Origin of the sequence: Hephaestia sp. MAHUQ-44 (genome assembly GCF_023806085.1) — a bacterium.
GTDB lineage: Bacteria > Pseudomonadota > Alphaproteobacteria > Sphingomonadales > Sphingomonadaceae > Sphingomonas.
The window spans coordinates 122844-210117 of the sequence record NZ_JAMSLX010000006.1 but is presented as its reverse complement, the minus strand read 5'-3'; the positions used below and the strand labels follow the sequence as shown (position 1 = coordinate 210117).

The 87274-nt window shown below is 65.4% G+C and carries 87 protein-coding genes, 2 tRNA genes and 1 pseudogene; 37 read left to right on the top strand and 53 right to left on the bottom strand.

Annotated elements, in window-relative coordinates; translation table 11 throughout:
- Window positions 1-605 precede the first annotated feature (605 nt).
- The 14 genes and pseudogenes from trbB to NFE57_RS08995 all read left to right on the top strand — a co-directional run.
- Window positions 606-1586: a P-type conjugative transfer ATPase TrbB gene (gene trbB / locus NFE57_RS09060; RefSeq protein WP_252135234.1), complete on the top strand. Its 981-nt coding sequence runs from the start codon at window positions 606-608 to the stop codon at window positions 1584-1586.
- Window positions 1587-1615: 29 nt separating this feature from the next.
- Window positions 1616-1948: a TrbC/VirB2 family type IV secretion system protein gene (locus NFE57_RS09055; RefSeq protein ID WP_286207746.1), complete on the top strand. Its 333-nt coding sequence runs from the start codon at window positions 1616-1618 to the stop codon at window positions 1946-1948.
- The gene (locus tag NFE57_RS09050; protein ID WP_252135233.1) at window positions 1945-2214 is read left to right on the top strand and encodes a VirB3 family type IV secretion system protein; all 270 of its coding nucleotides are present in this window, start codon (window positions 1945-1947) and stop codon (window positions 2212-2214) included. Before NFE57_RS09055 ends, NFE57_RS09050 begins: the two co-directional genes overlap by 4 nt.
- On the top strand, window positions 2211-4688 hold the full coding sequence (trbE, locus tag NFE57_RS09045) for a conjugal transfer protein TrbE (RefSeq protein ID WP_252135232.1): 2478 nt from the start codon (window positions 2211-2213) through the stop codon (window positions 4686-4688). Before NFE57_RS09050 ends, trbE begins: the two co-directional genes overlap by 4 nt.
- A 17-nt stretch (window positions 4689-4705) precedes the next feature.
- Window positions 4706-5413 (top strand): P-type conjugative transfer protein TrbJ, encoded by a 708-nt coding sequence (gene trbJ, locus NFE57_RS09040; RefSeq protein ID WP_252135231.1) that lies wholly within the window; start codon window positions 4706-4708, stop codon window positions 5411-5413.
- A 9-nt stretch (window positions 5414-5422) separates the two neighbouring features.
- Window positions 5423-5698 carry a putative entry exclusion protein TrbK-alt gene (gene trbK-alt / locus NFE57_RS09035; RefSeq protein WP_252135230.1) on the top strand — a complete coding sequence of 92 codons (276 nt, stop codon included), beginning with the start codon at window positions 5423-5425 and terminating at the stop codon, window positions 5696-5698.
- Window positions 5695-6972, top strand: coding sequence for a P-type conjugative transfer protein TrbL (gene trbL, locus NFE57_RS09030; protein WP_252135254.1), 1278 nt, complete (start codon window positions 5695-5697; stop codon window positions 6970-6972). The genes trbK-alt and trbL overlap by 4 nt, the downstream gene beginning before the upstream one ends.
- Window positions 6973-6975: 3 nt before the next feature.
- Window positions 6976-7659 (top strand): conjugal transfer protein TrbF, encoded by a 684-nt coding sequence (gene trbF / locus NFE57_RS09025; protein WP_252135229.1) that lies wholly within the window; start codon window positions 6976-6978, stop codon window positions 7657-7659.
- Window positions 7656-8666, top strand: coding sequence for a P-type conjugative transfer protein TrbG (gene trbG, locus NFE57_RS09020; RefSeq protein ID WP_382280114.1), 1011 nt, complete (start codon window positions 7656-7658; stop codon window positions 8664-8666). The genes trbF and trbG overlap by 4 nt, the downstream gene beginning before the upstream one ends.
- Window positions 8663-9916, top strand: coding sequence for a TraB/TrbI/VirB10 family type IV secretion system protein (locus NFE57_RS09015; RefSeq protein WP_252135228.1), 1254 nt, complete (start codon window positions 8663-8665; stop codon window positions 9914-9916). The genes trbG and NFE57_RS09015 overlap by 4 nt, the downstream gene beginning before the upstream one ends.
- Window positions 9916-10131 carry a DUF2274 domain-containing protein gene (locus tag NFE57_RS09010; RefSeq protein WP_252135227.1) on the top strand — a complete coding sequence of 72 codons (216 nt, stop codon included), beginning with the start codon at window positions 9916-9918 and terminating at the stop codon, window positions 10129-10131. Before NFE57_RS09015 ends, NFE57_RS09010 begins: the two co-directional genes overlap by 1 nt.
- Window positions 10132-10335: 204 nt before the next feature.
- Window positions 10336-10461, top strand: coding sequence for a benenodin family lasso peptide (locus NFE57_RS09005; RefSeq protein ID WP_252135226.1), 126 nt, complete (start codon window positions 10336-10338; stop codon window positions 10459-10461).
- A gap of 54 nt (window positions 10462-10515) precedes the next feature.
- Window positions 10516-11184 (top strand): lasso peptide biosynthesis B2 protein, encoded by a 669-nt coding sequence (locus NFE57_RS09000; protein ID WP_252135225.1) that lies wholly within the window; start codon window positions 10516-10518, stop codon window positions 11182-11184.
- A pseudogene (locus tag NFE57_RS08995) lies at window positions 11181-12851 on the top strand (asparagine synthase-related protein); the annotation flags it as partial. The gene NFE57_RS09000 and the pseudogene NFE57_RS08995, both read left to right, overlap by 4 nt.
- A 37-nt stretch (window positions 12852-12888) precedes the next feature.
- Here NFE57_RS08995 and NFE57_RS08990 read toward each other — a convergent pair.
- The 15 genes from NFE57_RS08990 to NFE57_RS08920 form a co-directional block, all read right to left on the bottom strand.
- On the bottom strand, window positions 12889-15015 hold the full coding sequence (locus tag NFE57_RS08990) for an Atxe2 family lasso peptide isopeptidase (protein WP_252135224.1): 2127 nt from the start codon (window positions 15013-15015) through the stop codon (window positions 12889-12891).
- Window positions 15015-17594 carry a TonB-dependent receptor plug domain-containing protein gene (locus tag NFE57_RS08985; RefSeq protein ID WP_252135223.1) on the bottom strand — a complete coding sequence of 860 codons (2580 nt, stop codon included), beginning with the start codon at window positions 17592-17594 and terminating at the stop codon, window positions 15015-15017. Before NFE57_RS08985 ends, NFE57_RS08990 begins: the two co-directional genes overlap by 1 nt.
- 95 nt (window positions 17595-17689) lie before the next feature.
- Window positions 17690-18787, bottom strand: coding sequence for a FecR family protein (locus tag NFE57_RS08980; protein WP_252135222.1), 1098 nt, complete (start codon window positions 18785-18787; stop codon window positions 17690-17692).
- A complete protein-coding gene (locus NFE57_RS08975) occupies window positions 18784-19296 on the bottom strand; it encodes an RNA polymerase sigma factor (RefSeq protein WP_252135221.1) in 513 nt (170 codons plus the stop codon). The genes NFE57_RS08980 and NFE57_RS08975 overlap by 4 nt, the downstream gene beginning before the upstream one ends.
- A 296-nt stretch (window positions 19297-19592) precedes the next feature.
- The gene (locus NFE57_RS08970) at window positions 19593-19871 is read right to left on the bottom strand and encodes a hypothetical protein (protein WP_252135220.1); all 279 of its coding nucleotides are present in this window, start codon (window positions 19869-19871) and stop codon (window positions 19593-19595) included.
- An 85-nt stretch (window positions 19872-19956) separates the two neighbouring features.
- The gene (locus NFE57_RS08965; RefSeq protein WP_252135219.1) at window positions 19957-20562 is read right to left on the bottom strand and encodes a GntR family transcriptional regulator; all 606 of its coding nucleotides are present in this window, start codon (window positions 20560-20562) and stop codon (window positions 19957-19959) included.
- The gene (locus tag NFE57_RS08960; RefSeq protein ID WP_382280106.1) at window positions 20559-21434 is read right to left on the bottom strand and encodes a phytanoyl-CoA dioxygenase family protein; all 876 of its coding nucleotides are present in this window, start codon (window positions 21432-21434) and stop codon (window positions 20559-20561) included. Before NFE57_RS08960 ends, NFE57_RS08965 begins: the two co-directional genes overlap by 4 nt.
- Window positions 21431-22057, bottom strand: coding sequence for an acyl-homoserine-lactone synthase (locus NFE57_RS08955; RefSeq protein ID WP_252135218.1), 627 nt, complete (start codon window positions 22055-22057; stop codon window positions 21431-21433). Before NFE57_RS08955 ends, NFE57_RS08960 begins: the two co-directional genes overlap by 4 nt.
- Before the next feature lie 106 nt (window positions 22058-22163).
- Window positions 22164-22916, bottom strand: a complete 753-nt coding sequence (locus tag NFE57_RS08950) for a helix-turn-helix transcriptional regulator (protein WP_252135217.1) — start codon at window positions 22914-22916, stop codon at window positions 22164-22166.
- Between the two features lie 78 nt (window positions 22917-22994).
- Entirely contained in the window at window positions 22995-23531 is a 537-nt protein-coding gene (locus tag NFE57_RS08945; protein WP_252135216.1) for a hypothetical protein, read from the bottom strand.
- A gap of 19 nt (window positions 23532-23550) precedes the next feature.
- Window positions 23551-23886, bottom strand: coding sequence for a hypothetical protein (locus NFE57_RS08940; RefSeq protein ID WP_252135215.1), 336 nt, complete (start codon window positions 23884-23886; stop codon window positions 23551-23553).
- Between the two features lie 30 nt (window positions 23887-23916).
- Window positions 23917-24285: an RNA polymerase subunit sigma-70 gene (locus tag NFE57_RS08935; protein WP_252135214.1), complete on the bottom strand. Its 369-nt coding sequence runs from the start codon at window positions 24283-24285 to the stop codon at window positions 23917-23919.
- Between the two features lie 268 nt (window positions 24286-24553).
- Complete coding sequence (locus NFE57_RS08930) at window positions 24554-26059, bottom strand: tyrosine-type recombinase/integrase (RefSeq protein ID WP_252135213.1); 1506 nt, start codon at window positions 26057-26059, stop codon at window positions 24554-24556.
- 336 nt (window positions 26060-26395) lie between these two features.
- On the bottom strand, window positions 26396-26851 hold the full coding sequence (locus NFE57_RS08925) for a hypothetical protein (protein ID WP_252135251.1): 456 nt from the start codon (window positions 26849-26851) through the stop codon (window positions 26396-26398).
- 5 nt (window positions 26852-26856) lie between these two features.
- Window positions 26857-27495 carry a histidine phosphatase family protein gene (locus NFE57_RS08920; RefSeq protein ID WP_252135212.1) on the bottom strand — a complete coding sequence of 213 codons (639 nt, stop codon included), beginning with the start codon at window positions 27493-27495 and terminating at the stop codon, window positions 26857-26859.
- Window positions 27496-27631: 136 nt separating this feature from the next.
- Here NFE57_RS08920 and NFE57_RS08915 point away from each other — a divergent pair, with 136 nt between their 5' ends.
- The 4 genes from NFE57_RS08915 to recF all read left to right on the top strand — a co-directional run bounded on the left by NFE57_RS08915 (window position 27632) and on the right by recF (window position 31498).
- A complete protein-coding gene (locus NFE57_RS08915; RefSeq protein ID WP_252135211.1) occupies window positions 27632-28291 on the top strand; it encodes an outer membrane protein in 660 nt (219 codons plus the stop codon).
- A gap of 141 nt (window positions 28292-28432) precedes the next feature.
- Complete coding sequence (dnaN, locus tag NFE57_RS08910; protein ID WP_252135210.1) at window positions 28433-29545, top strand: DNA polymerase III subunit beta; 1113 nt, start codon at window positions 28433-28435, stop codon at window positions 29543-29545.
- 64 nt (window positions 29546-29609) lie between these two features.
- Window positions 29610-30386 carry a Coq4 family protein gene (locus NFE57_RS08905; RefSeq protein WP_252135209.1) on the top strand — a complete coding sequence of 259 codons (777 nt, stop codon included), beginning with the start codon at window positions 29610-29612 and terminating at the stop codon, window positions 30384-30386.
- Between the two features lie 47 nt (window positions 30387-30433).
- Entirely contained in the window at window positions 30434-31498 is a 1065-nt protein-coding gene (recF, locus tag NFE57_RS08900; RefSeq protein WP_252135208.1) for a DNA replication/repair protein RecF, read from the top strand.
- 12 nt (window positions 31499-31510) lie between these two features.
- On the opposite strand, the gene NFE57_RS08895 is transcribed toward recF, so the two are convergent.
- Entirely contained in the window at window positions 31511-32161 is a 651-nt protein-coding gene (locus NFE57_RS08895; protein WP_252135207.1) for a DUF4893 domain-containing protein, read from the bottom strand.
- A 219-nt stretch (window positions 32162-32380) separates the two neighbouring features.
- Between NFE57_RS08895 and NFE57_RS08890 the strand changes: the two genes are divergently transcribed.
- Window positions 32381-33118 carry an RNA methyltransferase gene (locus NFE57_RS08890; protein WP_252135206.1) on the top strand — a complete coding sequence of 246 codons (738 nt, stop codon included), beginning with the start codon at window positions 32381-32383 and terminating at the stop codon, window positions 33116-33118.
- 66 nt (window positions 33119-33184) lie between these two features.
- On the opposite strand, the gene NFE57_RS08885 is transcribed toward NFE57_RS08890, so the two are convergent.
- On the bottom strand, window positions 33185-33490 hold the full coding sequence (locus NFE57_RS08885; RefSeq protein WP_252135205.1) for a chorismate mutase: 306 nt from the start codon (window positions 33488-33490) through the stop codon (window positions 33185-33187).
- 176 nt (window positions 33491-33666) lie between these two features.
- Between NFE57_RS08885 and rpsD the strand changes: the two genes are divergently transcribed.
- The 3 genes from rpsD (at window position 33667) to NFE57_RS08870 (ending at window position 37022) form a co-directional block, all read left to right on the top strand.
- Window positions 33667-34281: a 30S ribosomal protein S4 gene (gene rpsD, locus NFE57_RS08880; RefSeq protein ID WP_252135204.1), complete on the top strand. Its 615-nt coding sequence runs from the start codon at window positions 33667-33669 to the stop codon at window positions 34279-34281.
- A gap of 120 nt (window positions 34282-34401) precedes the next feature.
- The gene (locus NFE57_RS08875) at window positions 34402-36036 is read left to right on the top strand and encodes a M28 family metallopeptidase (RefSeq protein WP_252135203.1); all 1635 of its coding nucleotides are present in this window, start codon (window positions 34402-34404) and stop codon (window positions 36034-36036) included.
- Between the two features lie 14 nt (window positions 36037-36050).
- Window positions 36051-37022, top strand: a complete 972-nt coding sequence (locus tag NFE57_RS08870; RefSeq protein ID WP_252135202.1) for an agmatine deiminase family protein — start codon at window positions 36051-36053, stop codon at window positions 37020-37022.
- A 3-nt stretch (window positions 37023-37025) separates the two neighbouring features.
- Here NFE57_RS08870 and NFE57_RS08865 read toward each other — a convergent pair whose 3' ends face one another.
- Complete coding sequence (locus NFE57_RS08865) at window positions 37026-37571, bottom strand: hypothetical protein (RefSeq protein WP_252135201.1); 546 nt, start codon at window positions 37569-37571, stop codon at window positions 37026-37028.
- A 144-nt stretch (window positions 37572-37715) separates the two neighbouring features.
- Here NFE57_RS08865 and NFE57_RS08860 point away from each other — a divergent pair, with 144 nt between their 5' ends.
- On the top strand, window positions 37716-38654 hold the full coding sequence (locus NFE57_RS08860; RefSeq protein ID WP_252135200.1) for a cell wall hydrolase: 939 nt from the start codon (window positions 37716-37718) through the stop codon (window positions 38652-38654).
- Between the two features lie 55 nt (window positions 38655-38709).
- Window positions 38710-39558: an N-carbamoylputrescine amidase gene (aguB, locus tag NFE57_RS08855; protein WP_252135199.1), complete on the top strand. Its 849-nt coding sequence runs from the start codon at window positions 38710-38712 to the stop codon at window positions 39556-39558.
- Window positions 39559-39598: 40 nt separating this feature from the next.
- Here the strand turns inward: aguB and NFE57_RS08850 are convergent, their stop codons facing one another.
- Complete coding sequence (locus NFE57_RS08850) at window positions 39599-40438, bottom strand: DUF72 domain-containing protein (RefSeq protein WP_252135198.1); 840 nt, start codon at window positions 40436-40438, stop codon at window positions 39599-39601.
- Window positions 40439-40479: 41 nt separating this feature from the next.
- Here NFE57_RS08850 and NFE57_RS08845 point away from each other — a divergent pair, with 41 nt between their 5' ends.
- Window positions 40480-41994 carry a UxaA family hydrolase gene (locus NFE57_RS08845; protein WP_382280091.1) on the top strand — a complete coding sequence of 505 codons (1515 nt, stop codon included), beginning with the start codon at window positions 40480-40482 and terminating at the stop codon, window positions 41992-41994.
- A 42-nt stretch (window positions 41995-42036) separates the two neighbouring features.
- Here the strand turns inward: NFE57_RS08845 and NFE57_RS08840 are convergent.
- Window positions 42037-42111: transfer RNA gene (locus tag NFE57_RS08840), tRNA-Gly, on the bottom strand.
- A gap of 175 nt (window positions 42112-42286) precedes the next feature.
- Between NFE57_RS08840 and NFE57_RS08835 the strand changes: the two genes are divergently transcribed.
- From NFE57_RS08835 to NFE57_RS08825, 3 genes are read left to right on the top strand one after another with little or no spacing between them, the layout of a single operon-like run.
- Window positions 42287-43183, top strand: a complete 897-nt coding sequence (locus tag NFE57_RS08835; protein WP_252135249.1) for a tetratricopeptide repeat protein — start codon at window positions 42287-42289, stop codon at window positions 43181-43183.
- Window positions 43180-43806 (top strand): LON peptidase substrate-binding domain-containing protein, encoded by a 627-nt coding sequence (locus tag NFE57_RS08830; protein WP_252135197.1) that lies wholly within the window; start codon window positions 43180-43182, stop codon window positions 43804-43806. Before NFE57_RS08835 ends, NFE57_RS08830 begins: the two co-directional genes overlap by 4 nt.
- A complete protein-coding gene (locus NFE57_RS08825) occupies window positions 43803-43982 on the top strand; it encodes a Trm112 family protein (protein ID WP_252135196.1) in 180 nt (59 codons plus the stop codon). Before NFE57_RS08830 ends, NFE57_RS08825 begins: the two co-directional genes overlap by 4 nt.
- 147 nt (window positions 43983-44129) lie before the next feature.
- Here the strand turns inward: NFE57_RS08825 and NFE57_RS08820 are convergent, their stop codons facing one another.
- The 9 genes from NFE57_RS08820 to NFE57_RS08780 all read right to left on the bottom strand — a co-directional run bounded on the left by NFE57_RS08820 (window position 44130) and on the right by NFE57_RS08780 (window position 58284).
- The gene (locus tag NFE57_RS08820; protein WP_252135195.1) at window positions 44130-45347 is read right to left on the bottom strand and encodes an NAD(P)/FAD-dependent oxidoreductase; all 1218 of its coding nucleotides are present in this window, start codon (window positions 45345-45347) and stop codon (window positions 44130-44132) included.
- Window positions 45344-46183: an S-formylglutathione hydrolase gene (gene fghA / locus NFE57_RS08815; RefSeq protein ID WP_286207744.1), complete on the bottom strand. Its 840-nt coding sequence runs from the start codon at window positions 46181-46183 to the stop codon at window positions 45344-45346. Before fghA ends, NFE57_RS08820 begins: the two co-directional genes overlap by 4 nt.
- Window positions 46180-47043, bottom strand: coding sequence for a formyltetrahydrofolate deformylase (gene purU / locus NFE57_RS08810; protein WP_252135194.1), 864 nt, complete (start codon window positions 47041-47043; stop codon window positions 46180-46182). The genes fghA and purU overlap by 4 nt, the downstream gene beginning before the upstream one ends.
- Window positions 47043-47423 (bottom strand): VOC family protein, encoded by a 381-nt coding sequence (locus NFE57_RS08805; protein WP_252135193.1) that lies wholly within the window; start codon window positions 47421-47423, stop codon window positions 47043-47045. The genes purU and NFE57_RS08805 overlap by 1 nt, the downstream gene beginning before the upstream one ends.
- Before the next feature lie 14 nt (window positions 47424-47437).
- Window positions 47438-48550, bottom strand: a complete 1113-nt coding sequence (locus tag NFE57_RS08800) for an S-(hydroxymethyl)glutathione dehydrogenase/class III alcohol dehydrogenase (protein WP_252135192.1) — start codon at window positions 48548-48550, stop codon at window positions 47438-47440.
- A 77-nt stretch (window positions 48551-48627) separates the two neighbouring features.
- Entirely contained in the window at window positions 48628-50337 is a 1710-nt protein-coding gene (locus NFE57_RS08795; RefSeq protein WP_252135191.1) for a ShlB/FhaC/HecB family hemolysin secretion/activation protein, read from the bottom strand.
- A complete protein-coding gene (locus NFE57_RS08790; protein ID WP_252135190.1) occupies window positions 50334-56957 on the bottom strand; it encodes an MBG domain-containing protein in 6624 nt (2207 codons plus the stop codon). Before NFE57_RS08790 ends, NFE57_RS08795 begins: the two co-directional genes overlap by 4 nt.
- Window positions 56958-57050: 93 nt before the next feature.
- The gene (locus NFE57_RS08785; RefSeq protein WP_252135189.1) at window positions 57051-58070 is read right to left on the bottom strand and encodes a helix-turn-helix transcriptional regulator; all 1020 of its coding nucleotides are present in this window, start codon (window positions 58068-58070) and stop codon (window positions 57051-57053) included.
- Window positions 58071-58193: 123 nt separating this feature from the next.
- Window positions 58194-58284: transfer RNA gene (locus NFE57_RS08780), tRNA-Ser, on the bottom strand.
- Window positions 58285-58364: 80 nt separating this feature from the next.
- Here NFE57_RS08780 and NFE57_RS08775 point away from each other — a divergent pair.
- Window positions 58365-59231, top strand: a complete 867-nt coding sequence (locus NFE57_RS08775) for a peptidylprolyl isomerase (protein WP_252135188.1) — start codon at window positions 58365-58367, stop codon at window positions 59229-59231.
- Between the two features lie 111 nt (window positions 59232-59342).
- Here the strand turns inward: NFE57_RS08775 and ppc are convergent, their stop codons facing one another.
- Genes ppc through NFE57_RS08760 form a run of 3 tightly spaced genes read right to left on the bottom strand, consistent with a single transcriptional unit; the run spans window position 59343 to window position 63127 of the window.
- The gene (ppc, locus tag NFE57_RS08770; protein ID WP_252135187.1) at window positions 59343-62018 is read right to left on the bottom strand and encodes a phosphoenolpyruvate carboxylase; all 2676 of its coding nucleotides are present in this window, start codon (window positions 62016-62018) and stop codon (window positions 59343-59345) included.
- A gap of 59 nt (window positions 62019-62077) precedes the next feature.
- Window positions 62078-62518, bottom strand: a complete 441-nt coding sequence (locus tag NFE57_RS08765) for an EF-hand domain-containing protein (RefSeq protein WP_252135186.1) — start codon at window positions 62516-62518, stop codon at window positions 62078-62080.
- 42 nt (window positions 62519-62560) lie between these two features.
- Window positions 62561-63127, bottom strand: a complete 567-nt coding sequence (locus NFE57_RS08760) for an HNH endonuclease (protein ID WP_252135185.1) — start codon at window positions 63125-63127, stop codon at window positions 62561-62563.
- A gap of 104 nt (window positions 63128-63231) precedes the next feature.
- Here NFE57_RS08760 and gluQRS point away from each other — a divergent pair, with 104 nt between their 5' ends.
- Window positions 63232-64083, top strand: coding sequence for a tRNA glutamyl-Q(34) synthetase GluQRS (gene gluQRS / locus NFE57_RS08755; RefSeq protein ID WP_252135184.1), 852 nt, complete (start codon window positions 63232-63234; stop codon window positions 64081-64083).
- A 2-nt stretch (window positions 64084-64085) separates the two neighbouring features.
- Here gluQRS and pdeM read toward each other — a convergent pair whose 3' ends face one another.
- Entirely contained in the window at window positions 64086-64748 is a 663-nt protein-coding gene (gene pdeM, locus NFE57_RS08750; RefSeq protein ID WP_252135183.1) for a ligase-associated DNA damage response endonuclease PdeM, read from the bottom strand.
- A 159-nt stretch (window positions 64749-64907) separates the two neighbouring features.
- On the opposite strand from pdeM, the gene NFE57_RS08745 reads away from it, so the two are divergent.
- Complete coding sequence (locus NFE57_RS08745; RefSeq protein ID WP_252135182.1) at window positions 64908-66779, top strand: potassium transporter Kup; 1872 nt, start codon at window positions 64908-64910, stop codon at window positions 66777-66779.
- Between the two features lie 39 nt (window positions 66780-66818).
- Here the strand turns inward: NFE57_RS08745 and NFE57_RS08740 are convergent, their stop codons facing one another.
- A complete protein-coding gene (locus tag NFE57_RS08740; RefSeq protein ID WP_252135181.1) occupies window positions 66819-67760 on the bottom strand; it encodes an aspartyl protease family protein in 942 nt (313 codons plus the stop codon).
- A 57-nt stretch (window positions 67761-67817) separates the two neighbouring features.
- A complete protein-coding gene (locus tag NFE57_RS08735; RefSeq protein WP_252135180.1) occupies window positions 67818-70241 on the bottom strand; it encodes a ligase-associated DNA damage response DEXH box helicase in 2424 nt (807 codons plus the stop codon).
- A 41-nt stretch (window positions 70242-70282) separates the two neighbouring features.
- Here NFE57_RS08735 and NFE57_RS08730 point away from each other — a divergent pair, with 41 nt between their 5' ends.
- Window positions 70283-71281: a ligase-associated DNA damage response exonuclease gene (locus NFE57_RS08730; protein ID WP_252135179.1), complete on the top strand. Its 999-nt coding sequence runs from the start codon at window positions 70283-70285 to the stop codon at window positions 71279-71281.
- Window positions 71282-71402: 121 nt separating this feature from the next.
- Here NFE57_RS08730 and rpoN read toward each other — a convergent pair whose 3' ends face one another.
- From rpoN to NFE57_RS08700, 6 genes are all read right to left on the bottom strand, one after another.
- Window positions 71403-72893 carry an RNA polymerase factor sigma-54 gene (gene rpoN, locus NFE57_RS08725; protein ID WP_252135178.1) on the bottom strand — a complete coding sequence of 497 codons (1491 nt, stop codon included), beginning with the start codon at window positions 72891-72893 and terminating at the stop codon, window positions 71403-71405.
- Window positions 72894-73011: 118 nt separating this feature from the next.
- Window positions 73012-73788 carry an LPS export ABC transporter ATP-binding protein gene (gene lptB / locus NFE57_RS08720; protein ID WP_252135177.1) on the bottom strand — a complete coding sequence of 259 codons (777 nt, stop codon included), beginning with the start codon at window positions 73786-73788 and terminating at the stop codon, window positions 73012-73014.
- A 183-nt stretch (window positions 73789-73971) separates the two neighbouring features.
- Complete coding sequence (locus tag NFE57_RS08715) at window positions 73972-74520, bottom strand: LptA/OstA family protein (protein WP_252135176.1); 549 nt, start codon at window positions 74518-74520, stop codon at window positions 73972-73974.
- Between the two features lie 19 nt (window positions 74521-74539).
- A complete protein-coding gene (gene lptC, locus NFE57_RS08710; RefSeq protein ID WP_252135175.1) occupies window positions 74540-75166 on the bottom strand; it encodes an LPS export ABC transporter periplasmic protein LptC in 627 nt (208 codons plus the stop codon).
- A gap of 116 nt (window positions 75167-75282) precedes the next feature.
- Window positions 75283-75900 carry a ribonuclease D gene (locus NFE57_RS08705; protein ID WP_252135174.1) on the bottom strand — a complete coding sequence of 206 codons (618 nt, stop codon included), beginning with the start codon at window positions 75898-75900 and terminating at the stop codon, window positions 75283-75285.
- Between the two features lie 31 nt (window positions 75901-75931).
- Window positions 75932-76732: a TerC family protein gene (locus tag NFE57_RS08700; RefSeq protein WP_252135173.1), complete on the bottom strand. Its 801-nt coding sequence runs from the start codon at window positions 76730-76732 to the stop codon at window positions 75932-75934.
- A 209-nt stretch (window positions 76733-76941) separates the two neighbouring features.
- Between NFE57_RS08700 and NFE57_RS16675 the strand changes: the two genes are divergently transcribed.
- Window positions 76942-77694 (top strand): cold-shock protein, encoded by a 753-nt coding sequence (locus NFE57_RS16675; RefSeq protein ID WP_286207743.1) that lies wholly within the window; start codon window positions 76942-76944, stop codon window positions 77692-77694.
- 253 nt (window positions 77695-77947) lie between these two features.
- Here the strand turns inward: NFE57_RS16675 and NFE57_RS08680 are convergent, their stop codons facing one another.
- From NFE57_RS08680 to NFE57_RS08650, 7 genes are all read right to left on the bottom strand, one after another.
- A complete protein-coding gene (locus NFE57_RS08680; protein WP_252135172.1) occupies window positions 77948-78781 on the bottom strand; it encodes an EamA family transporter in 834 nt (277 codons plus the stop codon).
- 169 nt (window positions 78782-78950) lie between these two features.
- Entirely contained in the window at window positions 78951-79301 is a 351-nt protein-coding gene (locus tag NFE57_RS08675) for a glycine zipper 2TM domain-containing protein (protein ID WP_252135171.1), read from the bottom strand.
- A 75-nt stretch (window positions 79302-79376) separates the two neighbouring features.
- Window positions 79377-80966, bottom strand: a complete 1590-nt coding sequence (locus NFE57_RS08670) for a cisplatin damage response ATP-dependent DNA ligase (RefSeq protein ID WP_252135170.1) — start codon at window positions 80964-80966, stop codon at window positions 79377-79379.
- Window positions 80967-81041: 75 nt separating this feature from the next.
- Window positions 81042-81263: a hypothetical protein gene (locus NFE57_RS08665; RefSeq protein ID WP_252135169.1), complete on the bottom strand. Its 222-nt coding sequence runs from the start codon at window positions 81261-81263 to the stop codon at window positions 81042-81044.
- 320 nt (window positions 81264-81583) lie between these two features.
- Entirely contained in the window at window positions 81584-82063 is a 480-nt protein-coding gene (locus NFE57_RS08660) for a RidA family protein (protein WP_252135168.1), read from the bottom strand.
- 31 nt (window positions 82064-82094) lie between these two features.
- Window positions 82095-82718, bottom strand: a complete 624-nt coding sequence (locus NFE57_RS08655) for an HAD family hydrolase (RefSeq protein ID WP_252135167.1) — start codon at window positions 82716-82718, stop codon at window positions 82095-82097.
- Window positions 82715-82990, bottom strand: a complete 276-nt coding sequence (locus NFE57_RS08650) for a DUF3572 family protein (protein ID WP_252135166.1) — start codon at window positions 82988-82990, stop codon at window positions 82715-82717. The genes NFE57_RS08655 and NFE57_RS08650 overlap by 4 nt, the downstream gene beginning before the upstream one ends.
- 39 nt (window positions 82991-83029) lie before the next feature.
- Here NFE57_RS08650 and NFE57_RS08645 point away from each other — a divergent pair, with 39 nt between their 5' ends.
- A complete protein-coding gene (locus tag NFE57_RS08645) occupies window positions 83030-83407 on the top strand; it encodes a response regulator (RefSeq protein ID WP_252135165.1) in 378 nt (125 codons plus the stop codon).
- An 87-nt stretch (window positions 83408-83494) separates the two neighbouring features.
- Here NFE57_RS08645 and rpmG read toward each other — a convergent pair whose 3' ends face one another.
- Entirely contained in the window at window positions 83495-83662 is a 168-nt protein-coding gene (gene rpmG / locus NFE57_RS08640; protein WP_252135164.1) for a 50S ribosomal protein L33, read from the bottom strand.
- Between the two features lie 108 nt (window positions 83663-83770).
- A complete protein-coding gene (locus NFE57_RS08635; RefSeq protein WP_252135163.1) occupies window positions 83771-83938 on the bottom strand; it encodes a hypothetical protein in 168 nt (55 codons plus the stop codon).
- Window positions 83939-84026: 88 nt separating this feature from the next.
- Between NFE57_RS08635 and NFE57_RS08630 the strand changes: the two genes are divergently transcribed.
- Both NFE57_RS08630 and NFE57_RS08625 read left to right on the top strand, forming a co-directional pair.
- Window positions 84027-84347, top strand: coding sequence for a hypothetical protein (locus tag NFE57_RS08630; RefSeq protein WP_252135162.1), 321 nt, complete (start codon window positions 84027-84029; stop codon window positions 84345-84347).
- A 24-nt stretch (window positions 84348-84371) separates the two neighbouring features.
- Entirely contained in the window at window positions 84372-84926 is a 555-nt protein-coding gene (locus tag NFE57_RS08625; RefSeq protein ID WP_252135161.1) for a TMEM165/GDT1 family protein, read from the top strand.
- A gap of 73 nt (window positions 84927-84999) precedes the next feature.
- Here NFE57_RS08625 and NFE57_RS08620 read toward each other — a convergent pair whose 3' ends face one another.
- The gene (locus NFE57_RS08620; protein ID WP_382280128.1) at window positions 85000-85434 is read right to left on the bottom strand and encodes a nucleoside deaminase; all 435 of its coding nucleotides are present in this window, start codon (window positions 85432-85434) and stop codon (window positions 85000-85002) included.
- 80 nt (window positions 85435-85514) lie between these two features.
- Complete coding sequence (locus tag NFE57_RS08615; protein WP_252135159.1) at window positions 85515-85766, bottom strand: hypothetical protein; 252 nt, start codon at window positions 85764-85766, stop codon at window positions 85515-85517.
- 141 nt (window positions 85767-85907) lie between these two features.
- On the opposite strand from NFE57_RS08615, the gene rpmB reads away from it, so the two are divergent.
- On the top strand, window positions 85908-86198 hold the full coding sequence (gene rpmB / locus NFE57_RS08610; RefSeq protein ID WP_252135158.1) for a 50S ribosomal protein L28: 291 nt from the start codon (window positions 85908-85910) through the stop codon (window positions 86196-86198).
- On the opposite strand, the gene NFE57_RS08605 is transcribed toward rpmB, so the two are convergent.
- Entirely contained in the window at window positions 86182-87216 is a 1035-nt protein-coding gene (locus NFE57_RS08605; RefSeq protein ID WP_252135157.1) for an esterase-like activity of phytase family protein, read from the bottom strand. The genes rpmB and NFE57_RS08605 overlap by 17 nt on opposite strands.
- Between the last annotated feature and the right edge of the window lie 58 nt (window positions 87217-87274).

The window sequence follows — 87274 nt, the reverse complement described above, 5'->3', positions numbered from 1 at the left end:
GCGGCAACTCAGCCCTTCGTCAATCGCCGCCAGAAGCCGCGTGCGCAAATCCATCGACAGTGCGTGACCCATCCATGCCAGCCTCCTTCACCAGCAAGGATGATGAATCAGAAATCGGCCACCAGAGGAATCCCCTTCGATTCAATGCGGTCGAAAAACGCTCTAGGGCGCGAAGCTGACACTCGGTCTTGCCGTCTGGAGGCTCGCTATCCCAATCGGATCCCAGAAAAGGGGCCGTGCCGGAGTTCCGACTTTGCCACCGAATTGTTGTCAGCAGAGAAACAATTTAGAATACCCCTCAGCGGCAAGTCTAAGGAATTATCCTGCCTTAGGCGTAGCAAGTCGTCACAGATTTAATTGACGCAACGATCTTTTGATCTCACCAGCGCGTAAGATTCGAGATTCGCGCTCCGCTCCAGACTCTGGATTCCTACCATTATTGCCGCATCTGTGCAGCTTTGTGCGATCGTACTATGCCATTTTCTGTTTTTCTTCGCTAGCCTTTGACCCCGCCAATGCGCTGTTGAAACTTACCGATTTCTGCGTCTCTTAATCGTCCCCGCAACGCCGGATGTCGCTCGCCGGCACCGAACTCGGGGACCAGGATGCTCGCTCAACCCATTCGATCGGAAGCCAGCGCGCGCGGCGCGCGGATGCTGCGGACCGCGATGGGCGCGTCGATCGTCGAATGGCTCGCCGACCCTGCGGTCATCGAGGTGATGCTCAATCCCGATGGCCGCCTTTGGGTCGATCGGCTGGGCGAGGGAGTCAGCGACACCGGCAAGTCCATGTTACCGGCCGATGGCGAGCGCATCGTCCGGCTGGTCGCGCATCATGTCGGCGCCGAGGTCCATGCGCGCAGCCCACGCGTTTCCGCCGAACTGCCCGAAACTGGCGAGCGGTTCGAAGGCCTGATCCCACCGGTCGTGACGGCCCCGACCTTCGCGATCCGCAAGCGTGCCGTCGCGGTCTTCTCGCTCGACGATTATGTCGACGCCGCGATCATGTCGCGGTCGCACGCGACGATCCTGCGCGACGCGGTCGCCGAACGGCGGAACATCCTCGTCGCCGGCGGCACCGGGACCGGCAAGACGACGCTGACCAACGCGCTCCTCGCCGAAATCGCGCGGACCAACGATCGCGTCGTCCTGATCGAAGATACCCGCGAGCTGCAATGCGCAGCGCCGAACCTCGTCGCCATGCGAACCAAGAATGGCGTCGCCTCGCTCTCCGATCTCGTAAGATCCTCGCTACGGCTTCGTCCCGACCGAATCCCGATCGGCGAGGTTCGCGGTCCCGAGGCCCTCGACCTCCTGAAAGCGTGGGGCACCGGCCATCCGGGCGGCGTCGGCACGATTCATGCCGGGACCGCGATCGGCGCGCTGCGGCGCATGGAGCAGCTCATCCAGGAAGCGGTCGTGACCGTGCCGCGCGCCCTCCTCGCCGAAACGATCGACCTGATCGCCGTGCTCGTCCGCGACGGCACCGGACGACGGCTTGCCGAGCTCGCCCGCGTCGAGGGGATCGACCCCGCCACCGGCAACTACCGGCTCACTCCCTGTTCCCCAACCGGAGACCTGAAATGAAGGAAATCAAAGCCCGCCGTGCCGGCGCCATGCTCGATCCGCTCGGCTACGTCCGGAACAAGGCGAGCGGCACGCTGCTGCTCCTCACCACGGCGGTCATGGCCAGCCCCGCGCACGCTTCCGGGTCGTCGATGCCGTGGGAAGCACCGCTGCAAAGCATCCTGGAATCGATCGAGGGACCTGTCGCCAAGATCGTCGCGGTGATCATCATCATCGTCACCGGCCTGAGTCTCGCCTTCGGCGATACGTCGGGCGGCTTCCGCCGCCTCATCCAGATCGTGTTCGGCCTGTCGATCGCCTTCGCCTCCAGTTCGTTCTTCTTGTCCTTCTTCAGCTTCGGCGGCGGGGCGCTGGTCGGATGATTGGTGACGAGGCCGTTCCCGGCTATTTCGTGCCGGTCCATCGCGCACTCAGCGAGCCGATCCTGCTCGGCGGCGCACCGCGCGCGCTGGCGATCGTCAACGGGACGCTGGCCGGCGCGATCGGACTGGGCCTGCGACTGTGGATCGCCGGCATTGTGATCTGGGCGATCGGACACGCCTTGTCGGTCTGGGCAGCGCGGCGCGACCCGCAGTTCGTCGACGTCGCCCGGCGCCACCTGCGCTATCCCGCCTGGATGCGGCCGTGATGTCGCTCGCCGAATATCGGACCAAGGCGGCCTGCCTCGCCGATTTCCTCCCCTGGGTCGCGCTGGTGGCACCGGGCATCGTCCTCAACAAGGACGGCAGCTTCCAGCGCACCGCCGCGTTTCGCGGTCCGGACCTCGACAGCGCGACGCCAGCCGAGCTGGTCGCGGTCACGGCGCGGCTCAATAGCGCGCTGCGCCGTCTGGGTTCGGGCTGGGCCGTGTTCGTCGAGGCCCAGCGCGTTCCCACCAACGAGTATCCGGCCAGCATCTTTCCCGACCCTGTTTCGGCGCTCGTGGACATGGAGCGCCGCGCGCAGTTCCGTGAGGAAGGCGCGCATTTCGAGAGCGCCTATTACCTCACGCTCCTCTGGATGCCGCCTGCCGAGGAGGCCGCGCGCGCCGAAGCCTGGCTCTATGAGGGGAAATCATCGACCGGCGTCGATCCGAAGGAATTGCTGCGCGGGTTCGCCGATCGCGCCGACCGGCTGCTCCACCTGGTCGATGGCTTCATGCCCGAGGCTCGCTGGCTCGATGACGGGGAGACGCTGACCTATCTCCATTCGTGCGTGTCGACGCGCCGCCAGAAGGTGCGCGTGCCCGAGACGCCGATCTATCTCGATGCGCTGCTCGCCGACGAGGGCCTATCGGGCGGCCTCGAGCCGATGCTCGGCCGCCACCATCTGCGCACCCTCACGATCACCGGGCTTCCCAGCGTCACCTTTCCGGGATTGCTCGACGAACTCAACCGTCAACCGTTCGGCTATCGCTGGTCGACCCGCGCGATCATGCTCGACAAGACCGACGCGACCAAGGTGCTCACCCGCATCCGGCGGCAATGGTTCGCCAAGCGCAAGTCGGTCGCCGCGACCCTCAAGGAGGTGATGACCAACGAAGCGTCGGTGCTGCTCGATTCCGACGCTTCGAACAAGGCGGCCGATGCCGACGCCGCCTTGCAGGAACTCGGTGCCGATCATGCGGGGATCGCTTATGTCACCGCGACGATCACGGTCTGGGACACCGACCCGGCGCGCGCAGCCGAGAAACTCCGGCTGGTCGAGAAGGTGGTCCAGGGCCGCGACTTCACCTGCACCGTCGAGGGGATGAACGCGATCGAGGCATGGCTCGGGAGCCTGCCCGGCCACGTCTATGCCAATGTCCGGCAGCCGCCGGTCTCCACGCTCAATCTCGCCCACCTGATCCCCCTGTCAGCGGTGTGGGCGGGAGCGGAACGGGACGAGCATTTCGGTGACGCCCCCTTGCTGTACGGCAAGACCGAAGGCTCGACCCCGTTCCGCTTTTCCCTTCATGTCGGCGATGTCGGCCATACGTTGATCGTCGGCCCGACCGGCGCCGGCAAATCCGTCCTACTGGCGATGATGGCGATGCAGTTCCGGCGTTACACCGGCGCGCAGATATTCGCGTTCGATTTCGGCGGGTCGATCCGTGCAGCGACGATCGCGATGGGCGGCGACTGGCAGGATCTCGGGAGCGCCCTGCACGACAGCGATCGCGTACAGCGTGCCGCGGGCGAAGATGCCGCATCGTCGGGCACCAGCTCGACCCAGGTCGCGTTGCAACCGCTTGCCAGGATCGATGATCATGGAGAGCGCGCCTGGGCGACCGAATGGCTGGGCGCCATCCTCGTCGGCGAAGGCATCCAGATCGACCCGCAGGCCAAGGACCATCTCTGGTCCGCCCTCACGTCGCTCGCATCGGCCCCCGTTCAGGAGCGCACCCTGACGGGCCTGTCGGTGCTCCTCCAGGATCAGATGCTCAAGCAGGCGCTGGCGCCTTATTGCGTTGGCGGCCCTTGGGGGCATTTGCTGGATGCCGAGGCCGAGTGTCTCGGCGAAGCCAGGGTGCAGGCGTTCGAAACCGAGGGCCTCGTCGGCACGGCGGCCGCTGCTGCCGTGCTTTCCTACCTTTTCCACCGGATCGAAGCGCGGCTCGACGGGCCTCCCACGCTCATCATCATCGACGAGGGCTGGCTGGCGCTGGTCAACCCGATCTTCGCCGCGCAGATCCGGGAGTGGCTCAAGACGCTCCGCAAGAAGAACGCGAGCGTGATCTTCGCCACCCAGAGCCTCGCCGACATCAACACCAGCGCGATCGCGCCGGCGATCATCGAAAGCTGCCCGACACGGATCTTCCTGCCCAACGAGCGAGCGATGGAGCCGCAGATCCAGGCGATCTATGCGCGCTTCGGCCTCAACGCCCGACAGATCGAAATCCTCAGCCGGGCAACGCCCAAGCGCGACTATTATTGCCAGTCGCGGCGCGGCAACCGCTTGTTCGAGCTGGGATTGGGAGAGGTCGCGCTGGCCTGCGCCGCAGCTTCCTCCCGCACCGACCAGGCCGCGATCACCGACATCGTCAACGCCCACGGACCGGACGGCTTTGCCGCCGAATGGCTTCGTCATCGCGACTGCGGATGGGCGGTCGAACTGCTTCGTCCGGAACCCAGCCTTCACTAGCGCAAGGAGATGCCTGAATGACCCGATTTTCCATTCGCGCCGTGACCGTGAGCGCGCTGCTCGCGTCGACGATCGCGCTCGCGCCGGCCCCGGCCTGGGCGCAATTCGGCGGTATCGTCTATGATCCCAGCAATTACGCCCAGAACCTCCTGACCGCCGCTCGGTCGCTGCAGCAGATCAACAACCAGATCCAGCAGATCCAGCAGCAGGCGACCAGCCTGGTGAACCAGGCACGCAATCTGGCGTCGCTGCCGTTCAGCTCGCTCCAACAACTCCAGCAGCAGGTGCAGCGCACCCAGCAACTGCTCGGCCAGGCGCAGCACATCAGCTTTGACGTCCAGAACATCCAGCAGGCGTTCACCGGCCGCTACAAGGGCGCGGCGCTGACCGGCAACAGCGCCGAGATGGTCGCGAATGCCAATGCGCGCTGGGAGGACAGCGTCGGCGCGTTCGAGGACGCGCTCAAGATGCAGGCCGGGGTGGTCGGCAATATCGACGGCACCCGCACGACGATGAACAACCTCGTCACCGCCAGCCAGTCGGCGACCGGCGCGCTTCAGGCGGCGCAAGCCGGCAATCAACTCCTCGCGCTGCAATCGCAGCAACTGGCCGACATGAGCGCGATGATTGCCGCGCAGGGTCGCGCACAAACGCTCGAGGCGGCGCGCCAGGCCGCGGAGGAAGCGGAAGGCCGCGCCCGCTTCCGCCGGTTCATGGGCAACTGAGCCAGCCTCATGTCCCAGACCTCCTCACGCAACGCGAAGATCGCCGGCGTTGCGGCGCTCGCGGGGACGATGGTGGCGGTGGCGATCGTCGCCGCCATCCGGGCGCCGGCGCCCGCGCCCGCGCTACCCGTCGCGATGCGCGGGGATCCGCTCCCGAGCCGGCTCGACCGCGAGCTGGACCGTTGCTCCACCCTCACCATGCCCGACGCGGGTTGCGAAGCCGCATGGGCAGAGAACCGGCGCCGCTTCTTCGGCCGGCCGCGTTCGGAAAGCGCCGCACCATGAATGGCACCGGGATCGTCGACAACTTCCTCGGAATATTCTCCAGCTACATCGACAGCGGCTTCGGCTTGCTTGGCGGCGAAGTCGCCTTCCTGTCCACGACGCTGATCGTCATCGACGTGACGATCGCCGGGCTGTTCTGGGCATGGGGCGCGGACGAGGACGTGCTGCAGCGGCTCATCAAGAAGACGCTCTATATCGGCATATTCGCCTTCATCATCGGCAATTTCGCGACGTTGGCGACGATCCTGTTCAAGAGCTTCGCGGGCCTCGGTCTCAAGGCAGGCGGCGGCACCCTCACGCTCGACGCGTTCATGCGGCCGAGCAGCGTCGCGGCGACCGGGATCGACGCGGCGCGGCCGCTTCTCGAAGCGGCGGGCCAGTTTTCGAGCTTGTGGGCGTTCTTCGCCAACGCCACGCTGGTCGTCGTGCTGCTGGTCGGCTGGGTGCTCGTCATCCTCGCCTTCTTCTGCATGGCCGCGCAGATCTTCCTCACGCTGATCGAGTTCAAACTGACGATGCTGGTCGGCTTCGTCCTCCTCCCCTTCGCCTTCTACAATTGCACGGCGTTCATGGCCGAGCGGGTGCTCGGACATATCGTCTCCAGCGGCATCAAGGTGCTGGTGCTAGGCGTCATCACGAGCATCGGCACCACCTTGTTCAGCCAGTTCCTGACACTCGCGCCCGGCATCGAGCCAACCGCCGAGCAGGTCCTGGCGCTGATCCTCGCCGCGCTGGTATTCGTCGGCCTTTCGATCTTCGGGCCGAGCATCGCCAACGGCATCGTATCCGGTGGCCCCCAGCTCGGTGCTGGCGCAGCGGCCGGCACGGCGCTCGCAGCAGGCGCGACGTTGGCCGGTGGCGCAGCCATCGCCGGCCTTGCCGGCAGCGCTGCGGCCGGGGCGCTCTCGGCGGCCGCGTCTGGCAGCGCCCGCGTGGCGGGCGGCGCCTCAGCCGCCTATGGCGTCGGCGCGGCGGGCCGCGGCGGTGCGTCCGCGGTCGCCTGCGGCCTGTCGTTAGTCGGGAAGGCTGCGGCGCAAGGCGCGATGTCGCCGCTGCGGCGAGCCGTCGACGCTGCCAAGCAGAACTTTGCCGCCGGCCGTGCCGGCTCTCCGTCTCCCGCTGGCGGACCTGAGAGTGGCGGACAGCCGGCATGGGCCAAGGCGATGAAGCGTCGCCAGGCCGTCACCCACGGCGCCGACATTGCCAGTCAGACCCTCAAGAGCGGCGACAGCCATGGTGGCGGTGGCGGTCCCGACATTTCCGAAAAGGATTGATCGATGTTTCAACGGCCATCTGTCCGATATGGGACGGCGCCCGAGGCGGTGACGCCCTACCAGCGCGCGGCGCAACTATGGGACGACCGTATCGGCTCCGCCCGCGTGCAGGCGAAGAACTGGCGGCTCGCCTTTTTCGGATGCCTCGCCCTGTCGGGCGGCCTTGCCGGCGGCCTCGTCTGGCAGTCGGCGCGTGGTCATATCACGCCATGGGTAGTCGAGGTGGACAAGCTCGGCGACGCCCGCGCCGTGGCGCCTGCCGAGGCTGGCTTCCAGCCGAGCGATCCCCAGATCGCCTGGCACCTCGCGCGGTTCATCGAGCATGTGCGCTCCATTCCGGCGGACCCGATCGTGCTGCGGCAAGATTGGCTTCGCGCCTACGATTTCGCGACGGAAAAGGGAGCGCAGGCCCTCAATGACTATGCGCGTAACAATGACCCGTTCACCCAGGTCGGCAAGATCCAGGTCGCTGTCGACGTCTCCAGCGTGATCAGGGCGTCGCCGAGCAGCTTCCGCATGGCCTGGATTGAGCGTCGTTATCAGGACGGATCGCTCATCGAGACGTCGCGCTGGTCCTCGATCCTCTCGGTAGTCCACCAGGCGCCACGCACGGCCGATGACCTCCGCAAGAATCCGCTCGGCATCTTTGTCGACGCCCTCAACTGGTCAAAGGAACTCAGCCAATGACATATATCTCGCGCATTCCCGCGCGTCCGTTCTCCTCCGCCTTGCTGGTCGCGGGTATCGCGATCCTCACCACGCCCGCGCCGGCACAGACCACTGCGGCGGGCGTTCAAGCGTCCGCGTCGAAAGACGGACCAACCAGGTCGCACAAGATCGAAGTGATTGCGGTACCCACACCGCTTCCACTCCCTGGGCAATTCAAGCCAGTACGGGCCATCCAGCCGAAGCCGGAGCCCCGAGATCCGCGCAAGCGGATCGGCGCCGCCAATAGCGCGGCGAGGGTCGAACCCGATCGCGCGTCGTGGCTCAACGCCATCCAGCAATTTCCCTATGCCGATGGAGCGCTCTATCAGATATATCTCGCCCCCGGTCAGGTGACGGACATCGCCTTGCAAGAAGGCGAGGAGCTGGTTGGTCCGGGGCCGGTTGCCGCGGGCGACACCGTGCGATGGATCATCGGCGATACGATCAGCGGGCAGGGGGCATCCCGACGCGTCCATATCCTCGTGAAACCAACCCGGCCCGATCTTTCCACTAACGTCGTGATCAACACGGATCGTCGCACCTATCACCTCGAATTGCGCGCCATCCCGGCCACCTACATGGCCGCCGTCTCCTGGACCTATCCGCACGATGAGCTCATTGCGCTTCGGCACGCCGCTGTCGCCGCCGAACGCGCCGCGCCGGTCAGTACCGGCATCGAGGTTGCTGCGCTCAATTTCCGCTATCGGATCGATGGCGACCACGCGCCCTGGCGGCCGCTTCGCGTGTTCGACGACGGTCGGCAGACCTATGTCGAGTTTCCGGAAAGTGTCGCTACTGGCGAAATGCCGCCGGTGTTCGTGCTCGGCCCCGATGGCGGCGCCGAGTTGGTCAATTACCGGGTGCAAGGCCGCTACATGGTGATCGACCGGCTATTCGATGCGGCCGAGCTGCGGCTCGGGACAAAGAAAGCCCAGCAGCGCGTGACAATCCGGCGCGAGCACATCCGTCGGCGGAGGGGATCGTGACCATCGAACTGCAGCAGGAAGACGCCGCCTCCACCGAGACCGAACCAGCCGTTCCAGCCGCATCGGACACCGACGCCGCGGAGGCGTTCCGCATCCGGCCCGATCCCCCGCGCGTGATGCGCTTGTCTAGGAAGACGCTCGCAGTCATCGGGATTGTCGCTGGAACGGGCATTGGCGGATCGCTGATCTATGCGTTGCAGCCGCGAAGCCACGTCGCCGCGACGAACCTGTACAACACCCACGCCAGGAACAAGGCCGACGTCGTCACCTCGGCACCCAGCGATTATTCGAAGGTGCCAAAGCTCGGCCCGGCGCTTCCCGGCGACCTTGGTCGTCCGATCCTCAGCGCGCAGGCCGATGGGAAGAATGTGCCGACCCCGCCGATCGGGAAACAGCCTTCCGCCGATCCAGCAGTCATGGCGGCGGAGCAGGCACGCCAGCGCGCCGCGCAGGAGCGGGATACCGCGCGTACCAGCAAGCTGTTTCTCGGCAGCGCCGCCGCTTCGGCTGCGCTCGACACGACTCCTGTTATCCCCGTCTCGTCTCTATCGACGGCGACTGGCGGACAATCGAGCGACCAAAGTTCCGCACCGGTCGCGACGGATCAGGCGCCGAAGCAAGCGTTCCTCCAGAGCGGCGGAAATCGCGCCACCGCGAGCCTGGAGCGGCTAGCGCCCCCCGTCTCGCCGGACATCGTGCAGGCCGGCAGCATCATCCCGGCCGCGCTGATCACCGGAATCCGGTCGGACCTTCCAGGCCAGATCACTGCCCAGGTAACCCAAAATGTCTATGACAGCCCGACGGGACGCATCCTGCTCATTCCACAGGGTGCGCGACTGATCGGCGAATATGACAGCCAGGTCTCCGCTGGCCAGAACCGCGTGCTCCTCGCCTGGGACCGTTTGATCATGCCAGATGGCAGATCGATCCTGCTCGACCGCCAGCCCGGTGCGGATGCGCACGGATTTGCCGGGCTTCAGGATGGCACGAACTACCATTGGGGCAGCATGCTGAAGGCGGCGCTGGTATCGACCTTGCTCGGCGTCGGGACAGAGTTTGCCACCAACAACGAGGATGAGCTGCTTCGTGCGCTGCGATACGGTTCCCAGGACACGATCAATCAGACCGGGCGGCAACTCGTCCAGCGTCAGGCTAATGTCGCGCCGACGATCACGATCCGGCCGGGCTTTCCGCTGCGTGTGCTGGTGACTCGTGACCTGGTCCTCGAACCGATTTCGGGAGGCCAATAATGGCAAAATTGAAGCTCGGTCCGATCGAGGACGAAAAGCCGGTAAAGCTCACCATCGAGCTGCCGGCGGCGGTCCATCGTGACCTTCTCGCTTATGCTCGGGCTCACGCAACAGATACCGGACTGAGTGAACCACTGCCAGCAGAACGCCTCGTTTCACCCATGGTCGAACGCTTCATGGCGAGCGACCGGGGATTTGCGAGGAGGGAACGCTGAGTGCGGACACGCCGCCAAAGTGCCGCCTCCAGTGACCAGCGGAAAGCAGCAATTCAATGTTTTTCATGCCACCGAAGATGCTTGTTCGTCCGGCCAATTATAACTGAAATATAATCCTATTATAAAGTGGAAGATTACCTCCCGCTTCGGCAGGCTCCGATTTGCGACTCTACAGAGTCGCGATAGCCAAGAGAGGAAGTAATCATGGCCGAACACGAACATTCAGAAGAAGAACTGATCGACCTCGGCTCGATCGCCGAGCAGACCCGCGGTTCCGAGGTCAACTTCGCCGACACCAATGGCGGCGAACGCCTCATTCCGGATCTCTGAATCGATCGACTCCGACGCGCGCGCCCCGGCGCGCGCGTCTTCGAGGCCACAACCATGGTGTATCGGCTCCGCCCCAATCTCACCTATTGCGTGATCGTTGGCCGCAACATCTTCCTCGATATCGCCAATGGACGATATTTCGCTCTTCCCACGAAGCTCGACGAGATCTTCGTGAGAGTCCAAACAATAACCTGTGTCGACGAAGCCAGCTCCGCAGAAATTAACCACCTTTGCACCGCCAACCTCCTGGTAGGTGAAGGAGAGGCCGTGGAAATTGCGGGGCCAACGCTTGTAACACCGGCGTCGACTGATCTCTTGTCGAGCGTAACTGGAAACAAGCCAGGGATTTTTCTGATAGCTTGGGCGCTTGTAGAGCAACTTTTCGCAAGCCTCTTATTGCACCTCTTGCCGTTCTCGCTAGTCGCGCGACTCTTTCGTCACCAGGGTCGTGGCGGCGGAAATGCCCTGATCGATCCTGTGTTTGCGAGCTTGCTGGCCCAAGCATTTCGGACTGCCGGAATCCTGCTCAAAGCAGAAGGGAAATGCCTTCCCCGTACGATGGCATTCGCCCGCGCATGCCGTCGTCGAGGCTACGACGTAAATCTCGTTATCGGCGTATCTATCAATCCCTTCACCGCGCACTGCTGGGCACAGGCCGGCGACGTCGTCCTCAATGACACTATCGACCGGACATCAAACTTCCAGCCCATCTTCATTACATGAGCACCTCACAGTTCATTCTGTTCCTCGGCGGCGATTCTGCGTCCGTGAGCACGAACGCCCGTTACGCCGGTGAGGCAATGGGCTGGAATATCGAACCTTGGGCCGAGGGGCTAATCCTTGTCGCTGGCAATTGCGTTCGACATTTTGCGACGCCCGAAGTCACTCAGGCATGGCTGATTGGAACCATATTTCCGCGTCATGGTCCGGGACTGGCACTCGACGATCACGATGGGCCTCTCATCGCAGCGTTGAGCGCACGCGAAACATCGACATTGCTTGAGCGATTCTGGGGTGGATACCTTGCGGTTCGTCGACTGGAGGCTGGTTACGCGATCCTTCGAGACCCATCCGCGGCGATGCCTTGTTACTATGTTCAAAATGGCGACCAATTGTGGGTAACCAACAGCGTTCCTGCGTTGGTTGAAGCGGGGCTCCTCCGACCGGCTATCGAATGGGATGATCTGGCGAGATGCTTATACAGCGCCGGCCTTCCGTCGATCCGGACCGCGGTTTCTCAGGTCGAAGAATTGCTGCCGGGCGACGAACTTCACGTTAAAGGTGGCAAGGTCGAGGTTTTTCACCGCTGGTCGCCGTGGGACCATGTCGCCGTCGACGGCAATGTCGACCTCGAGGAATGCGCCGTCCGCCTCCGCCGAGTGACGGAGTCATCTATCTCGGCCTGGTCGCGGCAATTCAAGCACATCCTCGTGACTGTTTCCGGTGGTCTCGATTCATCGATTGTCGTATCAAGTTGTCGCCAACGGTCAGCCGACCTCACTGCTGTTACGCTGGCAACGGACGGTAGAGATGGCGACGAGCGCGTTTTCGCGCGAGAGCTGTGTGAACATCTTTCGCTGAGGTTGGTCGAAGCTCGATACGATCTCGCTGACATGACAACGGCGAAGTCGGCTTGCGCGGCACTTCCCCGCCCGATCGGGCGAAGCCCGGCCCTTGCATATGATCTTACGGTGGCGAGAGTTGCCGCAACTGCAGGCGCAGACGCGATCTTCACCGGCAATGGAGGTGACAATGTCTTCGCCTTTTCCCAATCAGTCGCTGCGATCGTTGATCGAGTGCGCCACCAAGGGATGGTTAACGCGGTTTGGACCATCCGAGACATCTGCCTGCTCACGGGTTGCAGCGCGATTGAGGCGATCATCGCAGCGATCAGGTTGGCGGGGCGAGGGTCGCGGTATGTCTGGCAACCCGACCGCAGATTGATCGCGCACGACATTCTCGCGCAATTCGATAGCCAGCCACTGAGTCATCCCTGGCTCGATGCGCCTGCGAAAGCGCTACGGGGATCAGTGATCCACGTCGCCGCTCTTTTGCGCATCCAAGCCCACCTTGACGGATCGCACCGTTGCCCGGGCGTCGTCGTGGTCAATCCACTGATGGCTCAGCCCATCATTGAACAATGCTTGTCTATACCCTCCTGGCACTGGTGCGCCGAAGGACGGAATCGGGCAGTCGCTCGGATCGCATTCGCCGACACGCTTCCCTCCAGGATTCTAAATCGCATGTCGAAAGGAGGCCCCGACAGTTTTGGGATTCAATTTTTTACACATCATCGCGACGATATTGCCGAGCGCATCATGGATGGTCATCTCGCTCGACGCGGATTGATCGACCGTATGAAAGTCGAGCAGCTCTTGTTCAATGAAAGGCCTGATGTCGGTCCTGAGCAAACTCGACTTCTTCAACTTATTGATACCGAAGCCTGGATCGATCATTGGCAACATCTTGGCCCGATCTCGACGCTTGGTCCCGGCGCAAAGCCTCCCAGTGTTCAAGCTCAGCTACCGGAACATTCTTCGGACGTACGTTCTTAAGCCAAAAATCGAACCATGCGAGACTCCGCCGATAGATCGCAATTCGGTGAGCCGGCTGCCATTTTATGTGTGTCTCATGAGGGAAGACATAGAGATCGACCGGAGCTCGCAGTTCGCGAAGCCGGGTATAAGCGGTGAGCGCCCCAAGGTATTCCGAGTCGGGCAGTTGCAGCAGGATCGGTACATTGATGTCCTTGGCACGCTTCGCGATCGAAATCCGGTCCCAGAACGGATCACTATCGCTCATTACGCCTGGATAGCCCATGGCGGAAAAATCCCGCATCGCCCTCGGGCCGACTTGCCAGGCAAGCGATGAATCCCAGCAACATGAACTCATCTCAGCGACACGAAACATCTTGCTGTTGAGCAGCGCGAACTGAACCGAAGAGGCGCCCTCGCTGAGGCCAGTGATGCCAATACGTTTGGGATCTGCGATGCCGCGCTCAATGATGAGCTGAACGCCCCGCTCCAGCGCCGATTGCACGCTTCGTCGATCGGCGAAGTCTTCCAGATCCTTGCGCTCGACATCTGCGATTGTCTTTGGATCGCGATAGAGACCGATGTCAGGCGGTCGATTGAAGCTGAGAACCGCATAGCCGTTATTTGCGAATAGCTGAATCGGATACTCGTCTCCTGTCCCACCCCGAAGAAACCCGCGCGATTCATATTGTACCACGATTAAGGGATAACGACGTCCGCGTTCGTAGCCGACCGGAAAGACAAGATCACCGAATGTCTCCAGGCTTTGGTCGTTCTTCCAATGCAGCCGTTCGACTCTTCCAAGAGTGAGCGAGCTGAAGCCACGGTTGGGATCGAACAACACGGTTTCAGCGCCCTCTCTAAAGGAAATTCGGGCGACGTAACGCGGGCGCTGCGCGCTCTCACGAAGACAAATCACATCGTCGTCGACTGGCGCGCAATTGGTCAGCAAATCCTGCGTCCGGTAAATGCGCTTTGGCTGGTCCGAACCAGGTGCCCACTCATACACGGCCGTCGCTTCACCACCCCATCCCTCGCGGCGGTAAAATCTCAAGCGGCCATTTGCGCTCCACCAAAGTCCTGAAATGTGGCGATCGCAAATGGACGACCTGCATATTGACATCGATCCATCGGGACGTTGAACTTCCAATCTCACCGCTAGTGGAGAGCCATTACCACTCGATACCAACTGGGCTGTTTCGCCATCGCGGCGCCTGACAATCCCGCCCTGGTCCGGATTGACGATCGGTTGTCGTGTCGGCATCGGCGCGATAGCCTTCTCGGACGACGAGAGCGGAATCGTGTAAGTCTGCTCCGCAACGGGCGCAGGCACGAACGGCCGACTTTCGGTCATTGGGGAGAACCGTCCATCGTAGTGGAAGCCTCTTTTCCCCTCCTCGTCGATCGCCGCTTCCCCAGCTTTGAGGCCGGGTTGCGTGCGGTACGCCAACAGCTCCCCGCCATCGACAATCCAGAAGTCGACGATGTCATCCTGGCTCGCGGTAATCACAGCGGACCCGCTGCCGTCGATCATTGCGCGCCAAATTTGCGTGGTGCCGCGAGACCGCTTCAGGAAAAGCACCGCCTTTCCATCAGGCGTCCACCGCGGCTCGATGGTGGCCATGACGCCGGTTGGAAAGCCGGCTTTCCCTCGAAAATTGTACCGAAGCCGAACGGGATCGTTTCCCACGTCAATTAGCCGCGGTCCTGCATTTGCCGTCAGCGATAAGACGACGATGCCGGTGCAATATTCATTCTGTTCAGGATCTGCCCGGCGGACCTGGAACGCCAGCAGACGACCATCGGGGGAAACTGACAGCGCTCTCACACGATCCATGCCGCCGTTGGATCCAATGTCGGTCAGCGTGGCCAGATCCTTGGCTGTAACGGCGCGCCTCACGTCCACGCCAGTCCCGCCCATCAAATACGTCCTGCAATCAAACGTAGTTGCGGAAGCCGAACCGGCAAGCAACAATAGCGCAACTGCCCCGGCAACACAGAATCTCTGAAGACCGCGCATCAGAATTCTTTCGATATCGAGAGCGAAATAGTCCGGCCAGTGACAGAATAATTGGTCGAGTCATACGGAGGATCGGTCGTGATCGAGTTCCGGATGATCGAGGGCCTCGCGTCGAAGAGGTTCCCGATCGATGCCGCAAATTTCAGGCCTGTGAAGGGGCCCCTCGATGCGGTGGTCCGAAGTTGCCCAACAAGATCAAGCGTTGTGAAGCCGCCGACATGGGTGTGCGGCACATATCGGGTGTCGTCCGTTCCCCCGATATAGCTCCCGAAAGCCGAGAGTGTCACGTTGTCGCGCCTCCACGTCACCCCACCGCGTCCACGCCAATGTGGCGGATTAAAAATCGTACCCGCCAATTGCAGAGTGGGCCGACCCGGGCTGAGCTGCTGATTACTCTTCAGGTAGCTCACGTAACCTTCGAGGAGGATGAAATTACCTCGCGACAGCCCGATGCGATATCGGCCAGTGAGGTCGACGCCTTGCAGGCTTTGGCGCGCAGCATTTTGTAGGGAAGAATCGACGATAGCGCCGACCGCCGCAGGATCAAATGGCGCCCCGCTAGCATTGGAAAGTCCGTTCGGCAGTTCTGCGACCGCAGCCGAAACCAGTTCGGCGGACGGCGAGAGCAGAATATAATCGCGATAAATTGGATTCGTGAAGACATCGACGATGCTCGTTAGCGGCGAAACAACACGCTCGCGGTAACGGATATTGAAGTAGGTGGCGTCGAGCGTGAGGCCATCTGCTGGAGCGAGGGTCGCTCCGGCACTCCATGTCTCAGCCTTTTCCGGCTTGAGGTTCGGATTGCCGCCGGCGATTATCAAAACCGGCAGGTCGGACGGCGGAGACTGAAATGTCCGTGCCGCAAGTAGCACGCCCTGCTGAGCCTGGTATTGTTGGTATAGAGTCTGTGTTTTGAACGATTTCCCCCAATTGAGACGTATCGTGAAGATGGGATCAGGCGCGTAAACGAGCCCGACCTTTGGCGTTAGCAGGTGCGCGTTGCCCGGGTAATCCTCGTAGCGCCCCGCCAGATCGACGCGAAGCTCGCTGAGGAACGGGCGAGCGTTCGCCTTGCCCACGAGCGGAAGAGAAAGTTCGCCATAGCCGTAGAAGACGCTGCGCCCACTTGTGATGTCGGTAGTCGTCCGCGTTGCGCCCCCGGTGGTTTGAGTGATGAGCACGTCGAGTCCGACTCGGCGATAGCCTCCGCCGACCGCGAGTCGAGCCGAACCCCCGGGCATTTCGAATAGCGGGCCCTCGGCGCCCGCCTCGCCCACCACCACGCTGTTGTCATAATTGAGTTGGGTGCGGAGCGTCTCGACGGCTGCCATGAAACGGCGCGAGAAGATATGGTTGTTGCTCACTCCATAAGTTCCAGCCGCCGTGGCCGTCCAGCCATTGCCCACTGCCCAATTGAGGGTGGCGTTCACGGTGCCCGAAGTCACGACGGGCTGGGAGAGCAGCCCGTTCGTTCGTACATCGCTCGTTGTAAGCGACGGCGCCGCCAATTCGGTCAGTCGGCGATTGAACTGCGCGTCGGCTTCTAGGCTGAGATTATCGGTGATTCGCTGGTGCCCCGCACCAAGGGCACTAAACTGCCGCTGCCACGGAACAAGAGTGGAGGAGGGATCGAGGCCACGCGTATAGTCGCGCTGTCCTGCCGTTATTGCGCTGACGTCCGAAAAACTGACTGCCAGCATTTCGCCACCTGACCCCCAGCGATGGCCTGCAAGAACATCATATTTCTGTTGGGTGCCGCCACCATCCAACGAGCCGCCAATTCTGGCGCTGGTCAAGAGGCCCTCATAGTCCCGACGTAAGATGAGGTTGGCGACGCCTCCGACGGCGTCCGATCCGTAGAGCGCAGAAGCCCCGTCGGCCACGATCTCAACGCGGTCGACCGCCACCATCGGGATTTGAGAGAGGTCGACGCCTTGCGCCACCGTATCATACGCCAGCCGGTGCCCATTAAGCAGCGTCAGCGTTGCAGCCGGCCCGAGCCCACGCAAGTTTAGCGCCGATGAGGAACTTGAATTCTCATTCCCGACACCTTGATTGCCACCGCCGGCAACTCCGGGATTTTGACCACCGCCGAAATTTTGTGGGACGCTCCGCGCGAGATCGCCCAAATCGCTGAACCCCTGCGCCTCGATCTCCGAGTTCCTGATTATGCGCACGGGCTCGGAGGGCGATGCTCCACGAATACGAGTCCCTGTGACGATAATGTCCTTCTCGTCGCCGTTACCAGCGGCTACCGCCGATCGCCCCCGGATAATCACTGCGCCCTTGTCGAAACGGACCGACAAGCTGGTGCCCCGGACGAGCCGTTCGACCGCTTCGCGTGCCGTGAACGTGCCGCGCAACCTCGGCGCCGGGACGCCATTTAGATCGTCAGCCGACGCATAGAGTTCCCAGCCAGCTTTGGCTGCCACGGCCCGCAACGCATCTCCGAGATCCTGGGCCGGGAGATCGAACTGATAGACCTGCCGGTCGCTGGCCGCAGCGCATTGAGGTACGAAACCGCACGCGACACTCGCCATCAGCACCGCGATCACATGAAACCGTTTGCCCGCCATTATCCCCGTCCTTCCCAGGCGAGCACACTCGGCTCGCTTCTCGGAAGGAAGGTGACGACGATGATTTTCGGAGGGTCAGAGACCTCCCGAAAATCTTATCGGCTCAGATGTATTCCATCATCGCGTCGAGACACGCGCAGGCCGAATGGCTCCGCGATACGCTTGGCGAAGTTCTCGGTATCGGTGAGCTTGAACCGACCGGAGGCCTGCAAGGTCGCAAGGCCCGGATCATCGAGGATGATCGGCGCCTTGGCGTAACGGTTGGCTTGCGCCACCAACGCGCCCAGCGCGATCGTCCGGTATTCAACCCAGCCCGACGGCCAATCGCGCATATCATCCGGTGGCGCCAGGACAGGTGCCGGCCCCATGCTCGCTGCCGAGAAGACGATCGGCTGGTCAACCACCAACGGCTTGGTGTCGCGCCCGTCGACTTGCACGCTCGCGACGCCCGCTCGAAGCCGAATGTCCGCCTGGTGCGCCTTGTCGACTTGCACATCGACCGTGCCCTCGCCGGATACCACCTTCCCGTTCGCCGCCTCGATCGTGAACGGCCGCGAATCAGGTTTGACGATGAATCGCGCCCGACCTTGGCGAAGACGGGCCTGGCGGTGATCACGATCGATGGTCACATCCACGCGCGTGTCGGCGTCGAGCGTCATGTCCGAACCGTCCGATAGAGCGAACGACCGAATCTCCGCATGACCGGTTTCGAAGGTCTGCGCCATTGCCGGCGTCGCGATCGGGCTGAACACGGAATTCGATGTTCCTCCGACCGCCAGCACAATCACGGCGACCGAGGCCGCTGCGGTTATGCCGATCCAGACGAGACGGCGTCTGCGGCTTCGGGCGGATGGCAGCGCTTCCCTCGGCCATCTCCGCGGTCCCCACGGTTGGGCACGCGGCGCCGCATCGCCAGCCTGCGTCTCACCGACGTCTGTGCCGGGAAGGTTTGGCATCATCTCGAACCCGCGCCCGAGGGTTTCCTCGATCCGACGGCGGGTGGACTCTTCCATCACCGACGAAAACATCGCCGAGGCGAAAGTCCGCCGATGATCCGCCGATGCCTCATACCAGACCTTCAACGCCGCGAGATTTTCCGGCGACGGATCTTCATCGAGATCGGCGATCAATGACGTCGCTTGCTCCATGAGCGGCGTGGGCTGGATGTCGTCCGGCCAATTTTCATCGCTCATCGATGCGCCTCCACTGCCGAGGCGATATAGGCATTCGCTCGCTTGACGTGATATCTCACCGTATCCACCGCGATGCCGAGTTCCTCGCTAATCTGCTGATAGCTCAGCCGATCATCCCTGCGCATCAGCAATACCTGACGCGTCTTCTCAGGCAAGCGCGCGACAGCCTCGTTGTAAACACGCAAAAGATCCCGCGCCTCGATATCCAGTCCCTGTTCGGGTGCAACGCCAAGGTCGCGTTGATCATCCAGGGGAAACGTCACGAATTTGTTCCTCTCGCGGTGGCGCGCCATATCGATCAGCAAATTGCGGGTGATTCTTCTGATGAACCCGATCGGATTGGCGAGCTGCGGCGCCTGCTGGCTGCCGGCAGCGCGCGCGAAAACCTCCTGCACCACGTCGGGCGCCTGATCCCAGCCAACGCGGCGCGCAATGTAGCGGAGCATGCGCGCCCGCTCGGCCCGAAACATCTCTTCGAGTGTCGGCACCGGCGGCGCGTCGACCTCCACCGCCGCAAACTCGGATCGGCTATTATGACAACCGGACGAGGCCGACAGCGGCGGACGATTCGGAGACAAAGGCGGGCAAGGCGAGGAAGACACAAGACGGCCCTACGCGGCATCGTCCAGCCCGAACGGTGTCGGTCTGCCGCACTCCCAGGGCCATGCCGCGACCAGGCGACAATCCGGCGCCGTGATTTCGATGCGGCCGACGGACCGTTCTGGTCTGTCGTTCATAATGCCTGGCTATGGTCGAGGCGCCGCGGCTGCCAGAATGTCGCGACGCGGTGCGAGCATGAGTCAGCCTAGACGAAAAAGCAATATCTGGCCAGAGCGGCCGACTTCCATGCAGCAGCGTTCTGTTCGTGGAGCTTACCGGCCGCGCGATAGTCGAAACCGCCGCAAAGATTGCTGACATGTCGGCACCAATACAGGTTGGGAACCGGAGCTTGGCGCAATCTATCGCGCAGAAATCCACCCCAATCCGGCGCCGTTTTCAGCTTGCCTGTCATGGCCGCCAACCTAATATCTTCAATGCCTTCCGGGCCTCCCCCGGAAGGCATGACCGGGTAGCTGGCGCGCATGTCCAGGCTGAGCTAAAGGCGCCGGTGCGTGCATCCAACGCGCGTTGTCACCGCCCGGTCATTTCGCGCTTCAGGTCAAGCGCAGTCACAAGTCCTCACCGCGCACGAGTTCAGCCAACCGGTCAGCGGCGGCCTTCCGGCGCGCATGATAGTCGCCGAGCGCCTCCAGCAACGCAGCGCGGGACCGGCCGCCGGTCAGCGCTTCAAGCGTGGCAAGCTCGGTTTCGGGGTCATCGAGCGCCTTCGGCTCGAATTGCCGATAGGGGTTGAGGCGCGCCGCAACCTGGCTGACCGCGCAGTTCAACTCGCCATTGTGCGCCGTCGCGGCGATCGAGCCGAACAGCAAGGCGGTACGCTCTCCGATCCCATCATGGCCTTGCGGTATGTCGATCGCCGGAAACCGTCCCCCCCGCCACTCGATCGCCATTGCCATCAACCGATGGTGCCACGCGAATGCCGTTCTGAGCTCAGCGCCGTCGAGGCGTGGAACGCGGAACCCCTCGCCCGGCTCCGCCTCGACCAGGCGCTCGCCCGTCAGGCGATTGAGGGCGTCACGCACTGGGGTGATGCTGACACCGAGTTCCTCCGCCAACCGCGCTGCCTCGAGCCTACAACGCGGCGGCCAGTCGCCAGCGACCAACCGACGCCGCAGCGTGTCATAAGTCGGCTCGAGGACATGCGCCGGGCTCATGGTTCGTCCTCGGCCGAGAAATTCGCCAGCATCGCCTCCTGATCCGGCCGCAAAGCGTCGATTGCCCCGATGCAGCCCGGGATCTCGTCTCGCAGCAGGATCGACGGACACTGGCCTTCATAATTGCCGAGATTGGGGCGATGCTGGACATAGCCGACCAGCGCGGCCAGCTCGCGTGGGAAGGTCCGCGCGATCGCGGGAGGATAAGCGAGCCACTGATTTTCGTACGGTTTGAGCCAGCCTAGGCAATAGCCCACGACAATAGCGCGACGCGGAAGATCGGTCAGGTTCGCCCCGGCGCCGTGCGCGGTCGAGCCGAGGAAACAGATCGCCGCACCGGGATCGCATTCCGGCGCGATCGGATCGCCGAGATCCTCGCGCGCCATCCCGTCGCAGCCGTGGCTCCCAGGATAGATCAACGTCGCCCCATTCTCACGCCGAAACGGCGACAGTGGCCAGATCACGTTGACCAAATATTCGTGCGCGCCCTTGTCACCCTGCCACATGTCGTGGTCGCGATGCGGGAACTGGCGAACCTCGCCGGGATGGATCTCGATCGCCTGCGCGACATTGAGCTGGATGCGATCGCAGGCCGACCCAAGAACCGCCTCGACCATCGTCAGGATCGTCGGATTCATCACAAGCGCCGATGTCCGCCCTGAGCGGCGCAACAGGCTGCCGAACCGCTTCGTCCGCTCGCCGTAGAACCGTCCCTGCGATAGCGGGGTAGCGCGGAAGTCCTCGTCGAGATCGCGCTGCAAGGCACCAAGCACCGACCGCGGCAGCGCATCCGGGATGATGCAATAGCCGTCGCGCAATAGCTGCGCCGACCAATCGCCGGCGTCATGCTCGAACGAGGGGACCAGCTTCACCGGGCACCTCCCGCCGTCGGCATGGCGAGCGAATAGGTCAGCTCCGCATAGACATTGCCACGGCGCAGGCGTTCGATCGTATCAGGCTCGACGGCAATGTGCAGTCCCGTGAGCCAACGGCCACCGTGATCGACGGGCTGGCCGAGCGGCTCGCACGTCCAACCGAAGCGCCGAACCTGATCGAACCAGTCCAGATCGGCAACCCCGGTATAGCCGGAGATGCCGTTCTCAAGCGCATATTCGGCGAGCACGGTGACAAGCTGATTGCGGGCGGCACGACGCTCAGCCGCGCGCTGATGCCGATCAAGGCAAAAGCGCGTAATCTCCCTTATCGTCGGTCCGGATGGAATCGGCCCGGCGCACAGATGAGGGTATAAATCGCCGAGGAGGTGGGGGCGATCGGTCCGCAGCAGCCGGGCCGACGCGCGGTGCTCTCCCTCGCGTCCCATCAGGATGAGATATTCAGCATCCTGATTGTCAAATTGATCAACTTCGAACTCGCCCGCGAGCGCCGGCAAATCCCATTGAAGCAAGTCGATGAAGACTTCTTTGCGGGCACGGAACATCGCCCGCAACGCTGCATTCTCATCGATCGGGCGCCTCTTCTCGATCGCTCGTAACATCCTGCTCTCCCACGCGGGCTATCCGCACGCGCAGGAGAGCATCGGTTCGGGCAGTTCGCCCATACCCAGAAATGGGGGGATGACCGGGCGAGCGATGACCGTTCGATCACGCTTTCTCCCGCCATCGGAAGATGTCCGCAAAGCTGATCAAGCCGTCGAACAGAGCCCACAGGATGAGCGACGAACGCTTGTGCGCATCATAGCGATCCCGCGCTTCCTTCACGTGCGTCGTCACGGTGTCGTGGCTGATTCCGAGGATGCGCGATATTTCCCAGTCTGACTTGCCGCGCGCCGCCCACAATACGCAATCCCGCTGGCGGTCGGTCAGCTTGGGTCGGTCGGACGATGGCGCCCAGCCCGCGATCCGACGAGCGCCGGCGATCGCAAACGCGCCAATCAGTTCTGCTACCAACAGCATGGATTCGGGCAGCCCAGTGCGCGGTCCGGTCACAAAGCTGCACGATGCCGTCACCTCGCCGGGCAAATGCCTCGGGATGGTAAATCCGTCTGCGATGCCGTGACGGCGGCCCGTATCGAACATCGCCTGTTCCAGATCACTGATCGGAATCAGCGTCGATACGTCACCCCAGCGGAACCCCAATAGACTGCGTTCGGCTGCGCGTCGGATCGGGTCGCTGGCTCCGAGATTGAAACCGACATACACGTCGGCCCAGGACGACGGATAATTGTGGATCAGAACCGATGTCCCGGCGTCGCCTCCAGAACCGATCTCCAGGGCGAGCGCGAAATGGTCGAAGCCGATTTCCCGCGCCGATCGCAAGAGCGCCTCATGGAGATCGTCTGTTGATTTCGCGGACAGGATTCGCCCGCCGAGATCTTCCGCCAGGTTGATACGCATATCTCGATGCAATGGCCCTGGGCGCGTATCCAACCCGCAAGCTCCGTGGCACGCCTTTCCTTCTGGAGACCCGTGGCATCAATTGTCACGTTGAGCGTCAGGCCGTTCTATAACTGCTGCGTCATTCGCAGGATCGGGCGTGGGTCGGGTCTCCACCGGGAACCGCGCGTCGCGGCCCCCGTTCCGCAGCCAGGGACTGGCGAAGCGAGGCAGAGAAAGTGTGCCTAGCAGCAGGACGCCGAGGGCAAGGTACGCATAGATCCCAAGACCCGTGAGATAGGCAAAGAGTGGCACTCGCGGCACCCAAGCGCCGACGACATTCGTCGAGATGTTGGCCACCGCGAACCCGAATGCCCAGATCGGCCAGAACCGCACGGTGGTGATCGCCAGCCAGAAGAAGCCAACGGTTACGCTGAAGTCGATCACCACGATGACGATCTCCGCCGGGGCATTGAAGTGCGAATCCGCCAGCCTCAATCCGGTCGTCAGATAGGATCCAAGCAAGTTGATGCACGCACCGATGCGTTCGGGACGGCCCCCGCGGAGCAGCGCAAAGCCGCACACTCCAAGGAGAACGACATTGTATGTCGCCGCGAGGAGCCATTCCGAACTCATGCGGAAGTCCGAACCCCGTTCAAGCTGCCACGGCCTCTTCCATCGCACCGAGGGCTGGCTTCGGTGAGCCGGAGCCCCAGGCGGCTTCGTCGAGCCCGAGATCCAGTCCCGCCCGCTCGGCGCTGATGTGGGCGCGGACCGACATCTGGCCCTGCCCATCGGCAAGCGCGGTCAGCGCGCCCAACGTCGCACGCACGGTACGAAGCGATGTTGCAGGCGAAAGGTCATGCGCCTCGGTTGCGTCCAGCGTCGTCAGCAGGAATTGCGCGACGTCGCGTTGTGCCAGATTGATCGACCGTTCTGCTCGACGCAGCTCGGTTGCGATGACCCTGCTTGTGATTTTAAGCGTTTCCATATTCCTCTCCGATGGCACCTTCGGCGCCGTTCATCTCGGGTTGATGCCGAGCAGCAGCGAGAGAGCGATGAGCACCATGGCCGCGACAGTCAGGGCGATCGGGGTGGCAATGCCGATGATCGCCCCCCACGCCAGCACCTGCCGCCACGACAAGGTGTTCAACGCCGCCCGCTTGGTCGACACCGGCAATGGAAGCGGCCAGAATTCCGGCCGGGTAGGTGCAATGCTTGCAGGGTAGAATCTTTCTACCCCTGCCTCGAACGCGGCGAACGTCCTTGCAGCCTCGAATCGGCTCGTCGCACCCAACAAATCCTTGGCGAGGAGAAGCTGCTTGTCGACCGCACGCGCGCTGACCCCTTCGAGATGCGCGATCTCGTCCGACGTCCGATGCTGGAACACATGGCGCAGATAAATGCGTTGTCGTTCGGACAGCTTGTCGAATGGCGCGGTCGTCGCTGAATCTCTCCCACAGTTGAGATTTGTTCTCAGAGCGAATCAATATCTCGCAAGCGCCAGCCTTCTGCAACGTCGTCCATTATCCTGGAATCGCAGTGCTACATCACGCTGGGAAAGGCGCTCGATCAGAACGGGGCATCTTCGATCCTCTCCAGCAGCTCGATATCGCCGTCCAGTCGCTCGAGGCGGGGCGTGCTGGTTTCTTGCCCATTCAGGCAGCGAGGCGTTCATCGACTAACGATAGTTGCGATCCGTCAGCATTCCGCCATGCGATTAGGATGTCTCGCGAATATACCACGCGCCGCCCGATCTTGGTGAACTCGGGGCCAGTTCCCATCCAGCGATAGGTCTGCAACGTGCCAACGGTCTTCCCGAGGAACACGGCCGCGGCGCGCGTGTCGAGCCACTTCGTCCGGATCGCTACACCCAGAATTGGATTCATCGCGTCGGATCCATCCATCTGGACTGGCTGGCTCGCTTCCAGACCAAATACGGGCTCCCCGGCCGCTGAGTCTTCCAACGAGTCGAGATACTCCGCGATCGTCGTTGCAATTCTATCTGCCGCAGACTTGACCGGATGGTCGGCGAGATGGGCATAACGCTGGGTTGTCTTCGCGCTCTTGTGACCCAACAGCGCCCCGAGCACCAACAGGCTGTCGCCGTTGTTTGCACCCATCGATGCAAAGCTGTGTCGGAGATCGTGAATTCGCACATCATTGAGCCCGGCAGCCTTGCGAACGCGCCCCCAAACGGTTTTCAAATCAGCCAAATGCTTGCTCTCGGCGTTCCCCGGAAGAAGATAGGGATTACCGGCCACAGGCTTGAGACTGGCAATCAGTCGTACAGCAGGAGCGCCGAGATGAACGACCTTTGCCCCGGTTTTGCTATCGGGAAGGCGGAGGCAGCGGTGATAGTTATCGACCCACGCCCGTTTCAGCCCAAGGATTTCGTTCTTCCGGCACCCCGTCAGAATGAGCAGGCGAATTGCCGCGATAGCATATGGATTCTCGACGCCGAGAGACTCCGCTGCGGCAAGGACACCACCGAGCGCGGCAAGTTCGGCAGGCGAGAGGAATCGTTCAAGCTTCTTCTCGGGGTATTTCTTCACACCACGCACCGGGTTGTCCGCCCGTAGGTTGGCATCGACGCTGAACGAAAACGCCGCGCTCAAGGTGCCGATGGTACGGTTTGCCGCTCCCTTGCCACCGCGAACTCTCGATTTTGACCGGGACCCTCGCTTTGTGACTTTGGCGGACTTGCCCTGGGCAATGTCGCGCATGAGCTGCTGCACATCCGCTCGACAGAGATGGACTGCAAGGCGCGATCCGATCAACGGTTTTATATGGTTCTCGATGTTCGACTTGGCCTGGCTGATCGAACTGTCTTTTGCCGTGAACAACCCCTCGTTGAGATAGCGATCGCAGAGGGCGGCAACCGTTAGCGTCGCTCGCTCCTTCTCATCGATTGGATCAATCCCTCCGGCCACTTTGCCAAGCAGAACCTTGGCCTGCTTCCTGGCCGTTTCCACGGTCCAAATTCCATGAGAACCGATCGTGGACCGCCTGAGCTTGCCGCCCACCCGAAATTGCACGAGGTAGCTTCGCTTTCCGGATCGGAAAACCCGGACCCCGAAACCCCGAACAACATCGTCCCAGAGAAACATATCCCTGCCCGTTGCAACCGCGTTTTCGACAGTTCTTTTCGTGAGATTCACCATTCCAACCTCCAGCGGCCCAGACAGGCTGCGGAATCACTGCGGAATCACGCGAACCAAATATCTGGCGAAGAAAATCGTACTCTGGAGAGCTTGGATTTCAAGTTTCTTATCTAAAATCAAAGACTTTCGTACCGCAGGAAACGATGGCGAACATTGGAAAATTATGTCAGTCCTGATTGGTAAGGCTGAGGTCGTGAGTTCAATCCTCACCGGCAGCACCACGCCCTAGAGTTGGTCCACGTTTCGTGGAAGCGGCACCGGCCCGCTCCCCCGCCCCACCGCCCAAGACATTATGCTGACTGGGTGGTGGGGCGGGGGAGCGGGCCGGTGCCGCATCTAACCCAGACATTCCAATGCCGCCGCGTCGATCGCGGTGGCCGCGCCGGGAAGCGCATAGACATCGGCGAAGGCGCGGCCATTGGCGCTTACCCCTTCGATGCTCATGCTGCGGCCCGATCGCATCGCGCCGACGATCGCCGCGTCGGTCTCGCGATCGGGTGCCCAGGCACGATCGCCGCGCACGACGAGATCGAAGCGGCGCTCGTCGATGCTCAGCGTCATTGGCGCACCGTCGCGGGCGGCGCGGCTCAGCCGCACGCTGATCTGGTTGCGGATGCCGCGTCGCGGCCAGGTGGAAACGCTCGCATAGGCGCCCATCCGGGCCGCCGCGCTGCCGCTGACGGGCTGAGCGATCGCATAGCAACGGGCCGCGTCCCGAAAGGCGCCCCATCCGTCATAGATACCGATCGCCTGCGGCGTCGCGGCGAGGGCGAGCGCGAGGATCGGCGGCATGATGCTCACGCCGGTGCGTGGCCGAGGCCGCGATGCACGATGGTTTCGGCGCCGTGGTCGATCATCACCACCGATCCCTGGGGCAGCGCGCGCGCGAACGGGGCGCCGATCGCCGGCAGCGGCGCCTGTCCGGTCATCATCCCGCGCAGCACGCCGCTCGAAATGCCGTGCATGATGACCAGCCGGTCGCCCGGCGCATCGTGCGTGTCGGCCAGCCAGCCGCGCAGCCGGTCGGCGATCGTGGGATACGCCTCGCCGTCGGGGGCGGGCCGCAGGATTCCCGTTTCGGCATCGAACATCGGCCCGATATCGGCGATCAGCTCCTCGTAATAACGCCCGCCCCAGCTGCCGACATCGATCTCGCCCAGTCGGGGATCGGTCGCGGCCCGGTGCCAGTCGAGTTCGAGATGCTCGGCGATCACCGCGAGCGTTTGCAGCGCGCGGCCGGTGGGCGACGCCCATAAGGCGAGCGCCGGGCGGGCACCGAGCGTCCGACGCAGCGCACGGCCCATCTCGTCGGCCTGCGCAAAGCCCGCGCGGGTCAGCGGCGTATGGGGGTGATGACCCTGGAGGCGGCGCGCGGCGTTGAACACCGTTTCGCCGTGGCGGGCGATGAAATCGCGGCCGGATCGATTGGAACTCATGCCCCCTCTTTCAAGCCCGTGTGGCGCAAAAGCAACGGATTTCCTTGTTTATCTGAGGTTAATGCAAGCCGCGCCCGGTGCCCCTATCTGCGCTGTCCGCCCTAACCCCCCTGGGGCGGACTTGTATGGAGTTATTATGCGTAAGCTTCTTCTCACCGCGCTTGCCGCCACGACCGCCGCGGGTGGCTTTGCCGCCCCCGCGCTGGCGCAGGACGCGACCTTCACCGGCCCGCGTATCGGCGTGATCGCCGGCTACGACGTGATGCGCCCGGGCAGCACCGAGGATTCGGACATTGCCGGCAAGAACGAATCGGCCAACGGGCTGCTGTATGGCGTCGATGCCGGTTATGACATCGGCGTCGGCAACGCCGTGATCGGTGCCGAAGCCGAGATTTCGGGGTCGACCGCCAAGGTGAAGAACGGCCCGGTCGATACCAACGATTTCGGTTATGGCCGCGTCAAGGCGGGCCGCGATCTGTACATCGGCGCGCGTGCGGGTTTCCGCGCAGGCCCGTCAACGTTGGTCTATGCCAAGGGTGGCTACACCAATCAGCGGCTCGATCTGACCGCGAGCGATGGCCAGACCGAAACCGGCCGTCATTATAATCTCGACGGCTACCGCGTTGGCGCGGGCGTCGAGCAGGCGGTCGGCACCAACGCTTATGCCAAGCTCGAATATCGCTATTCGAATTATGGCAAGGCGCGGCTCGAATTCGCCGACGGCACCAACACCAACAACTTCAGCGTCGACACCGATCGGCACCAGGTGGTGGCGGGCGTGGGGCTGCGCTTCTAATCGGCCACACGACGATTCGTGACGCTTTTGAAGGGCCGGGGCGCTTGCTCCGGCCCTTTTTTACGTTAAGGAAGAGCTCTAAAATCGTCCCCGCCCACGGGCTTGAACGGGGATCAACGGGCACGACCCCGGGGGAATCAGATGAAGGCCACGATCGAACGCGCCATCCTGCTCAAGGGGCTCAGCCACGTCCAGTCGGTGGTCGAGCGGCGCAATACTATCCCGATCCTGTCGAACGTGCTGATCGAGGCGCGCGCCGATGGCACGCTCCGGCTGATGGCGACCGATCTCGATCTCCAGATCGATGAGAGCGTGGCCGCGGCGGTCGATCAGCCGGGCTCGACGACGGTGTCGGCGCACACTTTGTTCGATATCGCGCGCAAGCTGCCCGAAGGCGCGCAGGTCGAGCTTTCGGCCGCCGAGGGGCGGATGGCGATCGTCGCCGGGCGCGCGCGGTTCAATCTCGCGACGCTGCCGCGCGACGATTTCCCGGTCATTGCCGAGGGCGAACTGCCGACGACCTTCGAACTGCCCGCCGAGACGCTCAAGCAGATCATCGACAAGGCGCGCTTCGCGATTTCTACCGAAGAGACGCGTTATTACCTCAACGGCATCTTCCTCCATGTGTCGGACGATCCGCAGCCGGTATTGAAGGCCGCCGCGACCGACGGCCACCGCCTCGCGCGCGTCACCGTGCCGCGCCCCGATGGCGCCGAGGGGATGCCCGACGTGATCATTCCCCGCAAATGCGTGGGCGAACTGCGCAAGCTGCTCGATGAGATCGACGGGTCGGTGGGCGTGTCGCTTTCGACCACCAAGATCCGCTTCGATCTGGGGCAGGCGGTGCTGACCTCGAAGCTGATCGACGGCACCTTCCCCGATTACAGCCGCGTGATCCCGACCGGCAACGACAAGATCCTCAAGATCGATCCGCGCAGCTTCGAGGAAGGCGTCGATCGCGTCTCGACGATCGCCACCGAAAAGACGCGGGCGGTCAAGATGGCGCTCGACAAGGACAAGATCACCTTGTCGGTGACGAGCCCCGAAAACGGCACCGCGGCCGAGGAAGTCCCCGGCGATTATACCTCGCTGCCGTTCGAGATCGGCTTCAACTCGCGCTATCTGCTCGATATCCTCGGGCAGCTCGAAGGCGATCTGATCGAGGTCCACCTGGCCGATGCCGCCGCGCCCACGCTGATCCGCGAAAACGACAAGGCGCCCGCGCTGTACGTGCTGATGCCGATGCGGGTGTGATGGGGGCGGCTTGACTCGTTGAGCCCCGACCCTTATTTACATGAGTGTAAGTAAGGATCGACTCATGGCCAAGCTCCCTCCCTTTCCCGGCACCAATGGCCGGCGCGACTGGCGGACCGCGTTCGATGCGATCCGCAAGCTGCTCGCCAATGGCGATGATACGACGCAGGTGTTCCGCATCATGAAGGCGCTCAACGCCGGCAATGCGGAGCGCAATTATGCTCGGCTGCTGGCGACCGAAGAGGGCGGGCGCACCGCTTATGATCGCGTGGAACTGACGCGGCGGTTCACCGACAAGGAATGGATCGCGCAGTTCGCGCCCGGCACGGTCGGTGCGGCGTATCGCGATTTTCTCGCGACGACGGGCTATTCGGCCGATGGGCTGGCCGAGGTGTCCAAGGTCATCCGCGAAGACGAGCTGGCGCATCCTTATGCCTGGTTCGGCCGGCGCACGCGCGATGTGCACGACATCTGGCACGTGATGACCGGGTACAAGGCCGACGAGAGTCTGGGTGAGGCGTGCCTCGTCGCGTTCAGCTATGCGCAGGTCGGCGGACTGGGCTGGGCATGGATTGCGAGCGCGGCATCGCTCAAGAGTCTCAAGGTCACGCGCAGCCGCCTGTTCACCAAGGCGGTGTGGGAAGGCTATCGCCATGGTCGCAAGGCCAAATGGCTGATCGGCGAGGATTATGAGGCGTTGATGGCCGAACCGATCGAGGCGGCGCGGCGCCGGTTGGGGATCGCTACGCCGCACGCCTATCTCAAGGCGCAGCGCGAACTCGGGCCCGAACTCGCGTCGTACCTCTCGACGCAGAAGCAGGCGGCGGCCGCCGCGGCCTGACGCAAGCAATCGCGTTCGGCCGCCGAACGCGCTAGGCGTGCGAGCGCATGTTCTCGCGCCTGATCCTCACCGATTTCCGCAATCACGCCGACGCCGTTTTCGCGCCCGGCCCGGGGTTCGTTTTGCTCACCGGAGAGAATGGCGCGGGCAAGACCAATGTGCTCGAGGCGGTGTCGCTGCTCGCGCCGGGGCGTGGTCTGCGGCGCGCGGCGCTTGCCGATATGGCGCGGCAGGGCGGCGCGGGCGGTTTCGGGATCGCGGCGACGCTTGCCGACGCGACGACGCTTGCCACCGGGATCGAGCCGGGCGCCCCCTCGCGGCGCCTCGTGCGGATCAACGGCGCCCCCGCGCCTGCGGGCACGCTCGCCGAATGGGTGACGATCCTGTGGCTTACCCCGGCGATGGACCGGCTGTTCGTCGATCCGGCGGGCGAACGGCGCCGGTTCCTCGATCGGCTGACGCTCGCGCTTGTGCCGGGCCATGCGGCGCACGCGACCCGCTACGACGCCGCGATGCGCGCGCGCAACCGGCTGCTGGCCGGCGAGCCGCCCCCCGATGGCGATTGGCTCGCCGCGCTCGAAGCGCAGATGGCCGAGCACGGTGCCGCGCTCGATGCCGCCCGCCGCGCGACAGTCGATGCACTATCCTCGGCAATCGCCGAAGAACCCGATAGCGCGTTCGCGCGCGCCGGGCTTGCGATCGAGAATGGCGATCATGCCCCCGATCTCGCCGCCGCGCTGGCGGTGAACCGACGTCGCGATGCCGCTGCCGGCCGCACGCTCACCGGGCCGCACCGCGCCGATCTCGTCGTGACGCATCTCGCCAAGAATCAGCCAGCGGCCTTGTGCTCGACCGGCGAGCAAAAGGCGTTGCTGCTGGGGATCGTGCTCGCGCACGCTGCGCTGGTGGCAGAACGCACGCGCCGCGCGCCGATCCTGTTGCTCGATGAGGTCGCTGCGCACCTCGATCCGCTTCGCCGCGCGGCGCTGTTCGATCGGCTGGCAGGGCAGGGGCAGGTCTGGATGACCGGCACCGAACCAGCGCTGTTCGACAGCATCGACAACGCGACCCGCTACTGCGTCGCCGATGGCCGGATCGTCGCGGCGCGATAGCCGCGTGCGGGCTCAGGACGGTTGCAGATCGGCCGGGACCGGCGTCAATTCGTAAACGTCGATGCCCTTGCCGCCGTCACGCGGTGCCACCAGCCGCCAGCGGAATGCGCCGACGCGTTCGACCACGCCGGCGACGTCGCGATCATGATCGATGCCGTAACCGAGCGACACATCGCCTGGTGCATCCTGCCGCGCGCCGAGAAAGACATAACGCTGCGTCCCATCGGCGTAGAGATAGCCCGCGGGGAGATCGCTGCCTGATTGCTTGGTGAAGCTCAGCCCCTTTTCCTCGTCGCGGATGTAACAGAATTTGGGTGCGAACGATTCGATCTGCTTGCGCCCGGCGATGCTCCCGATCCGCACCACGCGGCACCAATAGGAGCCTGGCGGCAGCGCGGGATGATCGAGCGCGGCATCGGCCTGGAGCAACGGTCCCTCGGCATCGATCGCCTTGCCGCTGCGTTTCTTCGCGGTGGTCAGCACGTGCGTCCAGATCGACGGAAGGTCTTCGATCAATGCCTGATCGCTGGGCACGATTGTATCGCGCCAGGCCTGTTCGGCGGGCGTCAGCGTCTCGGTGTCCAGCGACACCGTGGCGTGGGGCGTCGTGGCACAGGCGGCAAGCGCCCACGGCAGGACGGTCGCGAAGACCAGCCATCGCATCGGAGATACTCCTCGAACTGTTCCGATCCGCCGATCGTGGGAAAATTTGGTTAACAAAACGTAAAGATCGTCGGGAATTGCGGCGCGACGACCGCTGAACGCCGCCGTCGGACGATGGAATTTTCGCCGGACGATTGGCCCGGCCGCTGTGACCTGTTACGCGCGCCGCGATAGCCCGCCCCGATGGCCGCGGACTGCTGCTGATCGAAACGAGGGACCATGGCCGATCATCTTTCAGGCTCACCGCCCGTCATCGTGCTGGTGCGTCCGCAATTGGGCGAGAATATCGGCAAGGCGGCGCGTGCGATGCTCAACTTCGGGCTTTCCGAACTACGGCTTGTCGCCCCGCGCGACGGCTGGCCCAACCCATCCGCCGGGCCGGCCGCTTCCGGCGCCGATAGCGTGCTCGAACACGCGACGCTGTTCGCCAGCCTTGCCGATGCGGTCGCCGATTGCGCGCACGTCTACGCCACCACGGTGCGCAAGCGCGGTGTTACCAAGCCGGTGCTGACGCCGGAGGTCGCCGCGCGCGAGATCCATGGCGCGGTCGGCCGTTCGGCGATCGTGTTTGGCCCCGAGCGCTCGGGGCTCGCCAGCGACGATGTCGCGCTCGCCCGCACGATCGTCACGGTGCCGATCAATCCCGTTTTCGGGTCGCTCAACCTCGCGCAGGCGGTGATGGTCATCGCCTATGAATGGTCGAAGGGGGAGGCGCTGGTATCGCCGCCTGCCACCGATCTCGGCACGCCCGCGCCGCAGGATGAGTTCGAGGGGATGTATGGTCAACTCGAGACGATGCTGGTGAACGCCGGCTTCTTTCACCCGCCCGAGCGCAACGTGACGGTGCGTCGGACACTGCGGACCTTGCTCACCAAACCTGGCTGGACGAGCCAGGAAGTGCGCACGATGCGCGGCGTCCTCTCCGCGCTCGACGGCAAGAAGCGCCCGCGCGATTGAGTGCTATAGGGTGTTTCAGGAAGGCTGAAACAAAGGCGGCACCGCTTCCGCGTACGTGGAAAAGCCCTATCGCTTGTCGAATTCGTCGAATTCGTACGCGATCGAGGCTTCGACAAGCTGGTCCCACAAGGCCGCGATCGGTGCCTCGGGAATGCCCGCGGCGCGCGCGCTCGCGCGGGCATTGTCGATCACCTGGGCCTTGCGGATCTCGTCGCGCACCTGTCCGCGTTCGGGTTTGATCCGCGCGGCGGCGTCCATATAGGCGAAACGGCGTGCGATCAGCGCGATCAGTTCGCGATCGACCTGGTCGACGCCGGCGCGTACCTCGGCCATCGTTGTGCAGGCCGCGCCGGGAAGGATGATATTATTCATGAAGCCGCCTTTGCGCGCCCGCCGCGCGGCTGTCCAGCTTGACTCTGATCTCCCCTCCCGTTAGGCGCTCGCGCTTCGCAATTGGCCCCGCACCCCGGTGAAGCGGTGGCCCTGCCCGGATGTTTCCGGCGTAGGCGGTACCGGGAACAACGTTGTCAGCAATTGAGGAACGACACATGTCGAAGCGCAACAGCGCCAAGTATAAGCTCGACCGCCGGATGGGCGAAAACATCTGGGGTCGCCCGAAGAGCCCGGTCAACAAGCGCGAATACGGCCCCGGCCAGCACGGCCAGCGCCGCAAGGGCAAGGTATCCGATTACGGCATCCAGCTGCGCGCCAAGCAGAAGCTCAAGGGCTATTACGGCGACGTGACCGAAAAGCAGTTCCGGCGCGCCTATCAGGAAGCCGCGCGGATGAAGGGCGATACCGGCCTCAACCTGATCGGCCTGCTCGAGCAGCGGCTCGACATGATCGTCTATCGCGCCAAGTTCGCGCCGACGATCTTCGCCGCGCGCCAGCTCGTCAGCCATGGCCACGTCCGCGTCAATGGCGTCAAGTGCAACATCGCCTCGCGCCGCGTGGTGCCGGGTGATGAGGTCACCTTGGGCTCGAAGGCACAGGAAATGGCGCTGGTGCTCGAGGCACAGAGCCTCGCCGAGCGCGACATTCCCGATTATGTGGCCCCTGACGGCAACGCCAAGGTCACCTTCACGCGCGTGCCGTCGCTCGACGAAGTGCCCTATCCGGTGAAGATGGAACCGAATCTGGTCGTCGAATTCTATTCGCGCTGATCGATTTCGACATACCGACAAACGAAAGGGCGGTCCCGCGGGATCGCCCTTTTGCATTTGTGGACAAGCGCGTGGTGGCTGGTCACAGTGGCGCCCGATAACCCATCAAGGGGGAACATCATGCATCGATCCATCCTTGCCCTGCTCGCGCTCGCTGTTGCCACGCCAGTTGCGGCGCAAAGCGATCCCGTGCTCTCGGTCGAGACGGTCAAGACCGTCACCGAGACGCTGTCGTCGGACGCTTACGAAGGCCGCGCGCCGACTACGCCCGCCGAAGCCAGGACGACCGATTATATCGTCGCGCGCTTCAAGGCGGCGGGGCTGCAACCGGGCAATCACGGATCGTGGTTCCAGGACGTGCCGCTGGTCGAGATCACCGCGCGCGACGTGGCGCCGATCACGATCACCGGCGGCAAGGTGCCGCTCGCCTTTGCCTATCGCACCGATATGGTGATCGCGACCTATCGTGTCGTGCCGCGGATTACGGTTGCGAATAGCGACATCGTTTTCGTCGGTTATGGCATCAACGCGCCCGAGCGTGGCTGGAATGACTATGCCGGCGTCGACGTGAAGGGGAAGACCGTCGTCATCCTCGTCAACGATCCCGATTGGGAAACCGCCGGGAATGATGGCCCGTTCGATGGCCGCGCGATGACCTATTACGGCCGCTGGACGTACAAATATGAGGAAGCCGCGCGGCAGGGCGCCGCCGCGGCGATCATCGTCCACCAGACCGCGCCGGCCTCCTACGGCTGGAATGTCGTCCAGTCGTCGTGGACGGGGCCGCAGCTCGAACTCGCGGCCGAGGGCGATCACATGGATCAAAGCCAGGCGATCGGCTGGGTTCAGCTCGATGCGGCGAAACGGCTGTTCGCGAGCGCGGGCAAGGATTTCGATGCGCTCGCCGAAGCCGCGAAGCACAAGGGTTTCAAGGCAGTGCCGCTGGGGCTCAAGGCCAGCTTCGCGTTCGACAACAGCATTCGGCGGCAGGCGTCGAAGAACGTGATCGGGGTGCTGCCTGGCACGTTGCGGCCGCAGGAGACGGTATTCTACACCGCGCATTGGGACCATCTCGGGCGCTGCGATGCGGTCGATGGCGATGATATCTGCAACGGCGCGCTCGACAATGCGAGCGGCGTCGCCGGGATGATCGCGATCGCCGAGGCGCAGGCCAAGGCGGGGCCGGCGGCGCGCACGCTGGCGTTCATGGCGGTGACCGCCGAGGAATCGGGGCTGCTCGGATCGCGTTATTACGCCGAACATCCGATCTATCCGCTCGGGCTGACGGTGGGCGGCGTCAATATGGACGTGCTCAACGTCAACGGCAGGAGCCGTAATTTCGTCGTCACCGGCTATGGCAAATCCGATCTCGACGATCTGGTGCTGCCGCTGGCCGAGGCGCAGGGCCGCCGTGTCGAGCCCGAGGCGCATCCCGAGCGTGGCGGCTATTATCGATCGGATCATTTCAGTTTCGCCAAATTGGGCGTGCCGATGCTCGATGCGGGTAGCGGCGCCGATCTGGTCGAGGGCGGCGTGGCCGCGGGCGAAGCGGCGTCGAAGGACTATGGCGAGCATCGCTATCACCAGCCCGCCGACGAATATGATGCCAATTGGGACTGGTCGGGCGCGATCGACGACCTGACGATCTATTATCGGCTTGGCCGCGGCCTTGCGGACGGTAATAGCTGGCCCGAATGGAAGCCCGATGCCGAGTTCCGCACGATTCGCGAGGCGGCTCGCGCGGCGGTACAGTAACAGGAAGTTCGCCAATGGTACGCGTCTCGCCGCCCGCCGAATGGGCGCCGCACAAGGCCGTATGGATCGGTTTCCCGAGCCATGCCGATCTGTGGCTCGATGATCTCGCGCCGGCGCGCGAGGAAGTGGTCGCCTTTGCGCGCGCGGTGGATGCCGATGGCGCGGGCGAGACGGTGCTGCTCGTCGCTGCCGATGCCGAATCCGCCGCCGCCGCACGCAAGGCCGCGCCGTTCGCCGAGGTCGTGGTCGAGCCGTTCGGCGACATCTGGCTGCGTGATACCGCTCCGATCCTGCTGTCCGATGGCACCGCACGCGATTTTGCGTTCAACGGCTGGGGCGGCAAATACGATCTGCCGGGTGACGACGACATCGGCGAACGGCTTGCCGCGCGGCTGGGGATCACTACCGAAGCGTGCGGCTGGATTCTCGAGGGCGGGGCGATCGACGGCGACGGCACCGGGCTCGCGGTCACCACCGAGCAATGCCTGCTCAATCCCAATCGCAATGCCGGGCTCGGCAAGACCGATATCGAGGAGCGGCTCTACCACGATCTCGGCATGGTCGACGTGCTGTGGCTGGGCGATGGACTGCTCAACGATCATACCGACGGCCATGTCGACAATCTCGCACGCTTCGTGGGGCCGGCGCGGCTCGCGATCCCCGAGCCGACCGAAAACGATCCCAATTGGCAGGTGTATCAGCGCGCCGCGCAGCGCGCCGAGATGTTCGGCAGGGTCGACCTGGTGCGCCTGCCCTCGCCCGGACGGATCCTGCGCGACGATGAGATCGTGCCCGCGAGCTACATGAATTTCTATATCGGCAATGCCAGCGTCGTGGTGCCGCAATATGGCGCCGAGAACGACGCCGCCGCGGTCGCCGCGCTCGCGGAACTGTTCCCCACCCGCACAGTGGTGGGCCAGCGCGCCGATCACATCCTGACCGGGGGCGGCAGTTTCCACTGTATCAGCCAGCAGGTGCCCGCCTGACGCTCACAGATAGCGGAAGACCCAGTAGAAGCTGAGATCGAGCACGAGCAGCGCGATCAGCACGCGCTTGTGCGAAACGAGCATTAGCGCAGCGGCGACGGCATAAAAGAGCGCCGGGACGATGCCCTGCCGGATGTGGGTGAACATGCCGGGCACGATCGCCGCCATGCCGGCGATCATCGCCGCATTGGCCAGCGCCACCCCGCCGATCACCTGACGGCGATGCCTGAGAAACCAGTCGTCGAGATCGGGCCAGTCGGCGGGCCGGCGCGGAAAGACCAGCGACGCGGCGAGGAAATAGATCGAGGCGATGATCGCCGCGACCATCAGCGCGGCGAATCCGCCGGGGATGAGATCGTGCATCTCCCAGGCGTTGGACCAGAAGGAAATCAGATCGGTGGTGATCAGCAGCCCCAGCAGCGGCGTCAGCCAGCCGATGCGGACGTGCGCGCGCGCGCCGAGGACGCGGCTGAAGCCCGCCAGCATCTCGGCCAGCGAGAAACCCAGCAGCAGCCCGAACAGCGAGAAGACATAATCGAAGCCGTTCATCGGCCGCCCCTCCGGTCGCGCGACTTTCCGCCGACCGCGCGCGCACCGCAAGCGCGGGCGATTACGGAGCCGGCGGAGGGTTAAGCAGATGACAAGGGTTCGCGCTTATCGCTGCGACCGGGTTTTCCGCCCCCGAGCGAGGACATGGACACGCGCATCGCCTTCGGGCTCCTAACGCTGATCGCGGCTACCTCATGCGTGGCCACCGCGCCGCGCGAGCAGGTGGCGGCGGTGGCGATTCCGGTGCCACCGCCCGCCAAATCCAATCCCGTTGTGCCGCCGGGCCCATCCGAGGCATTGCTCGCGCATGTCGATGCGCCGAGCCTTGCCGACGCGGCGACGCTGGCGCCTGCACCCGCCTTTGTCGCGGCGGCGGGGGACGATGCCCGCCGCGCGCTCGATTGCCTGACGCAGGCGGTCTATTACGAGGCGCGCTCCGAATCGCTCGAAGGCCAGCAGGCGGTGGCACAGGTCGTGCTCAACCGCGTGCGCAATCCGGCTTTCCCCAACAGCGTGTGCGGCACCGTGTACGAAGGCTCGTCACGCAGCACCGGGTGCCAGTTCACCTTCACGTGCGACGGGTCGCTGGCCGCGCGGCGTGAGCCCGGTGCGTGGGAGAGTGCGCGCGCCGTGGCACAGGCGGCGCTGTCGGGCTTCGTCTATGCGCCCGTGGGATCGGCGACCTTCTATCACACCAACGCGGTCAATCCCGGTTGGGCGGCGCGTGTCACCAGCGTCGGCACGATCGGCGCCCACATCTTCTACCGCCTGCCCGGCGTATGGGGTGGGGCGCTCGCCTATCGCCAGCCTTATGGCGGGGTGGAACCCGGCGTCGCGCCGGGCACGCGCTTCGCCGAAAAGGCGACCGAGGCGCTGATCGAGGCGATCGAAGCGGGGGTGCGCGTCCATCGCGGCAGCGGCGGGGCGGCCGACGCTACGTCCGCAGGCGCCGCCATCACCGCAGCGACCGCGATCAAGCCGGTCGAACGCCAGTTCGGGGTCAATGTTCACCGCGGGCCTTCCGCCGCGGCCGTCCAGCATGGCGTGACCATCCATACGGGGGGCGCGCCGGACGAGGCCTGAACAACGCCGCCACAAACGGTTTCGATTTCCGCGCCGACCCTCTAGAGAGCGACGCATGACCGAGATCACCGTCGCTGCGCTCCAGCTCGCCTTTTCGACCGACACGTCCGCCAATATCGCCCGGGTGGGGGAGATGGTGCGCGAGGCCGCCGCCAGGCGCGCGCAGGTCGTGCTGCCGCCCGAATTGTTCGAAGGCGAGTATTTCTGTCGCGTCGAGGACGAGGGACTGTTCGCGCAGGCGCAACCGACCGCCCAGCATCCGTCGGTGCTGGCGATGCAGCGGCTTGCCGACGAACTCGGCATCTGGATTCCGACCAGCTTCTTCGAGGCCGATGGCCCGCATCACTACAACAGCCTCGCGATGATCGGGCCGGGCGGCACCATCGCGGGCGTCTATCGCAAGAGCCATATTCCTGACGGCCCCGGCTATGAGGAAAAATTCTATTTCCGCCCCGGCAACACCGGCTTCAAGGTGTGGGACGGGCCGGGCGCGACGCTTGGTGTCGGGGTATGCTGGGATCAATGGTATCCCGAGGCCGCCCGTGCGATGATGTTGATGGGCGCCGAAATCCTGTTCTACCCCACTGCGATCGGCAGCGAGCCGCACGATGAGGGGCTCGATACCGCGCGGCTGTGGCGCCGCGCGATGGTGGGCCATGCGGTATCGAACGTGGTGCCGATCGTGGCCGCGAACCGCGTCGGCACCGAGGGCGGCCAGACCTTCTACGGCACCAGCTTCATCGCCGACGAGCGCGGCGACATCCTTGCCGAGCTCGATCGCGAGGAGGAAGGCGTCATCACCGCGACGCTCGATCTCGATCGGGTCAAGCGCCACCGCGCCGCCTTCGGCTTCTTTCGCGACCGCCGCCCCGAGCTTTATGGGCGGCTGGTGCAGGATATCTGACGGGGCGGTCCCCAAGCTCCCTCATCCGTCCCGCCTTTTACTAACGCTTCACCCGCCCAATCAGCGCCTGCGCGGCGGCGGGCGCGCGGACCTTGGCGCCGTTGATGCAGAAGATGAAAGTCTCGCGTGGGCGCTTTTCGGGCGGTGCCTGTTCGACATAGGGCAGCCCCTCCGGCGCGGCGCCTTCGGCCCAGCAGCGCGCGGCCGCAGCCCAGCGATCGAGATCGGCGGGCGTGTAGCCCTCAGGTTCGGCCTCGACCGCGTCTTCGAGCCGGGCGTAGATGAAATCGGCGGTGACGTCGGCAATCGCGGGATAATCGTCCGATTGGGCGAAGACGATCGCGACGCCCGCCTTGCGCGCCATCGCCACGAAATCGGGCACCGCGAAACTCTCGTGTCGGACCTGGATCGCGTGGCGTAGCGCGACGCCCGCGTGCTTCGCCGGCAGCAGATCGATGAACGCCTGCATGTCTTGCGCCTCGAATTTCTTGGTCGCCATGAACTGCCACAGGATCGGGCCGAGCTTGTCGCCCAGCTCGACGATGCCCTGATCGACGAAGCGGGTGATCGATTCGTCCGCCTCGGCCAGTACCCTACGGTTGGTGCAATAGCGTGATCCCTTGACGGTGAAGACGAAGCCGTCGGGCGCTGCTTTGGCCCAGGCGGCGAAGCTTTCGGGCTTTTGCCGGCCATAATAGGTGCCGTTGATCTCGATCGCCGTCATCGCGCGACTGGCGAATTCGAGTTCCTTTTTCTGGACGAGCCCCTCGGGGTAGAACGTCCCGCGCCACGGTTCGTAGGTCCAGCCGCCGATTCCGATCCTGATCATCGGCGATGTATAGAACCGCGCGTGCGGGTTGTGGACCGAATTTGGCGTCATGCGCTGGTATCCGCGTTCGCGAGGCCGCATATCCGTGCGCGATGACGGTGCAAGTGGAGAAGGTGGTCATGGCGGCGATCGCGGCGGTTCTTATCGTGAACCCCGAGGACAATGTGGCGACGGCGTTGCGCGATTTAGGGGCGGGCGAGACGATCGATATTGGCGATACGCGCGTCACGCTGCGCGAGGCGGTGCCGCGCGGGCACAAACTGGCGTCGGTTGCGATTCCCAATGGTGCCCCGGTGATCAAGTTCGGCGCGTCGATCGGTCGGGCGACCGCCGATGTGGCGCGCGGTGCGCATGTCCATTCGCACAATATGGTGACGGGGCTGTCGGGCGATGCGCGCTTCGCCTTCACGGCCAACGCGCTGTCGCCGCGACCGACGGGCGCTGCACCGACCTTTCTTGGTTATGCACGGTCGGACGGCCGTGTCGGGACGCGCAACGAGATCTGGGTGATCCCGACGGTCGGTTGCGTGGCGCGGACCGCCGAGCGGATCGCTGCGGCGGGTGCGCGGCGCTTCGGCGAGCAGGTCGATGGCATTCACGCCTTTGGCCATCCACACGGTTGTTCGCAGCTTGGCAATGATCTCGAGAGCACGCGCGCGATTCTGGCGGCGCTCGCCTGTCATCCCAATGCCGGCGGCGTGCTGCTGGTCGGGCTGGGGTGCGAATCCAACCAGTTGCGCGACCTGCTGGCGTTGATTCCGCCTGATCTGCGTGACCGGATCGAAACGATCAGCGCGCAGGCCGAGCAGGACGAGACCGAAGCAGGGCTGGCCGCGCTTGAACGGCTGGTTGTTCGCGCGCAGGCGACGCGCACCGAGCAACCGCTCGCCAAATTGGTGTTGGGGGTGAAGTGCGGTGGCTCGGACGGCCTGTCGGGGCTGACCGCCAATCCGCTGGTGGGACGTATCGCGAACCGGGTGGCCGATGCGGGCGGGGCGGTGATCCAGACCGAAATTCCCGAGATTTTCGGGGCCGAGCAAGCCTTGGTCGGGCGTGCGGTCGATCAGTCGACCTTCGATGCCGCACTGGGGCTGATCAACCGGTTCAAGGAGTATTTCAGGGCCCATGGCGAGCCGATTTCGGAAAATCCCTCACCCGGCAATATCGCCGGCGGCCTGACGACGCTCGAGGAAAAATCGCTCGGCGCGGTCCAGAAAAGCGGCCGCGTGCCGCTGGCCGATGTCATCGGCTATGGCGAGCGCCAGTCGCAGGCCGGGCTGACCTTGCTCGAAGCGCCAGGCAACGACGCGGTGTCGTCGACCGCGCTGGCTGCGGCGGGCGCGACGCTGATCCTGTTCACGACCGGTCGCGGCACGCCGCTGGGTTTTCCCGTGCCGACGATGAAGATTGCCAGCAATGATGCGTTGAGCGCAGCCAAACCCAATTGGATCGATTTCAATGCGGGGCAAGTGCTGCGCGACGGTTTCGACACAGCGGAGGAAGCCTTGCTCGCGCACGTCATTCGGGTTGCGTCGGGCGAGGCTTGCGCGACTGAACGCAATGACGAGCGCGCGATCGCGATCTGGCGTCGGGGGGTCACGCTGTGACACCGCCGCCGGCGGTCAAACTTTCGATCGGTATCGAAAATCTGGAGCGGGCGAAGGGATTCGAACCCTCGACCCCAACCTTGGCAAGGTTGTGCTCTACCCCTGAGCTACGCCCGCTCTGGCGCCGGTCCGCAAGGAAGTGGACCCGGGTAAGGCGGCGGCCCTAGCATCGGTGCGGGGGGTGGGCAAGCCCCGATGTGCGCGTTGCCGAAATAGGGTTGGCTATGCGCGCGTCCGCCCCACATAAGGGCCGGACTGACGAACAAGGGAGTAGATCTTGGCGACACTCGGCATGAGCCCACAGGAAAAGGAAGCCGTCGAAGCGTTCCGGCGCGACGTTGTCGAGCCGTCGATGACGAAGGTGGTGATCGTCGATTTCTGGGCCGAATGGTGCGGGCCGTGCAAGGCGCTCGGCCCCGTGCTCGACAAGGTCGCGGCCGATTATGCCGATAAGGGCGTCGTGCTGGTCAAGGTCGATACCGACAAGAACCAGTTCATCGCCGCGCAATTCCAGATCAAGTCGATCCCGACCGTCTATGCGATGTTCCAGGGCCAGCTCGTCGCGGATCTGACGCAGGCGCGCACCGAATCACAATTGAAGACGATGCTCGACCAGATTTTGCGGCAATTGCCGATCGAGAGCGTCGAATCGCAGGCCGAAGCCGAACTCGAGCCGCTGATCGCGATGGGCGAGCAGGTGCTGGGCGAGGGCGATGCCGCCCGCGCACTTTCGGTGTTCGATCAGCTTGCCGCGATGGCGCCCGAGCATCCCGCGGTCGCCTCGGGCCGTATCCGCGCGCTGGTCGCGCTCGATCGTGATGGCGAGGCCGAGGCAGCGATCGCAGCGCTGCCCGAAGCGCTTGCCGCGCTGCCCGAGATCGAGCGTGCCAAGGCTGCGCTCGCGCTCAAGCAGGGCGCCGAGCCGGTCGCCGATCTTGCCGGTCTCGCCGCCGAGGTCGCGGCGAACCCGGACGATCTCGACGCGCGCTACCGGCTTGCCGGCGGGCAGATGGCGGCGGGCGATCGCGACGGCGCGGCGGACAATCTGCTCGGCATCATCGCCGCCGAACGCGATTGGAACGAGGGCGCCGCGCGCGATCGGCTGCTCAAATTGTTCGAGGTCACCGGGCTCGAAGACCCCTGGGTCTCGGCGCAGCGACGGCGGCTGTCGGCCATCCTGTTCGGATGACTGTGGCGCGGCTCTCGATCTTCCCGCTGCCGGGAACGGTGCTGTTTCCGGGGATGCACCTGCCGCTCCATATCTTCGAGCCGCGCTATCAGGCGATGGTCTCCGATGCGATGGCGCGCGATCGCCGGATCGGGATGATCCAGCCGCGTCCCGGCACGCAACGCCGCGATGGCGAGCCGGCATTGTTCGATCTGGGCTGCGTCGGGCGGATCACCGAGGTCGAGGCGCTTGACGAGGGCCGGTACAATCTTGTCCTGCAAGGGGTGGCGCTGTTCCGGATCGTCCGCGAACTCGCCGTGACCACGCCGTTCCGGCAGGTCGAGGCCGAGCTGATCCCGGCCGTAACCGAGGTCGAAATCCTCGCACTGGGCCAGCGTGCCGCGCTCGAGCTCGAATCGCGCCGCTTCGCCGATGCGCAAGGCTATGCGGTCGATTGGGACGCGGTCGGACGGCTCGATGACGAGGCGCTGGTCAACGGCATCGCGCAGATCGCACCGTTCGATGTTGCCGCCAAACAGGCGCTGCTCGAATCGCCCGATCTCGCCGCACGCGCCGAGTTGACGATCCAGTTGATGCACTTCTTTGGCCGCCACGATGGCGACGACCGGGTGACGCTGCAATGAGCGCGCCGCTCGATCCGTGGCTGCTGTCGATCCTCGTCTGCCCCGCGACGCGCTCGGCACTGCGCCATGATGCGGCGCGCGATGAACTGGTGTCGGACGAAGCGGGGCTCGCTTACCCGATTCGCGATGGCGTGCCGGTGCTGCTGATCGAGGAAGCGCGCGCGATCGAGCACTGAACGTTCAATATGCCCGGTTCGTGCTGAGCTTGTCGCACCCTCCTTCTGGCGGTGTCGTGGGGAGAAAGAACGGCCCTTCGACAGGCTCAGGGCGAACGGGCGTGAGGGGATTGTGGTTTTCGGCCCAATCGAACATTGAGCGTGCGCTCAGGCGAGTTCCTTGAGTGGCACTGCCGGGTCGGCAAGCGCGTGCGGGTCGGGTGCTGCCCCGGCTTCGACCAGTTTGCGGCCCTGGACGTAATCCTTGACCATGTTGACGCAGTCGAGCGCGATCACGTGGCCGTCGCGCAGATAGATCACCGAGAAGCGTCGCGTTGCCGGGTCGCCGCGGACGATCGCCCGATCGTGGCCGATGGCGAGGCCCACGGTTTGCAGCCTGAGATCATATTGGTTCGACCAGAACCATGGCACCGCCGCATACGTCGTTGATTCTCCCACGATCGTCCGCGCGACGACATTGGCCATGTCGTTGGCGTTCTGCGCCGATTCGAGCCGGATCTGCGCGCCGCCCGCAAAGACATTGGCATGGAGCGCGCAATCGCCGATCGCGAACACGTCGGGCAGACTGGTGCGGCACTGCGCGTCGACCGCGACACCGTTGCCGCCCGCAGCCCCCGCGCCGATCAGCGGCGCCACCGCAGGGTCGATCCCGATCCCGATGATGACCATATCAGCGGGCAATAGCGTGCCGTCGGCGAGCCGGACGCCGCTGACGCGTGCATCGCCATCGAGGCGGTCGACCGTAACGCCCAGCCGCAGATCGACGCCGTGCGCGCGGTGTTCGGCGGCGTAGAAATCGGAGAGCGCGGCGCCCGCGACGCGCGCGAGCACGCGGTCCTGCGCTTCGAGCACGGTGACCTGCTTGCCGAATTTGGTCAGCACCGCCGCCGCTTCGAGCCCGATATAGCCCGCGCCGATCACGACGATGCGGGCGGCATCCGGCAATTCGGCGACAAGCCGGTCGACATCGGCGCGCGCGCGGATCGCGTGGACCCCGCCCAGATGATGGCCGGGGCAGGACAGTCGCCGCGGTGCACCGCCGGTTGCCCAGACGAGCGTGCCGTAGCCGATCGTGGCGCCATCGTCGGTCGTCACCGTGGCGGCGCCCGGATCGACCGCCACGACGCGATGCCCGGTCAGCATCACTACCTCGCGCTCGGCCCAGAACGCGGGCGGGCGGATCAGCAGGCGCTCGAATGCCTTGTCGCCCGCCAGATAATCCTTCGACAGCGGCGGGCGTTCATAGGGCAACTCGGGCTCGTCGCCGATCATCGCGATGCTGCCGGCAAAGCCGTTCTGGCGCAGCGCGATCGCCGTCTGCGCGCCGCCATGGCCCGCGCCGACGATCACGACGTCATAGGTCATGCGGCAAGCCGCCTGGCATGCCACGCGACATGATCGGGCATGAAGGTCGAGATGAAATAATAGCTGTGGTCGTAACCCGGCTGAATCCTGAGCGTGAGATCGATCCCTGCCGCAGTGCACGCCTGTTCGAGCAATTGGGGCTTGAGCTGATCGGTCAGGAAGGTGTCGGCGCCGCCCTGATCGACCAGAAGCGCGGGCACGCGCGCGCCATCCTCGATCAGCGCGCAGGCATCATAAGCGCGCCACGCGGTGCGATCGTCACCCAGATAGCCCGCCAGCGCCTTCTCGCCCCAAGGGCAGTGCGACGGCGCGGCGATCGGCGCGAAGGCCGAAACGCTGCGAAACCGCGTCGGGTTGCGCAGGCCGATGGTCAGCGCACCGTGCCCGCCCATCGAATGGCCAGTGATCGCCTGACGATCGGGGTCGATCGGGAAATGGGCGCCGACGAGCGCGGGCAGTTCGTCCTCGATATAGGATTTCATCTGGAAATGGGCCGCCCAGCGCGGTGCGGTCGCATCGACGTAGAAGCCCGCACCCTGCCCGAAATCATAAGCGTCGTCGTTGGGAACGTCGTCACCGCGCGGGCTGGTGTCGGGGGCGATGAAGACGATGCCGTGTTCGGCGCAGGCGGCGCGATACTCGCCTTTCTCGGTGACATTGGCATGGGTGCAGGTGAGCCCCGAGAGATACCAGAGTACCGGCAGCCGCGCGCCGGGCGCGTGCGGGGGCACGAACACCGAGAAGGTCATCGGCGTGCCGGTGGCCGCCGACTGGTGACGATAGACGCCCTGCACCCCGCCGAAGGCCTTGTTCTCCGAAACCGTTTCGATCGTCATCTGAACACCACTGTCCTGCGTTGGTTGAGAAAAACGCGCCGTTCGCCGAGTGCGCCCACCGCGCGTGCGAGAACCTGCGCTTCGATATCGCGCCCCGTACGGATCATCGCCTCGACCGAGGCACGATGATCGACGCGTTCGACCGCCTGTTCGATGATCGGCCCCTCGTCGAGGTCGCCGGTCACGAAATGCGCGGTCGCGCCGATCAGCTTCACCCCGCGCTCGTGCGCGCGGTGATAGGGTTTGGCGCCCTTGAAGCCGGGCAGGAAGCTGTGATGGATGTTGATGCAGCGCCCCGCCAGCCGTTCGGTCATCGCCGCCGACAGCACCTGCATATAGCGCGCGAGCACGAGGTAATCGGCCTGCGTCTCCGCCATCAGTGCGGCGATCGCTGCCTCCTGCTCGGCGCGGTTGGCGTCGGTCACCGGCAGATGATGGAACGCGATGCCATGCCATTCGGTGAGCGCGCGCAGCGCGTCGTGATTGCCCACCACGCCCGCAATCTCGATCGACAGCGCGTTCGATTGGCGGCGATGGAGCAGATCGGCAAGGCAATGCGAACCCTTCGAGACCGCGATGATCGCGCGCGGCTTCACCGCGGCGTCGATCAGCGCCCAATCGAGCGCGAACCGTTCGGCAACGGGGGCGAAGGCTGCTTCGAGGGCTTCGGTGTCGGCGGGGAAGCGCGCGCCGCCGGCCTGGAAAACGACGCGCATGAAGAAGCGTCCCGTCTCCAGATCGGCATATTGCTGGCTGTCGGTGATGAAGCCGTCACGATCGCTGAGGAAGCCGCTGACTCCCGCAACGATGCCGACGCGATCCTCGCACGTAAGTGTGAGGATCCAGCGATATGGTTCCATCACGCCATCCGGTGCGCGGCGCACAGCTTGTTGCCCGCCGGGTCGCGCAGATAGGCGAGGTACAGCTTGCCGAACCCGCCTTCGCGGATTCCGGGCGGATTTTCGCACGTCGTGCCGCCATTGGCGACGCCCGCGGCGTGCCAGGCATCGGCCTCCGCCGGCGAGGCCGCGGCAAAGCCGATCGTGCCGCCATTGGCATGGCAGGCGGGCTCGCCGTTGATCGGGGCGGTGATCATGAACAGACCGCCGTTATGGGCATAGACGACGCGGCCGTTGCCGTCGCTCGTTCCGGGTTTCGCGCCGAGCGCGCCGAGGATCGCATCGTAGAATTTTGTCGACGCCGCGACATCGTTGGCGCCCACCATCACGTGGCTGAACATTGCGTCTTTTCCCTTCAGTAAACGACGACCGAGCGGATGCTTTCGCCGGCGTGCATCAGCTCGAATCCCTTGTTGATCTCGTCGAGACTGAGCACATGGGTAATCATCGGATCGATCTCGATGCGGCCGTTCATGTACCAATCGACGATCTTGGGCACATCGGTGCGGCCCTTGGCGCCGCCAAATGCGGTGCCGCGCCAGTTGCGCCCGGTGACGAGCTGGAACGGGCGCGTCGCGATTTCCTTGCCCGCCTCGGCGACGCCGATGATGATGCTCGTGCCCCAGCCGCGATGGCAACATTCGAGTGCTTGGCGCATAACGTCCGTGTTGCCGGTACAATCGAAACTGTAATCCGCACCGCCGTCCGTGAGTTGCTGGACTGCGAAAATGATCTCGTTGCCGCTCTTGCCGCGCGCGTCGATAAAGTCGGTCATGCCGAACTTGCGGCCCCATTCCTCGCGGTCGGGGTTGATATCGACGCCGACGATCACGCTGGCGCCGGCCATCCGCGCGCCCTGCAGCACGTTGAGGCCGATCCCGCCGAGCCCGAAGACGACGACAGTCTCGCCTACCTGCACCTTGGCGGTGTGGACCACGGCGCCGACCCCGGTGGTGACGCCGCAGCCGATGTAGCAGCTCGTCTTGAAGGGGGCGTCCTCGCGGATTTTCGCCACCGCGATTTCGGGCAGAACGGTGAAGTTCGAGAAGGTCGAACAGCCCATGTAGTGGAAGATCGGCTGGCCCTTGTACGAGAAGCGCGTCGTGCCGTCGGGCATCAGCCCCTTGCCCTGCGTGGCGCGGATCGCGGTGCACAAATTGGTCTTGCCCGACAGGCACGATTTACACTGGCGGCATTCGGGGGTGTAGAGCGGGATCACGTGATCGCCCGGCACGACCGAGGTCACGCCCGCGCCCACCTCGCGCACGATACCGGCGCCTTCATGCCCCAGCACGCTCGGGAACAACCCTTCGCTGTCCAGTCCGTCGAGCGTATAGGCGTCGGTGTGGCAGATCCCCGTCGCCATGATCTCGATCAGAACCTCGCCCGCCTTGGGGCCTTCGAGGTCGAGCTCGACGATCTCGAGCGGTTGTTTGGCTTCGAACGCAACCGCGGCACGTGTTTTCATGTCATCGTCCTTTCGTGTCCACCTTCCCCTATCACAAGCGCAGGCGCTTTGGTCGAGAGGGCACGAGACGATGGTGGTCAATAAGCGAACGACACGCTGGCGTGGACGCGCCAGTCGCCGGCCTCGGTATAGGCGGCGGTCTTGAACGCCCGGCCGGCTTCGAGCCGCGCGGCGAGGTGGCGGCCGAGCCGATAGCTGGCGCCGGCACCGGCCGCGGCGAGGTGCGCCTCGGCATGGGTCACACGTTGCCGGGCATAGCCGGCGTCGAAGAACAGATACGGGCTGAGCGCATCGGCGATCGCCGAATCGCGCACCAGTGCCACCCCCGGCGCGTTGAGCGTGTTGCGCACGACGAGCCCCGAATCGAATGCGCCGTCGTCGAGCGTGTAGCCGCGCACCAGGCTGGTGCCGCCGAGCCCGATCTGCTCGGTATCGGGCAGTGCACGGTTGGCGAGGCGGCCGATGATCTCGGTGCCGAGGCCAAAGCCCCGGCCCAGCCGGATCGTCCCGGCATAGCGCAGGTCGAGATAGACGTAATCGGCGTGCGTGACGCGGCCGTCGGTATAGGCGAACAGCGTCGTGCGATCGTTGGCGCCGCCGATCGCGCCGGGGTTGAGGTGGACGGTGGCCGACGCGCTATAGCTGCCGAGGCTGGTGGTGCCGACTTTCTCGATGCCGCCATAAAGTTGGACGATGTCAGCCGTCGCGCCGATGATCGACGCCCCGCCGAACCGTACCGATCGCCGCGCGTGGCGTGCCTCGACGCCGACACGCAGATCGCCGATCGCGCCTGCGCCGACGCGCCAGCCGATCGCGGCTTCGCCGATCCGCTGGCGGACCACGAAGGGGCCGTTGTCCTGATTGATCGCGACATGATCGAGCGTGATCTCGATCGCTTGCCGCGCCGCGATGCCAAGATCGGCGATCGCGGCATGGCTGACATAGCCCGGATGCGCACCATCGAACACATCGTCCGACGCGGTGAATTGATAGGCGAACACGGCATCGGGGGCGCTTGCGAACGGAGCGGCCTGAACCCCGGCGAACAGCCGCGTCCGCCCGGTCGAGGCAGCACCGTTGTTGGTGGCCCCGGCATAGATGCGCCACGGCCTGGTCTCCGCGAGCGCGAGCGTCAGGTCCGACCGGCCGAGCGCGTCGCCCGGCGAGAACAGCGCCCGGGCATCGCGGAACGGGTTGCGGTTGAGCCAGTCGAGATCCTCGGTGAGCGCGGTGGCGTCGATCGGCGCGCCGGTTTGCTGGCGCACGCGGCCGAGAACATAGGCTTCGCTTTCATTGCGCGCGCCGGTGGTGGCGATCGTGCCCGCGCTGAATTCGACCACGCGGACCTGAAGGACACCCGACGTCACTTCCTGCTCGGGCGTCGAGAGCGCGACGAACGGATAACCCTGCGCACGATAGTGGCGCGCGATCGCCGCCTCGATCTCGCCGATCAGCCGACGCGACAGCGGCTGGCCCAGATAGGCGCCCAGCATGGCGCGCGCGTGCGGCGTATCGAGCCGCGCGACTCGGCTGGTATCGACACCCGTGGCAGGCGCCGTCAGCGCGGGATCCTCGGCGCTGAGCACGGCGATTCCCGCGAGCGCTGGCCCGATCGGGGTCGCATCCTGCTCGGCGGGCAGGGCATTGGGCACCGCCAGTGCCTGTCCTTCGGCCATCGGGGCGGGCGGCAGGTTGCGCTCAACCACCTGTGCTTTGGCCGCGAGCGGGGCAAGCAGCAGCGCGGACGAGGCGATCAGCGCGGCGCGGGCGATCAGCGGGGCGCTCACCGGGCCACCGCCGCAAACAGGATCGTTCCGCCGGCGTCGATATTGGCCGGGTACGGCGTCAGGCATGGTTCGGTGGCGCAGGGTTGCGGCGGTGGGGGTGGGGATGGTGCCGCCTCGGGTGGGGCGAACAACGCACGCTCGAACGGCAGCCCGGTTTCGATCAGCACCGGCTCGATGGTCAGCGTTCCGGGGGTGAAGGTAACCGCATAATTGGCCGAGGCCGAAAGGCTGCCTTGCCCGATCGCATAATCTCCCGGCGTTTCGCCCGCCGCGCGGGCAAGCCCGCCGCTGAGCGTGTCGCCATTGGCAAGACCCTCGCCACCGACCACATAGGTCAGCGCGGGATCGCGTGTATTCCAGCGTTTCGCTTGATCCTCGGCGGTGATCGCGATCGGTCTGGGGTTGATCACCAACACGCCCGGGACGAAGGTGAGCGCGTAATTGGCCGATGCCGCGAGCGTGCCGATATCGATCGCGTAATCGCCTATGCCAGACTGCGTGGCGGCGGCGGTCGCCAGCGTGCCTGTCAGCGTGTCGCCATTGGCAAGCCCGAGGCCGCCGATGGCGTAGGTCAGCGCCGGATTGGCATTACCGTAGATTCGCGCGAGCGGGTCGGCGCTGACGGTGATCGCGCGGCGGGTGACCGTCCAGCTCCCACCGATCCGCGTGTCGACGACATAATTGGGGTTGGTGAGGTTACCCGCGACGCCGAGCGCATAATCGCCGACAGTCGTGGTGCCGGTGATCGCGAAGTTGCTCGACAGGCCGGTCAACACCGAGACATCATCGAAGCTGGCAAGGTTGGACGCCGCCAGCCCGGGGTTGACCGCAGCATTGCCATAGATCGAGCTGCCGCCGAGCGCGGTGACGTGGATATGGCGTGGCGTGATCGTCAGCGTTCCGGGTGTGAAGCCGAGCGCATAATTGGCCGATGCGGCCAGCGTGCCCTGAGCGATGTCATACGCGCCTACCCCCGACGCGAGCTCTGCCGGTGTGGCGAGCGCGCCCGACAGCGTGTCGCCGTTGACCAGATTACCGCTGGTGATCGTATAGGTCAGCGCTGGATTTGCGTCGCCATAGACCCGTGTCGCATCGTCGGCGGCAAGCGACAGCGCACGGCGCATCACCGTCCAATTGCCGTCGCTCCGCGTGTCGATGACGTAATTGGCGTTGGTGAGGGTGCCCGCAACGGCCAACGCATAGTCCCCCGCATCGGTGGTCGCGGTGACGGCGAAATTGTTCGACAGGCCGGTCAATGCCGAGACGGTGTCGAAGCTGGCGAGATTGGTCGCCGACAGGCCGGGATTGATGCCGCCATCGCCATAGACCGAATTGCCGCCGCGCGCGATGACGTGGATGTGGCGTGGCGTGATCGTCAGCGTGCCCGGTGTGAAGGCGAGCGCGTAATTGGCCGATACGGCAAGCGTGCCGATGTCGATGGCGTAATCGCCGACGCCGGACTGCAGGTCGGCGGTCGTGGTCATTGCCCCGCTCAGTACGTCGCCATTGACCAACGTGCCGCTGGTGATCGCGTAGGTCAGTGCCGGATTGGCGTCGCCATAGACCCGCGACCGGTCATCGGCGGCGACAGCAAGCGCGCGCGGCGTGACCGTCAGCACGCCATCATTATAGGCAACGACGTAATTGGACAGATCGATACCGCTCGCCCCCGAAACGGCGATCGCATAGCGGCCAACGTTGGCGCGGCCATCCGCCCCGGCGCTTGCCAGCGTGACTCCCGCAATGCTGTCTCCACCGGCAAGGCCGCTGACCGTGAAGCCGGTCGTGCCGAGATCGATGGCGTCGCCATAGCTCGTGGTCCGGTCGTTCGCGGTGATCGTCAGCACCGCAGGCGTGATCGACAAGGTGCCCGGCGTGAACGCCAGCGCATAATTCGCCGATGCCGCGAGCGTGCCGATGTCGATCGCGTAATCGCCGATCGCGGAGCCGGCCATGGCGGTCGTCGTCAACGCCCCCGACAGCGTGTCGCCGTTGACCAGATTGCCGCCGGTGACCGTGTAGGTCAGCGCCGGGTTTGCCACGCCGTAGAGGCGCGACTGGTTGTTGGCGGCGACGGTGATCGGGCGCGCGGTAACGCTCCAGCTTCCGCTGGTGCGCGTGCTCAGGACGTAATTCGGGTTGGTGAGTGTGCCGATGACGTCGAGCCCATAGGTACCCACGCTTGTCGTCCCGGTGATGCCGAAGCTGTTCGACAGGCCGGTCAACGCTGCTGCGGTATCGAAACTCGCCAGATTGCTCGCCGACAAACCGGGGTTGGCCCCGCCGTTGCCGTAGATCGAGCTGCCGCCGAGTGCGGTTACGTCGATCGGACGCGCGGTGACCGCCAGGGTGCCATCGACATAGGAGATGGCGTAATTGGCGAGCCCGTTGCCGGTCGCGCCCGATGCGGCGACGGTATAGGTGCCGACGGATGCCTGGGCGGCCGCGCCAGGGCTCGTCAGGACGGTGCCGGTTACGGTATCGGTGTTGACGAGGCCGCTGGCCGTGAACCCGGTCGTGCCGAGGGCGAGCAGGTCGCCATAGGTTTTGGTTCCGTCGCTCGCGGTGATCGTCAGCGTCCGCGGATCGACGCGCCAGGCGCCATCGATCCTGTTATCGATGATATAATTGGCGGTGCCAAGCGTCCCGGCTACGCTCAGCGTATAATCGCCCACTCCGGTCGCGCCGCTGATCCCGAAACCGTTCGACAGGCCGGTAAGCGCCGATATGGTGTCGAAGCTCGCCAGATTGGTCGCGGTCAGTCCGGGGTTGGCGGGGCTTTCGCCATAGGTCGATGAACCGCCGACTGCGGTCACATCGATATGGCGCGGGGTAATGGTGAGCATGCCGTTGCGATAGACGATCCGGGATGCGCCGCCGCCGGTCCGGCTTGCCGCGGCGCCGGCGCCGGTGATCGCATAACTTCCCACATCGCTGGCCGCTCCCGCGCTGGTGGCGAGTGCCGGATCGATGGTCAGGCTGTTCCAGGGGGCGGTGCCGACGATCGTATACGCGCCGGTGAAATCGGGATTGGCGTCGCCATAGACGCGGGTGGCATCGTCGATCACCACCCCGACCACGCCCGAGACACCATAGAGTTCGGGATAATAGGTCGCATCGGGCGGTGCCCAGATCATGTCGAAATCCCAGCCCGCGAAGGTCGAGAGGGTGTGCATCTCGGCCGTGGTTTTGCCGTCGCCGCCATAGCTCAACGTCTGCCCGCTGGTATTGATATTCCAATAGCTGTTGGTGGTGCTGGCGCTGCCGCCAGAAGCGTTGCCGATCAGGCCGCCCGCCGTGCCGGTAGTCGGCCCTGTGAGGATTACCGCGCCCGTGGCATAGGTGTTGGTGACCGAGTTGTAATTCCAGCCGATCAGCCCGCCGGCGTTGCTCGTCGGCATGCCAGCGCGGGGGATGCCCGTCACCGCGCCGGTGGCATAGGCATTGCTGACCGGGCCGTAATTCACCCCCACCAGCCCGCCGATGAAGCTGGAGCCCGATACCGACGCGCGTGAGAAGGCGCCCGAGATCGTGCCGTTATTATATCCCGCCAGTCCGCCGATATTGAAGCTTGAGGTGGTTGCCGAATTGGCGCCCGTCACCCTACCCGTGGTATAGACGCCGGTCAGGGTCGCGGCGCTTGTCCCGGCGAGGCCACCCACATTGTCGGCGCCCGTGACAGCGATATTCTCCAACCCGATATCGGTGATCCGGCTGATAGCGCCAAGGGCGCCGAACAGGCCGACAATGGCCTGGTCGGGTCGGTTGATCGTCAGATCGGCGACGATATGCCCTCGGCCATCGAGCGAGCCTGTGAAGGGTGTCGTGGAATCACCGATCGGCGAAAAGCCGGTGCCGGCCCACATCCCTGAGGGATTGGTGACAAAATCGCCGGTTTGCGACGCGTCGATGTTGCCGCCGAGCGTGTAATCGGCGGCAAGCACCATCGCCATCAGTTGGAGTTGGTGCGCATTGGTGATCGTATTGGACCATTCGGCGCGTAGGAACGGGCGCGTCGATCCGTCGACCATGAACCAGCTATTGGTGAAATCTAACCCGGTATAGCTGGCCTGTTTGAATGCGTTCGCGGTCGACAGGCCGGTCGCGGTGCAGGTGCCTGTATTTGCGCCGCACGCTGCCGATTGCCCGGTTGTCCCGATGTCGTAATAACTGCCGTTGGCCGTGCCCCAATTGAGCCCGATCAGGCCTCCGAACTGAGTGCCACTTGTGACCGGGCCCGTGGCGTAACTGTTGCTGATCGTACCTTCATTATGCCCGACGAGGCCGCCGGCACTATATGCTGCGGCCGAAGCGGCGCCCGTGGCGTAGCTGTTGCTGATGATCGAGGTAACAGCCGCCAGTCCAACCAGTCCGCCAGCGCCGGCGTCGGTCGATGCGCCGCCGGTAGCGTAACTGTTGCTGATCGTACCTTCATTCTGCCCGACGAGGCCGCCGGCATTATATGCTGCGGCCGAAGCGGCGCCCGTGGCGTAGCTGTTGCTGATGATCGAGGTAACAACCGCCAGTCCAACCAGTCCGCCAGCGCCGGCGTCGGTCGATGCGCCGCCGGTAGCGTAACTGTTGCTGATCGTACCGCTATTCTGCCCGACGAGGCCGCCGGCTATCGTTGCTGTGGCCGAAGCAGCACCAGTAGCGTAACTGTTGCTGATCGTCCCGACGTTGATCCCCGCAAGCCCGCCGACAGCGTAGCCGGTGCCGGTGACTGTGCCGGTAGCGTAGCTGCCATTGATCACGCCGCCCCCGATGACACCCAACGGTGTATTTATGCCGACCAGCCCGCCGATGCGGTGCGTCCCCGAAACTGCCGCGGTCGAGAAGCTGTCCGTGATCCGACCAGTATTTTGTCCGACGAGGCCGCCGATATAATAATCGGCGCCCGAGACCGTGCCGGTGACATAGCTGTCGTCGATCGTCCCGAACGAGCTGCCCGCCAATCCCCCAACGAATTTGAGGCCAAGCATGCTGACCCCGACGATCCCCACGTCGCGAAGGCGGGCGCCCAAGCCGGCAAAGCCAAACAGGCCGACATACGCCGAGGTTGACCGGTTGATCGTCAGCGACGAAATGACATGGCCCAAGCCGGTGAAGGCACCGTTGAACTGCGTGACATCGCTTCCCACCGGCGCAAACCCTTTGCCGCCGTTCCACCCCGCGGTCGCCGTCGCGTCGATATCGTTGCCGAGCGCGTAATGGCCGGCGAGATCGTTCTGCATCGCCTGAAGCTGGTCGACGTCATGGATCAGCGTGTAATCGACGCCGTTGATCGCCAGCGCGGCGCCGGCGCCTGAAAGCGTAATCGGCGCGTTGAGATCGAGCGCGCCGCCATAAAGCATCGTCAGCTTGGCGGCCGCGCCGGTGGCGGTGATCGCAGCATTGACGGTAAGGTTGTTGACGGCGTCGAGCGTCAGATGGCCGTCCCCGCGCCAACTGATCGGCGCGGCAACGGTGATGTTGCCCTGATCTCCGCCCGGATCATTGGTCAGCACGACCTTGACGCCGGCGCCGGACAGCGCCGTCTCGATCGTAGTCGCCATCGCCGCATCGATCGTCAGATCGATCGGATCGAGCAGCCAGGTGCCGCCCACGCCGGGGTCAACCCGCGCGGCGCCCACCGCCAGCCGTACGCCCGATGTCTCGATGAATCCGCCCGCGCCGGTGGCGATCGATACGCCATCGCCGATCGTCGTGCTGCCCGTATCGGCCGATCCGATCCACACCGCTGCACCCGGGCCGGACGCGGTGATGTCGGTGCCCGCCACGTCGATCGTCCCGCCGGTGCCTGCGGTCAGGAAAATACGGCCTGCCTCGGTCGCCACCCCGGTTGCCTTGACGATGCCGCGCGTATTGCCGGCGAGCGCGTAGATGCTGCCGCCGTTGGCGCGCAGTTCCGCGGTAACAGCGGCGATGGCGCCCGATTGGGTGACGCTGCTGCCCGCGCCACCGATGAGCACGCCGAACCGCCCGTTGCCCACGCTGCGATCGGCGAGCAGCACCTCATGCCCGGCGAGCAGCGCTGCCGTGCCGCCGCTGGCGATGCTGCCCCGATTGGCGACGTTATAGGCCGCGAGCACGACATCGCCGCCGAGCGCGCCGATATGGCCGAGGTTGATCACCGATGCGCGCGACGAACCGGCCAGCGTCAGATCGCCGCCGTTCAGGAACGTCGCGTTGCTGGTGTCGAGTGTCGAGGCGACGAACGATCCGCCGACATCGACCACGCCCTGCTCGCCAATGATGACGCCATTGGGATTGAGCAGGTAAACCGATCCGCTCGCGCTGAGCAGCCCGTCGATCGATGAGACGCTGCTGCCGGTCACGCGGTTGAGCGTCGCGCCGGTGCCGTTATCGAAGGTTACCGCCCCGCCCGCGCCGATCGAAAAACCGGCCCAGTCGATGATTGCCTTGTCCGAGCCCTGCCGGATCATGAGGGCACCGCCGTCGCTGGCGCCGATGGTCGCCTGCCCCGCGACCACCGCACCGCCGGTCGGCATTGTGGTCTGCGCGTGCGCGGGTATCGCGGCCAAGGTACCGGTCATCGCGGTACACACCAGCAGCCAGTGCTTCGGGCTGATCTTCAGCCGCGCTTGATGTCGCATCATTCCCTGCCTTCCCCGTGGCCGCGACCGTTGTGCGGTGCTGGCCTCCTGCCTGGAGATCGCTGGGCGATCGTCCCGCATTGCCCCGGGTGGAGTTTACATCAGCGCAGGTTGCGTATCGTCTCCGATTCTTTGACCACGCGTCTCATTGGCGGTGGCGCGCCATTCGCCGGGCGATATCCCGAAATGTGCCCTGAACGCGCGGGTGAACGACGCCGCACCGCCATAGCCTGACAGGCGCGCGATCTGTTCGATTGCCCAATGGCGCCCCACCAGCATCGTACACGCCTTTTCAAGCCGAATGTCGCGCACCAACTGGCCGATCGACGAGCCGTTCGCGGCGAACACGCGATAGAGATGCGCGCGTGAGCACCCGAGTGCGGTGGCGATGGTCGTCGCGGTGAGATCGGGATCGGCATAGCGCAAGTCGATATAATGCCGTGCAGCAGCAAACAGCGCGCCGTGGGCGGCGTTGTGGTCCACCTCGATCGATATGCCGTGCACCTCACGAATACACGCAAGCGCCAGTTGCGCGCCGACATCGAGTGCCACCGCTACATCGTCGGCGCTCAGTGCCTCGCTTCGGGTCATCAGCAGCCGCAGGTGCGCTTCGAGGAAGGGCGCGAGCCTGGCGGTCGCCAATCTGCGAATCGCGCCGCCCCCCGCTATCGGATCGCCGCCGGCCGCCTCGACCACCAGCCGGCGCGGGAGCGACAGATAGGCATGGGCATGGTCGCTTGTGCCGGTGGCGGTTACCGCCGCACGCTTGTGGTCGAGCATGATCAGACCGCTGTCAGGGGTGATCCGTGTCGCGCTGTCATGGCCGTGCCGGATATCGACGACGCCCGCGGTCGTAAGGCTGACGAGCACGAGATCGAGGCTGTGGCAGCCACCGAAGCGCGCGCGTGTATTCGCGCTTACCGAATGGCCGAACCGGATGCCCTCGTCGGAGGTGGCGGTGAGCAGGCTCGCGCGGTAATCGGTTTGCGACGGATCGATCAGGCTCATATCGAGCCCGTCGTGCACAGCGCTCCAGAAGGCGAATCGCTGGTTGGCTGGCACAACGCTGGTATCGATGCGCTGGAAACCCTTTGCCGGTATCCACCCCCTGCTCATCGTCGACTCCCCTCACTTGTTGAAGCGCGGGCGACGGCAGGAAGCAAGCCCCGATCGCGTACGGTTCGCTATCCGCCGGTGATAATCGCCGGCGGGCGGTATCGATTCGGATCGCGGCAGGGCTGGCGGAGCGGGTGGGATTCGAACCCACGATGGGCTTTTGACCCATACTCACTTTCCAGGCGAGCGCCTTCGACCACTCGGCCACCGCTCCGCATTCGCTGGAACGCGCCGCCTAGCCGGTGCGGGGGCGGTCGGCAAGCGTGGCGATTGCCATGCGCGAATGGCGCGCGCATGTTCGCCACCATGATCGCGCGCCTGCTCCTTTCACTCGCCGCTGCGCAGGCTACCGCCGCGCCCGCACCGTCCGATCCGATCGCTGCCGATTGGCGGCCGATCCCCGATGATGAGTTGATGGTGATGACGCTCGGCGACGGGCATCAGGTCGTGATCCGGCTCGCGTCGCGCTATGCGCCCGAGCATGTCGCCAACCTTCGGCGGCTGGCGCGGGCGCGTTGGTGGGACGGCGAGAGTGTCTACCGCGTGCAGGAGAATTGGGTCGCGCAATGGGGCGATCCGACCGAGAAGAAGCCGCTTCCTGCCGACCTCGTCGCGCGGCCCGCGGCCGAATATGAGATCGCGGCCTTCGCGCCCGCTCAGCGGATGAGCAAGGCCGACGCCTATTCGACCGCGTCGGGGATCACCGCCGACGGCTGGCCGGTCGCCACCGACGGCAAGACGGCGTGGTTCACGCATTGCTACGGCATGGTCGGGGTCGCGCGCGACGTCTCGCCCGATACCGGCACCGGGGCGGAACTGTTCACGCCGATCGGCCAGTCGGCGCGGCGGCTCGATCGGAATTACACCGTCGTCGGGCGGATCATCGAAGGGATGGGCTATCTGTCGGCGCTGCCGCGCAGCAATGCCGAGATGGGTTTTTACGCGACCGACGCCGAACGTACGCCGATCGCCACCGTGCGGCTGGCGAGCGATATCCCGGCGGCCGAACGCCCGCATTTCGAGTATCGCGCGGCGGACAACCCGCGCTTCGGCCTCGCGATCGCCAAACGCGAACGGCCCGATCCACCCATGGTCGCGATCGGCGCGAGCGTCTGCGACATCCCGCTCGCGACGCGGCGCGTGGATGCGGGCGGCGATTGAATAATTTGCGCGGAGAGAGCTGCACTGCCCCTTGTCATGCCGGACTTGCCTGCGCAGGGGCAGGCAAGTCCGGGATGACGGGATACGGCCTTGGCATCACCGTCGCGCACGTTATCCCGAATTGCGCAGCGCGGTCGCGATCGCGTTGATCGAGAGCAGGATGCCCTCGCCGATCCGCGGATCGTCCTCGCCCGCGCGGTGGCGCTTCATCAGTTCGATCTGGAGCAGGTTGAGCGGCTCGATATAGGGCAGCCGCAACCGGATCGAGGTATCGAGGCTGGGGAGCTTTTCGAGCAGCCGCGCCTGCCCGGTGATGGCGAGCAGCCCGTCATGCGTCGACCACCAGCCGTCGCGAATCTGGGTGAACACGCGCTCGCGCAAGGCCCCGTCCTCGACCAGCCCGGCATAATGGCCGGCGATCCCCATGTCCGATTTCGCCAGCACCTGTTCCATATTGGCGAGCGTCGCGGCGAACAGCGGCCAGCCCTCGGCCATTTCGGCGAGCAGCGCCTTGTCGTCGAACGCCGCGATCGCCTGCCCGACGCCGTACCAGCCGGGCAGCATCACGCGCGCCTGGCTCCATGAGAACACCCACGGAATCGCGCGCAGATCCTCGATCCGGTCGGATTGCTTGCGGCTCGCCGGGCGCGAGCCGATCTTGAGCCCGGCGATTTCGGCGATCGGGGTCATCTGGCGGAAGAAGGTGGTAAAGCCCTGGGTGCCGTAGACGAGATCGCGATAGGCGTGGAAGGCGGTATCCGAAAGCTGGTTCATCGCGCTTGAGAAGCGATCGTAATCGCGGTCTGACAGCCGTTCGGGTTCGAGGCTGGCAAGCAGCGTCGCCGAGGCCATCGCCTCGAGATTGACCATCGCGCTTTCGCGGGTGCCGTATTTGGCGGCGATCACCTCGCCTTGTTCGGTGATGCGGATGCGGCCCTGGACGGTGCCCGGCGGCTGCGCGCGGATCGCCGCGAACGCCGATCCGCCGCCGCGCCCCACCGCCCCGCCGCGCCCGTGGAACAATTGCATCCTGACGCCCGCCGCCGCGAACACCGGCGCCAGCGCGCTCGATGCCTTGGAAAGCTGCCAGGTCGAGGTGATGTAGCCGCCGTCCTTGTTCGAATCGGAATAGCCGATCATCACTTCCTGATACCCGCGCGCGGCGGTGATCGCGGCGATTTCGGGCAAGGCGAACCACTCGGCCATTACCTGTGGCGCGGCTTCGAGATCGGCGACGGTCTCGAACAGCGGCACTGCCATGATATCGGCTTCGGGCGTCTCGCCCGGCCGGTAGAGCCCGGCTTCGAGCAAGAGCAGGTTGACCTCGAGCAGATCGGAAACCGAGGTTGCCATCGATACGCAATAATTGACGATCGATTCCTTGCCGTAGCGCGCATGCGCCTCGGCGGCCGCCTTCATGATCGCCAGTTCGGATTGCGTCTCGTCGGAATAGGCCGCGTAAGGACTCGCCAGCGGGCGCGGGTTGGCGAGTTCGCGGCGCAGCAACGCGACGCGCGCCGCTTCGTCGAGCGCGGCATAATCGGGCTCGATCCCGGCGACGCGGAACAATTCGGTGATGACACGCTCGTGGACGGCCGAATTCTGCCGCATGTCGAGCGCGGCGAGGTGGAAGCCGAAGGTCTCGACCGCACGGATCAGCCGCCCGAGCGCGCCGCCCGAGCCGAGCTTGCCGGCGCCGCTGCCGCTAAGGCCGTGCGCGATCGCGACCAGGTCGGCGCGCAACTCGCTCGGTCGCGCATAAGGCTTGCTCGTGTGTGTCACGTGACGCGGTGCGGGCTTGCCGGTGAAATGGGTGAAGGTGGCCGCGAGCCGCGCATAGATGCCAGTGAGTGCGCGACGATAGGGCTCGTCGGCGCGGCTCGGTGCGTCGTCGCCGCTCGCGTCGGCCAGCTCGGTGACGGCGTCGTCGATCGCGGCGTGTTCGCTCGAGATCGACAGTTCGGCGCCAAGCGTGTGGACCGCGTCGAGATAGAAACTGAGCACCGCCTCGCACGCGCGGCCCAATGCGGTGCGAAGCGAATCGGCGGTGACGAAGGGGTTGCCGTCGCGATCGCCGCCGATCCAGCTTCCTAGTTTGAGAAAGCTCGGGCTGCGTTCGCCGAGCGCGCGATCCCAGCGCTGATAGAGCGCGGGCAGCGCGGGCAGGAACACATCGCGCAGATAGGAAAGCGCGGTCTCGACCTCGTCGGCAACGTAGAGTTTCTCGCGCCGCAGCACGCGCGTTTGCCACAGAAGCGCGATCTGGCGCGTGATCGCCTCGTCGACATCGTCGCCGTCGGGGGTCGCGGTGAGACCGCGATCCTTGAGCGCCATCAGTTCGGCGATCCGGTTGCGATGATCGATCATCGACTTGCGGCGCACCTCGGTGGGATGCGCGGTCAGCACCGGGGCGATCAACCCGTGATCGAGCAGATCGATCACCGCGGGCATGTCGATCCCTTCGGCGTTCAGCTGCGCGATCGCGGAGGCAAGGTCGATATCCTGCTCGGTCGCGACGCCCTGTCGATCTTCGGCGAGGTTGGCGAGCATCGAAAACAGCATGAAGCCGCGCGTGAAGGCGAGCGTTTCGTCGAGGCTGAGTCGCTCGAGCCCCGGATCGATCGCGTCGGCGCCGACCACCCCGCGCGCGCGATCGACCGAGGTCGATCGGATATATTCGATCCGCCTGAACAGCTCGTCGCCGCCATAAGCGCGGATAACGTCGCCGAGCAGCGCGCCCAGAAAGCGGATGTCGGGATTGTTCGTGATCGGTGGAAGACTGGCCATAGCGCGACGTGCTGCACCGCGGCAGCGCCAGCGTCAACCGGGTGCGGGCAAAGGAATGTCTAGAAGGCGGCGGCGCTGTTGTTGCCGTTGCTGCTATCGCCGTCGCCGTCATCTTCGGCCCCGTCGCGCGGAATGTCGGCTGCGGTGCGTTCCTCGCTGGTCAGCACCTGATCGCGATTGGTGTCGGCGGCGTCGAATCGGGCCATCATCGCTTCGAAAAACTCGTTGCGGGTGACCTTGCCGTCCTTGTTCTTGTCGAGTCGGGCGAGCCGATCGGCGTAGCGCGGCGGCCATTCATTGGGCTCGAGAATTGCGTCGCCATTGACGTCGAGCCGGTTGAACCTTTTGTCCAGATCCATCGCGAAATCGGCCCGCGCGAGCACGGTCGGCGGTTTGAACCCCGCGGCGACGGCGGCTTCGGCGTTACGATTGGAATCGTCGTCCTGCGAACAGCCGAGCAGGGCGATCGGCACAGCAGCGAAAAAAAGGACAGGTCGCATGACGCTATGAATGCGCGGACGCAGCGGCGAGAGCAAGCCCGTTCATGCCTCGAGTTCGATCCCCCAATACAGCCAGTCGCGCCAGGTTTCGTGCAGGTAATTGGGCGGGAAGCTGCGACCATGTTCCTGAAGCTGCCAGCTGGTCGGGCGGATCGGCGCGACATGAAGCGGCATGTGCGCCTGTTTGGGGGTTCGTCCGCCTTTTTTGAGGTTGCACGGCGCGCAGGCGGTGACGACATTTTCCCAGGTGGTGCGGCCATGCTGCGCGCGCGGGATGACGTGATCGAAGGTGAGATCGCGGCTCGCGCCGCAATATTGGCAGGTGAATTTGTCGCGAAGGAAGAGGTTGAACCGGGTGAAGGCCGGAAATTGGGACGGCTTCACATAATGTTTGAGCGCGATTACCGAGGGCAGTTGCAATCGCGCGGTGGGACTTCGAACCTCGCGTTCGTAATGATCGACGATATCGACGCGGTCGAGAAACACCGCCTTGACTGCGGTCTGCCATGGCCAGACACTGAGCGGATAATAAGAAAGCGGCGTATAATCGGCGTTGAGCACGAGCGCGGGGCAGCTATCCGGGTGTCGGATCAGGTCGGGATGGTACATGCGCGTTCCCTGCTGCTTCCGTCCGGAGTTCGCCCATTCGGATGACGCCATGATGACAGCACAGCGCGCGACTCGCGGTCAAGAGCGACAATGAAAGCAACGCGGTGAGCGGGGTCGTCACGCGGTTCGCGCCGAGCCCGACCGGGCGGTTGCATCTCGGCCACGCCTTTTCGGCAATCTGCGCGCACGACAGGGCCCGCGCGCACGGCGGGAAATTCCTGCTTCGCATCGAGGATATCGACGCCACCCGGAGTCGGCCCGCGCATGTCGCGGCAATCCTCGACGACCTCGCCTGGTTGGGGCTGAGCTGGGATGGCCCGGTGTGGTTCCAGTCCCGGCGACTCGACGTGTATGCCGCCGCGCTCGAGACGTTGCGCGCTCGCGGGCTGGTGTATCCGTGCTTTTGCACCCGCGCCGCGATCGCGCGTGAGGGGACCGACAGTCTGGCGGCGCCACAAGGCCCCGATGGGCCGGTCTATCCGGGTACATGTCGCCATTTGTCCGATGCCGAGCGCGCGGCGCGGATGGCCGAACCACACGCCTGGCGGCTCGATATGGCGCGCGCGCTGGCCGACCTCGGGCCGCTGGGCTGGTGTGACGACCTGGCTGGCCCGCAGGTCGCCGATCCGGCACGGCAGGGCGACGTCATCCTCGCGCGCAAGGATGCGCCGGCGAGCTATCACCTCGCGGTGACGCTCGATGATGCGGCGCAGGGCGTGACGCATGTCGTGCGCGGGGCCGATCTGTTCGCCGCGACGCATATCCACCGCTTGCTACAGGCGCTGCTCGGCCTGCCGACGCCGATCTATTACCATCATGCTTTGCTTACCGACGAGCATGGTATCCGGCTCGCCAAGCGTACCGGTGCGCCGGCGCTCGCCGAGCGGCGACTCGCGGGCGAGGATGGCCGCGCGCTCGCCGATCGCCTGCGCCGCGGTGAGATGCCGGAACGATGACCTCAGGCTGCGATCGGGAAGCGCAGCAGGCGATCGTCGAGTGGAACCAATGCTTCGGCGCCCGCGCCTACCACGCGCAGGATTTCGGGATGGTTCGCGTCGAGCCCGCCGGTCAGCGCGCCGAAAGCGGGCAGGATCAGCTTGGTCGTGCTCGCGATGAAGCAGCGTCGTGCGACGTGGCGGCCGTGCCGCATAAGCCGCAATTTGGGATGGAAATGCCCCGACAGTTCGGGTCGTGTTTCGCCGGGCGACGCTTCGTGGCGCAGCACCAGCCCGCCGACCTCGGCCTCGGCCATGATCTCGCCGCCGCCTTGATCGGTGACGCCGGCATCGTGATTGCCCGCGATCCAGACCCAGCGCCGCTGCGCGGTGAGCGCGGCCAGCATGGCGCGCGCGCGACCGGACAGTCGGGTGCTTCCGTCCGAATCGTGAAAACTATCCCCCAGGCACCAGATTTCGGTAGGGGCGATCCGCTCGACGAGCGCGGTTACCGCAGCGAGCGTCGCGATCGAGTCATAAGGCGGCAGCATCTGCCCTGCGCGCGCGAACCAGCTCGCTTTTTCGAGGTGCAGGTCGGCGAGCAGCAGCGCGCCGCGCGCCGGCCAGAACAGCGCGCCTTCGCGCAGCGCGACGAGTTCGTGGCCGGCGAACGAAAAGTGAACCATGTGGCTGCTATGCCGCGCGCGCCGGCGGCGATCAATGGCGATGCGGCGGGGCGCTGACAGCGCGGCCGCGAACGCCTAGAAGGCGGTTCTGAAAGCAGGGGACGCACTATTTCGAGCATCGCCGCCAATAGCCGTCCCGCCGAGCCGAGCCGCACGCGTGTGGCGTTGACGCTGGGCGCGCTGGGCATCGTCTTTGCCGACATCGGCACCAGCCCGATCTTCGCCTTCCGCGACGTGCTGGCGCAAATGGGCGGGCGAATCGGCGGCGACGAGATCATGGGGGTGCTCAGCCTCGCGATGTGGTCGCTGATCGTCGTCGTCTCGATCAAATATGTCGTCGTGCTGATGCGTGCGAACAACCAAGGCGAGGGCGGGGTGCTCGCGCTGGCGGCGGTCGCGCGACGGGTGACGGGCAAGCGTGGTCGCGCCGCGTTGATCCTCGGCGCGATCGGCGCGGCGATGTTTTACGGCGACGCAATCATCATTCCTGCTTTGTCGGTGCTCGCAGCCTCCGAAGGCATCCGCACGATTCCGGGCGCGGGCGTCGGGCAGGGGGTTGCGCTGTTGCTGACGATCGCGATCGTGATCGCGCTGTTCGCGACGCAGGTGCGCGGGCAGCGCCGTCTCATCAGCCTCGCCGGGCCCGTCTGCCTGATCTGGTTCGGGGTGATCGCTGCGCTCGGGCTGTGGCATGTCGTCGACAACCCGGTGGTCGTGCGGGCCTTTTCGCCCTGGTACGCGGCAACGTTCCTCATGCATCACGGCATCATTGGTTTCTTCGTGCTCGGGGCGATGATCCTGACGGTGGCCGGCGCCGAGGCGGTGACGGCGTATATGGGCCGGTTCGGACGCGCGCCGATCCGGCTCGGCTGGTTCGCGATCGTGCTCCCTGCGCTCGCGCTCAATTATCTGGGGCAGGGCGCGCTCGCGCTGACCTCGCTCGATCAGGCCGCCGCCGCCGGAGTGCCGTTCACCAACGACAATTGGTTCTTCCTGCTTGCGCCGCCCGCCGCGCGGATTCCATTGGTGCTGCTCGCCTTGTTGACGACGGTGATCGCCAGCCAGATGGCGATCGACGGCGCCTTTTCGCTTACCCAGCAGGCGAGCCAATTGGGGCTGCTGCCGCGGCTGCGCGTACGCCGCACCGTCGCCGACGGGACGACGCGAATCTACCTGCCCGCCGTCAACTGGCTGATGATGGCAGGCGTGCTCATCCTGCTCGTCCAGTTCGGCGAATCGACCCGGATGGCGGCCGCTTATGGCATTGCCGTCACCGGGACGATGACGGTGACGACGGCGCTTGCCTATATCGTCGTGCGTCAACGCTGGCGCTGGGGCTATCGGCGCGCGCTGGTGATGTTCGCGCCATTCTTCGTGCTCGATTGCATCCTGCTCGCCGCCAATCTGCTGCGCGTCGTCGAGGGCGGCTGGGTGCCGCTGCTGGTCGCGGCGTTCATCGGGCTGCTGATTGCGACCTGGGTGCGCGGGCGCGGCATCGTCCACGTGTTCGAGCGCCGCAATTCGATTCCGATGGCCGAGTTGGCCGCCGCACTTTCACGCCGGCCTCCCGAGCGGGTTGAGGGCACTGCGGTGTTCCTCACCGCCAATCCCGATAGTGCGCCGGGGGCGCTGCTCCACAACCTCAAGCACAACAAGGTGCTCCATGAGCAGAATCTGATCGTCGCGGTGAACACGGCCGACCGCCCGTTCGTGCCGCTCGACGAGCGCATCAGGACGACGCGGCTCGACGACAATTTCTCGACCGTGACACTGACCTACGGCTTCATGGAATCGCCCGACGTGCCGCGTGCGCTGGGGCTGGAGACCGATCGCAAACAGGTCGTGGTCGATTCGACCAAGGTGTCGTTCTTCATCGGGCGCAACACATTGAAGCCGTCGAAGAGCGAGGGCATGCCCTTGTGGCAGGATCGGATCTTCATGTTCCTGCAGCGGAACGCTTCAGACCCGACCGAATTCCTCAACATCCCGCCCGGCAAAGTGCTTGAGCTGGGCGAGCAAGTAACGGTTTAGAGGGTGTCAGGCGGCCCCGGGCCCGCTCCCTCGCGCCGCTCACCAGTTGCGGTAACCGGGCGTGCGCGGGAGGTCGAAATGGATCGAGCGGTGCTTGAAATCGATCTTGACGCGGCGGAACAGGCGGAGCGAATCCATGCCGAGCAGTAGCGCGGGCGTATCGGACAGGCCGAACCGGGCGAACGGCGCGGCATCGGCAAAGGCGACGCCGACATTTCGAAACGCGATGCCGCCGATCTCGATCTGATCGACGGTCGTGTAATCGGCGTAGAGATAGCCCCCGGTCGCCGACAGGATCGAGATCACGCCGAGCGGGTGCGGTGGCTGCCGCATGATCGCGCGCAGTGCCGAATTGCCGACCGTCAGCGGTGAGCCGGTATCGATGACGACCGCGATTCGCTTGCCGTGATAACGCGCGTTGGTGACGATCAACTGGCCGTAGGCACTCTTGGCATAGACGACGATGTCGCCGCCGCTGCTGCTGAAGCCGTCCGACCGGCCTGGTCGGGTCACCATCATCTCGTTCCGGTCGAAATCGATGATGACGCTGCGGCCCTGCAATACATCGAGCCCGAGCATGCCGGGCGCGCCGATATTGAACCCTTCGAGCGCGGGTGCCGTCACATCCTCGTGGCGCAATTTGCTGACGTTGAGGGCGGGGACGTGCACCGTTCCCGCCATGCTTGTGCCGGTCATCGCGGTGATCCGCACCTGCGGCCCGGCTTGGAGATCGAGTACCTTGGCAAGCTGGCGCGAGATCACGGTGCGTTCGGAACCGGTATCGACGATGAAATCATAGGGGCCGCTGCCGCCGATCGAGACCGGAACGGTCATCCGGTCATCCGCATCACCGAGGGCGATCAACATCGCCAGCTCGTCTGCCGGCGTCGTTTCGCTCGCGGTCGCGGCCGGCGGAACGAGCGTTTGCGCGCCCGCCGGGGTCGCGACCAGGGCCAATGCCAAGGCCGCCAAGTCGCGCATCGCCGCAAGATACGCGTGTTACGGTGGCACAACAATAGAGGTTCGCCGTCCCATCTCTTATCCGGCTGAACCTCGATCGGGCCGCATCGCCTCTGCCGCCAATAGTTCGGCCTCGGCGAGCAGCGCGTCGTCGGCAAGGCCCGACGCGACCCGCTCGCGCCCGATCAGCGTCAGCACCGGCACCGCGAGCGGGGTCACGCGATCGGTGGCGACGTGGACCATCGTCGCGGCGGCACGATCGAGCAGATCGCCGAGCCGACCGACATCGGTCATCTTCGCGCGGGCATCCGCCCAGGCGGCGGTGAGCAGCAGGTGATCGGGCTCGTATTTGCTGAGCACGTCGTAGATCAGGTCGGTCGAGAAGGTCACCTGCTTGCCCGTCTTGCGCTTGCCCGGATGCTGGCGCTCGACCAGCCCGCCGATCACCGCGACCTCGCGGAAGGCGCGCTTGAGCAAGTGCGATTGCTGCACCCAATCGACAAATTCGTGTTCGAGGATGTCGGGCGAGAACAGGCTCGCGGGGTTGGTGACGGGATCGAGCGAATAGGTCGCGATCGCATAATCGCTGGCGACGAAGCCCAGCGGCTTGAGCCCTTGGCTTTCCATCCGCCGCGTCACCAGCATACCGAGCGACTGGTGCGCGTTCCAGCCCTCGAAGCTGTACGCGACCATGTAATGCCGCCCCTCGCGGGGGAAGGTCTCGACGAGCAATTGGTCAGGACGCGGCAGCACCGAGCGGCGCGCCTGCATCTCCAGCCATTCGCGCACATCGTCGAGGAAGCGACCCCAATTGGCCGGGCTGGCGAGGAACGTGCGCACGCGCCCGGCAAGGTTGGTCGAGATCGGCATCCGCGCACCGCCATAGGTCGGGATGCGCGCGGGGCGGCTGGTCGCGCGGACGATCAGATCCTCGGTATCGATCTTCTCGACCTCAAGGCTCAGCCCGGCGAAGAAGAAGGTGTCGCCGTGGCTGAGTGTCGCGGCGAACGCCTCCTCGACCTTGCCGAGCTTGCGGCCGTTCCTGAAGCGCACGCTGAGCATTGTCGCCTCGACGATGATCCCCGCGTTCATCCGGTGCTGCTGGATGAAACGTGGATGGCTGACGCGCCAGCTTCCATCAGCCTCCTGCGTTAGCCGCTTGAAGCGATCATAGGCCTTGAGCGCATACCCCCCGTCGCGGATGAAACCGAGCACGCGCGCGAACGCGTCGTCGGTCAATGCCGAATAGGGCAAGGCCGACCGCACCTCGTCGCGCATTTCATCTTCGCCGAACGGCGCCGCGCACGCGCACGCCATCACATGCTGCGCGAGCACGTCGAGCCCGCCGGCGCGGAACGGTTCGCCATCGAGTTCGCCCGCCGCGACCGCATCGAGCGCGGCGCGCGCTTCGAGATATTCGAAGCGGTTGCCGGGGACGATGAGGGCTTCGCTGGGGGTGTCGAGGCGGTGGTTAGCACGTCCGATCCGTTGCAGCAGCCGCGACGCGCCCTTGGGGGCGCCCATCTGGATCACGCAATCGACATTGCCCCAGTCAACCCCGAGATCGAGGCTCGAGGTCGCGACCAGCGCGCGCAGCCTGCCCGCCGCCATCGCGGCTTCCACCTTGCGCCGCGCCTCGCGCGCGAGGCTGCCGTGGTGGATGCCGATCGGCAGCGTCGTCGCATTGACCTTCCACAGATCCTGGAAGATCAGCTCGGCCAGGCTGCGCGTGTTGCAGAACACGATCGTCGTGTTGTGCGTCTCGATCTCGGCCATCACCTGCGCGGCGGCATAGCGCCCCGAATGCCCTGACCAGGGGACGCGGCCCTCGGGCAGCAGGATATCGACCACCGGCGCAGCGCCAGGCTCGCCCTCGACCAGCGCGACGGCGTTGATGTCCCCATCGGGGGCGAGCCAGGCGCGATAGGCATCCGCGTCGGCGACCGTCGCCGACAAGGCGACGCGGCGCATCGCGGGCGCGAGCCGCTGCAATCGTGCCATCGACAGCGCGAGCAGATCGCCGCGCTTGCCGGTGGCGAAGGCATGGACCTCATCGACGATGATCGTTTTCAAGCCGGCGAACATCGTGAAACTGTCGGGATAGGAGAGCAGCAACGACAGCGATTCGGGGGTGGTCAGCAGGATCTGCGGCGGCCGCGCGCGCTGGCGCGCCTTGCGGTCGCCCGGCGTGTCGCCGGTGCGCGTCTCGACGCGGATATCGAGCCCCATCTCGTCGATCGGGGTAAGCAGATTGCGCTGCACATCGACCGCGAGCGCCTTCAAGGGCGAGACGTAGAGCGTGTGCAGCCCGTCGCTCGGCGCCTCGATCAATTCGGTGAGCGTGGGCAGAAATCCCGCCAGCGTCTTGCCCGCGCCGGTCGCCGCCACGAGCAACGCGTGGCGCCCGGCACGCGCCTGATCGAGCATGTCGCGCTGGTGCCGCCGCGGCGTCCAGCCGCGCTCCGCGAACCAGGTTGCGAGCACGCCGGGAAGGTCGGTCATGCGAGGTGGGAACCGCCGGCCATCCCGATCATATAGGAAGGATGGCAACGCTCGGCGACTGGATCGAACCGCATGCGCACGGAATCTACGTGGCGCCCGCCGAGGCGTGGATCGACCCCGCCATACCGTCGCCGCGCGCGCTGGTGACGCACGGCCATGCCGATCATGCGCGTGGCGGGCACGGCGCGGTGTGGGCGACCCCCGAGACGCTGGCGATCATGGAGGCGCGCTACGGCCCGCAAACCGGCGTATCGATGGCCTATGGCGCGCCGGTGACGCTGGGCGATGTCGCGGTGACGTTCGTGCCCGCGGGCCATGTCCTCGGCTCGGCGCAGATCGTGCTCGACTGGCGCGGCGAGCGGATCGTGGTTTCGGGCGATTACAAGCGCCGCCCCGATCCGACCTGCGCGGGTTTCGAGCCGGTGCCGTGCGATGTGTTCGTGACCGAGGCGACCTTCGGGCTGCCCGTTTTCCGCCATCCCGAGACGCATGACGAGATCGACAAGCTGCTCGCCCGGCTCCGCGCCAATCCCGATCGCTGCGTGCTGGTCGGCGCCTATGCGCTCGGCAAGGCGCAGCGCGTGATCCGCGAATTGCGCGACATGGGGCATGACGATCCGATCTACATCCACGGCGCGTTGCAGCGCTTGTGCGATCTCTATGTCGCGCACGGGGTCGATCTCGGCGATCTGCGTGCGGCGACCGGCATGGCCAAGGCCGATCTGATGGGGCGGATCGTCATCGCGCCGCCGGGGGCGCTGGGCGATCGCTGGTCGCGGCGGCTGCCCGATCCGATCACCGCGATGGCGAGCGGCTGGATGCGCGTGCGCCAGCGCGCCCGGCAGCGCAATATCGAGCTGCCGCTGATCCTCTCCGACCACGCCGATTGGGACGAATTGACCGCGACGATCCGCGAGATCGCGCCGCGCGAAGTGTGGGTGACCCACGGTCGCGAGGACGCGCTGGTCCATTGGTGCGCCACCCACCAGATCAAGGCTCGTGCGCTCGCGCTGGTGGGGTATGAGGATGAGGACGATTAGGGAGCCTAGCCCGAGCGTTCGCCCTGAGCTGGTCGAAGGGTCGTTCCTCTGCGGACCGGCGAGAAAGAACGGTGCTTCGACAAGCTCAGCACGAACGGATTCATTGGGTGGATCGCGCCCTCTAACCCACGCCCTCCAGCGCTTTCTGGCGGCGGCGCTGGACCGAACTGCCGATTCCCATCGCCTCGCGATATTTGGCCACCGTGCGCCGCGCGATATCGAAGCCCTTGGCCTTGAGCAGATCGACCAAAGTGTCGTCGGAGAGGATCTTCCGGGGGTCTTCGGCGGCGATCAGCGTGCGGATCGCGCTCTTGACTGTCTCGGCCGACACCGCGTCGCCGCCGTCGGCGGCCTGAATCGCCGAGGTGAAGAAATATTTGAGCTCGAACAGCCCGCGCGCGCAGGAGAGATATTTGTTGCTGGTGACGCGGCTGACGGTCGATTCGTGCATCTCGATCGCATCGGCGACCTGGCGCAGCGTCATCGGCTTGAGATGCGCGACGCCCTTGAGGAAGAACGCCTCCTGCTGTTTCACGATCTCGGTGGCGACCTTGATGATCGTGCGCTGGCGCTGGTCGAGCGCCTTGACCAGCCAGTTCGCGCTCGCGAGGCATTCCGAAAGCCATGCCTTCGATTGCCGGTCCTGCGGGCCCGACGACAATTCGGTGTAATAGCGCCGGTTGACGAGCACGCGCGGTAGCGTTGCGGCGTTGATCTCGATCGCCCAGCCCGGCGGCCGTCGCGCGATGAACAGATCGGGCACCACCGCCTGCACCGGCTCGCCGCCGAAGCGCAGCCCCGGCTTGGGATCGTAGCCGCGCAATTCGTGGATCATGTCGGCGAGATCCTCGTCGTCGACCGCGCACAGCCGCCGCAAGCGCGCAAGATCGCCGCGTGCGACCAGATCGAGATGCTCGATCAGCCGCGCCATGCACGGATCGTAGCGATCGGCCTCTTTCGCCTGGAGCGTGAGACATTCGGCAAGGCTGCGCGCGCCGACCCCGGTCGGGTCGAAGCTGTGGATGCACGCCAGCACCGCCTCGACCTCGGCCAGCGGCGCGCCGAGGCGGGCGGCGATGTCGAGCAGTGCAACGGTGAGATAGCCCGATTCGTCGATCTGATCGATCAGATGCTGCGCGATCAGCAGGTCGCGGCCCGACAAGGCCGTTCCGGCCTGCGCCAGCAGGTGATCGGTCAGGCTGGTCGCGCGCTCGGCGACGGCATCGAGATCGGGGCCGTCCTCGGGCATCGCCCCGCTCGCCGCGCCGCTCATGCCGAGCGCGCCGTCGAGCCCGCCCATATTGTCGGCGGCCGAATCAGCGAAACGCTCGGTCGCGATATCGACGTCGAGCGCGGCCTCGCCCGAGGGATCGCCGCTCAGCAGCAATTCGTCGGTGTCGGCGGGTTCGTCGCGCGCCGCGGCCACCGGTTCGGCCGGGCCGTCGTCGTCGGCGCCGCCCGCTTCAAGCAACGGATTCTTCTCCAACTCCTCGGCGATGAACCCTTCGATCTCGAGGTTCGACAGCGCGAGCAGGCGGATCGCCTGCTGCAATTGCGGCGTCATCACCAGCGATTGCGTCTGCCGGAGATCGAGGCGGGGGCCGAGGCTCATTGCTTGTTGCCCCGCACCGGCCCGCTCCCCCACCCGGCCACCCAACGCCAGTATCCTATGGGTGGCCGGGTGGGGGAGCGGGCCGGTGCCGCCCGCTCGGCATAGCCGAGCCAAAGACTCACAGCGAGAAGCCTTCGCCGAGATACAGCCGCCGTACATTGGTATCCGCCACCAGTTCCTCGGGCGAGCCCGAGAACAGCACGCGGCCGTCGTAGATGATGTAGGCGCGGTCGACGATGTCGAGCGTTTCGCGGACGTTGTGGTCGGTAATCAGCACGCCGATGCCGCGCCGCTTCAGATCCTTCACCAGATCGCGGATGTCGGCGATCGAGATCGGGTCGATCCCGGCGAAGGGTTCGTCGAGCAGGATGATCGACGGGTCGGCGGCGAGCGCGCGGGCGATCTCGGCGCGGCGCCGCTCGCCGCCCGACAGCGCCATCGCGGGGGCATCGCGCAGCCGCGTCAGCCCGAATTCGTCGAGCAACTGATCGAGCCGTTCCTGCCGCGCGGCCTTGTCGGGTTCGGCGAGTTCGAGCACGGTCAGGATGTTCTTCTCGATCGTCAGCCCGCGGAAGATCGAGGTTTCCTGCGGCAGATAGCCGAGCCCCAGGATCGCGCGGCGATACATGGGCAGCCCGGTGATATCCTCGCCATCGAGCAATACGCGGCCCGAATCGGGCTTCACCAGCCCCATCACCGAATAGAAGCAGGTCGTCTTGCCCGCCCCGTTGGGGCCGAGCAGCCCGACCACCTCGCCACGCCCGACCGACACCGAGACGTCGGTCAGCACAACGCGCTTGTCGTACGATTTGGCGATCGAGATCGCCGCCAGGCCGTCATGCACGGGCGCTTCGGCGATCGGTTCGATCTCGTCGAGAATGGTCACGTCGTCCATCGGCCCTCATGCACGCTGCGGTTGCCCGCCCCGGCGGTGCGGGGCGGCCCGTTGGCGGGATTGCTGCACTTTATGGCCCGATTCCCGGCTGTTGGCGGGTTCGTGCATGTGCGATTCAGGCGAATCTAGGCGATCGGCCCCGGTTCGCAAAGGGGCACGCGCCGCATCGCGTCATTTTGCCGGTCAGTCGCGGCTGCCGGCAGCGCGATCGGGCACCGAGAACCGGCCGGTGACGCGGCCGTTCGACTGGCTGGTGGTGCCGGTGGCGCCGGTGCCGCCGCGCGCCGCGGTGGCGCCGTCGATCACCGCGCGGCCGCTGTCGAGGTTGATCGTCAACCGCCCGCCCTTCACGTTGTTGCCGCCCTGCGTCAGCGTGACGCCGCCGATCATCGTGATCACTCGGCGGTTGAGATCGTAGACCGCGTAATTGCCGCGCGCGCTCTGATCCGGGCGGGTCACGGTGACGCCGCCCGCCGCGTCGAGCCGGGACACCTGCGGCGACCCGTCGAGCACGCGCCCGGTGTAGGCGACCGTCATGCGTTCCGCGCGCAGCGTCATCTCGGCCTGGCGGACGACGACCGCGCCCGACAGGACCGCGCGATTCGCCCGGTCTTGCAGCTCGATATGCGCGGCCGAGAAATCGATCGGCGCGCGCGCATTATGGCGCGACTGTGCGACCGCGCCGCTCGCAAGGAGCGCCAGAAGGACAAGCGGGAGGCGCGAGCGCGGCATGGCTGTGCTATCTGTTGCCTTATGGGACGATGCGCAAGTGCGCGTTGCCATCGAGCGACACGGTGCGCTTCTCGAGATCGGCGCTCAAGCGGTCGGCGCGGAACGTGCCTTGCGGCGTCGCGCCGGTGACGCCGCCGTCGCTCGTCATCCGATGCGTCTTGAGATCGACCGTCGCGTCGTGCGTATCGAGCGTATAGCCGCCGGCGGTGCGCACCGTGATCGGCCCGTTGAGCGCGGCTTGCTGCGATTCCATATCGTAGCGCCCGCCCGGCGAGACGATCTGTGCGGGGCCGTCCGACAGCCGGATGCCCGCGGCGAGATCGTTGAGCTCGACGATCGGTTCGGCCGAGCTGCGCTGGACCGCCGACCCCGCCGCCAGCACGAACGGCCGCCCGCGATTGTCCTCGCCGCGATAGGTCGCCGATTGCAGCTTCATGCGTTGTTTGGCGACATCGACCTTGTTCTTGTCGAGAATGAACGACACGTCGCCGCGCATATAGAGCGGTGCCATCGCCAGAAACGCCGCGAGCACGCCGATCGCGACCGGCAGTGCAACGCGCAGCACCTGGATCACACGATCATGGCTGCCGCCCGGCGCCGCCCAGATCTGCCGGGCGGTTTTCTGCCGGCGGGCGATCTCAGACATGATGTGCGCCTATGGCGAAGCGGCACCGGCCCGCTCCCCCACCCGGCCACCCATATGATACTGCCGTTGGGTGGCCGGGTGGGGGAGCGGGCCGGTGCCGCAAAGCAGAAACGCTCTCAAACATGCGCGAAGAGGTCGATCTCGGGCCAGCCGGCGAGATCGAGCTCGGCGCGCGCGGGGAGGAAATCGAAACAGGCCTGGGCGAGATGCGTGCGGCCTTCGCGCGCCAGCCGCCGATCGAGTTCCTCGCGCAGCGCGTGGAGAAAGCGCACGTCCGACGCGGCGTAATCGCGCTGCGCCTCGGACAGCACCGGCCCGCCCCAATCCGACGATTGCTGCTGCTTGGAAATATCCTGCCCCAGCAATTCGCGCACCAGCTCCTTGAGCCCGTGGCGGTCGGTATAGGTGCGCACCAGGCGCGAGGCGATCTTGGTGCAATAGACCGGCGCCGCGACGACGCCGAGATAATGGCGGATCGCGGCGAGATCGAAGCGCGCGAAATGATAGAGTTTGAGCCGGCCGGGATCGGCGAGCACGGCCTTGAGGTTGGGAGCGGCATAATCGCTGCCGGGGTTGAAGCGCACCAGATGCTCGTCGCCGCCACCGTCCGAGATCTGGACCACGCACAGCCGGTCGCGCGGGGTGATCAGCCCCATGGTTTCGGTGTCGATGGCGATGGCGCCCGGGCCGAGCGCGCCGGCGGGCAGGTCTTCTTCGTGGAAATAGACGGTCATGCCTGCCGCCTAGCGCCGTTCGGCGCCGTGCTCAATGGTTGCCGTCGGCCGCCTTGGCCTCGCGGCGCCGCCGGGCGGTGATGTTGAGGATCTCGACCCCGGCCGAAAAGGCCATCGCGGTGTAGATATAGCCCTTCGGCACGTGCACGCCGAAGCCGTCGGCGATCAGCACCACGCCGATCATCAGCAGGAAGCCGAGCGCCAGCATCACCACCGTCGGGTTGCGCGCGATGAAATTGCCGAGCGGATCGGCGGCGAACATCATCACCGCCACCGCGAATACCACCGCGACGATCATCACCGGCAGATGGTCGGTCATGCCGACCGCGGTCAGGATCGAATCGATCGAGAACACCATGTCGAGGATCAGGATCTGGACGATCGCCGAGCCGAAGCCCAGCGTCGCCTTGCCCGCGATGGTCGGCGTGGCGGCGGCGCCCGAATGATCCTCACCCTGCATCGCGCCGTGGATTTCGCTGGTCGCCTTGTAGAGCAGGAACAGCCCGCCGGCGATCAGGATCAGGTCGCGAATCGAAAAGGCGGTCTCGAAGGACGGCTCGCCGTAGCTCCCGGTCGCGCCGGTGATGCCGAGATCGAATACCGGCGCGGTCATCCCCACGATCCAGGCGATCATCGACAGCAGCGCCAGCCGCATGATCAGCGCGAGGCTGATGCCGATTCGCCGCACCTTGCTGCGCTGGGCTTCGGGCAGCTTGTTCGACAGAATCGAAATGAAGATCAGATTGTCGATGCCCAGCACCACTTCCATCACGATCAGCGTGATGAGCGCGGCCCAGGCAGCGGGATCGGCGAGCAGGGTTGCGATCGGCATAGCGACGCCCTGTGCCGTTCGCGCAACGCTTGCGCAAGTATTGGTGTGAAGCGAACGTGATTTTAGACGAATTTGTTCGCTGTTGTCCTTCTTTTCGGATATGCCGGGGAATGTGGCGCGAGACGATAGCGCCCGAAGACCTGCGTTTGTCGTCCGACGCTGTGGTTCTTGATGGTGAATTTGGGCGAAGTCGGGAAGACGAGCAGGGCATGAGTTTCGACAAAGGACGCCGCGGCGATCGCGGCGGGCGCGGCAGGGACAAGCGCGACAGTTTTGGTGGCGACGATTTCGGCGGCGGGTTCCAGGATCGCGGGTTCGGTGGCGGCGACCGCTTCGGTGGCGGCGATCGATTCGGTGGCGGTGGTGACCGATTCGGCGGCGGCGGCGGCGGTGGATTCCGCGGCGGCGGCGGTGGCGGCGGTTTCCGCGGCGGCGGCGGTGGGGGGATGCCCCCGCAGGTCGTTGGCGAGGGATCGGGCACCGTCAAGTTTTTCAACGGCCAGAAGGGCTTCGGCTTCATCGTCCGCGACGATGGCGCCGAGGATGTGTTCGTTCACATCTCCGCGGTCGAACAGGCGGGGTTGACCGGTCTGGCCGAAGGCCAGCCGCTCAGCTTCACGCTGGTCGATCGTGGTGGCCGCATTTCGGCGACCGACCTCAAGATCGACGGTGAGCCGATGCCGATCGAGGATCGCGGCCCGCCGCGTGATCGCGACGGCGACCGTGGCGGTCCGCAGCGGCAGCTTACCGGCGAGAAGGCGACCGGCACGGTCAAGTTCTTCAACGCCATGAAGGGCTTCGGCTTCATCCAGCGCGACGATGGCCAGCCCGATGCGTTCGTTCACATCTCGGCGGTCGAGCGCGCAGGTCTGGCGACGCTCAACGAAGGCGACCGGCTCGAGTTCGAACTCGAGGTCGATCGCCGCGGCAAACATGCAGCGGTGAACCTGCAGTCGATCTGATCCAGCGGGGTTAGGGAGAGGAAGCCCGGCGCGCATGGACGCGCCGGGCTCTTTCTTTGTCCTGCGCATTTCGAGCCGGATGGCAGCACCCCGCGATTCGCAAATCGCGATCATCGACCGCGGCCGGCAAAGAGAGAGCAAGGTCCGGCGCGAACGAACCCGATCGTCCGATCGAACGGGATCGTCGCGGGGTTATCTTTTGTTCGCCGTTATTTCCGAGCCGCCAGATGACTTCATCCGGCTCGACATCACTCTAGCCGCTCAGGATCAGCGCCGCGCCGGCAAGAATGCCGAGCACGCCGGCGATACGGCCGGGCGTCGCGCGCTCGCCGAGGCACAGCACCGAGATCACCAGCGCGGTCACCATGCCGGTTTCGCGCAGCGCTGCGAGCAAGGCGGTGGGGCCCATCGCGAATGCCCAGAGCGCCATGCCGTAGGTCACGATCGATAGCGCCCCCGCGATCGCGCCGGGCTTCCATTGCCGCGCCGCGCTCGCGAAGATTGCGCCGCGCGAGACGATCCCGAACATCGCCACGACGACGCCGCCCATCGTCACGAACAGCCAGACGATATAGCTTGCCGGCGTCGGCGCCGCGCGCACGCCGTGCGCGTCGATGACGGTATAGCTCGCGATGAAAACGCCGGTGAGCAAGGCCCAGCCCAGCGCGCCGGGCTGAACATGGCGTCCCCCCATCATGATGAACATCGCCGCGCCGACGATGGCGATCCCCGCGATTTCCTGCGCCGTCGCGGGCTCGCCGAAGAGGCCCAACGTCACGAGCGCGGTCAGCAGCGGCGCGGTGCCCCGCATCACGGGATAGACGGCAGAGAGATCGCCGATCTGATAGGCGCGGATCAAGGCGAACAGATAGAAGCCGTGGATGACCGCGCTCGCCGCGATCCAGCCCCAGGCGCCGGTCGGCCAGGGCACGAACAGCGTTGCCGGCAGCAGGATGATCGCGCTCGATCCGTCGGTGAGCGCGCGAGCCGCCATCTTGTCGCGGCCGCCCTTGACGATCGCATTGACGATCGCGTGGATCGATCCCGACGCGATCATCAGGATCGAAGCGAGGGTGAGCGGCGACATGGCCGTTCGTTAGAGCGATTTCGTGCCGGATGGAATCGCCCGGCGGCTCGGACGGCAGGGCTCGCCAAAGCGACCCCAGCATCGGCGCGGTCATTGCCTGCGCGCCGCTATCAAAAGACGGCGGCGCCCGTCGTTGCCGACGGGCGCCGCCTAATCCCTCACGATCAGCTTATTTGCAGGCGAGATCCGCCCGGTCGATCGCCCGCCCGCCGACGGCACCCGCGGCACCGCCGAGGATCGTGCCGATCGTCTTGGAGCCACCCGGCGCGATCAGGTTACCCAACAGTGCGCCGGCGCCGGCGCCGACCAGCGTGCCGGTGGTGCCGTTCTCGCGCTTGCAATAATAACGGCCGTCGCGATCGCGGTAGATGCGGTCGCCGTCGCGCGCGCCGCGATTGACGGTATCCTGGTTGTAAACGCGGTCCCCCGAGCTGAAGAGCCCGCCATTGTCCCCCGCGCAGGCGCCGAGGGGCGCGGCGGCGGCAACCAGAAACGCGGTGGCAAGTATCGACGTACGCATGGCAAATCCCCTTGATTGTTACGCGCTCAACCATCGGCGAGCCGGTTTGGTTGCGCCGTCCGACGCGGCGGTGGCTCAGGTCACCAGCCCCGCGAGAGTCGCCACCCGATCGGCTTCGGCGGCGGGTTTGTCGGTGCGGATGCGGTTGATCCGGGGGAAACGCATCGCGACCCCCGATTTGTGCCGCGACGAGGCGTGGACCGAATCGAACGCGATCTCGAGCACCAGCGTCTTGTCGACCTCGCGCACCGGGCCGAAACGGTTGACCGTGTGGGTGCGCACGAAGCGATCGAGGAATTTGAGTTCCGCGTCGGTGATCCCCGAATAGGCCTTGCCGACCGGGAGCAGGGTGCCGTCCTCGCTCCAGCAGCCGAAGGTGTAATCCGAATAAAAGGACGAGCGGCGGCCGCTGCCGCGCTGCGCGTACATCATCACGCAATCGACCACGAGCGGATCGCGCTTCCACTTGTACCACAAGCCGGTACGGCGCCCGGCGACATAAGGCGAATCGCGGCGCTTGAGCATCACGCCTTCGATCGCGGCGTCGCGCGCGCCCGCGCGCAGGCCTTCGAGCGCGTCGATATCGGGGGCGTCGATGACGACCGACAGGTCGAAGCGATTGCGATCGAGCCGCGCGACCAAGGCTTCGAGCCGTTGCCGGCGCGTGCTCCAGGGCAGGTCGCGAACATCCTCGCTGCCGTCGAACAGCACGTCGTAGAGCCGCACGAAGGCCGGAAATTCGGCCAGCATCCGGTGAGACACCTGCTTGCGGCCAAGCCGCTGCTGGAGCGCGTTGAAGCTTGCGGCCCCGGCGCCCTCGCCAAGCCCACCGCCCTGCGCCGCGCCCTTGACGAGCAATTCGCCGTCGAGCGCGCCCGGCAGGCGGAAATCGGCGGCGACATCGGGAAAGCTGGCGGTGATGTCGTCGCCCGCGCGGCTGTAGAGCCGGGTCTCGCCCGCGACATGGACGAGCTGGACGCGAATCCCGTCCCATTTCCACTCGGCGGCATAATCGGCGAGGTCGACACGCGCGTCGCCGATCGGATGCGCGAGCATGAACGGGCGAAAGACCGGAACGTCGGCGGCGGTCGGTTGGTTCGCGCGGCCTTCGGCCCAGGCGAACAGCCGCGCATAAGGCGCGTCGATGCCGTGCCACACCTCCTCGACCGCGTCGACATCGAGACCGAAGGCCTGCGCGAGCGCGGTCTTGGCGAGCCGCGCCGATACGCCGATCCGCAAGCCCCCGGTCGCGAGCTTGAGCAGCGCGAAGCGCCCGTCGGTATCGAGCCGGTCGAGCAGCTCCGCCATCACCGCGGGCGCATCCGAGCGCGAGAGCGCGGCGAGCTGGTCGATCACCGCCGCCAGCCGCAGGTCCTCGCCTGCGCCGTCGCGATCGCCCGGCCACAGCAACGCCACGGTTTCGGCCGTATCGCCGACATAATCGCGGCTCATCCGGAACAGGATCGGATCGACGCGCTCTTCGATCAGCGTACGGATCAGCGCGGGTTTGACCGCCTTGAGGTCGAGGTCGCCGGTCAGCGCCGCCATCGCCCACCCGCGATCGGGATCGGGGGTAGCGACGAGATAATCGCCGATCAGCCTGAGCTTGGCGTTGCGCGAGCGCGTGTAGATGAGCGAATCGAGAAGCGCGGCGAAGGCGTGCATGGCAACACCAACGCGTAAGCGGTGCGCCCGGCTCCCGAAAGAGGCGGGCAATTGCCATGCACGCCGGGTAGTGCGTCAGTAGCTGTGGTGCGGCCGGGTCGGCATCCGCGTGACGGCGCCGGTCAATACCTTGCGACCGAAGGCCTCGGCGATCGTGCGCGCGTCCTCGATATTCGTAAACACCGCGCGGGTACCGCGGGGAAGCAACGGCTCGATCGCGCTGATGGTCGCGTTGTGGCGCGCGGCCATCTTGACCACTCTGGCTTCGGTTGCATCGATGTTGACGGCGCGTGACATGCGCATCTCCCATTCTAAAATGAGCGAGAGGCCATCGCCGTGGAGCCGCTGCCTTCGGTAATGCGTGCTGCTCGATTGCGCGCGCGTTGTGCGTCGATCCCGACAGCAAGGCCGGAAAATCGACGGTGCGCGCCGGGCAAAAGGCGCCGCGAAGGCAGAAGACGCTGCCGCCGTTGGGCGGGAGCATGATGATCTCTCAGTCGCTGCCATGCTCGAAAAGGACGGCGCGATGGCCCGTATATGGGGCATCGCGCGCAATTATGCCAGTCTTGCTGCCGTTTCCGATTCCGATCGCGGGCCGTCAGCTTGGTCCGAGCGGCTTAAACCGCGCCGTCGCCCGGGGCGATGGCGACGATCGCATCGATCTCGACCGCGGCGCCGAGCGGCAGCGACGGCACGCCGACCGCGCTGCGGGCGTGGCGGCCGGCATCGCCGAACAGCGCGAGCATCAGCTCCGACGCGCCGTTGGCGACCTTGGGCTGGTCGGTGAAATCGGCGGCGGAATTGACGAACACGCCCAGCTTGACGATCCGGCCGACCCGATGGAGCCCACCCAGCGCCTGCTGCATCTGCGCGACGAGCATCAGCGCGCAGCGTTGCGCGGCCTTGTAGCCGTAATCGAGATCGCGATCGTCGCCGAGTCGCCCGGTCATCAGTGCGCCGTCGTCAAACGGGAGCTGCCCTGAGATGTGGAGCAACCCCGCCGTCTCGACGGTCGGCACATAGGCCGCGACAGGAGCGGCGGCCTGGGGAAGCGTGAGCCCGAGCTCGCGCAGCTTGCGGTCGATTCGATCGGTCATTGCGGCGATCAACACCCGCGCGGGGCGGCGGTCAAGCCTCGGCAGCGGTGCCGGCGGCGAAGCGATCGAGGATCCATGCCTGCGCGGGCCGCCAATCGTCGATCCGGGCGTGGGCGTGCGGCGCGGGCGGGACGCTGGGCGCGAGATCGGGTTCGGAAACCATCTGCAGCCGGTGGACCTGCGGCGCGTGCCGCGCGACCGATTCGTGGTGAACCGCGAGATCGTCGATGAACACCGCGACGGGGGCACCATATTCGGCGACCAGCCGCGCCACCGGCCGGCCCTTGCCGCCCTGATTGCATTCGACGCGGTGCGCGATCCCGAACGCCGCGAGCTGATCGATCCGCGCGGTGCGGCAATCGTCGACCAGGTTGGTGAGGATCACGATGTCGGCGGTTTCGGCGAGCAGGGCAAGCGCCTCGCGCGCGTGCGGCACCAGCGTCTGGCGGTGCATTTGATGCGGGAAGAACCCGCCGAGCAGCCCCCACATCTCCTCGCGACTCGGCCGCGTGCCATCGCGCCGCGTCATTGAATTGGCGAAGTCGCCGCCGTCGGGGGCGAAATCGATCGCATGCGCCTCGCCCAGCCACGTCCCGAAATGGCGGACCATGTGGAGCAATACCTCGTCGCAATCGCAGATCAGCAGCGGTTTCATACGGTCTCCAGCGTGGCGCGCGCGGCGACCAATACGGCAGGCGGCACGCCCATCGAATCGGCGCACGCGATCAGATCGGGCTCGTGCGCTTCGAGGAATCCCAATACGGCCGCGAGCACGGCGGCGTCGCCCGCGCGGGTGCGCAGCGCCTGCGGGTCGAGCCCGGTCAGCGCGAGCAGGCGGGCCGCGCGGTCGGGTTCGGCCAGCGTCCAGGCCAGCGCGTGCAGCGCGAGCGCGGTTGCGTCGTGTTCGATTGTGTCGCGCGGGCGCATCGCCTACATCTTCGCCTCAAGTCGGGGGAAGAGCCGGACGTGGCAAAAAGGGTGCTCGTTGTCGAGGACAACGAACTCAATCTCAAGCTGTTCTGCGATCTGCTGCGCGCGCACGAGTTCGCGGCCGAGCCCGTGCGCGACGGCCGCGAGGCGATCGAGCGCGCGCGCGCGTTCGAACCCGACCTGATCGTGATGGATATCCAGATGCCGCACGTCAGCGGCTATGAACTGATCGGCGAACTCAAGCGCGACGAGGGGCTGCGCCGGGTGCCGATCATGGCAGTCACCGCTTATGCCGGGCGCGAGGACGAGGAACGCATCCGCGCGGCGGGCGCCGATGCCTATGTGTCCAAGCCGATTTCGCTGATGCGTTTCGTCGACGAGGTCAACGCGCTGATCGCCGGCGCCGAGGCATGACAAAGCCGCGCAGCGCGCCAGCGCTCGCGGCTTGTTCGATACCGGGCCGCGGCCGCTGCCGGGGCCGAAGAACCCGCCGGTGGCGGATTACTTGATCTTGGCTTCCTTGAACTCGACGTGCTTGCGCACGACGGGATCGTATTTGCGGAAGGTCAGCTTCTCGGTCTGGTTCCGGGGATTCTTCTTGGTGACATAGTAAAAGCCCGTGTCCGCCGAACTGACGAGCTTGATCTTGACGGTGGTCGGCTTGGCCATGACCTGACTTCCTGTGAAATAGGCTGTGTGCGTGAAACAGGAAAAGCGGCGAACGCGCGTCCGCCGCTCCTCAATGGCCGCGCGGATGCGCCATTACGGGGGCTGTTGTCAAGTCTCGGGGCCGGATTCGCCGCGGTTGCGCCGCTGTCGCGCCACCAGCCAGCCCACCGCGCCGAGCGCGCCACCGGCCAAGATCCATGCCGGTTCGCCGAGGATTTGCGCGGCGCCCGCGCCGATGGCGATGCCGAGCGCGATCCAGAAGGTGAGACGATGCATGGGCGCGCCTGCTCCGTTCGTTTACCGCCGGTTTACCATGATGGCGCATCATCGGTTCCCAAGGCGGCCAAAGGCTGGAGGTGGGACGATGCAACGGCAGATCGGGATCGACCATATCAGGGCAGACCTCGCGGCGCGAATCGCAGCGATCGACCGCATGGCCGAGCGGGAGAGCGCGGGCGCGCTGGCCGGCGCGCTCGACGACGTGCGCCGAATCGCGCAATCGCATGGCCTGTTGCCCGCGGTCACCGTCGCGCAGATGCTCGGATCGGCGCTGGCCGAGGGCGAGCGCGGGGCGCTGATTCACGGCTGGCTCTCGATCCTGCACGATGCGATCGGCTGCGACCGATTCGATTTACCGGCATGCGACGCTTATGCCGCCGCCTGCTCGGTCCGCCTTGCCCACTGACGGGGTGGCGTCGTGGATGCATTGATGGCCGCGCTGGTCGCGGCGCTTTTCGCGCAGGCCAGCGATCGCACGCCGTGGTGCGCGGCGCTGCTCGGCAGCCGATTCGCGCGGCCGGTGCCCGTCGTCACGGCGCTGGTGGTCGCGATCGTCGTCATCAACGGCCTTGGTGCCGCAGCCGGCGCGGTGATCGGGCCGATGCTGACTCCCGAAGCGAGCACGTTGCTGCTGGCGCTTGCGCTGGTGTCGGCGGGCGCGGCGGCGGTGTTTCCATTGAAGGCGCCCGATGCCCTGCCCGATTCGCGATTCGGCGCACTGCTGACCAGCCTGCTCGCGCTGCTGGCGCTCGGAATCGGCGACCGCACACAATTCATCACCTTCGCACTGGCCGCGCGCACGCCGATTCCCGCATTGGCCTTTGTCGGCGCAACGCTGGGCGCGCTCGCGGTGATGGTGCCCGCCGCCCTGATGGGGGAAGCGGCGTGGAAAGCGTTGCCGCTGCGGGTGATTCGCCATGCGTGCTGCGGGGTACTCGCTGTCGCGGGGGTGCTGATCGGGCTGCGCGCGCTCGGCTTGCTCTAATTGTCTTTCGTTTTCCGCATTTTCCGAGACGTAAGGTGAGTCCATCTGACGCGAAAATGCTCTGGCGAATCGCCTAATCCTCGCGTCGCGCGGCAAAGAAATCGCGGAGCAGCGCCGCCGCCTCGCGGTCGCCAATGCCATTATAGATGTCGGGCCGGTGGTGGCAGGTCGGCTGCGTGAAGAAGCGCGGGCCGTGCTCGACCGCGCCGCCCTTGGGGTCGCTCGCCCCGTAATAGAGCCGCGCGATCCGGGCGTGGGCGATCGCGCCCGCACACATCGCGCACGGCTCCAGCGTCACCCACAGATCGCAGCCTTCGAGCCGATCGGTGCCGAGCGCTTGCGCCGCCGCGCGAATCGCCCGCATTTCGGCGTGCGCGGTGGGGTCGCTCAGCGCGCGCGGGGCGTTGGCGGCGACCGCGACGATCACGCCGTCGCGCACCACCGCCGCGCCGACAGGCACTTCGCCCGCGCGTGCTGCATCCTCGGCCGCATCGAGCGCGGCGCGCATCGGGCTGGTCATCCTGGCCACCATCGCGGGCCAGATAGCACGATCCGCGCCGGGCGGCAGCCTTGGCGGGCCGCGTGCGCTTATGGGGCGGGCGCGGGCGCCACATTGTTGTCGGCCTTGCGGACCTCGAGCGTCGGGACCGCGACGGTCTTGTTCTCGGTGCTGACACCGATGCCGCCGACATCGGCCTTGAACTGCGGCGCCTGGCCGCCTTCGATCGTGACCTTGGGTAATTGCGCGGTTCTGGTCTGATCGATATCGATCATCCCGAACGCCATCAGCAGGACAATGGCGACGACGACAAGGCCGAGTAGGACGAGTAGGGTACGCATCAATCTTCTCCCGCTATGTCGAATCGACCCCGTAAGAACGTCGTAACGGTGCGAGTAGTTGCGCGTGCTGGTTGACCACGCCGTGTAATGCGGGTATCGGCCCAGCCTTTCCGGGAACCCGAGAATACAGGATTTCAAGCGATGTCGCGCATTTGCGAACTGACCGGCAAGGGCCGTCAGGTGGGTAACAACGTGTCCCACGCCAACAACAAGACCAAGCGCACCTTTCTGCCGAACCTGCAGAACGTGACGCTGATGTCCGAAGCGCTGGAGACCAGCGTCAAGCTGCGCGTTTCGACGCACGGGCTTCGTTCGGTCGAGCATGTCGGCGGACTGGACAACTGGCTGGTCAAGACCAACGACGACAAGCTGTCGCTCAAGGCACGCCGCCTCAAGCGCGACATCGCCAAGAAGCTTACCGCGTCGGCGTAAGCCCGCGATCGCCGGCGTCGCTGGGCGGCGCCGGCTCGATCAGCCGGAATTTCAAGAGCAGCGAGCGCTGCAGGATCGACTGATTGTCGTCCGACGCGATCCACAGGATCGTGTCGTCGCCCTCGCGCGTCGCTGCCACTGCTTCGAAATTGTCGTGGATATAGGGCGCTGCGAAGGTGGCGATCTCGGTGCCCTCGAGCATCGCACCCGGCGCGATCCGCCGCGAATCGACCAGCATCAGCTTGACCGTGAAGCTGTAGGGCAGCGCGAATCGGCGCAGCAGCACCAGCATGCGCCCGTCGGGCAGCAAGGTCGCATCGCTCGGGGCGAAGCCGGGGGGCACGACGAGGCCGAATCGGAAACCCCGGTTGGGCGTGGCGATCGGATCGCCGTCGAACCGGAGCGCGACGCGGTTGCGGCGTTTGGGCCAGCGCGCCATTTCACCGATCACGATGAAGCCGCCCGATGCCAGCCGGATCATCGATTCGGCACCGCCGTTTTCGGGCCAGTGTTGCATCGCGGGCGGCACGGCATGGCCCAATGCGCGGGTGAACGCCGCGTCGTAGCGCCAGATCTGGTTGCTGTTCTCGAACCCGACCCAATGATCGCCGGTGGCCGGATCGACCGCCAGCGATTCGCTGTCGCGATCGAATTTCTCCCAGCCCGCACCGGGGCCGTCGGGCAGGTTGATGAACTGCGGATCGGCAATCCGCCCGTCACGCCCCATCCGAAACCGGACGACATTGCCGCCGTCGCTGAGCAGCGTGAAGCGATCGCCCGCGACGTGCATCGCGGAGAATCCACCGAACGCCGGATCGGGGCTGGTGAGCGATACGCCGCCCAGCCATTCGAGCTGCCCGATGCGCGTCACCTCGGGCTGCCCGGCGACCAACGCCACGGGGCTGCTGTGGATCACCGCGCGCGCGCCGAGCAGCGGCAGCCGCGGCGCACCGCTCCACGCCGGCACGAACACGAGCGCGATCAGGACAACGAACAGGATGCGCATCGGCGACCTCATAGCGGCGATCGCTCGCGTGGCCACCGCTAATCGGGCCGGTCGTTACCTGAACGGCAGA

What these genes read in the sequence shown, in the direction of transcription:
- ppc (WP_252135187.1), bottom strand. Translation starts at nt 62,018, where the DNA reads ATGGCCAGTCTTCCACCGATCACGAACAATCCCGACATCCGCTTTCTG.
- rpmB (WP_252135158.1), top strand. Translation starts at nt 85,908, where the DNA reads ATGTCGCGCATTTGCGAACTGACCGGCAAGGGCCGTCAGGTGGGTAAC.
- NFE57_RS08630 (WP_252135162.1), top strand. Translation starts at nt 84,027, where the DNA reads ATGCAACGGCAGATCGGGATCGACCATATCAGGGCAGACCTCGCGGCG.
- NFE57_RS08865 (WP_252135201.1), bottom strand. Translation starts at nt 37,571, where the DNA reads ATGAACGGCTTCGATTATGTCTTCTCGCTGTTCGGGCTGCTGCTGGGT.
- NFE57_RS08615 (WP_252135159.1), bottom strand. Translation starts at nt 85,766, where the DNA reads ATGCGTACCCTACTCGTCCTACTCGGCCTTGTCGTCGTCGCCATTGTC.
- NFE57_RS08800 (WP_252135192.1), bottom strand. Translation starts at nt 48,550, where the DNA reads ATGAAAACACGTGCCGCGGTTGCGTTCGAAGCCAAACAACCGCTCGAG.
- fghA (WP_286207744.1), bottom strand. Translation starts at nt 46,183, where the DNA reads ATGACGATCGAAACGGTTTCGGAGAACAAGGCCTTCGGCGGGGTGCAG.
- trbL (WP_252135254.1), top strand. Translation starts at nt 5,695, where the DNA reads ATGAATGGCACCGGGATCGTCGACAACTTCCTCGGAATATTCTCCAGC.
- NFE57_RS08760 (WP_252135185.1), bottom strand. Translation starts at nt 63,127, where the DNA reads ATGTACCATCCCGACCTGATCCGACACCCGGATAGCTGCCCCGCGCTC.
- NFE57_RS08715 (WP_252135176.1), bottom strand. Translation starts at nt 74,520, where the DNA reads ATGCCGCGCTCGCGCCTCCCGCTTGTCCTTCTGGCGCTCCTTGCGAGC.
- NFE57_RS08980 (WP_252135222.1), bottom strand. Translation starts at nt 18,787, where the DNA reads ATGAGCGATGAAAATTGGCCGGACGACATCCAGCCCACGCCGCTCATG.
- NFE57_RS08775 (WP_252135188.1), top strand. Translation starts at nt 58,365, where the DNA reads ATGTTCGCCACCATGATCGCGCGCCTGCTCCTTTCACTCGCCGCTGCG.
- aguB (WP_252135199.1), top strand. Translation starts at nt 38,710, where the DNA reads ATGACCGAGATCACCGTCGCTGCGCTCCAGCTCGCCTTTTCGACCGAC.
- NFE57_RS08655 (WP_252135167.1), bottom strand. Translation starts at nt 82,718, where the DNA reads ATGAAACCGCTGCTGATCTGCGATTGCGACGAGGTATTGCTCCACATG.
- NFE57_RS08860 (WP_252135200.1), top strand. Translation starts at nt 37,716, where the DNA reads ATGGACACGCGCATCGCCTTCGGGCTCCTAACGCTGATCGCGGCTACC.
- rpoN (WP_252135178.1), bottom strand. Translation starts at nt 72,893, where the DNA reads ATGAGCCTCGGCCCCCGCCTCGATCTCCGGCAGACGCAATCGCTGGTG.
- NFE57_RS08730 (WP_252135179.1), top strand. Translation starts at nt 70,283, where the DNA reads ATGGCAACGCTCGGCGACTGGATCGAACCGCATGCGCACGGAATCTAC.
- dnaN (WP_252135210.1), top strand. Translation starts at nt 28,433, where the DNA reads ATGAAGGCCACGATCGAACGCGCCATCCTGCTCAAGGGGCTCAGCCAC.
- NFE57_RS08985 (WP_252135223.1), bottom strand. Translation starts at nt 17,594, where the DNA reads ATGGCGGGCAAACGGTTTCATGTGATCGCGGTGCTGATGGCGAGTGTC.
- NFE57_RS08890 (WP_252135206.1), top strand. Translation starts at nt 32,381, where the DNA reads ATGGCCGATCATCTTTCAGGCTCACCGCCCGTCATCGTGCTGGTGCGT.
- NFE57_RS08635 (WP_252135163.1), bottom strand. Translation starts at nt 83,938, where the DNA reads ATGCATCGTCTCACCTTCTGGATCGCGCTCGGCATCGCCATCGGCGCG.
- rpmG (WP_252135164.1), bottom strand. Translation starts at nt 83,662, where the DNA reads ATGGCCAAGCCGACCACCGTCAAGATCAAGCTCGTCAGTTCGGCGGAC.
- NFE57_RS08870 (WP_252135202.1), top strand. Translation starts at nt 36,051, where the DNA reads ATGGTACGCGTCTCGCCGCCCGCCGAATGGGCGCCGCACAAGGCCGTA.
- NFE57_RS08850 (WP_252135198.1), bottom strand. Translation starts at nt 40,438, where the DNA reads ATGACGCCAAATTCGGTCCACAACCCGCACGCGCGGTTCTATACATCG.
- pdeM (WP_252135183.1), bottom strand. Translation starts at nt 64,748, where the DNA reads ATGGTTCACTTTTCGTTCGCCGGCCACGAACTCGTCGCGCTGCGCGAA.
- NFE57_RS08990 (WP_252135224.1), bottom strand. Translation starts at nt 15,015, where the DNA reads ATGCGCGGTCTTCAGAGATTCTGTGTTGCCGGGGCAGTTGCGCTATTG.
- NFE57_RS08805 (WP_252135193.1), bottom strand. Translation starts at nt 47,423, where the DNA reads ATGTTCAGCCACGTGATGGTGGGCGCCAACGATGTCGCGGCGTCGACA.
- NFE57_RS08670 (WP_252135170.1), bottom strand. Translation starts at nt 80,966, where the DNA reads ATGCACGCCTTCGCCGCGCTTCTCGATTCGCTCATCTACACGCGCTCG.
- NFE57_RS09005 (WP_252135226.1), top strand. Translation starts at nt 10,336, where the DNA reads ATGGCCGAACACGAACATTCAGAAGAAGAACTGATCGACCTCGGCTCG.
- NFE57_RS08930 (WP_252135213.1), bottom strand. Translation starts at nt 26,059, where the DNA reads ATGGTGAATCTCACGAAAAGAACTGTCGAAAACGCGGTTGCAACGGGC.
- purU (WP_252135194.1), bottom strand. Translation starts at nt 47,043, where the DNA reads ATGGAACCATATCGCTGGATCCTCACACTTACGTGCGAGGATCGCGTC.
- NFE57_RS08920 (WP_252135212.1), bottom strand. Translation starts at nt 27,495, where the DNA reads ATGAGTTCCAATCGATCCGGCCGCGATTTCATCGCCCGCCACGGCGAA.
- NFE57_RS09055 (WP_286207746.1), top strand. Translation starts at nt 1,616, where the DNA reads ATGCTCGATCCGCTCGGCTACGTCCGGAACAAGGCGAGCGGCACGCTG.
- NFE57_RS08875 (WP_252135203.1), top strand. Translation starts at nt 34,402, where the DNA reads ATGCATCGATCCATCCTTGCCCTGCTCGCGCTCGCTGTTGCCACGCCA.
- NFE57_RS16675 (WP_286207743.1), top strand. Translation starts at nt 76,942, where the DNA reads ATGAGTTTCGACAAAGGACGCCGCGGCGATCGCGGCGGGCGCGGCAGG.
- NFE57_RS08895 (WP_252135207.1), bottom strand. Translation starts at nt 32,161, where the DNA reads ATGCGATGGCTGGTCTTCGCGACCGTCCTGCCGTGGGCGCTTGCCGCC.
- recF (WP_252135208.1), top strand. Translation starts at nt 30,434, where the DNA reads ATGTTCTCGCGCCTGATCCTCACCGATTTCCGCAATCACGCCGACGCC.
- NFE57_RS08835 (WP_252135249.1), top strand. Translation starts at nt 42,287, where the DNA reads ATGAGCCCACAGGAAAAGGAAGCCGTCGAAGCGTTCCGGCGCGACGTT.
- NFE57_RS08925 (WP_252135251.1), bottom strand. Translation starts at nt 26,851, where the DNA reads ATGCCGCCGATCCTCGCGCTCGCCCTCGCCGCGACGCCGCAGGCGATC.
- NFE57_RS08825 (WP_252135196.1), top strand. Translation starts at nt 43,803, where the DNA reads ATGAGCGCGCCGCTCGATCCGTGGCTGCTGTCGATCCTCGTCTGCCCC.
- NFE57_RS08665 (WP_252135169.1), bottom strand. Translation starts at nt 81,263, where the DNA reads ATGTCACGCGCCGTCAACATCGATGCAACCGAAGCCAGAGTGGTCAAG.
- trbF (WP_252135229.1), top strand. Translation starts at nt 6,976, where the DNA reads ATGTTTCAACGGCCATCTGTCCGATATGGGACGGCGCCCGAGGCGGTG.
- lptB (WP_252135177.1), bottom strand. Translation starts at nt 73,788, where the DNA reads ATGGACGACGTGACCATTCTCGACGAGATCGAACCGATCGCCGAAGCG.
- trbB (WP_252135234.1), top strand. Translation starts at nt 606, where the DNA reads ATGCTCGCTCAACCCATTCGATCGGAAGCCAGCGCGCGCGGCGCGCGG.
- lptC (WP_252135175.1), bottom strand. Translation starts at nt 75,166, where the DNA reads ATGTCTGAGATCGCCCGCCGGCAGAAAACCGCCCGGCAGATCTGGGCG.
- NFE57_RS08650 (WP_252135166.1), bottom strand. Translation starts at nt 82,990, where the DNA reads ATGCGCCCGCGCGACACAATCGAACACGACGCAACCGCGCTCGCGCTG.
- NFE57_RS08830 (WP_252135197.1), top strand. Translation starts at nt 43,180, where the DNA reads ATGACTGTGGCGCGGCTCTCGATCTTCCCGCTGCCGGGAACGGTGCTG.
- NFE57_RS08740 (WP_252135181.1), bottom strand. Translation starts at nt 67,760, where the DNA reads ATGCGCGACTTGGCGGCCTTGGCATTGGCCCTGGTCGCGACCCCGGCG.
- NFE57_RS08905 (WP_252135209.1), top strand. Translation starts at nt 29,610, where the DNA reads ATGGCCAAGCTCCCTCCCTTTCCCGGCACCAATGGCCGGCGCGACTGG.
- NFE57_RS08765 (WP_252135186.1), bottom strand. Translation starts at nt 62,518, where the DNA reads ATGCGACCTGTCCTTTTTTTCGCTGCTGTGCCGATCGCCCTGCTCGGC.
- NFE57_RS09000 (WP_252135225.1), top strand. Translation starts at nt 10,516, where the DNA reads ATGGTGTATCGGCTCCGCCCCAATCTCACCTATTGCGTGATCGTTGGC.
- NFE57_RS08680 (WP_252135172.1), bottom strand. Translation starts at nt 78,781, where the DNA reads ATGTCGCCGCTCACCCTCGCTTCGATCCTGATGATCGCGTCGGGATCG.
- NFE57_RS08625 (WP_252135161.1), top strand. Translation starts at nt 84,372, where the DNA reads ATGGCCGCGCTGGTCGCGGCGCTTTTCGCGCAGGCCAGCGATCGCACG.
- NFE57_RS09010 (WP_252135227.1), top strand. Translation starts at nt 9,916, where the DNA reads ATGGCAAAATTGAAGCTCGGTCCGATCGAGGACGAAAAGCCGGTAAAG.
- NFE57_RS08785 (WP_252135189.1), bottom strand. Translation starts at nt 58,070, where the DNA reads ATGAGCAGGGGGTGGATACCGGCAAAGGGTTTCCAGCGCATCGATACC.
- NFE57_RS08940 (WP_252135215.1), bottom strand. Translation starts at nt 23,886, where the DNA reads ATGGAAACGCTTAAAATCACAAGCAGGGTCATCGCAACCGAGCTGCGT.
- NFE57_RS08820 (WP_252135195.1), bottom strand. Translation starts at nt 45,347, where the DNA reads ATGACCTATGACGTCGTGATCGTCGGCGCGGGCCATGGCGGCGCGCAG.
- NFE57_RS08950 (WP_252135217.1), bottom strand. Translation starts at nt 22,916, where the DNA reads ATGCGTATCAACCTGGCGGAAGATCTCGGCGGGCGAATCCTGTCCGCG.
- NFE57_RS08700 (WP_252135173.1), bottom strand. Translation starts at nt 76,732, where the DNA reads ATGCCGATCGCAACCCTGCTCGCCGATCCCGCTGCCTGGGCCGCGCTC.
- trbJ (WP_252135231.1), top strand. Translation starts at nt 4,706, where the DNA reads ATGACCCGATTTTCCATTCGCGCCGTGACCGTGAGCGCGCTGCTCGCG.
- NFE57_RS08660 (WP_252135168.1), bottom strand. Translation starts at nt 82,063, where the DNA reads ATGACCGATCGAATCGACCGCAAGCTGCGCGAGCTCGGGCTCACGCTT.
- NFE57_RS08945 (WP_252135216.1), bottom strand. Translation starts at nt 23,531, where the DNA reads ATGAGTTCGGAATGGCTCCTCGCGGCGACATACAATGTCGTTCTCCTT.
- NFE57_RS08965 (WP_252135219.1), bottom strand. Translation starts at nt 20,562, where the DNA reads ATGAGCCCGGCGCATGTCCTCGAGCCGACTTATGACACGCTGCGGCGT.
- NFE57_RS08705 (WP_252135174.1), bottom strand. Translation starts at nt 75,900, where the DNA reads ATGACCGTCTATTTCCACGAAGAAGACCTGCCCGCCGGCGCGCTCGGC.
- NFE57_RS08955 (WP_252135218.1), bottom strand. Translation starts at nt 22,057, where the DNA reads ATGTTACGAGCGATCGAGAAGAGGCGCCCGATCGATGAGAATGCAGCG.
- trbK-alt (WP_252135230.1), top strand. Translation starts at nt 5,423, where the DNA reads ATGTCCCAGACCTCCTCACGCAACGCGAAGATCGCCGGCGTTGCGGCG.
- NFE57_RS08970 (WP_252135220.1), bottom strand. Translation starts at nt 19,871, where the DNA reads ATGCGCGCCAGCTACCCGGTCATGCCTTCCGGGGGAGGCCCGGAAGGC.
- NFE57_RS09050 (WP_252135233.1), top strand. Translation starts at nt 1,945, where the DNA reads ATGATTGGTGACGAGGCCGTTCCCGGCTATTTCGTGCCGGTCCATCGC.
- trbG (WP_382280114.1), top strand. Translation starts at nt 7,656, where the DNA reads ATGACATATATCTCGCGCATTCCCGCGCGTCCGTTCTCCTCCGCCTTG.
- NFE57_RS08675 (WP_252135171.1), bottom strand. Translation starts at nt 79,301, where the DNA reads ATGCGTACGTCGATACTTGCCACCGCGTTTCTGGTTGCCGCCGCCGCG.
- NFE57_RS08915 (WP_252135211.1), top strand. Translation starts at nt 27,632, where the DNA reads ATGCGTAAGCTTCTTCTCACCGCGCTTGCCGCCACGACCGCCGCGGGT.
- NFE57_RS08620 (WP_382280128.1), bottom strand. Translation starts at nt 85,434, where the DNA reads ATGCGCGCCGCGCTCGATGCGGCCGAGGATGCAGCACGCGCGGGCGAA.
- NFE57_RS08885 (WP_252135205.1), bottom strand. Translation starts at nt 33,490, where the DNA reads ATGAATAATATCATCCTTCCCGGCGCGGCCTGCACAACGATGGCCGAG.
- NFE57_RS08605 (WP_252135157.1), bottom strand. Translation starts at nt 87,216, where the DNA reads ATGAGGTCGCCGATGCGCATCCTGTTCGTTGTCCTGATCGCGCTCGTG.
- NFE57_RS08735 (WP_252135180.1), bottom strand. Translation starts at nt 70,241, where the DNA reads ATGACCGACCTTCCCGGCGTGCTCGCAACCTGGTTCGCGGAGCGCGGC.
- NFE57_RS08790 (WP_252135190.1), bottom strand. Translation starts at nt 56,957, where the DNA reads ATGATGCGACATCAAGCGCGGCTGAAGATCAGCCCGAAGCACTGGCTG.
- NFE57_RS08845 (WP_382280091.1), top strand. Translation starts at nt 40,480, where the DNA reads ATGACGGTGCAAGTGGAGAAGGTGGTCATGGCGGCGATCGCGGCGGTT.
- rpsD (WP_252135204.1), top strand. Translation starts at nt 33,667, where the DNA reads ATGTCGAAGCGCAACAGCGCCAAGTATAAGCTCGACCGCCGGATGGGC.